At 60.2% G+C, this 114120-nt stretch carries 113 protein-coding genes (1 of these 113 only partly in view); 16 read left to right on the top strand and 97 right to left on the bottom strand.

What is annotated here, in order from left to right:
* From F2S13_RS20580 to ccmA, 21 genes are all read right to left on the bottom strand, one after another.
* Nucleotides 1-915, bottom strand: the 5' portion of a protein-coding gene (locus F2S13_RS20580; RefSeq protein ID WP_166364194.1) for an LTA synthase family protein. It extends 1005 nt beyond the left edge of the window; only the first 915 of its 1920 coding nucleotides appear in the window; its start codon is at nt 913-915; the stop codon falls past the left edge of the window.
* 45 nt (nt 916-960) lie between these two features.
* The gene (locus F2S13_RS20575; RefSeq protein WP_246237954.1) at nt 961-2415 is read right to left on the bottom strand and encodes an ArnT family glycosyltransferase; all 1455 of its coding nucleotides are present in this window, start codon (nt 2413-2415) and stop codon (nt 961-963) included.
* An 87-nt stretch (nt 2416-2502) separates the two neighbouring features.
* Complete coding sequence (locus F2S13_RS20570; protein ID WP_166364192.1) at nt 2503-4026, bottom strand: glycosyltransferase family 39 protein; 1524 nt, start codon at nt 4024-4026, stop codon at nt 2503-2505.
* 4 nt (nt 4027-4030) lie between these two features.
* Nucleotides 4031-4309, bottom strand: a complete 279-nt coding sequence (locus tag F2S13_RS20565) for a lipid-A-disaccharide synthase N-terminal domain-containing protein (RefSeq protein WP_166364190.1) — start codon at nt 4307-4309, stop codon at nt 4031-4033.
* Nucleotides 4309-5049 carry a glycosyltransferase gene (locus F2S13_RS20560; RefSeq protein ID WP_166364188.1) on the bottom strand — a complete coding sequence of 247 codons (741 nt, stop codon included), beginning with the start codon at nt 5047-5049 and terminating at the stop codon, nt 4309-4311. The genes F2S13_RS20565 and F2S13_RS20560 overlap by 1 nt, the downstream gene beginning before the upstream one ends.
* Nucleotides 5050-5090: 41 nt before the next feature.
* Nucleotides 5091-6077, bottom strand: coding sequence for an NAD-dependent epimerase (locus F2S13_RS20555; protein WP_166364186.1), 987 nt, complete (start codon nt 6075-6077; stop codon nt 5091-5093).
* Nucleotides 6074-7411 (bottom strand): UDP-glucose dehydrogenase family protein, encoded by a 1338-nt coding sequence (locus F2S13_RS20550; RefSeq protein WP_166364184.1) that lies wholly within the window; start codon nt 7409-7411, stop codon nt 6074-6076. Before F2S13_RS20550 ends, F2S13_RS20555 begins: the two co-directional genes overlap by 4 nt.
* A 206-nt stretch (nt 7412-7617) precedes the next feature.
* A complete protein-coding gene (locus F2S13_RS20545) occupies nt 7618-8028 on the bottom strand; it encodes a group II truncated hemoglobin (RefSeq protein ID WP_166364182.1) in 411 nt (136 codons plus the stop codon).
* A gap of 45 nt (nt 8029-8073) precedes the next feature.
* Nucleotides 8074-8559, bottom strand: a complete 486-nt coding sequence (locus tag F2S13_RS20540) for an adenosine-specific kinase (protein ID WP_166364180.1) — start codon at nt 8557-8559, stop codon at nt 8074-8076.
* Nucleotides 8560-8591: 32 nt separating this feature from the next.
* Complete coding sequence (locus F2S13_RS20535; RefSeq protein WP_166364178.1) at nt 8592-9017, bottom strand: GFA family protein; 426 nt, start codon at nt 9015-9017, stop codon at nt 8592-8594.
* Between the two features lie 174 nt (nt 9018-9191).
* On the bottom strand, nt 9192-9605 hold the full coding sequence (locus F2S13_RS20530; protein WP_166364176.1) for a hypothetical protein: 414 nt from the start codon (nt 9603-9605) through the stop codon (nt 9192-9194).
* A gap of 55 nt (nt 9606-9660) precedes the next feature.
* Nucleotides 9661-10530, bottom strand: coding sequence for a hypothetical protein (locus F2S13_RS20525; RefSeq protein ID WP_166364174.1), 870 nt, complete (start codon nt 10528-10530; stop codon nt 9661-9663).
* 58 nt (nt 10531-10588) lie between these two features.
* The gene (gene ccmI / locus F2S13_RS20520; RefSeq protein WP_166364172.1) at nt 10589-11797 is read right to left on the bottom strand and encodes a c-type cytochrome biogenesis protein CcmI; all 1209 of its coding nucleotides are present in this window, start codon (nt 11795-11797) and stop codon (nt 10589-10591) included.
* Nucleotides 11790-12266 carry a cytochrome c-type biogenesis protein gene (locus F2S13_RS20515; protein ID WP_166364170.1) on the bottom strand — a complete coding sequence of 159 codons (477 nt, stop codon included), beginning with the start codon at nt 12264-12266 and terminating at the stop codon, nt 11790-11792. The genes ccmI and F2S13_RS20515 overlap by 8 nt, the downstream gene beginning before the upstream one ends.
* Nucleotides 12263-12799 (bottom strand): DsbE family thiol:disulfide interchange protein, encoded by a 537-nt coding sequence (locus F2S13_RS20510; RefSeq protein WP_166364168.1) that lies wholly within the window; start codon nt 12797-12799, stop codon nt 12263-12265. Before F2S13_RS20510 ends, F2S13_RS20515 begins: the two co-directional genes overlap by 4 nt.
* Nucleotides 12796-14769, bottom strand: coding sequence for a heme lyase CcmF/NrfE family subunit (locus tag F2S13_RS20505; protein WP_178119036.1), 1974 nt, complete (start codon nt 14767-14769; stop codon nt 12796-12798). The genes F2S13_RS20510 and F2S13_RS20505 overlap by 4 nt, the downstream gene beginning before the upstream one ends.
* Before the next feature lie 19 nt (nt 14770-14788).
* The gene (gene ccmE / locus F2S13_RS20500; protein ID WP_166364164.1) at nt 14789-15256 is read right to left on the bottom strand and encodes a cytochrome c maturation protein CcmE; all 468 of its coding nucleotides are present in this window, start codon (nt 15254-15256) and stop codon (nt 14789-14791) included.
* Entirely contained in the window at nt 15253-15429 is a 177-nt protein-coding gene (gene ccmD / locus F2S13_RS20495) for a heme exporter protein CcmD (RefSeq protein WP_166364162.1), read from the bottom strand. Before ccmD ends, ccmE begins: the two co-directional genes overlap by 4 nt.
* Nucleotides 15426-16190 carry a heme ABC transporter permease CcmC gene (locus F2S13_RS20490; protein WP_166364254.1) on the bottom strand — a complete coding sequence of 255 codons (765 nt, stop codon included), beginning with the start codon at nt 16188-16190 and terminating at the stop codon, nt 15426-15428. Before F2S13_RS20490 ends, ccmD begins: the two co-directional genes overlap by 4 nt.
* Before the next feature lie 63 nt (nt 16191-16253).
* Complete coding sequence (gene ccmB, locus F2S13_RS20485; protein ID WP_166364160.1) at nt 16254-16922, bottom strand: heme exporter protein CcmB; 669 nt, start codon at nt 16920-16922, stop codon at nt 16254-16256.
* Entirely contained in the window at nt 16919-17551 is a 633-nt protein-coding gene (gene ccmA, locus F2S13_RS20480; RefSeq protein WP_166364158.1) for a cytochrome c biogenesis heme-transporting ATPase CcmA, read from the bottom strand. The genes ccmB and ccmA overlap by 4 nt, the downstream gene beginning before the upstream one ends.
* Before the next feature lie 464 nt (nt 17552-18015).
* On the opposite strand from ccmA, the gene fliK reads away from it, so the two are divergent.
* The 4 genes from fliK to F2S13_RS20460 all read left to right on the top strand — a co-directional run bounded on the left by fliK (nt 18016) and on the right by F2S13_RS20460 (nt 24088).
* The gene (fliK, locus tag F2S13_RS20475) at nt 18016-19581 is read left to right on the top strand and encodes a flagellar hook-length control protein FliK (protein ID WP_166364156.1); all 1566 of its coding nucleotides are present in this window, start codon (nt 18016-18018) and stop codon (nt 19579-19581) included.
* Nucleotides 19578-19886: an EscU/YscU/HrcU family type III secretion system export apparatus switch protein gene (locus F2S13_RS20470; RefSeq protein WP_166364154.1), complete on the top strand. Its 309-nt coding sequence runs from the start codon at nt 19578-19580 to the stop codon at nt 19884-19886. Before fliK ends, F2S13_RS20470 begins: the two co-directional genes overlap by 4 nt.
* A gap of 263 nt (nt 19887-20149) precedes the next feature.
* Nucleotides 20150-21127 carry a TylF/MycF/NovP-related O-methyltransferase gene (locus tag F2S13_RS20465; protein WP_218584019.1) on the top strand — a complete coding sequence of 326 codons (978 nt, stop codon included), beginning with the start codon at nt 20150-20152 and terminating at the stop codon, nt 21125-21127.
* Nucleotides 21128-21352: 225 nt separating this feature from the next.
* Nucleotides 21353-24088 (top strand): dermonecrotic toxin domain-containing protein, encoded by a 2736-nt coding sequence (locus F2S13_RS20460; RefSeq protein ID WP_166364152.1) that lies wholly within the window; start codon nt 21353-21355, stop codon nt 24086-24088.
* 76 nt (nt 24089-24164) lie between these two features.
* On the opposite strand, the gene F2S13_RS20455 is transcribed toward F2S13_RS20460, so the two are convergent.
* The 70 genes from F2S13_RS20455 to F2S13_RS20110 all read right to left on the bottom strand — a co-directional run bounded on the left by F2S13_RS20455 (nt 24165) and on the right by F2S13_RS20110 (nt 96361).
* Entirely contained in the window at nt 24165-24557 is a 393-nt protein-coding gene (locus F2S13_RS20455; RefSeq protein ID WP_166364150.1) for a DUF2802 domain-containing protein, read from the bottom strand.
* Nucleotides 24558-25037 carry a chemotaxis protein CheW gene (locus tag F2S13_RS20450; RefSeq protein WP_166364148.1) on the bottom strand — a complete coding sequence of 160 codons (480 nt, stop codon included), beginning with the start codon at nt 25035-25037 and terminating at the stop codon, nt 24558-24560.
* A gap of 66 nt (nt 25038-25103) precedes the next feature.
* Nucleotides 25104-25997: a CheW domain-containing protein gene (locus tag F2S13_RS20445; RefSeq protein WP_166364146.1), complete on the bottom strand. Its 894-nt coding sequence runs from the start codon at nt 25995-25997 to the stop codon at nt 25104-25106.
* Nucleotides 25997-26785, bottom strand: a complete 789-nt coding sequence (locus tag F2S13_RS20440; RefSeq protein WP_166364144.1) for a ParA family protein — start codon at nt 26783-26785, stop codon at nt 25997-25999. The genes F2S13_RS20445 and F2S13_RS20440 overlap by 1 nt, the downstream gene beginning before the upstream one ends.
* A 45-nt stretch (nt 26786-26830) precedes the next feature.
* On the bottom strand, nt 26831-27718 hold the full coding sequence (gene motD / locus F2S13_RS20435) for a flagellar motor protein MotD (RefSeq protein ID WP_166364142.1): 888 nt from the start codon (nt 27716-27718) through the stop codon (nt 26831-26833).
* 3 nt (nt 27719-27721) lie between these two features.
* Nucleotides 27722-28462, bottom strand: coding sequence for a flagellar motor protein (locus F2S13_RS20430; RefSeq protein WP_166364140.1), 741 nt, complete (start codon nt 28460-28462; stop codon nt 27722-27724).
* Nucleotides 28462-29601 carry a protein-glutamate methylesterase/protein-glutamine glutaminase gene (locus tag F2S13_RS20425; protein ID WP_166364138.1) on the bottom strand — a complete coding sequence of 380 codons (1140 nt, stop codon included), beginning with the start codon at nt 29599-29601 and terminating at the stop codon, nt 28462-28464. Before F2S13_RS20425 ends, F2S13_RS20430 begins: the two co-directional genes overlap by 1 nt.
* A 47-nt stretch (nt 29602-29648) precedes the next feature.
* Nucleotides 29649-31841 carry a chemotaxis protein CheA gene (locus tag F2S13_RS20420; RefSeq protein ID WP_166364136.1) on the bottom strand — a complete coding sequence of 731 codons (2193 nt, stop codon included), beginning with the start codon at nt 31839-31841 and terminating at the stop codon, nt 29649-29651.
* 11 nt (nt 31842-31852) lie between these two features.
* Nucleotides 31853-32641: a protein phosphatase CheZ gene (locus F2S13_RS20415; protein WP_166364134.1), complete on the bottom strand. Its 789-nt coding sequence runs from the start codon at nt 32639-32641 to the stop codon at nt 31853-31855.
* Between the two features lie 19 nt (nt 32642-32660).
* Nucleotides 32661-33035 carry a chemotaxis response regulator CheY gene (locus tag F2S13_RS20410; protein ID WP_178119032.1) on the bottom strand — a complete coding sequence of 125 codons (375 nt, stop codon included), beginning with the start codon at nt 33033-33035 and terminating at the stop codon, nt 32661-32663.
* 145 nt (nt 33036-33180) lie between these two features.
* Nucleotides 33181-33924: an RNA polymerase sigma factor FliA gene (gene fliA, locus F2S13_RS20405; RefSeq protein ID WP_343047558.1), complete on the bottom strand. Its 744-nt coding sequence runs from the start codon at nt 33922-33924 to the stop codon at nt 33181-33183.
* A complete protein-coding gene (gene fleN / locus F2S13_RS20400; protein WP_166364128.1) occupies nt 33918-34751 on the bottom strand; it encodes a flagellar synthesis regulator FleN in 834 nt (277 codons plus the stop codon). Before fleN ends, fliA begins: the two co-directional genes overlap by 7 nt.
* A 120-nt stretch (nt 34752-34871) precedes the next feature.
* Entirely contained in the window at nt 34872-36191 is a 1320-nt protein-coding gene (gene flhF / locus F2S13_RS20395) for a flagellar biosynthesis GTPase FlhF (protein ID WP_166364126.1), read from the bottom strand.
* A gap of 11 nt (nt 36192-36202) precedes the next feature.
* Entirely contained in the window at nt 36203-38332 is a 2130-nt protein-coding gene (flhA, locus tag F2S13_RS20390) for a flagellar biosynthesis protein FlhA (RefSeq protein ID WP_166364124.1), read from the bottom strand.
* 226 nt (nt 38333-38558) lie between these two features.
* Nucleotides 38559-39695, bottom strand: coding sequence for a flagellar biosynthesis protein FlhB (gene flhB, locus F2S13_RS20385; protein WP_166364122.1), 1137 nt, complete (start codon nt 39693-39695; stop codon nt 38559-38561).
* Between the two features lie 3 nt (nt 39696-39698).
* The gene (gene fliR, locus F2S13_RS20380; protein ID WP_166364120.1) at nt 39699-40481 is read right to left on the bottom strand and encodes a flagellar biosynthetic protein FliR; all 783 of its coding nucleotides are present in this window, start codon (nt 40479-40481) and stop codon (nt 39699-39701) included.
* A 3-nt stretch (nt 40482-40484) separates the two neighbouring features.
* Nucleotides 40485-40754 (bottom strand): flagellar biosynthetic protein FliQ, encoded by a 270-nt coding sequence (locus F2S13_RS20375; protein ID WP_166364118.1) that lies wholly within the window; start codon nt 40752-40754, stop codon nt 40485-40487.
* A 26-nt stretch (nt 40755-40780) separates the two neighbouring features.
* Nucleotides 40781-41533: a flagellar type III secretion system pore protein FliP gene (gene fliP, locus F2S13_RS20370; RefSeq protein ID WP_166364116.1), complete on the bottom strand. Its 753-nt coding sequence runs from the start codon at nt 41531-41533 to the stop codon at nt 40781-40783.
* On the bottom strand, nt 41533-41952 hold the full coding sequence (fliO, locus tag F2S13_RS20365) for a flagellar biosynthetic protein FliO (protein WP_166364114.1): 420 nt from the start codon (nt 41950-41952) through the stop codon (nt 41533-41535). Before fliO ends, fliP begins: the two co-directional genes overlap by 1 nt.
* Complete coding sequence (gene fliN / locus F2S13_RS20360; protein ID WP_166364112.1) at nt 41953-42411, bottom strand: flagellar motor switch protein FliN; 459 nt, start codon at nt 42409-42411, stop codon at nt 41953-41955.
* Between the two features lie 48 nt (nt 42412-42459).
* On the bottom strand, nt 42460-43428 hold the full coding sequence (gene fliM, locus F2S13_RS20355; protein ID WP_166364110.1) for a flagellar motor switch protein FliM: 969 nt from the start codon (nt 43426-43428) through the stop codon (nt 42460-42462).
* A 9-nt stretch (nt 43429-43437) separates the two neighbouring features.
* The gene (fliL, locus tag F2S13_RS20350) at nt 43438-43935 is read right to left on the bottom strand and encodes a flagellar basal body-associated protein FliL (protein WP_166364108.1); all 498 of its coding nucleotides are present in this window, start codon (nt 43933-43935) and stop codon (nt 43438-43440) included.
* Nucleotides 43936-44064: 129 nt separating this feature from the next.
* A complete protein-coding gene (locus F2S13_RS20345; RefSeq protein WP_166364106.1) occupies nt 44065-45348 on the bottom strand; it encodes a flagellar hook-length control protein FliK in 1284 nt (427 codons plus the stop codon).
* Between the two features lie 81 nt (nt 45349-45429).
* Complete coding sequence (locus tag F2S13_RS20340; RefSeq protein WP_166364250.1) at nt 45430-45735, bottom strand: Hpt domain-containing protein; 306 nt, start codon at nt 45733-45735, stop codon at nt 45430-45432.
* A 71-nt stretch (nt 45736-45806) separates the two neighbouring features.
* A complete protein-coding gene (locus F2S13_RS20335) occupies nt 45807-47510 on the bottom strand; it encodes an ATP-binding SpoIIE family protein phosphatase (RefSeq protein ID WP_166364104.1) in 1704 nt (567 codons plus the stop codon).
* 7 nt (nt 47511-47517) lie between these two features.
* Complete coding sequence (locus tag F2S13_RS20330; RefSeq protein ID WP_166364102.1) at nt 47518-47820, bottom strand: STAS domain-containing protein; 303 nt, start codon at nt 47818-47820, stop codon at nt 47518-47520.
* Nucleotides 47821-47910: 90 nt separating this feature from the next.
* Nucleotides 47911-48360, bottom strand: coding sequence for a flagellar export protein FliJ (fliJ, locus tag F2S13_RS20325; protein WP_166364100.1), 450 nt, complete (start codon nt 48358-48360; stop codon nt 47911-47913).
* 6 nt (nt 48361-48366) lie between these two features.
* On the bottom strand, nt 48367-49725 hold the full coding sequence (gene fliI, locus F2S13_RS20320) for a flagellar protein export ATPase FliI (RefSeq protein ID WP_166364098.1): 1359 nt from the start codon (nt 49723-49725) through the stop codon (nt 48367-48369).
* Nucleotides 49715-50476 carry a flagellar assembly protein FliH gene (gene fliH / locus F2S13_RS20315; RefSeq protein WP_166364096.1) on the bottom strand — a complete coding sequence of 254 codons (762 nt, stop codon included), beginning with the start codon at nt 50474-50476 and terminating at the stop codon, nt 49715-49717. Before fliH ends, fliI begins: the two co-directional genes overlap by 11 nt.
* A gap of 36 nt (nt 50477-50512) precedes the next feature.
* Complete coding sequence (gene fliG, locus F2S13_RS20310) at nt 50513-51532, bottom strand: flagellar motor switch protein FliG (protein ID WP_166364093.1); 1020 nt, start codon at nt 51530-51532, stop codon at nt 50513-50515.
* Complete coding sequence (gene fliF / locus F2S13_RS20305) at nt 51525-53312, bottom strand: flagellar basal-body MS-ring/collar protein FliF (RefSeq protein ID WP_166364091.1); 1788 nt, start codon at nt 53310-53312, stop codon at nt 51525-51527. The genes fliG and fliF overlap by 8 nt, the downstream gene beginning before the upstream one ends.
* A gap of 15 nt (nt 53313-53327) precedes the next feature.
* The gene (fliE, locus tag F2S13_RS20300; RefSeq protein WP_166364089.1) at nt 53328-53657 is read right to left on the bottom strand and encodes a flagellar hook-basal body complex protein FliE; all 330 of its coding nucleotides are present in this window, start codon (nt 53655-53657) and stop codon (nt 53328-53330) included.
* A 113-nt stretch (nt 53658-53770) separates the two neighbouring features.
* A complete protein-coding gene (locus F2S13_RS20295) occupies nt 53771-55162 on the bottom strand; it encodes a sigma-54-dependent transcriptional regulator (RefSeq protein WP_166364087.1) in 1392 nt (463 codons plus the stop codon).
* Entirely contained in the window at nt 55159-56349 is a 1191-nt protein-coding gene (locus F2S13_RS20290; protein ID WP_166364085.1) for a sensor histidine kinase, read from the bottom strand. The genes F2S13_RS20295 and F2S13_RS20290 overlap by 4 nt, the downstream gene beginning before the upstream one ends.
* A 213-nt stretch (nt 56350-56562) precedes the next feature.
* Nucleotides 56563-58035: a sigma-54 dependent transcriptional regulator gene (locus F2S13_RS20285; RefSeq protein ID WP_166364083.1), complete on the bottom strand. Its 1473-nt coding sequence runs from the start codon at nt 58033-58035 to the stop codon at nt 56563-56565.
* Between the two features lie 166 nt (nt 58036-58201).
* The gene (locus F2S13_RS20280) at nt 58202-58498 is read right to left on the bottom strand and encodes a flagellar protein FliT (protein ID WP_166364081.1); all 297 of its coding nucleotides are present in this window, start codon (nt 58496-58498) and stop codon (nt 58202-58204) included.
* A 23-nt stretch (nt 58499-58521) separates the two neighbouring features.
* Nucleotides 58522-58905 carry a flagellar export chaperone FliS gene (gene fliS, locus F2S13_RS20275; protein ID WP_166364080.1) on the bottom strand — a complete coding sequence of 128 codons (384 nt, stop codon included), beginning with the start codon at nt 58903-58905 and terminating at the stop codon, nt 58522-58524.
* A gap of 127 nt (nt 58906-59032) precedes the next feature.
* The gene (gene fliD / locus F2S13_RS20270; RefSeq protein WP_166364078.1) at nt 59033-60439 is read right to left on the bottom strand and encodes a flagellar filament capping protein FliD; all 1407 of its coding nucleotides are present in this window, start codon (nt 60437-60439) and stop codon (nt 59033-59035) included.
* An 81-nt stretch (nt 60440-60520) separates the two neighbouring features.
* Nucleotides 60521-60877: a flagellar protein FlaG gene (locus F2S13_RS20265; protein WP_166364076.1), complete on the bottom strand. Its 357-nt coding sequence runs from the start codon at nt 60875-60877 to the stop codon at nt 60521-60523.
* A 71-nt stretch (nt 60878-60948) separates the two neighbouring features.
* Nucleotides 60949-61803 (bottom strand): flagellin domain-containing protein, encoded by an 855-nt coding sequence (locus F2S13_RS20260; protein ID WP_166364074.1) that lies wholly within the window; start codon nt 61801-61803, stop codon nt 60949-60951.
* A gap of 241 nt (nt 61804-62044) precedes the next feature.
* On the bottom strand, nt 62045-62311 hold the full coding sequence (locus tag F2S13_RS20255; protein WP_166364072.1) for a hypothetical protein: 267 nt from the start codon (nt 62309-62311) through the stop codon (nt 62045-62047).
* The gene (locus F2S13_RS20250; RefSeq protein WP_166364070.1) at nt 62308-63591 is read right to left on the bottom strand and encodes a motility associated factor glycosyltransferase family protein; all 1284 of its coding nucleotides are present in this window, start codon (nt 63589-63591) and stop codon (nt 62308-62310) included. Before F2S13_RS20250 ends, F2S13_RS20255 begins: the two co-directional genes overlap by 4 nt.
* A gap of 73 nt (nt 63592-63664) precedes the next feature.
* Nucleotides 63665-64591: a ketoacyl-ACP synthase III gene (locus F2S13_RS20245; RefSeq protein ID WP_166364068.1), complete on the bottom strand. Its 927-nt coding sequence runs from the start codon at nt 64589-64591 to the stop codon at nt 63665-63667.
* Between the two features lie 227 nt (nt 64592-64818).
* On the bottom strand, nt 64819-65871 hold the full coding sequence (gene pseI / locus F2S13_RS20240; RefSeq protein WP_166364066.1) for a pseudaminic acid synthase: 1053 nt from the start codon (nt 65869-65871) through the stop codon (nt 64819-64821).
* Nucleotides 65868-67373, bottom strand: a complete 1506-nt coding sequence (gene pseG / locus F2S13_RS20235; protein ID WP_166364064.1) for a UDP-2,4-diacetamido-2,4,6-trideoxy-beta-L-altropyranose hydrolase — start codon at nt 67371-67373, stop codon at nt 65868-65870. The genes pseI and pseG overlap by 4 nt, the downstream gene beginning before the upstream one ends.
* Nucleotides 67370-68092, bottom strand: a complete 723-nt coding sequence (pseF, locus tag F2S13_RS20230; RefSeq protein ID WP_166364062.1) for a pseudaminic acid cytidylyltransferase — start codon at nt 68090-68092, stop codon at nt 67370-67372. The genes pseG and pseF overlap by 4 nt, the downstream gene beginning before the upstream one ends.
* Nucleotides 68085-69272 carry a UDP-4-amino-4,6-dideoxy-N-acetyl-beta-L-altrosamine transaminase gene (pseC, locus tag F2S13_RS20225; RefSeq protein ID WP_166364060.1) on the bottom strand — a complete coding sequence of 396 codons (1188 nt, stop codon included), beginning with the start codon at nt 69270-69272 and terminating at the stop codon, nt 68085-68087. The genes pseF and pseC overlap by 8 nt, the downstream gene beginning before the upstream one ends.
* A 105-nt stretch (nt 69273-69377) precedes the next feature.
* The gene (locus tag F2S13_RS20220) at nt 69378-72305 is read right to left on the bottom strand and encodes a glycosyltransferase family 2 protein (RefSeq protein WP_166364058.1); all 2928 of its coding nucleotides are present in this window, start codon (nt 72303-72305) and stop codon (nt 69378-69380) included.
* A 54-nt stretch (nt 72306-72359) separates the two neighbouring features.
* Entirely contained in the window at nt 72360-73097 is a 738-nt protein-coding gene (locus tag F2S13_RS20215; protein WP_166364056.1) for a cephalosporin hydroxylase family protein, read from the bottom strand.
* The gene (locus F2S13_RS20210; RefSeq protein ID WP_166364054.1) at nt 73094-74188 is read right to left on the bottom strand and encodes a class I SAM-dependent methyltransferase; all 1095 of its coding nucleotides are present in this window, start codon (nt 74186-74188) and stop codon (nt 73094-73096) included. The genes F2S13_RS20215 and F2S13_RS20210 overlap by 4 nt, the downstream gene beginning before the upstream one ends.
* Complete coding sequence (locus F2S13_RS20205) at nt 74178-75035, bottom strand: NAD-dependent epimerase/dehydratase family protein (RefSeq protein WP_166364248.1); 858 nt, start codon at nt 75033-75035, stop codon at nt 74178-74180. The genes F2S13_RS20210 and F2S13_RS20205 overlap by 11 nt, the downstream gene beginning before the upstream one ends.
* A gap of 5 nt (nt 75036-75040) precedes the next feature.
* Complete coding sequence (locus tag F2S13_RS20200; protein WP_166364052.1) at nt 75041-76264, bottom strand: class I SAM-dependent methyltransferase; 1224 nt, start codon at nt 76262-76264, stop codon at nt 75041-75043.
* Nucleotides 76261-76821 carry a dTDP-4-dehydrorhamnose 3,5-epimerase family protein gene (locus F2S13_RS20195; RefSeq protein WP_166364050.1) on the bottom strand — a complete coding sequence of 187 codons (561 nt, stop codon included), beginning with the start codon at nt 76819-76821 and terminating at the stop codon, nt 76261-76263. Before F2S13_RS20195 ends, F2S13_RS20200 begins: the two co-directional genes overlap by 4 nt.
* Nucleotides 76818-77900 carry a CDP-glucose 4,6-dehydratase gene (gene rfbG, locus F2S13_RS20190; RefSeq protein WP_166364048.1) on the bottom strand — a complete coding sequence of 361 codons (1083 nt, stop codon included), beginning with the start codon at nt 77898-77900 and terminating at the stop codon, nt 76818-76820. Before rfbG ends, F2S13_RS20195 begins: the two co-directional genes overlap by 4 nt.
* Entirely contained in the window at nt 77882-78655 is a 774-nt protein-coding gene (gene rfbF / locus F2S13_RS20185; protein ID WP_166364046.1) for a glucose-1-phosphate cytidylyltransferase, read from the bottom strand. The genes rfbG and rfbF overlap by 19 nt, the downstream gene beginning before the upstream one ends.
* A gap of 202 nt (nt 78656-78857) precedes the next feature.
* On the bottom strand, nt 78858-82439 hold the full coding sequence (locus tag F2S13_RS20180) for a glycosyltransferase (protein ID WP_166364044.1): 3582 nt from the start codon (nt 82437-82439) through the stop codon (nt 78858-78860).
* Between the two features lie 112 nt (nt 82440-82551).
* Complete coding sequence (locus F2S13_RS20175) at nt 82552-84120, bottom strand: flagellar hook-associated protein 3 (RefSeq protein WP_166364042.1); 1569 nt, start codon at nt 84118-84120, stop codon at nt 82552-82554.
* 13 nt (nt 84121-84133) lie between these two features.
* On the bottom strand, nt 84134-86179 hold the full coding sequence (gene flgK / locus F2S13_RS20170; protein WP_166364040.1) for a flagellar hook-associated protein FlgK: 2046 nt from the start codon (nt 86177-86179) through the stop codon (nt 84134-84136).
* Nucleotides 86180-86189: 10 nt separating this feature from the next.
* Nucleotides 86190-87401 carry a flagellar assembly peptidoglycan hydrolase FlgJ gene (flgJ, locus tag F2S13_RS20165; RefSeq protein ID WP_166364038.1) on the bottom strand — a complete coding sequence of 404 codons (1212 nt, stop codon included), beginning with the start codon at nt 87399-87401 and terminating at the stop codon, nt 86190-86192.
* Between the two features lie 9 nt (nt 87402-87410).
* Nucleotides 87411-88520, bottom strand: a complete 1110-nt coding sequence (locus tag F2S13_RS20160; protein ID WP_166364036.1) for a flagellar basal body P-ring protein FlgI — start codon at nt 88518-88520, stop codon at nt 87411-87413.
* Between the two features lie 12 nt (nt 88521-88532).
* A complete protein-coding gene (gene flgH / locus F2S13_RS20155; protein ID WP_166364034.1) occupies nt 88533-89228 on the bottom strand; it encodes a flagellar basal body L-ring protein FlgH in 696 nt (231 codons plus the stop codon).
* 55 nt (nt 89229-89283) lie between these two features.
* Nucleotides 89284-90069, bottom strand: a complete 786-nt coding sequence (flgG, locus tag F2S13_RS20150; RefSeq protein ID WP_166364032.1) for a flagellar basal-body rod protein FlgG — start codon at nt 90067-90069, stop codon at nt 89284-89286.
* A 46-nt stretch (nt 90070-90115) separates the two neighbouring features.
* Nucleotides 90116-90856: a flagellar basal body rod protein FlgF gene (locus F2S13_RS20145; RefSeq protein WP_166364030.1), complete on the bottom strand. Its 741-nt coding sequence runs from the start codon at nt 90854-90856 to the stop codon at nt 90116-90118.
* Between the two features lie 194 nt (nt 90857-91050).
* Complete coding sequence (locus F2S13_RS20140) at nt 91051-91248, bottom strand: hypothetical protein (protein ID WP_166364028.1); 198 nt, start codon at nt 91246-91248, stop codon at nt 91051-91053.
* A gap of 80 nt (nt 91249-91328) precedes the next feature.
* Complete coding sequence (gene flgE / locus F2S13_RS20135) at nt 91329-92642, bottom strand: flagellar hook protein FlgE (RefSeq protein WP_166364026.1); 1314 nt, start codon at nt 92640-92642, stop codon at nt 91329-91331.
* A gap of 30 nt (nt 92643-92672) precedes the next feature.
* Nucleotides 92673-93398 carry a flagellar hook assembly protein FlgD gene (gene flgD / locus F2S13_RS20130; protein WP_166364024.1) on the bottom strand — a complete coding sequence of 242 codons (726 nt, stop codon included), beginning with the start codon at nt 93396-93398 and terminating at the stop codon, nt 92673-92675.
* A 15-nt stretch (nt 93399-93413) separates the two neighbouring features.
* Entirely contained in the window at nt 93414-93857 is a 444-nt protein-coding gene (gene flgC, locus F2S13_RS20125) for a flagellar basal body rod protein FlgC (protein WP_166364022.1), read from the bottom strand.
* Between the two features lie 3 nt (nt 93858-93860).
* Nucleotides 93861-94268 (bottom strand): flagellar basal body rod protein FlgB, encoded by a 408-nt coding sequence (gene flgB / locus F2S13_RS20120; RefSeq protein WP_166364020.1) that lies wholly within the window; start codon nt 94266-94268, stop codon nt 93861-93863.
* Nucleotides 94269-94555: 287 nt separating this feature from the next.
* On the bottom strand, nt 94556-95383 hold the full coding sequence (gene cheR, locus F2S13_RS20115) for a protein-glutamate O-methyltransferase CheR (protein ID WP_166364018.1): 828 nt from the start codon (nt 95381-95383) through the stop codon (nt 94556-94558).
* Between the two features lie 51 nt (nt 95384-95434).
* Complete coding sequence (locus F2S13_RS20110) at nt 95435-96361, bottom strand: chemotaxis protein CheV (protein WP_166364016.1); 927 nt, start codon at nt 96359-96361, stop codon at nt 95435-95437.
* 74 nt (nt 96362-96435) lie between these two features.
* Between F2S13_RS20110 and flgA the strand changes: the two genes are divergently transcribed.
* From flgA to F2S13_RS20090, 4 genes are all read left to right on the top strand, one after another.
* Nucleotides 96436-97188, top strand: a complete 753-nt coding sequence (flgA, locus tag F2S13_RS20105) for a flagellar basal body P-ring formation chaperone FlgA (protein ID WP_166364014.1) — start codon at nt 96436-96438, stop codon at nt 97186-97188.
* A 149-nt stretch (nt 97189-97337) separates the two neighbouring features.
* The gene (gene flgM, locus F2S13_RS20100) at nt 97338-97643 is read left to right on the top strand and encodes a flagellar biosynthesis anti-sigma factor FlgM (RefSeq protein ID WP_166364012.1); all 306 of its coding nucleotides are present in this window, start codon (nt 97338-97340) and stop codon (nt 97641-97643) included.
* Between the two features lie 47 nt (nt 97644-97690).
* Nucleotides 97691-98158, top strand: coding sequence for a flagella synthesis protein FlgN (locus F2S13_RS20095; RefSeq protein ID WP_166364010.1), 468 nt, complete (start codon nt 97691-97693; stop codon nt 98156-98158).
* 80 nt (nt 98159-98238) lie between these two features.
* A complete protein-coding gene (locus F2S13_RS20090) occupies nt 98239-98994 on the top strand; it encodes a flagellar regulator YcgR PilZN domain-containing protein (protein WP_166364008.1) in 756 nt (251 codons plus the stop codon).
* A 38-nt stretch (nt 98995-99032) separates the two neighbouring features.
* Here F2S13_RS20090 and F2S13_RS20085 read toward each other — a convergent pair whose 3' ends face one another.
* From F2S13_RS20085 to bkdR, 3 genes are all read right to left on the bottom strand, one after another.
* Entirely contained in the window at nt 99033-100463 is a 1431-nt protein-coding gene (locus F2S13_RS20085; protein WP_246237952.1) for an MFS transporter, read from the bottom strand.
* A gap of 105 nt (nt 100464-100568) precedes the next feature.
* Complete coding sequence (locus tag F2S13_RS20080) at nt 100569-101810, bottom strand: glutamine synthetase family protein (protein WP_178119035.1); 1242 nt, start codon at nt 101808-101810, stop codon at nt 100569-100571.
* Nucleotides 101811-102109: 299 nt separating this feature from the next.
* Complete coding sequence (gene bkdR / locus F2S13_RS20075; protein ID WP_166364004.1) at nt 102110-102595, bottom strand: Bkd operon transcriptional regulator BkdR; 486 nt, start codon at nt 102593-102595, stop codon at nt 102110-102112.
* A gap of 233 nt (nt 102596-102828) precedes the next feature.
* Between bkdR and F2S13_RS20070 the strand changes: the two genes are divergently transcribed.
* Genes F2S13_RS20070 through lpdA form a run of 4 tightly spaced genes read left to right on the top strand, consistent with a single transcriptional unit; the run spans nt 102829 to nt 107802 of the window.
* Nucleotides 102829-104061: a 3-methyl-2-oxobutanoate dehydrogenase (2-methylpropanoyl-transferring) subunit alpha gene (locus tag F2S13_RS20070; RefSeq protein ID WP_166364002.1), complete on the top strand. Its 1233-nt coding sequence runs from the start codon at nt 102829-102831 to the stop codon at nt 104059-104061.
* Nucleotide 104062: 1 nt separating this feature from the next.
* Nucleotides 104063-105121, top strand: a complete 1059-nt coding sequence (locus tag F2S13_RS20065) for an alpha-ketoacid dehydrogenase subunit beta (protein ID WP_166364000.1) — start codon at nt 104063-104065, stop codon at nt 105119-105121.
* A complete protein-coding gene (locus F2S13_RS20060) occupies nt 105122-106411 on the top strand; it encodes a dihydrolipoamide acetyltransferase family protein (RefSeq protein ID WP_166363998.1) in 1290 nt (429 codons plus the stop codon). It abuts the gene before it with no gap.
* 2 nt (nt 106412-106413) lie between these two features.
* Nucleotides 106414-107802, top strand: a complete 1389-nt coding sequence (lpdA, locus tag F2S13_RS20055; RefSeq protein ID WP_166363996.1) for a dihydrolipoyl dehydrogenase — start codon at nt 106414-106416, stop codon at nt 107800-107802.
* Nucleotides 107803-107882: 80 nt separating this feature from the next.
* Here lpdA and F2S13_RS20050 read toward each other — a convergent pair whose 3' ends face one another.
* From F2S13_RS20050 to F2S13_RS20040, 3 genes are all read right to left on the bottom strand, one after another.
* Nucleotides 107883-108605, bottom strand: coding sequence for a TylF/MycF/NovP-related O-methyltransferase (locus tag F2S13_RS20050; RefSeq protein ID WP_166363994.1), 723 nt, complete (start codon nt 108603-108605; stop codon nt 107883-107885).
* Nucleotides 108602-109468: a phytanoyl-CoA dioxygenase family protein gene (locus tag F2S13_RS20045; RefSeq protein WP_166363992.1), complete on the bottom strand. Its 867-nt coding sequence runs from the start codon at nt 109466-109468 to the stop codon at nt 108602-108604. The genes F2S13_RS20050 and F2S13_RS20045 overlap by 4 nt, the downstream gene beginning before the upstream one ends.
* A gap of 250 nt (nt 109469-109718) precedes the next feature.
* Complete coding sequence (locus F2S13_RS20040) at nt 109719-110615, bottom strand: LysR family transcriptional regulator (RefSeq protein WP_166363990.1); 897 nt, start codon at nt 110613-110615, stop codon at nt 109719-109721.
* 97 nt (nt 110616-110712) lie between these two features.
* Between F2S13_RS20040 and F2S13_RS20035 the strand changes: the two genes are divergently transcribed.
* From F2S13_RS20035 to F2S13_RS20020, 4 genes are all read left to right on the top strand, one after another.
* The gene (locus tag F2S13_RS20035; RefSeq protein WP_166363988.1) at nt 110713-111519 is read left to right on the top strand and encodes a phytanoyl-CoA dioxygenase family protein; all 807 of its coding nucleotides are present in this window, start codon (nt 110713-110715) and stop codon (nt 111517-111519) included.
* An 88-nt stretch (nt 111520-111607) separates the two neighbouring features.
* Complete coding sequence (locus tag F2S13_RS20030) at nt 111608-112471, top strand: substrate-binding periplasmic protein (protein WP_166363986.1); 864 nt, start codon at nt 111608-111610, stop codon at nt 112469-112471.
* Between the two features lie 28 nt (nt 112472-112499).
* Complete coding sequence (locus tag F2S13_RS20025; RefSeq protein WP_166363984.1) at nt 112500-113222, top strand: amino acid ABC transporter permease; 723 nt, start codon at nt 112500-112502, stop codon at nt 113220-113222.
* Nucleotides 113223-113233: 11 nt separating this feature from the next.
* A complete protein-coding gene (locus F2S13_RS20020) occupies nt 113234-113989 on the top strand; it encodes an ATP-binding cassette domain-containing protein (protein ID WP_178119034.1) in 756 nt (251 codons plus the stop codon).
* Nucleotides 113990-114120 lie beyond the last annotated feature (131 nt).

Raw genomic sequence — 114120 nt, 5'->3', positions numbered from 1 at the left:
ATCCAGATTGGGAGTCAGGTTGCGCTCGTCACCGTTGCTGCCAAGGTACTTGGCGCTCAGGCTCTCGATGGTCACCAGAATGATGTTCGGGGTGGTCGGCGTGCCCGGGTTGGTAATCGTGCGGCGGATGTCGAGCGGGTCGGTGCCGACGAACTGTGCATTGGGTTCGCTCAGTTCCGTGCGGATCTGTTTGGCCACCTCATCGACCGGCAAGCTGCTGTAGAACTGCTGGTAATCGAGTTCGTTGTTCCTGAACGCGGCGAAGAACTGATAAGGGCCATTGCTGGCCAGTTCCCGTTGGTAGGCGTTGCCGCCCTGGCCACGTGGGCTGTCCTGGTCTACGAACTGCATGCACAGCCCGGTCAGGATGAACAGGCCTGCGGCACCGACCAGGCGTTGGCGCCAAACCGGCAGGGGCGCGTCCAGCGCACGCTGGAGCGGCTTGCGCAGCAGCAGGCTCAGGCCGATGGCGACGACCGCAAGAATGCTCAGCAGCGTGCCTATCGGGTAGGACTCCAGGATGTTGTTCAACACCTCATCGGAATAAACCAGGTAGTCCACGGCAATGAAGTTGAAACGTACGCCAAACTCGTCCCAGAACAGCCATTCGGCGACGGCGGTGAACAGCATGATGAAAATGCTGAGGGTCAGCACGACCTGCAGGAACACCCGGTGTGCGCGTGTGCGCCACAGCCGCGGCGGGCAGAACAGCAGATAGAGGCCCAGGGGCAATGCGGTGTACACCAGGAAGGCCAGGTCATAGAACAGACCGATGCCGAATGTCGGCAGGTAGCTGCTGCCGGCCTCATCCAGGTGGCTGAAGAACAGGACCCCTCGGGTCAGCAGAAAGATCACGAACCAGGTCGTGGTCAGCAACAGCAAATAGCGCCCGGGCGCCGATTGAGACAAACGCATTGTAAATTCCTTTTATCTTGCCAGGTGCCGAGCGTACACCTCGTCTCAAGGCACAGACAGGTGCTCCGCTTGGCAGGTAGACCCCAATCCGATCAACAGCGCGGCCCGCTTTCTTTTCAGGTAAGGGTCGAAACGCGCAAGGGTACATGACTTCAAGCCTTCCAGCGCAACTGGCAGCGGCTCGGTGACAAAGAGCAAGCCCGGCGATGCACTGCGCTGCTGCACTTGTTCGATGGTCAGTGGTGTGACATGCCGGCCTGCGTAATAGACCAGACGTATGTCCGGTGACCCGATCGTGTAGAACGGCTGGCCGGGATAGCTGGCGACCGCTTTATCCACTTCTGGAAAGGCCTTGATGCGATGGGCGAACACCCGCGCTTCGAAACAACTGTAGAACAGCACGAAGCCGCACAACAGGATCCATGGCAGCCAGACTAACACATGCCGCCATTTGCCCTGGATAGCCGCCAATACCTTCGCCCATTGCCAGGCCAGTAGCAAGACAATGGCCGGGTAAGTCGGCAGCAGGTACTTGGCGTGTTTCTCGGAGAAAAACGAAAACAGCACTAAAGGGACCAGGCAGCAACACGTCAGGAACATCAGCTCGCGGTTGGAGCGGATGTCTTGCCACAGCTGCCGAGGGCGCACCAGCAGGATCAGCCAGAACGGGAAGAAGTCACCGGCCAGATACTGCAGGTAGGCGTACCAGGTCTCGGCGCCGCTGCCGTTGATCTTCTTGACGATGTCTTCCTGCAGCACCGCCGACCAGATGCCCCACCCTTCTTTCAGCGACACCGCCAGGTACCATGAGCTGCCGATGGCCAGCATCAGCAGCCAGCCGGGGATATAGCTCAGGTAGGCCTTGGCCCGCGAGTCGCGTGTCAGTAGCGCATACACCAGGATGGGCACGATGACCCAGAGCAGCGTGACGGGCCCCTTGGTCAGCAGACCAAAGCCCAACAGCGCGTAACTGAGCAGCGCCCAGGCACGGCTGCCTTGCTGGAACAGGAACTGCCAGGCCGCGTAGACGGCAACGAAGACCATGCCGGTCAGCGCCATTTCAATTTCGGCGCGCCGGGCGAACAAACTGAACCCGGCGTTCGCGGCCAGGAAAATGACGGCGTACATTCCAACCTGCCGCCCCGCCAGCTTTACGCCGAACCGATATACCGCCAGACAGCAGACCGTGGCGAACACGGCCGAAGGCAAGCGTACGCTCCACTCGGACACCGAACCCAACAGCTGCGAAGAGATCAGTTCCAGCCAGTAAAACAGCGGTGGCTTGGACAGGTACAAGTCACCGTTCATATACGGCAACAACCACTGTCCGCTCGCATGCATCTCCCGGGCAGAGATAGCACGACGCGCTTCGTTGAGGCTGAGAAAGGACAGCGAACCCAGCCCCCAGAAAAACAGCAGCAGCACCAGGGTTGCCATCAGCACGGTGCTCCAGAACAACAACCTGTTTTCGCTATTCGACTTCATTGGCTGCGCACTCATGTTTCCGTCCTGGATCGGTGTCTTGGGTTTCTGGAGGGCGTAGGAATCCACCGGGCGACGACGCCCGGGGGATTGTTCACAACTGCATTACAGGAGGGGTTTGTGCCAGGCGAACCGGTACACGCGAGCCGGCGGCTCGGGGTTGCACTTGCCGTTGTCCGCGTCGGCCCCCACGACCACGAACTCGGCACGCGAGGTCGCACCCAGCGTGCGGCCCTTTTCGGGCATGAAGCACCGCGCCATGTCATGGGCGGGTACCAGGGCAAAGTCCTTTGGATGGCCACGCAACCACAGGGCAGCCTGATCGACGGTCGAGCCTTCGAGGAAGCCGAAATGAACGATGGGTTGCTGCGCGAACAACCAATGACCCTCTCGCCAACCAGACAGAACGAGCTCGGCACCGTTGGTCAGGGTAGCGGCCTGACGCATGATGTCTTCGTGGGGGTTGGCCCCCTCCTTGACCGGTTCGATGAAGCCGCGGGCAAACCAGATGCAGAACCACGCCACCACCAACCCGGTGAAGACCTTGCGCCCCAATGGCCGTCCGGCGAACCAGCGACGCAACAACCAGGGCACCAGTGGCGCCGCCGCCAGCGCCAGGCCAGGCAAGGCCGGGTAGATGTACAGCTTGCGCTTGCCGCTGCTGAGGCTGAAGAACACCAGTACCAGCACCACCCAACCCAACAGGACCAGGATCCGGCCGTCATGCTTGAGCAACTGACGGCGCCAGGCTGGCACGAACCATGGCAACGCGAGGAACATCGGCAGCCAGTACTTCGGAATCACCTTGACGATGAAATACCAGAACGGTTCCTGGTGTTCCCAGGCGCTGGCATAACGCTGGGCGGTCTGGTGCAACAGAATATTCTTCAGGTACGCCACACCGTCGGCATCTTGCTGAACGGCAACCGAAATCAATACTGGCAACAGCCAGACGCCGATCGCCGCCAGGGTCACCAGCAGCCCTAGAAACCAGGCACCCTTGCGATTGGGCATGGCCACGACGCCGCGCCAGCCCTTATGGACCGCATAGGCGTAGGGAATCAACATCAGCGCCGGTACAAAGCCCACGCCCTTGCTTGCAATGCCCAGCCCCATGGCTGCGCACGCCGCATAGAACCAACCCCATGCCGGGCCCAGCAGCAAATGGCGTACCAGGCCATACATGCCCAAGGCGATCCACAGGCAGAGAAAACTGTCGATCTGCCCGGTTCGCAGGATGCTGTAGGTCTGGTAGGTCGCCAGGAACAGCAGCGCCGCGATCCGGCCGACACGGCGGTTCCACAAACGCCGTCCCAGGTCATACAGGCACGCCGTCGCCACGGCACCGGAAATCAGTCCCGGCAGGTACAGCGCCACCTTCGGTAGCCCGGTCAGCATCGTGAAGAATGCCACCGCCCACATGAACAGCGGCGGCTTGTCGGGGTAGATTTCCGCCGCGCGGTGGGGGACAAACCAGGAACCGCTCTGCAGCATTTCCAGGGAAACACCGAGAAAGCGCTCTTCGTCGACGTTGATCGGCTGGCGCAGGCCCAGGCCCGCCCCGATCAGCAGCAACGCCAGCAGCACCAATAGGATGCATTCGGTCCGTGGTGACAAGTGTTTAAACACCGGGCTATTCCTTGAGCTCTTTGTGACGGGCAATCAATTGCAGGTTACGCAGGTACACGACAAAGCCGAACGATTGACCAACGATGAACACCGGGTCTTCACGGTAAATCGCATAAGCCAGCAGCAAGGCGCTGCCCAGAATGCTCAAATACCAGAAGCCCACCGGAATCACGCTGCGCTTCTTGTATTCGCTGTACAGCCACTGCAGGGCAAAACGCCCGGTAAACACGACCTGGCCGGCAAAACCGACCACCAGCCACAGCGTTTCTCTGGTCAAGTTCATCATTCGACTTCCTGCGGTATTGCATTCAAACGGGTGCGCTTGATCAACCACCACACGCCGAACAGATCGAGAATACCGACCAGCGCACGGTCAAGGTTGCCGTACTTCGAGACACCGGCGCCGCGATGACGATGATTGACGGGATGAACGATCATCTTGCCGTTGTGACGCTGAATCAAGGCAGGTATGTATCGGTGCATGTGATCGAAGTAAGGCAGGCTCAAAAACGCCTCGCGCTCCACGACTTTCAGGCCGCAACCTGTATCGGGCGTGGCATCCTTGAGCATGCGGCTGCGCAGGCCATTGGCAAAACGCGAGGCCCAGCGTTTGCTGGCGGTATCGCGACGATTGACGCGATGGCCCGCTACCAGCTTGACGCCACCGGTAACCCCTTCACTGCCGCGCACCAGCGCCAGCATCCCGGGGATATCCGCAGGATCGTTCTGACCGTCGCCATCGAGCGTCGCCAGCCAGTGACCACGCGCAGCAAGCGCTGCGTGATAGATCGAGGTGCTCTGGCCCAGCGAGCGGGTGTGGGTGAGGATTCGCAGTTGGCTGAATCCGCCGGCTTTCATGGCACGCAATTCGGCAACGCTGTTATCGGTACTGCCGTCATCGACCACGATGACTTCGTAGGCCTCATCGGCCATTGCCAGGCGAATCTCTTCCAGCAAGGGGGGCAAATTGCTGGCTTCGTTCTTGGCGGGAATCAAAACGGAAACGTAAATACTGTCACTCATAACTGCCTCAGTGTTGTTGTTTTTACAAAGATGAAACCGAACTACACCCCGTAATAGCTTCGGTACCACTTTATAAATTCAGATACCCCGGCCTCAACAGACACTTGCGGGTAGAAATCGACCCATTGCGCCAGTGCTGACACATCGGCCCAGGTCTGGACTACATCACCCGACTGCATGGGCATGTAATTGCGTTGGGCCTTGACGCCTATGGCGTTCTCAATGCATTCAACGAAGTCCAGCAGTTTAACCGGCGAGCCCCTGCCGATGTTGTAAACCTTGTTCATGGCGCTGCCCGGCACTGGATTGGCCTGACAAGATGGCGGCTTCAGACGAAGGCGAAAAATGCCTTCAACGATGTCATCGATATATGTGAAATCACGCGACATCTGCCCATCGTTGTAGATATTGATGGGCTGATTTTTCAAGATCGCCTCGGTGAACAAGATCGGGGCCATGTCGGGACGACCCCATGGTCCATACACGGTGAAAAAGCGCAGGCCACTGGTCTCGATCCCGTAAAGGTGCGAATAGCTGTGCGCCATCAGTTCATTGGCACGCTTGGTCGCTGCATAAAAGGAAGCCGGGCAATCGGCCGGATCCTCGACGCAATACGGCAGCTTGCTATTCAAGCCATACACCGAGCTGCTGGACGCGTAGATGAGGTGCTTGGGCTTAACCTGCCGGCAAGCCTCGAGGATATTGAGAAATCCAACGAGGTTGGATGCCGCATAGGCGTCTGGATTTTCCAGCGAGTAGCGAACACCCGCCTGCGCTGCCAAATGAATGACTTCGGTAAACGGCTGGGCCTGGAACAGCTCGAGCAACTCTGCCTTATCGACGATGTCGAGCAGCTGAAAGCGGAAATTCGGGTAGACCGCCAACTGCGCCAACCGAGCACGCTTGAGCTCGACGTCGTAGTAATCGTTGAGGTTATCGATCCCGACAACTTCCAGCCCCGCTTCGCAGAGACGCTTGGCCGTGTGGAAACCGATAAAGCCCGCTGCACCGGTGATCAGTACTGTCATTGCGGGATCACCCGGCCGCGGCCAATACCGTAATACTTGAGCCCTGCAGCTTCCATGTGGGCGGGGTCGAACAGATTGCGACCATCGAACACCACCCGATCGGCCAGTTGATCAGGCACCGCATCCAGATCGATCACTCGGAAATCCTGCCACTCGGTGACGATCACCAGGGCATCGGCGCCTACCAGGGCGGCTTCCTTGTTTTCCATGAGCATCAGGTCGTCACGCTCGCCATGAATGCGGCGGGCTTCGCCCATGGCCTCAGGGTCATGGGCCTGAACACGCGCACCAGCTTCCCACAGCGATTGCAACAGGACATTGCTGGAGGCTTCACGCATGTCGTCGGTATTGGGTTTGAAGGCCAGGCCCCAGACCGCGAAGGTCTTGCCACTCAAGGAGCCCTGGTAATGCCGGCTGATCTTCTCGAACAGACGATGCTTCTGGCGCTTGTTGACCTCTTCTACGGCCTGCAGCAGACGAGGCTCGAAACCCAGGCTTTTGGCCGTTTCCTGTAGTGCACTGATGTCCTTGGGGAAACAGGAGCCGCCGAAGCCACAGCCCGGGTAGATGAAGTCATAGCCGATGCGCGAGTCCGAACCGATGCCACGGCGGACCATCTCGATGTCCGCTCCCATGAGTTCGGCCAGGTTGGCCATTTCATTGATGAACGAAATCTTGGTCGCGAGCATGCAGTTGGCGGCATATTTGGTGAGCTCGGCGCTGCGGGCATCCATGACGATGATCTTTTCACGGTTGCGGCTGAAAGGCTGGTAAAGCTCCTTGAGGAGCTCCACATCCGCACCTTCGGCGCCACCGATGATGATCCGCTCCGGGCGCATGCAATCGTTGATGGCCGAACCTTCCTTGAGGAATTCGGGATTGCTGATCACATGGAAGCTGTTCTTGCCCTTGCCGTCATCGAAGTGCCTGGCGATCTTGTCCTTGATCCGGTCCACGGTCCCGACCGGGGACGTGGATTTGTTGACGATGGTCTTGCCGTGCAGAGAATGGGTCAGGATGGTGTCGACCACCGCGAACACATTGCGCAGGTCTGCGCTGCCATCGGGCAACGGCGGCGTGCCCACGGCGATGAAAATGATGTCGGCATGCCCCACGGCCCGGGCCTGATCGGTGGTGAACACCAGCCGTCCGGAGGCAATGTTCTTCTCCAGCATTGGCGCAAGGCCCGGCTCGAATATCGGAGAATGGCCCTGATTGAGCAATTCGATGCGTTGTGCATCCACATCGATGCAACAGACCGAATGGCCGACCTCGGCGAGACAAGCCGCCTGTGTCAGCCCTACATAACCGGTACCAAATACCGTAACCTTCATGTACTACTCCGTGTCGAAACCAAAGGCTTTTTCAGAAAAGAACACATAATGCCATGCCACCCTCGTTCAGAAGTAGGCTCGCAAGAAAAATGGCCGGTATCAAAGCGGTATAAAAAACCTGCGCATACTTGGCGCAAGGCGCAAAAAAAAATGTCGTTTAAATGTGAATTTTCCGTTGCGCCCAGTATTTACGCGGGTTTGCGCGCTCAACCGTGACGATTTCGGCTCGCTTCCACGACCCGCCGCGCCGGTACCCGCAGCTGCGTCAGCAGGTACTCGGAAAATTCCGGGGCATAGTCCTGCAATGCAATTGCCCGCTCCATGCAGTTCAACCAGGCAGCACTACCCGACTCGTCAATCGGCCACTGTGCATGGAAGGACGGAATCGAGATCGCGCCGTACTTTTCGCTGTACAGCTTTGGCCCGCCCAGCCATCCGCTGAGAAAACACGCAAGTTTATCACGCGCAGGCGCCAGGCTCGCTGGATGCATGCGACGAAGCTGGGCCGCTTCAGGCAGCTCATCCATCAAACGGTAGAAGTCATCGACCAGCCGGCGCAGGCCCTCGATGCCACCGGCTGCCTGATAGGAGGCGTCGCCAACACCGTATTGAGTCATGACATGTCCTCGGCAAAACCACATTGTACCAAGACAGCCTGTCACTCAAAGCTTGTAGCCAATCCTTTTGAGCAGGTCCTTGCGCGACAAAATGTCATCGTCACCTTCGATCCCCTGGGGCGATAGCCCGTCGACGACTCCCAGGATGCCGCGCCCCTGGGGCGTCTCGACCACAATCACCTCGGTGGGATTGGCCGTGGCACAGAATATACGACAGACCTCGGGCACCGACTTCAGGGTGTTCAATACGTTCAGCGGATAAAAACCGTCGGCCAGGAAAATGATGAAACTGTGCCCGGCGGCCAGGGTGTTCGCGTTCTTCTGCGCAAGCGCGATCATCGCAGGATCGGTGCCGGACCAGCGCACCAGGCACTGGCCGGAAGCCTCGCAGAACGCCACGCCGAACTTGATGCCTGGCACGCTCGAGACCAGGGCTTCATGGATGTCATCGACAGTCTTGATGAAATGCGCCTGGCCGAGAATGAAATTCGTTTCTTCCGGCTTTTCGACTTTAACGGTGATCAATTGCATCGCGAGGCTCCTGCGATCAAGCGTGCTGGCCCTTACTCCTGGCTGAATTGAGCGATGACCTGCTCTCCGGTCATGGTCTTGGTCTGATTACCGAAGCAGTAGTTCGATGGTTTTTCATCGATAAAGACCTGCAAGTGGAAGGTTAGATCCTCGGGAGATTCAAGCAGGCCCAGCGGCACCGAATAAAAGCCGCCCTGTTTGAAACGATAGAACAGATGGCTGCCGCAGGTGACGCAAAAGCCTCGCTCGGCCCATTCGGAGGAGGAAAAGGCCCGGATATTGTCCTCGCCACGCAGGTACTTCACGGGGGTATCGGTATCGACAGACAAGAGTGGCCCGCCGCACCACTTGCGGCACATGCTGCAATGGCAGGCACCGAAGGTGGGATGTTTGAGGCTGAGTGAGAACGCGACGGCGCCGCATAGGCAGCTGCCGTTTTTTTCGATCCTTGAGGTCATGAGTTCCTCCTGCAGATTTGGGTCTGTGGTTGCGGGAACTCGAAAGGATAGACCCGAATGCTTTCACTCGTTCCCACGCGCAGCAAAGGAATGCAGAGTCTGACGCTCCGGCGTCACGACGCTGAGCGTCTGCGCAGGCATTCCTTTGCTGCGCGTGGGAACGAGGAGAAAAGGCTACTGCGCGAAGGCCCGCCCCAGGCCACCCGGCACGCCACTGCTATCGGTTTCCTGCCACGGCCCCTGCAGGCTGGTCGCCCAGCTCCAGCCGTTGTTCCAACGGTAATAGGTGCGCTGGCGGTAGAAGGTATTGGTCTGCCCTTCCAGCACATAGACGCCCATGCGCGGATCCCAATGGCTGGCACCGCCCGGAGGTGGTGCGAAGCTGGCCGAGGTGCGCGGCATGGGCTTCTGCGTTTGTGTCGGCGGCTTGCTCGGGACAGTGCTGGGGCCGGGATGTGGTTTGACGGCAGGTCCGGCAGGCGGCGACGTCGGCCGCGGCGGCTCGGTCGGCTCGGTCGGTGGCTGGACCACACAGGCGCTCAATCCCAGTATCAATGTCATAAGGGTAATGCGAGCGATGACGGCCATTGCGGTGTTCTCTTATAAGTTCGGGTGACAGAGGTTGTACGTCACCCGTTGGACTTCAGACTTGCTCGACAGTTTCACTCAACCGCTTTAAAGCCAAGGCCGCATTCGCGGTATCCGTCAAGTCGACTCGCCACTCTTGCTCGAAACGCAGGCTGTTGCCGTTATCCAGGAAGATTTCCACTCCCACCTGCTCACCCCACTTGACCAATGCTTCGAGCACCTGAAGGTCCATGACGCCAAAAAGATAGACGGTGTGCACCGATTGTGCGGCGATCCAGCCTGCCAATGGCGTGTCTGCCAGGCCCTTGCGAACATCCAGTTCGAACTCGCAATCTTTCAAGCCAGGGCTGATCGGAACCACAAGATCGGCAGACGACATCGCGCGGGCTGCTGCCGAACCTGCAATGCGCACGAACACCCGGGAATACCTGCGCGTGCTCCACTGCTTGAACATTTGGAGCAAGCGCGCCTTCAAGGCATCCCGACTCAGCAACGGATTGGGCATGGGGATGATCAATTGCCGGTCGACCACCAGCCACAGCGTAGTGTCACGCGGCGTCTTGAGATGAATCTCGCCCTTGACCCTGGCAACGCGCAGCGCCACGGCGAGAACCAACAGCAAGGGGGCGAAATGCAGGTTTGGCCATTGCAGCGAGCCTGCGCGCAAATGCTCCGCGACTTCCACAACGGCCCCGCAAACCAGCGCCAGCCAGAGGTAATCGACGCGTTTGAGCCAGACTTCGTTCAACCGCCAGCAGGAGATAAAGACCCAGCAGAAAAAACTGCAGAAAAACACGAACAGCAGTGCCAACCAACCCAGGTGCTGCAATACGTTCATGGCCCCCGGCCAATAGACAGCGCCGAGCAATAGTGCCAGCGAAAACAGGGTAAGACGCAGATAGGGATTAAGGAGTTGATGCTTCATGAAACGCCGGCCAATGAGAGGTAGTACCCCATCGGCCGGATGCGGTGATTCTTGACCCTTATTGCTCCGGGCTGTCGATGGTCAACTGCTGCTGGGCCTTGGTGGTGTTGGCCAGCGGCTTGCTGCGACCGACCCACTCGCCCTTGGTCGGCTGGCCTGCACGGGAAATGCGCGCCACCAGCTGGACCTCGGGGAAGTTCGACAGCTTGAGTTGCGGCATCATCGCATCGGCATCGCTCAACTCCACTTCCACGGGCAGGTCGGCCACGGTCAGGCGCTTGGCCGCCAGCGGCATGGGTGGACCGGAGCTTGCGCGGGCAAAGATGAAGACGCTGTCATCGGGCTTGACCCTGGCCTTGAGCTCGGCGCCCAGCTCGACCCGGACCTTGAGTCGAACCTCACCCTTGTCCGCCACGGCAGGCGCCGTTTCGACCTTGCCACCGCTGGCCAGCAGCTTCTCGCTGGCACGCTTGATGCCACCTTCGAGGGCGGAACGCGAGGCGTCGTCGGCCGGCAGCAGCTCGAGCAGACGCTGCCAGTAATCGATGGCTTGCTGGTAACGCTCGCCTTCGAATGCGGCGATACCCAACAGGCCGAGACTGGTGACTTCCTTGGGATCGGCCTTGAGCGCTTCGTCGGTCAGGGCCTGGAGCTCCGGGCTCCATTGCTTGCCGCTGGCAAAATACCGGGCTTGCGCCAACTGGCCCAGCAATTCCGGCTGACGACCCGCCAAGGCCAGGGTGCGCTCGAACATCTTCGCCGCATCGGCGGGACGATCCTGGGTCATGTAAGTGCGGCCGAGGAAGTACAGACCTTCGGGCGAGTCCGGCTGGGCGGCGACGGCACGCTCCAGGCGCTGGGTCATGTCTTCCATGGACGTGGGGGCCCGGGAGAATTCGCGGGTCAGTTCGACCTTGTCGCTGGCACCAAAATGCAGGTACAGGCCCAGGCCCAATACCGGCACCAGCACTGCCGCGAAAATCGGCAACGGCTTGCCCAGACGCGATACCCGCAGGGGCTCGGCGCCTTCGGTGTCGGCGAGCAATTCACGGGCAGCCTCGGCGCGACCACTGTCCATTTGCGCGCTGCTGAGCACGCCTTCGTCCTGTTCGGCCTGCAACTCGGCCACGCGCTCCTGGTAAAGGGCCACGTTCAACGCGGTACGGTCTTCTTCCTGTTGGGCACGACGGCCGCGCAAAACGGGAATCAGCAGAAAACTCAGGGCTACCAGCAACAGCAGGCCCGCAGCAAGCCAGAATTCAATCATGGGTTTGGTCTTTGTCCAGCAGTTGGGCGAGGCGCTGACGCTCCGCTTCGGATAGTTCGGTGACGCCCTCGGCACGCTGGCTGCGGCGACGCCGGACAATCACGGCAATCACCACCAGCCCGCCCAGCAGCAGCCCGGCCGGGCCAAACCAGAGCAACCAGGTCCGCGAATTGAGCGCTGGCTTGTAGCGCACGAAATCACCGTAGCGATCGACCATGAAGTCGACGATCTGCTGATTGTCCTTGCCTTCGCCGAGCATGCGAAAAATCTCGCGACGCAAGTCGGCGGCGATGGGTGCGTTGGAGTCGGCGATGTCCTGGTTCTGGCACTTGGGGCAACGCAGCTCTTTGGTCAGCTGGTGAAAGCGCTCGCGGTCGGCATCGTTGGCGAACTGGTAGGTATCGATGGCCGCATGGGCCACGCCGGCCAGGCTCAGGCCCAGTATCGCGGCGGCAAGCCAGCGCTTCATGGCCTGGCCTCGTCGACCAGGCCCTGGTAGAGGCCTGCGAGCTGTTCGCGCCAGACGGTTTCGTCGATCACGCCGACGAACTTGTGGCGGATCACGCCCTTGCCGTCGATCAGGAAGGTCTCCGGAGCGCCGTACACACCCAGGTTCAAGCCGAGGGTGCCCTGCTCGTCACGTACGTTGAGCTGGTAGGGATTGTGGAACTCGCCCAGCCATTTCAGCGCGGCGGCGTTGTCATCCTTGTAGTTGATGCCGTAGATGAGCACGCCCTGCTCGGCCAGCTTGTTCAGCACCGGGTGCTCGACCCGGCAGGAAATGCACCAGGTCCCCCAGACGTTGACCAGGGCCGGCTTGCCGAGCAGATCGGCCCGGGTCAGGGTCTTGCCGCCCTGCACCGCTGGCAAGGCGAACTCGGGGAACGGCTTGCCGATCATTGCCGAAGGCAATTCGGACGGGTTCAGGTACAGACCCCGATAGAGAAACACCGCCACCAGCAGAAACAGAGCCAGCGGCAACACCATGATCCAACGCTTCATGCAGTCGCTCCAGACATACCCAGGACTTCCCGTACACGGCTTCTGACCTTGACCCGATAACGCGGATCGAGCGCGGCGAGCAAGCCGCCAAGCCCGGTCAGCAGGCCACCGAGCCAGATCCAGCGCACGAACGGTTTGACGTGCACACGCACCGCCCAGGCGCCCTCGCCCAGCGGTTCGCCCAGGGCCACGTAGATGTCACGGGTAAAACCGGCATCGATCCCGGCCTCGGTCATGACCGATTGCTGCACGGTGTACAAGCGTTTCTCGGGGTGCAACACGGTCACTTCGCGGCCATCCTTGATCACCCGCACGGTGCCCTTGTCCGAGGTGAAGTTCGGGCCCTCGAAGTGCTTTGCACCCTCGAAGGTGAAGTGATACCCGGCCAGTTCCATGGATTCGCCCGGCGCCAGGCGCAGGTCGCGTTCGGCGCTGTTGTTGCTCGACAACACCACACCCATGGCGCACACGGCGATACCAATGTGGGCCAGATGCATGCCCCAGTAGCTGCGATTCAGGCCGCGCATGCCCTTGACCAGGCCTTTGTGGCGGGTCTTGTCGAGGATGTCGCGCACACCGGCCAGCACAATCCACGCCGCCAGGGCGAAGGTGGTCAGCACCGGCCAATCGAAATCATCGACGATCAGACTGCACAGCGGCGCAATGATGGCGCTGCCGACCAGTACCGGGGTCAGCATGCTCGACAGCCATTTGACCGGGGTCTCTTTCCAGCGCACCACCACGCCGACCGCCATGACCGCCATCAACAGCCCCATCAAGGGAATGAACAGTGCGTTGAAGTACGGCGGGCCGACCGACAGCTTGGCCCCGGTCAGGGCATCGAGCACCAGCGGGTACAGGGTGCCGAGCAGAATCATCGACGCCGCCACCACCAGCACCAGGTTATTGCCCAGCAGCAGGGTTTCACGCGACCACAGGCCAAAACCCACCTGGCTCTTGACCACCGGTGCGCGCAGGGCGAACAGGGTCAGGGAGCCGCCGACCACGAACAGCAGGAAGATCAGGATGAACACGCCGCGCTCAGGATCCGAAGCGAAGGCATGCACCGAGGTCAGCACGCCGGAACGGACCAGGAAGGTACCCAGCAGGCTCAAGGAGAACGCCGCAATGGCCAACAGCACGGTCCAGCTCTTGAACACGCCGCGCTTTTCGGTCACGGCCAGCGAGTGGATCAGCGCCGTGCCGACCAGCCAAGGCATGAACGAGGCGTTTTCGACCGGGTCCCAGAACCACCAGCCACCCCAGCCAAGCTCGTAGTAGGCCCACCAGGAGCCCAGGGTGATGCCGATGCCGAGAAAGGCCCAGGCGACGATGGTCCAGGGCCGCGACCAGCGCGCCCAGGCCGCATCGAGACGCCCGCCGAGCAAGGCCGCGATGGCGAAGGCGAACGCCACCGAGAAACCCACATAGCCCATGTACAGCATCGGCGGGTGAACGATCAGGCCGATGTCCTGCAGCAGCGGGTTGAGATCGCGACCGTCCATCGGCGCCTGCGGCAACAGGCGTTCGAACGGGTTGGAGGTCAGGATCAGGAACAGCAGGAAGCCGACGCTGATCATGCCCATTACCGCCAGCACCCGCGCCAGCATCACCTGGGGCAATTGCCGGGAGAAGATCGAAACGGCGAAGGTCCAGCCGCCAAGGATCAGCGCCCAGAGCAGCAACGAGCCTTCGTGGGCACCCCAGACGGCACTGAACTTGTAGTACCAGGGCAAGGCACTGTTGGAGTTGCTGGCCACGTAGGCCACCGAAAAATCGTCGGCCATGAAGGCGTAGGTCAGGCAACCGAAGGCGAACACCAGGAAGGTGAACTGCCCCCAGGCGGCCGGCTGCGCCAACCCCATCCACAGCCGGTCGCCGCGCCAGGCACCGAGCAGCGGCACGATGGCCTGGACGATGGCGAAGCACAACGCGAGGATCATGGCCAGGTGGCCGAGTTCGGGAATCAACAGATCAGCGGTCATGTTCTCAACCCTGCTTGGCGGGTGTAGGGGCTGGCGGCGACGCGGTCTGGCCACTGTCCTTGAGCGCCTTGCTCACTTCCGGCGGCATGTATTTCTCGTCATGTTTGGCCAGTACTTCGTCGGCAACCACCACGCCATCGGCATTGAGCTTGCCCAGGGCGACGATGCCCTGCCCTTCGCGGAACAGGTCCGGAAGAATGCCACGGTAGGTGATGGTCACTGACTTGCTGAAGTCGGTAACGACAAAGCGCACGTCCAGCGAGTCGCTGGAACGCTGCAGCGAACCCTTCTCGACCATGCCACCGGCACGGATACGGGTATCCAGTGGCGCTTCGCCATTGGCGATCTGGGTCGGGGTGTAGAACAGGTTGATGTTCTGCTGCAAGGCGCTCAATGCCAGGGCCACGGCAACACCGACCCCCGCCAGCAGAGCCAGAATGATGATCAGACGTTTTTTACGCAGCGGATTCACTTGCTGTTCTCCCGGCGCAGACGACGCGCCTCTTCTTGCAAATAACGACGCCGTGCCAGCAAGGGCGCCGCGACGTTGATGGCCAGCACCGTCAGGCAGATGCCGTAGGCCGACCAGACGTAGAGACCATGGTGCCCCATGGCCAGAAAATCGCCGAATGAGGCAAAACTCATCGTGCCCCCTCCCGACCCAGGCTACTCATCACTTCATCCTTGACCCAACTGCTGCGCGCCTCGCGCTTGAGCACTTCCAGGCGCATGCGCAGCAGCAGCACGGCGCCAAAGAAGCAATAGAAGCCCAGCGCGGTGAGCAGCAGCGGCAGCCACATCTCGACCGGCATCGCCGGCTTTTCGGTGAGTTTGAAGGTCGCGCCCTGATGCAGGGTGTTCCACCATTCTACCGAGTACTTGATGATCGGGATGTTGATCACACCGACGATGGCCAGCACCGCGCAGGCCTTGGCGGCGCTCTCGCGGTTGCTGATCGCCTGGCCCAGGGCAATGAGACCGAAGTACAGGAACAGCAGGATCAGCATCGAGGTCAGCCGGGCGTCCCAGACCCACCAGCTGCCCCAGGTCGGCTTGCCCCAGATAGCCCCGGTGACCAGCGCCACGGCGGTCATCCAGGCGCCGATGGGCGCGGCGCATTGCAGGGCGACATCGGCGATTTTCATTTTCCAGACCAGGCCGACCACGCCGGCGACGGCCAGCATCACGTAGCAGGACTGGGCAAGCATGGCCGCCGGCACATGGATATAGATGATGCGGAAACTGTTGCCCTGCTGGTAGTCCGGTGGCGCAAAGGCCAGGCCCCAGACCACGCCGACACCGATCAGCAGCACAGCGGCAATGCTCAGCCAGGGCAGCATGCGCCCGCTGATGCCATAGAACCACTTGGGCGAACCCAGTTTATGAAACCACGTCCAGCTCATCACGCTGCTTTTCATCACGGTACATCCAGGGTCTTTGCCGATCACTTTCAAGTAACCGGAACCTCATTATTCGCCGACGCTGATCTTCAGGCCAGCCGCTATTGCAAAGGGTGTCAGGGTTACCGCCAGGGCGGTCAGGCAGCCAAGCCAGAGCAGGTAACCGGTCGCCGGCATCCCTTGCAAGGCTGCCTGCAAGGCGCCACTGCCCAGGATCAGTACCGGGATATACAAAGGCAGAATCAGCAGGGCCAGTAACAGGCCGCCACGCTTCAAACCGACTGTCAGGGCCGCACCCACGGCGCCCAACAGACTCAATACGGGAGTACCAAGCAGCAATGATGCCAACAATACAGGCAAACAGGCCGCTGGCAAGCCCAGCATGAGCGCCAACAGCGGCGCCAGCAATACCAGGGCCAGGCCGGAAAAGGCCCAGTGTGCCAGTACTTTAGCGAGCACCAGAAGAGGCAGGGGGTGCGGCGAAAGGACCCACTGCTCCAGGGATCCGTCCTCGAAATCACTGCGAAAAAGCCCGTCCAGCGAAAGCAGGACGGACAAAAGCGCCGCCACCCAGACCAGTCCAGGTGACAAATTTTGCAACAGTTGAGTCTCAGGACCGACCGCCAACGGGAACAGCGCAACCACGATCGCGAAGAACACCAGCGGGTTCGCCAACTCTGCAGGGCGGCGACACAACAGTCGCGCTTCGCGGCTGACAAGTAAAGTGAAGACACTCATACGGCCCATTGCCCCAGGTTGATTTCCCTATATCCAGCCGGTTTGCGCTCAAGGCTGTGATGGGTGGTCAACACGACCATCCCGCCCTGCTCGCAATGGGCGGCCAGGTGCTGCTCGAGCTGGGCGACGCCTTGCTTGTCCAGTGCGGTGAAGGGTTCGTCGAGAATCCACAACGGTGGGCTGTCCAGGTACAGGCGCGCCAACGCCACCCGGCGCTGTTGCCCGGCAGACAGGGTATGACAGGGCACATCTTCGAAACCGCGCAGGCCGATCGATTCGAGCGCCTGCCAGATCGCCTGGCGCTCGGCCGGGCGATGCAAGGCGCAGAGCCAGGCGAGGTTCTCTTCCGGGGTGAGCAGGTCCTTTATACCAGCGGCATGGCCGATCCACAGTAGAACCCGCGCAAGCTCACTGTCCTGGCGCTCCAGGGGCTTTCCATTGAGCAGCACCTGGCCATGAGTGGGCCTCATCAACCCGGCGAGCAGGCGCAGCAGGCTGGTCTTGCCGCTGCCATTGGGGCCGCTGACCTGCAGCATGTCACCGGCGGCCAGTTGCAATTCGAGGTTCTCGAAGAGCATCCGCCAGTCACGCTCACAAGCCAGCGCTACGGCTTCGAGTTGAGGAGTCACGCAATCGCCTTATCAAAGAGACTGTCTGGGTCGCGGTTCAAGTCGGCTGCCCGGCAGCCGTTAAAGTGAAAGCGCAGCGGCCTGTTCGCAAGCGCCGCGTGTAAACTTGCGTTCTCAAGGCGCCCGGAAAGATCGGGCGGCATTATACATGTCATGTCCTGCTGCAAAGAGGGCAATTTCGACAGGTTGTGACTGGGGTGTGTCATCAGTTAGTTCCTGGCTTGCGCCGGAGCCTGTTCTTGCGCAGGGCAAGGCGCGAGGAGAGAAATTTGGTCATTCCAAATGAACGACGAGTAACGCAGCCCTGCGCAAGAACAGGCCCGGCCCTTCGGGTTGTGCCTGAGCGCGCGCCATGCGGCGTTGCAGCCCTTGCCAATGGAATGACCATTGGCTACGGTCTGCGCCTTGCTTGGCACGCGCTCAGGCGACAACGCAAGTCAGGAACTAACTGATGACACACCCCAATGGCCGGTGAAATCAATAGCCTCGCGCCCGTGACCGCCACTCCCGGGGCTTCACTGCCAGCAATGGCCGATGGCGAAATCGTGAAGCTGCTGCAATCGATCGATGGCTTGCTGCAAGCCGGCCAGACCGCGAAAGCCGAAGTACTGGCGCTGAAACAGACGCCGCAAGACTTCGAGATGCTGCTCAAGCTGACCTTGCCCGGCGGGCGCGAAACCAACGTCCAGGTGTCCAGCAGTCAGCCACTGCTCCAGGGCACCACGCTTGTGGTGACGCAGCCGACACCGAGCAATCTGGCAATCACCGTGCAACAGGCACGCAGTGCCAACGTCGCTGCCCTGACCGAGATCGATACCCGGCAAATGCCGCCAGGGACCTTGCTGCAGGGCAAGGTCCTGACCTGCCAGGTGTTGCCCCAGGGCCCCGGGCTGCCGCTGATCTACCGCTCGCTGGTTAGCCTGCTCAACACGGCGCAGGCCGGCGCTACGCTGAGCCTGGACAGCCCTCGCCCGCTGACGCCGGGCAGCCTGCTCAGCGCCCAGGTGCAGGATGCCCAGGCGTTGAATTTTGTTCCCTTGAGCGGTCGCCTCGACCAACTGGCCCTCACCCAGCAACTGACCACCCAGCAGGCACGCCAGGCTTCGCTGCAAGGCTTGCTGAGCGCACTGCAAACACTGGCAAATAGCGAGGAACTGCCTGCCGAGGCACGCAACAGCGCGGAGAAACTCCTGGCCGGCCTGCCCGATATCCGTCAACTCAGCGATGCCAAGGGCGTTGCCCAGGCGCTGAATGACAGCGGTGTGTTTCTCGAGTCCCGCCTGCTTGGCGGGCAAACCCAGCTTCTTGCACCCGACCTCAAAGCCCAGCTGTTTCGCCTGGTCGCCCAGTTGCTGCCCGCCGGCGCGCCACCCTTTGACCCGGCGACGGTTTCGACAAGCCTGGCCCAGGTGCTCCCGGGGTTTGTTCGCAGCGCCCTGGGAGCGCTGGGCCAGGTCAGCGCCAAAGCGCCACCGGGGAACTTTCCCCTGCCCTCCCGTCTGTTGCAGGCCCAGGAGGATGAAGGCAATCTTGAACACCTGCTCAAGTTGGCCGCCGGAGCCGTCTCGCGACTGCAGAGCCATCAACTGGCCAGCCTTGCGCAGACCGGCAGTACCCCTGAAGGCAGCCTGCAGACCACCTGGCAACTGGAGATTCCACTGCGCACGTCGAACGAATTCATGCCCTTGCAGGTCAAGTTGCAACGCGAAGAACCCCCACAGCAGCAGTCCGAATCGACTGCGGAAAAACGCGACGCAAAAGAACTGCTTTGGCAGGTCGAACTGGCTTTCGACATGTATCCCCTGGGCCCCCTGCAAGTGCAGGCGCAACTGGTGCGCGGCAGCCTGTCCAGCCAACTGTGGGCCGAAGACCCCGCCACGGCTCGACTGGTCGACAGCCAACTGGGCGTGCTGCGCGAACGCCTGATCGCCAGCGGCCTCAGCGTAGCCGAATTGAATTGCCATCACGGAACGCCGCCGCAAGGCGCGCGCACCCACCTTGAACAACGCTGGGTCGATGAAAACGCATGAACCCGAACACACCGCGCCAGGCCATTGCGCTGAACTATGACGGCCACCAGGCCCCCGTCCTGACCGCCAAGGGTGACGATCAACTGGCCGAAGCGATCCTGGCGATTGCTCGCGACTACGAGGTGCCGATCTATGAGAATGCCGAGCTGGTCAAGCTGTTGGCGCGCATGGAGCTGGGTGATCGGATTCCCGAGGCGATGTACCGCACCATTGCCGAGATCATCGCTTTTGCCTGGCATTTGAAGGGCAAGGCGCCGCAGGTCGAGGCGGCGGAGTTGGAGCGGGATATAACGCCGCACAGGTGAATAGGTGGTGATACACGGGTTATCGGATGGCGAATCTGCAGCAAATTTGATCACGGCACGCTCTCAAATGACTGCTAGTACCTATTTCGAAATCGATCCGTCAAAACAGGACCCTGAATTGGCGACCAAACAAGACTAGCTACATGCTCAGATACACAAAATAGCCTGTGGCGTGCGCGGACCATAGGCGGAATTCAACATGACCAATTAAAAAATTACCTGCAAAACACCACCCTGGACTTCGCGCTACGCCAACCTGCCATATGGAACAAAAACACCCATTGGTATATTATCGACCCGCGCTCAACCCCTTGATTGCTCAAGAACTGAAACATTACACGTATAAATTAAAACTGAGCAAAACACAAAATGATCAACAAGGACGCATAATGACTTTGCCCGCAGATTTTTCGCCTGACGAATACCTGAGACTGCATCCCGACGTCCGTCTGTCGGGAATTGACCCGACACAACATTATCTCGCTTGGGGTCGTGATGAAGGGCGCGCATACAAGCGCGGCAATGACACACTATACGCAAAAGTCGAAGGCGTATTTACCGCCGACGGACTGAGTTCGATCCATAACCACGACTTCATGAGCGACCCGCGTTTTATCGCGGCCTATGAGCGTGGCGTGCAGGCTGCCGGCACCGACTACAATTGGTTCTGGCGAGTGTACATGGGACTGTGGGCTGCGCGAACCGCAGCCAAACACGGTGGCGATTTTGTCGAGTGCGGAGTCAACCATGGCTTTTTAAGCTCGGCGATCATGCACGACCTGGACTGGAACAGCACTAGCAGAACCTTCTATCTGCTGGATACATTTGCGGGTGTTGATGACCGTTATTTGTCCGACCTTGAAAAAATGGGCGGGGTTGCTGACAAGAGCCGAAAGTGGATTGAAGACGGCACTTACACTTCAAGTATTGAGTCAGTCATAAACAACTTCGCCGAATGGCCAAACGCTAAAATCATTCAAGGCACCATTCCCGAAACCCTTACCCAAATCGATTCCACACAGATTGCTTTCTTGCACATCGATCTGAACTGTACTATTCCAGAAGTTGCTGCCATTGAGTACCTGTGGGATCGCTTGGTGCCAGGTGCGATTATTTTGCTGGATGACTATGCCTATCATGGATACCAACCGCAGAAAGAAGGGATGGATCAATGGGCTGAGAAAATGAATGTATCGATCGCAAGCTTGCCTACCGGCCAAGGGTTGTTGATCAAGCCCTGACGCCGTCGCCTCGTGATTTGGTGAAGAGACTATCGCGGGCAGCGTCCGCTCGCCCGCGATAGACCGCAAAGCGGTCGCAAATGGCGTATTCGAACAGCCCCGGCCACCAGCGCCCGAGCTATCCCAATGTATAAATAAATATTATGAGGGAATGGTTGCCGTCTGGGTAAACGAAGGAGCCGCTGAGAAGATCATCCGAACTTCCCCAGACACACGGTGATCACCATGAGCTCGTACGTTAGCCCGCAAGGGATAAGTTTTGTTCGCGACAAACTTTCCAGTTTCCCGCGCCCGGACAAGTTCGCCGCCGGCGCCATTCAAAAATGGGCCAAAACACAGGGTATCGAACTGAATCCTGACAAGGTCGACGCGGTCGTCCTGCACTATCAACGACTCAACTATAACCGCGTGCAAGGCGTCGTTGCGCAAAAGATGACCTTGACACAGGCGCTGCTGTCGAATTGGCAGGGTGAGTCGAACAACAACGTTATTGACGCCATTATTCAACACCCTTGGGCGGGGCAAGATCCTGGAAAAATCGAAATCGTCGAAAAACTCCAGCGCCCCGGCTTTTTTGAAAACGCCACCGGCTATGAAATATTCAATGGTTTATATCGACAACGGTCACCACAGACCTATGGACCGCAATCCCGTGTAAACATCCCGGCCGAAGCCTTTCAGAGGTTCATCTGGGAACTGGATTTTCATGAACCTTATACAAAAATGCTGGACAGTTTCTGGGTCAACGGAATTGAGAACTACCAGACTTGCGCCAAAATAAACTTCATCGCCGCTACCAACAAACAGATCAGCGATGGCAGCTTGACTGAAGCGGGGAAACAACTGGCCTGGCAACTTGCCGGCCTGGCAGCACACCCAACCCGGGAAAGCCTGGGCCATGAAACACCAAACTCGCCCACCGTGCAGGCGGCGCCACTCAACATCTACGGTTACTCAGCCACCGATATCCTTTGCCTGAAAAACAACGCCACAGGGCTGACGGTGCTCTACATACCGGGCAACTCTTCCCCCCTGCACGAATTTGCCGACGAAGCCGCCATGAAGACGTGGATTGCCGAGCAATGTAAAGATCCGCTCAAGATCGAGGCCCTGAAGCAGCACTTCGCACCTGCGGATGTGCCCGACGGGGAGACATTCGATGGCGTTGAAACAGCATTGAAAGGTATGGGCAGCTATCCCCGCGCCTATGTCGTGAAGGTCGCGGGCGGCACCGATGTACAGGTCTGGAATCCGCAAACGTACGTCAACTACAAAACCTATAAATACAGCCCGCAGATCACCGGCGATATGTTTTTTGCGCTCGCGCAACGGCAAAAAGTGCGCGCCTATCAAGACGCCGACTTCATCATCAACGCCGACAGCAGCGTGACCAAGGCAAAATGGCGAGGTTACGTAGACTCCACGATCAATATGCTCGCACCCCTTGCCTTGATCGTCCCTGAACTGGCACCCATCTTTGCCATCGGCGGCATCGTGCAGTTTGGCCTGGGTCTGGACCGGGCAGTGAATGGCAAGACGCGAGGAGAAAAAGTCGAAGGCGTCGAGGGTCTGGTATTCGGCGTATTGAATGCTCTGCCGCTGCTACATGCCCGGTTGCCGGAGAAGCCGGCGATTTTCCGCGTCAGGAGCGACCGCTTCGTCAGCCCGCAACGTATCAATGGACAAATCGGGTATCCCTTGAGCCCGGTAGCCCCGCCTCGACTTCCGGAGGAAGTTCTGGAGGCCGCCTTCAGTTTGCCCGACCCCGTCGAATCGATTGCAGGGGGCGACCCAGCAGTATCTGGCGCCATTATCAGGAATCCTCGATACGACGGCTTGCCAGATAGTCTACGCGCCAGCATTGGTGGTTACTTTTCCGAAGTGGGTTATGACCTGAAAAACAATGCCTTTTTTCAGATGTTTGAACTGCATGACCCGCAAAGAAAATACTACATCCCAACCAACGGAAAAAATCTCGGGCAGTTGGAAGCGATTGACCGCGTAGCAACCGACGCAGAGCGCATGAGCACATTGAAAGCAATGGGCGTCAACCTGAAGGTCCCTGTCGACCTCACCGTCCTGCAAACCGCGGGCAAAACCGCCATCCCCAAAAAAATTTCCGGGCTTTGGGTCGGCAATAACATCATCAGTGACAGTTTCATCACCTGCATCCGGAATAATGCAGAAGTCCTGAAGGATAGCGCATACGAATATCGCCTGCTCCTTTCCAAATCGGACCCCACCGCCTACTCACGGAACCTTGCACTGCTTGCCGAGAACGCACCGACGCTCAAGGTGCTGCCCCTTGAAGAGCAGGACTTCTATCAATCATTCAGAGAAAGCCGCTACTTCGATCAATACAGCGCAGCCCTGACCGGCAAAAAATACGCCTCGGCGACGGACGTGCTGCGTTACCCCATGCTCAATCATGAAGGCGGGATGTACATGGATCTCGACGACAGGCTGATCAAGCCTGGGGAAGTACTTGAGACCACCGGCAAACCTGCCGAAGCGATCGACAGTGTCGATTTGAATGCCTCTGCCACTGGCCTGCTGCTACATCCCCCCGTCAACAACGAAGGACTCGGCATGCACGTGCAATACAACTCCAGTTTCATTGGAAGCCATCCAGACAACCCGACCCTGGAAGCTATTTCAGATGAAATCTACACGCGCTATCAAAGCGAACTGAACTTCTACACAGCCGAGAGCAATGACAACCATGTATTGCTCAGTACGCTGACCGGGCCCGGCGTACTCAACGACGTTATTACTGAGAGACTACCCGATTTAACGCTGTTACGTGAAATACACAATATGCTGTTTTGCCCCATTCTTCACACAGAGTCCATTGTCGACCCTGCTGAACTGGAAGCAGCAAAAATGGCCCTCACCCCGTTCAATCGCTTTTCGATAATCGGTAATGAGAACAGTTGGAAGAATATAACCAGCGCTGATTGATTGGCGTCTCGCATGCGCCCTGCAGACGACAGCAACCGGCTACTCGCTGGGCACAAGCGGGTAGCCGGCAAGTGGTTCAACCGCGATGCAACTTGCTCATCAACTCCGCCTCGGCCTGGGTCAACCCGCAGGACTGGGTCAGTTCATCGACACTGGCCCCCATGCCCACCAGCTTGGCGGCCTGGGCGAATGACAGGCTGCTGGGGTCGCGCTGTTCCAGCTGGGCTAGCTTGTCCGGCAACGGCGCGACGAACGCCTTCAACTCGTGCAGCACTTCGCCCATCTTGACGTTACCGTTCTGGTAGTCATCGAGCCGTTTGCCCAGGTCCTTGATGCGCTGATCGCGCAGCGCATTGTCCCGGGCCTGAACCTCGACGAGCTGGCGCTGCTTTTTCGTGTACGCCAGGAACATCCCCAGGCTGCCCGCCCAGAGGATGCCCAGCAGGATTACGCCAACCTCGAAGATCAATCAGATGCTCTCCAGCTCGGACCACTCTTCCTCGGTCATCATCTTGTCCAGCTCGACCAGGATCAGCAATTCGCCGTTCTTGTTGCACACGCCCTGAATGAACTTGGCCGATTCTTCGTTACCGACGTTCGGCGCGGTTTCGACTTCGGACTGACGCAGGTAAACCACTTCGGCCACGCTGTCGACCAGGATGCCGACCACTTGCTTGTCGGCTTCGATGATCACGATGCGGGTGTTGTCGCTGACTTCCACCGGTGCCAGGCCAAAGCGCTGGCGGGTATCGATCACGGTGACCACGTTGCCACGCAGGTTGATGATGCCCAGCACGTAGCTTGGCGCACCCGGAACCGGAGCGATCTCGGTGTAGCGCAGGACTTCCTGGACCTGCATCACGTTGATGCCGTACGACTCATTGTCCAGGCGAAAGGTCACCCACTGCAGAATAGGATCTTCGGAACCTTGTGCAGACGACTTGTTCATTCCCATAACCCCTCAAAATCCGCCGTTGACGGTTGCTCAGTTCAGTCGCGCACCAGGCGCGACCCATTATTTTTTGTGTTTGGCAGCCGGTTTCACACTCTGCATCTGCTTGACCGCGCCGCTGGCAATCAATTCGGCCAGTTCTGCCACATCCAGCAATGCGCACATGTGCTCGATCACGGTACCGGCCAGCCAGGGCCGTTGTCCGCGCTGTGTACGCCATTTGATTTCGTTGGGATCCAGGCGCAGGGAGCGGCTGACCTGATGCACCGCCAGCCCCCACTCATAGCCCTGGACCGAGATCACGTACTGCAAGCCTTGCTGGAAATCGTCGCGATAGCGATCAGGCATCACCCAGCGCGCGGTATCCAGCACCTTGAGGTTGCCACCCTGGCTCGGCAGGATGCCCAGGAACCATTCGGGCTGGCCGAACAGCGGCGTCAGCTCGTGACCCTGCAGTGAATAGATCGACCCCAGGCACACCAGCGGCACGGCCAGGGTCAGGCCCGCGACATCGAACAGCAGGCACTCGAAAGGTTCGGCCGCCCAGGCCGGACGACCATCGCCGGTCAGGCGTGGTGGCACGCCGTGGTTGGCGGCCGGCAAGTGCACGTCCACCACCGCTTCCACTCGCTCGATTGCGGCAGGTTTGTGCTCAACACGCTCGGCCCGAGGCGGTTCGGCCTGGGTAACCGCCGGCGCCACAATTGCGGGGGCCTCGATTGGCGCAACGCTGCTCAAGGCCTTGGCCACCGTAGCGACGGCTGCGTCGCGGGCCTGCTCTTCCAGCACCGCGGCCTGGAATTCGTCCAGCGCCGCGGCCTGATGCTGTTCGGGCTCAGGCTGGGGCTGCTCAACAGGTTCCGGCAGAACCTGCTCCGTCGCTTCCTGCAAAAGCGCATCCAGGTAGGACTGCAACGCCAATTGGGGCCGAACGGAGATGTTGACCGGGAGATTCATCAAGCCACCTGCGCGACGAGTTGTTGGGCCAGCAAATGCTTGAGCAGCGTGCGGTAGGCGACCACCCCGCGGCTCTTGCCATCGAATTGCGAGGGTGTCTGCCCGGCCCGGCTGGCATCGCGCAGTCGCGTATCGACAGGAATGAAACCCTGCCAGATATTCTCCGGATAGGCATCGCGCAGCACCCGCAGGGTGCCCATCGAGGCCTGGGTACGCCGGTCGAACAGCGTCGGCACGATCTGGAACGGCAGCGCCTGCCTACGCGACCTGTTGATCATCGCCAGGGTACTGACCATCCGCTCGAGCCCCTTGACCGCCAGGTATTCGGTCTGCACCGGAATCACCAGTTGTTGGCTGGCCGCCAGCGCATTGACCATCAGCACGCCGAGCAAGGGCGGGCTGTCGATCACGGCGTAATCGAAGTCCTGCCATAACTGCGCCAGACTCTTGGCGATCACCAGGCCCAGGCCGCTTTGCCCGGGCGACTGACGCTCCAGTGTCGCCAGCGCCGTACTCGAGGGCAGCAGGGAAATACGTTCGTCACTGGTCGGCAGCAGCAATTGCCCGGGCAAGCCCTGGGGTACCGCGCCCTTGTGCAGGAACAGGTCAAAGCAGCTGTGTTCCAGCTCATCGGGGTTATGCCCGAAGTAACTGGTCATCGAGCCATGGGGGTCGAGATCGACCACGACCACGCGCTTGCCCGCCTCGGCCAGCAAGCCGGCCAGGGCGATGGATGTGGTGGTCTTACCGACGCCACCTTTTTGGTTGGCTACTGCCCAGACTCTCATTGTGCGGCTTCCTCCCGGCGCGGCAATCGGCCCGACCGAGACAGGTTATAAGGTCGGTGACGGGGAATTGACGGCCTTGCCCCCGACCGGCTGCGATACATGCACCGGTGCAGGTTGTGTGCCAGCACGCTTGAGTGCGGCATCGGGTTTCACGTTTGCACTGCCAGAGCCTGTGATACTGCGGCGCACATCCAGGTTGCGGGAGATCACCAGCACCACGCGCCGGTTGCGCGCCCGCCCTTCGGCCGTGGCATTGCTGGCTATGGGCTGGAACTCGCCGTAACCGACCGACGCCATGCGCACCGGGTTGACGCCGTCCACTGCCAGCATGCGCACGATGCTCGCCGCCCGCGCCGACGACAGCTCCCAGTTGGTCGGGTACTGCGCCGTGCGGATCGGCAAGTCATCGGTAAAGCCTTCGACATGCACCGGGTTATCGAACGGTTTGAGGATCTTCGCGACCTTCTCGATGATGGTGAAGGCCACGTCGCTGGGCATGGCATCGCCGCTGCCGAACAGTAGCGAGGAATTGAGTTCGATCTCGATCCACAGCTCATTACCGCGAACGGTCAGTTGATTGGACTTGATCAAGTCGCCGAAGGCATCGCGTACGTCGTTGGCGATGGTCTGCAACGGATCGCTCGAGACCTGGGCCAGGCCCGCATCGACCTGCTCACTGTCCCTGATCAGGGGTTCGGCCGGCGTTGTGGTCAAGGGACGCTCTTCACCGATCGGTATGGGCTTGAGGCTGCGATCGGCGTCAGTGAAGACGCCGATCAGCGCCTGTGACAGCACCTTGTACTTACCCTCGTTGATCGAGGATATCGAGTACATCACCACGAAGAACGCGAACAACAAGGTGATGAAGTCGGCATAGGAAACCAGCCAGCGTTCGTGGTTTTCATGGTCTTCAGGTGGGCGACGACGAGCCATGCGTTACTCCATGAAGCCCTGAAGCTTGAGTTCGATCGAACGCGGGTTCTCGCCTTCGGCGATCGAGAGGATGCCTTCGAGCAGCATTTCCCGGTAGCGCGACTGGCGCAGGGCAATGGACTTGAGCTTGTTGGCCACGGGCAACAGCACCAGGTTGGCGCTGGCGACACCGTAAATGGTCGCGACGAATGCCACGGCAATACCGTTACCCAACTGCGAGGGATCGGCCAGATTGCCCATGACGTGGATCAGCCCCATGACCGCGCCGATGATACCGATGGTCGGCGCATAACCGCCCATGCTTTCAAATACCTTGGCCGCTTGCACGTCGCGGCTTTCCTGGGTGTAAAAATCCACTTCCAGGATGCTGCGAATGGCTTCGGGCTCAGCCCCGTCGACCAGCAATTGCAGGCCTTTGCGCGCATAGGCATCAGGTTCACTGTCGGCAATCGACTCCAGCCCCAGCAGGCCTTCCTTGCGTGCGGTCAGGCTCCAGTTGACGACACGATCGACTCCGCCGGCCAGATCGATGCGTGGCGGAAACAGAATCCAGCCCAGGATCTGCAGGGCGCGCTTGAAGGCGCTCATCGGCGACTGCAGCAAGGCCGCGGCCAGGGTTCCGCCGATCACGATCAAGGCCGCCGGTCCGTTGAGCAGTGCCGTCAGATGCCCGCCTTCGAGGTAGTTGCCACCGATGATGGCGACAAACGCCAGGATCAACCCGATCAGGCTTAGTACATCCATCAGATACAAGCCTCGATCAGGTGCTTGCCAATCTCGTCCAGGCCGTAGATCGCGTCGGCCAGGTTGGCCTTGGCGATCGCCATGGGCATGCCATAGATCACGCAGCTGGCCTCATCCTGGGCCCAGACGTGGCTACCGCTCTGCTTGAGCAGGCGAGCGCCCTCGCGACCGTCGGCGCCCATGCCGGTGAGCACCACCGCCAGGACCTTGTCGCCATAGGAGCGGGCCGCCGAGCCGAAGGTGATATCCACGCACGGCTTGTAGTTCAGACGCTCATCACCCGGCAGGATCTTCACCATGCCGCGGCTGTCGACCATCATTTGCTTGCCGCCCGGCGCCAGCAGGGCAAGGCCTGGGCGAAGCACATCGCCATCCTCGGCTTCCTTGACGGTGATGCGGCACAGCTTGTCCAGGCGTTCGGCAAACGCCTTGGTGAAGGCCGCCGGCATGTGCTGGATCAGCAGGATCGGCGCCGGGAAGCTCGCCGGCAGCTGCGTCAACACGCGCTGCAAGGCAACCGGACCACCGGTGGAGGTGCCGATGGCGACCAGTTTGTAAGCCTTGCGCTTGGGCGCAGGCGAGGTAGCCACTGGCGCTGGCGCACGCGACGGCACCACGCGCGCAGGGGCGGCTGTCGGTGCCGCTGCTACGGCCGAGTGCGCCGAAGTCAAACCACTGACGCCAGGCTGCGCAGGCGCAGCCGGCTGCGGCGCAGTGGCAGCGTAACCGCTGAATCGACGGTTGCTGCGGGAGATGCTGTGGACTTTTTCGCACAGCAGTTGCTTGACCTTCTCGGGGTTGCGCGAGATGTCTTCGAAATTCTTCGGCAGGAAATCGACTGCACCGGCGTCCAGCGCGTCGAGCGTGACACGAGCCCCTTCATGGGTCAGCGAGGAAAACATCAGGACCGGCGTCGGGCAGCGTTGCATGATATGCCGCACCGCCGTGATGCCATCCATCATCGGCATCTCGTAGTCCATGGTGATGACGTCCGGCTTGAGCGACATCGCCTGATCGATCGCCTCCCTGCCATTGGTTGCGGTTCCGACGACCTGGATACTCGGATCGGACGAAAGAATCTCCGAGACGCGGCGGCGGAAAAAACCGGAATCATCCACCACCAGGACCTTGACTGCCATAAACACTCCATTAGACGACGCGAGCCTGGCGGCCCGCGTCGCCGGGATCAAATGCGCCGCGAGGCGTATCGCTTGAGCATGCTCGGGACATCGAGAATCAGCGCGATGCGGCCGTCACCGGTGATGGTGGCGCCGGACATGCCCGCGGTCCCCTGCAACATCTTGCCCAACGGCTTGATGACCACTTCTTCCTGGCCCACCAGTTGATCAACGACGAAGCCGATCCGCTGAGTGCCCACCGACAGGATCACCACATGCCCTTCACGCTGCTCTTCGTGCACGGCCGAACTGACCAGCCAGCGCTTGAGGTAGAACAAGGGCAGCGCCTTGTCGCGCACGATCACCACTTCCTGACCGTCGACGACGTTGGTGCGTGACAGGTCGAGGTGGAAAATCTCGTTGACGTTGACCAGCGGGAAGGCGAACGCCTGATTGCCGAGCATCACCATCAGCGTCGGCATGATTGCCAGCGTCAGCGGCACCTTGATGACAATCTTCGAGCCCTGCCCCTTGGCCGAGAAGATGTTGATCGAACCGTTGAGCTGGGCGATCTTGGTCTTGACCACATCCATCCCGACACCGCGGCCGGACACATCGGAAATCTCGGTCTTGGTCGAGAACCCCGGCGCGAAGATCAGGTTGTAGCAGTCCGATTCGCTCAAGCGGTCGGCCGCGTCCTTGTCCATCAGGCCCTTTTCCACGGCCTTGGCGCGCAGTACGTTCGGGTCCATGCCCTTGCCGTCATCGGAGATCGACAGGAGGATATGGTCGCCTTCCTGCTCGGCCGACAACACCACCCGGCCGCCCCGGGACTTGCCCGTCGCTTCGCGTTCTTCCGGCGTCTCGACTCCGTGGTCGCACGCATTGCGCACCAGGTGCACCAGCGGATCGGCCAGGGCCTCGACCAGGTTCTTGTCCAGGTCGGTTTCTTCGCCGACAAGTTCCAGGTTGATTTCTTTCTTCAGTTGCCGCGCAAGGTCGCGCACCAGTCGCGGGAAGCGTCCGAAGACTTTCTTGATCGGCTGCATGCGGGTCTTCATCACCGCGGTCTGCAGGTCGGCAGTGACCACATCGAGGTTCGATACCGCCTTGGACATGGCCTCGTCGCCGCTGTTGAGGCCCAACCGCACCAGGCGGTTACGCACCAGCACCAGCTCACCCACCATGTTCATGATTTCGTCCAGGCGTGCGGTATCGACCCGCACGGTGGTTTCGGCTTCACTGGCGGCAGGCTTGTCCGCAACCGGCGCTGCCTGCCGGGCCGGGGCCTTGGCGGGTACGGCAGGTTCGGGCTTGATCGCCTGGGGCCGCTCCACAATCGCCGCACTCGCCTGCGCTGCAGGCACAGCCGGCGCCTGGGAGAATTTGCCCTTGCCATGCAGCTCATCGAGCAGGGCTTCGAATTCATGCTCGCTGATATGATCGTCGCCCGGTACGACTGTTGCCGACTCGCCGACGGCGATTGCCGGCGCCGCGACGGCCTCTACGCTGAAGGTACCCTTGCCATGCAACTGGTCGAGCAGTGCTTCGAACTCGTCGTCGGTAATTTCGTTGCTGGCTTCGGTATCGGCTTCGGTGCTGGCCGGCGCTGCAGGTTGCTGGCTGGCCTCGGCGCTCAATGCTTCTGGCGCGAACTGGCCCTTACCGTGCAACTGATCGAGCAAGGACTCGAATTCGGCATCGGTGATTTCATCACTGGCAGGCTGCCCGGCAGCACTCGCCTCGGCTTCGGCCTGGACGGCATTGAGCGAGTCGAGCAGCTGTTCGAATTCGTTGTCGGTGATGTCTCCGGCAGCAGGCTCAGCGACATCCTGCGGCGCAGCTGCGACCACGACTGTCTGTTCGGCCTGGGCAGGCTCGGCCAAACGCGCCAGGGCTTCCAGCAGCTCGGGCGTTGCCGCCGTGATCTGAGTGCCCTCGCGCACTTCGCCAAACATGCCGTTGACCGCATCCAGCGCTTCGAGCACCACGTCCATCAACTCGGAATCAACCCGACGCTCGCCTTTGCGCAAGATGTCGAAGACGTTCTCGGCGATATGGCAGCACTCCACCAGCTCATTGAGCTGGAGGAAGCCGGCGCCCCCTTTTACAGTGTGAAAACCGCGAAAAATTGCGTTGAGCAAATCGGCGTCATCCGGGCGGCTTTCAAGCTCGACCAGTTGTTCGGACAATTGCTCAAGAATTTCGCCGGCCTCTACCAGAAAATCCTGAAGGATTTCTTCATCGGCGCCGAAGCTCATTTGGGTGCTCCCTAGAATCCCAGACTGGATAGCAGATCGTCGACATCGTCCTGACCGGACACAACGTCTTCACGCTTATCGGCATGAATCTGCGGACCTTCACCCCGAGTCGGATGTTTTTCTTGATCTTTTTCAGCACGCAGCTGTTCGCGGTCGTGTTCGATGCCGGCAAAGCGGTCTACCTGGCTTGCCATCAACACGAGCTTGAGCAGGTTGCTCTCGACTTCGGTTACCAATTGGGTCACGCGCTTGATCACCTGGCCGGTCAGGTCTTGATAGTCCTGGGCCAGCAGGATGTCCTGCAGGTTCTCGGCAACGGCGCGGGTACCCTGCTCACTGCGCGTCAAAAACCCGTCGACGCGTTGGGCCAGCTCGCGAAACTCCGCGACCGCCACTTCTTTGCGCATGAAGCGCTGCCAGTCGGCGCTGAGGCTTTTGGCCTCATCGCTGAGTTCGTTGAGCACAGGCGTGCTCTTCTCGACCAGATCCATGGTGCGGTTGGCCGCACCCTCGGTCAGCCTGACGACATAGGAAAGGCGCTCGGTGGCGTCCGTGATCTGCGAAACCTCTTCGGCCTGCGGCATGTGCGGGTCGATCTGGAAACTGACGATCGCACTGTGCAGCTCGCGAGTGAGCTTGCCGACTTCCTGATACAGGCCGCGATCACGGGTCTGGTTCAGCTCATGGATCAGTTGCACCGCTTCGCCGAACTTGCCCTTTTCCAGGCTGCTCACCAACTCGGTTGCATGTTTCTTCAGGGTCGACTCGAAGTCTCCCAAAGACGAAATCTTTTGCTCCATAGCGCCCCCGTGACGTCTATCAGCTATTGACGCGCTCGAAGATCTTTTCGATCTTTTCTTTCAGCACTTGTGCCGTGAAAGGCTTGACCACATAGCCGTTCACACCGGCCTGGGCGGCTTCGATGATCTGCTCGCGCTTGGCTTCGGCGGTGACCATCAGCACGGGCAGGTGCTTGAGGCGGTCATCGGCGCGCACGGTGCGCAACAGGTCGATACCGGACATGCCGGGCATGTTCCAGTCGGTGACCAGAAAATCGAAGTTGCCGCTGTGCAGCATCGGCAACGCAGTGACTCCATCATCGGCTTCGGCCGTGTTGGTGAACCCCAGATCGCGCAACAGATTCTTGATGATCCGCCGCATCGTCGAGAAATCGTCAACGATGAGGATTTTCATGTTCTTGTCCAATTCGACCTCCAAGCAGTCTTAAACGCGCCCAGCACCTGGGCACGCATTCAATCAAAACCGGTTATTTACTTCGTGACTGCAGCGCAATGTGCGCATGCGGTTCGCGCTCGGCCCTGAGCACTTCACACAGCCTTCAACGCGCCCGCCATTCCCCCAAACGCCCACGCAGACGCGCGGCGCACTGGCTGTGCAACTGGCTGACACGAGACTCGCTGACGCCTAGAACCTCGCCAATTTCCTTGAGGTTCAGCTCCTCGTCGTAATACAAGGCCAGGACCAGCCGCTCACGCTCCGGCAGGTTGGCGATCGCATCGGCCAGGGCCGCCTGGAACCGCTCATCCTCAAGATCACGCGAAGGCTCAAGCGACGTATTGGCACCGTCTTCATGCAGCCCTTCATGCTCGCCGTCCTGTAGCAGGTCGTCGAAACTGAACAGGCGGCTACCCAATGTATCGTTCAAGATCCCGTAATAATCATCGAGACTCAATTGGAGTTCGGCCGCAACCTCGTGATCTTTAGCGTCACGTCCGGTTTTAGCTTCAATTGCGCGGATTGCGTCACTGACCATCCGGGTGTTGCGGTGCACCGAACGCGGCGCCCAGTCACCCTTGCGGACCTCATCGAGCATCGCCCCGCGGATGCGGATACCGGCGTAGGTCTCGAAGCTGGCACCTTTGCTCGAATCGTACTTGGTCGACACCTCGAGCAAGCCGATCATCCCCGCCTGGATCAAATCCTCGACCTGGACACTGGCCGGCAGCCGCGCCAGCAAGTGGTAGGCAATGCGCTTGACCAGCGGTGCATAGCGCTCGATCAGCTCATACTGCGAATCACGGGAGGCCTTGCTGTACATCCGATAGCCGCTCGCGCTCATGATACTGGGCCCGCATGGGTCTGCTGCACGAGGCGCTCGACAAAGAACTCCAGATGCCCGCGCGGGTTGGCCGGCAACGGCCAGGTATCGACCTTCTGCGCGATCGCCTTGAACGCCAGCGCGCACTTGGAGCGTGGAAAGGCTTCATAGACGGCCCGCTGCTTCTGAACGGCCTTGCGCACGCATTCGTCGTACGGAACCGCACCCACATATTGCAAGGCAACGTCGAGAAAACGATCGGTGACCTTGGTCAACTTGGCGAACAGATTGCGCCCTTCCTGAGGGCTCTGTGCCATGTTGGCCAATACCCGGAAACGGTTCATTCCATAGTCGCGGTTAAGCAGTTTGATCAGGGCATAGGCATCGGTGATCGATGTCGGTTCGTCGCAGACCACCAGCAAGACTTCCTGGGCTGCCCGGACAAAACTGACCACTGACTCGCCGATACCGGCGGCGGTATCGATCACCAGTACGTCGAGATTGTCACCGATGTCGCTGAACGCCTGGATCAACCCGGCGTGCTGGGCCGGCGACAGATGCACCATGCTCTGGGTGCCCGACGCGGCAGGAACGATGCGTACCCCGCCCGGTCCCTGCAACAGGACATCGCGCAGCTCGCAGCGCCCCTCTATGACATCGGCCAGGGTCCGTTTGGGGGTCAGCCCCAGCAGGACATCGACGTTCGCCAGCCCCAGATCGGCGTCCAGCAGCATGACGCGCCGGCCAAGCTCTGCCAGGGCCAGGGACAAGTTCACTGACACATTAGTCTTGCCGACGCCACCTTTGCCGCCGGTCACCGCGATCACCTGTACGGGATGCATGCTGCCCATGTTCGTTCTTTACCTTGTCTTACTTAGACCGAGGCCACATGACTGGCTGCGCTTTCAACACCTTGAAAAATGCCCGGCAGACCATCGATGTAGGTAGATTGCAACGTCTTCATATTCACCTCAGCCAACACGCGTGTTCGGGCTGTGGTAGAGATCAGCGAACATATCGGCCATGGCCTCTTCGCTAGGCTCTTCCTGCATTTGCACACTCACTGCGCGACTGACCAATTGATGCCTGCGCGGCAGATGCAAATCGTCAGGAATGCGCGGTCCATCGGTTAGATAGGCCACTGGCAATTCATGACTGATGGCCAGACTCAACACCTCGCCGAGACTGGCAGTTTCGTCCAGTTTAGTCAGAATGCAACCGGCCAGACCGCAACGCTTGTAACTGTGGTAGGCGGCAGTCAGCACCTGCTTCTGGCTGGTGGTGGCCAGCACCAGGTAATTCCTGGCATTGATGCCACGCCCCGCCAGGCTTTCGAGCTGCATGCGCAAGGCCGGATCACTGGCCTGAAGGCCTGCGGTATCGATCAACACGACGCGCTTGCGCAACAGCGGTTCGAGTGCCTGGACCAGAGACTGGCCAGGATCGACATGGGTGACCGACACATTGAGGATCCTGCCCAGGGTCTTGAGCTGCTCCTGAGCGCCGATCCGAAAACTGTCCATGCTCACCAGTGCCAGGTTCTGCGCGCCGTACTTGAGTACATAGCGCGCCGCGAGCTTGGCCAGGGTAGTGGTTTTACCCATGCCGGCCGGGCCGACCATGGCAATGACCCCGCCCTCTTCGAGCGGCTCGATATCAGGGGTATGGATCATGCGCGCCAAATGCGCCAACAGCATGCGCCAGGCATGGCGCGGCTCGTCGATATCGCAGGTCATATCCAGCAGCTCGCGCGACAAGGGGCCCGACAGCCCGATGCGTTGCAGGCGACGCCAAAGGTTGGCCTGTTGCGGCTTGTGGCCCTGCAACTGGGTCCAGGCCAGCGACCCCAGCTGGACTTCGAGCAATTCGCGCAAACCGCTGAGTTCCGAGCGCATCGAATCGAACAGCCGCTGATCCACAGCAGCCGCCGCAGGCACGGGGGCTGCCGGACGTGGCGGCTCTACAAAATCGGGCTCCATCAATGGCTCGGCGGCAGTCAGCGGTAGCCCGGCGAACAACTGGCGGTTGGTTGCCGCATCGCTGTCTCCACGGGTGGTCAATTCGGCCTGGGCCGAGACAATACGCGACTGGGTCTTGCGCAATTCATCTTCGAGTTCGAGGTTGGGGACACGCGGCGCCAGCGCCGACAGTTTGTAGTCCAGCGCAGCCGTCAGCTCGACACCGCCAGCAATCCGCCGGTTGCCGATGATGGCCGCATCTGCGCCCAGCTCATCACGCACCAGTTTCATGGCTTGACGCATGTCGGCGGCGAAAAAACGCTTAACTTGCATAACCCCCTACCTCAGCCGTTGGGCCCTACTGTCGCAACGATGGTAACTTGCTTGTTATCCGGTATTTCCTGATAGGCCAGAACATGCAGGTTCGGTACTGCCAGGCGGCCAAATCGCGAGAGCATCGCGCGTATCGGTCCGGCGACCAGCAGGATTGCCGGCTGGCCCTGCATTTCCTGACGCTGGGCCGCTTCGATCAGCGAGCGCTGCAACTTCTCGGCCATGCTTGGTTCCAGCAGAACACCTTCTTCTTGACCCTGACCGGCCCGTTGCAAACTATTGAGCAATATTTGTTCCAACCTTGGCTCTAGCGTGATCACAGGTAGCTCGGACTCAAGCCCGACAATGCTTTGCACGATGGCGCGACACAATCCGACGCGCACGGCTGCCACCAACGCGGCAGTATCTTGACTCTTGGCCGCATTGTTGGCGATGGCTTCGGCAATGCTGCGAATGTCGCGCACCGGCACCTGCTCGGCCAGAAGCGCCTGCAGCACCTTGAGCAGGCCGGACAGCGGAAGAATGCCAGGGACGACTTCCTCGGCCAGCTTGGGCGAACTGCGGGCCAACACATTGAGCAGTTGCTGGACTTCTTCGTGGCCGATCAGCTCATGGCAATGCTTGTAGAGGATCTGATTCAAGTGCGTGGCGACCACGGTACTGGCGTCGACCACCGTGTAGCCAAGCGATTGCGCCTGGCTGCGCGAGCTGATCTCGATCCACACCGCCTCCAGCCCGAAGGCCGGGTCCTTGGCGGTGATGCCGCTGAGCGTGCCGTAGACCTGACCCGGGTTGATGGCCAGTTCGCGATCCGGATAGATCTCGGCCTCGGCCAGAATCACCCCCATCAGCGTCAGGCGATAAGCGCTGGGCGCAAGGTCGAGGTTGTCGCGAATATGCACGGTGGGCATGAGGAAACCCAGGTCCTGGGAGAGCTTCTTGCGCACCCCCTTGATCCGCGCCAGCAACTGACCGCCCTGGTTGCGATCGACCAGCGGGATCAAGCGGTAACCGACTTCCAGACCGATCATGTCGATGGGCGTCACGTCGTCCCAACCCAGTTCCTTGGTTTCCAGGGCCCGCTGCGGCGAAGGCAGCAGGTCCTGTTGGCGCTGAACTTCGGCAAGCGCCTGAACCTTGGCCTCGTTCTGTTTGCGCCAGACCAGATAGGCTGCGCCACAGGCCATCAGCGCCAGGCTGATGAAGGAAACATGGGGCATGCCCGGCACCAGCCCCATGACCAGCATCAAACCGCCGGAAACAGCCAGTGCCTTGGGGGATGCGAACATCTGCCGGTTGATCTGCTTGCCCATCTCTTCGGAGCCCGACGCACGGGTCACCATGATCGCGGCAGCTGTCGACAGCAGCAGTGATGGCAATTGCGCCACCAAACCGTCACCGATTGTCAGCAAGGCATAGACCTTGCCCGCATCGGCAAAGCTCATGTGGTGCTGAAAAATACCCACTGCCATGCCGCCGATCAGGTTGATGAACAGGATCAGCAAACCGGCAATGGCATCGCCGCGCACGAACTTGCTGGCACCGTCCATCGAGCCGTAGAACTCGGCCTCCTGGGCCACTTCGGCACGACGGTGCTTGGCCTGGGCCTGATCGATCAGGCCGGCGTTGAGGTCGGCGTCAATCGCCATCTGCTTGCCGGGCATGGCATCGAGGGTGAACCGCGCGCTGACCTCGGAAATACGCCCGGCGCCCTTGGTGACCACCACGAAGTTGATGATCATCAGGATCGCGAACACCACGATACCGACCACATAGTTGCCGCCGATCACCACTTCGCCGAACGCCTGGATCACCTTGCCGGCGGCGGCGTGCCCATCCTGGCCATGGAGCATGACCACCCGCGTCGACGCGACGTTCAAGGCCAGGCGCAGCAGGGTCGCCACCAGCAATATCGTGGGAAACACGGCAAAGTCCAGCGGGCGCAAGGCGTAGACGCAGACCAGCAGCACGACAATGGACAAGGCGATGTTGAAGGTGAAGAACACGTCCAGCAGGAACGCCGGGACTGGCAACATCATCATCGCCAGCATCACCAACAGCAACAGCGGCACACCCAGATTGCCTCGACCGAGGCTGACCAGGTTGCTGCGGGCAGTGTTGATTAATTGAGAGCGATCCACCGGTTTTCCTCGTGAACTCAAGCAAACTTTTGACGCCAGAGGCGTTGCAGCGGCTGCTATTGCAAGAAGCTGTCCAACTCTTGCTTCGGGTTCACAGGAATCTTGGGGTGATTATTCTCGTTCCCACGCTCTGCGTGGGAATGCAGCCTCAGACGCTCCAGCGTCGATGCGCGCGCAGGTGCTCTGGAGAGGCATTCCCACGCAGAGCGTGGGAACGAGAGGGGTATCAGGAATCGCGGCGCAAATCCGGCGGAATCGGCAGATCCTTCAACGGCTCCGGCGGCTTGCCCTTGCCCGCGCGGTACTGGCGAATCTGATACACGTACGCCAACACCTGGGCGACCGCCAGATAAAGCCCCGCAGGAATTTCTTCTTCGAGCTCGGTGGAGTAATAGATCGAGCGCGCCAATGCAGGCGACTCCAGCAACTGGATGTTGTGCTGGGTAGCGATCTCTCGAATCTTCAAGGCAATGAAGTCGCTGCCCTTGGCCAGCAGCACCGGTGCACTGCCCTTCTCGGGATCGTACTTGAGCGCCACGGCGTAGTGCGTCGGGTTGGTGATCACCACATCGGCTTCCGGGATCGCCGCCATCATCCGCCGCTGCGACATCTCGCGCTGCAACTGGCGGATACGCCCTTTCACTTCCGGCCGCCCTTCAGTGTCCTTGTGCTCGTCACGCACCTCCTGCTTGGTCATCAGCAGTTTCTGGTGGCTCTGATACAACTGCAACGGAACATCCACCGCGGCGATCAACAGCAAGCCCAGGGCGATCCACAAGGCGCTCCAGCCAACCAGCTGCACGCTGTGGATAATGCCCTGCTCCAGGGGTTCATGGGCGATAGCCAACAGGTCGTCGCGATCGGACGACAACACCACCAGCGCCACCATCAGGACCACGAAAAACTTCGCCATCGCCTTGAGCAACTCCGTCAAGGCATGGGTCGAAAACATCCGCTTGAGGCCCGACAAGGGGTTCATGCGACTGAACTTCGGCGCCAGCGAGCCCGCGGCGAACAGCCAGCCACCCAATGCAATCGGGCCGACGATCGACGCGATCAGCAACACCAGCAATACCGGCTGCACCGCCAGCAAGGCCATCTTGCCGGAGGCCAGCAGAAACAGCCCCATCGAGCGCTCGTCGATCAGCACTTCACGCGACAATGTGAAGTTAGTGCGCATCAACTCCATCATGGTTTGCGCGAGCCCGCCGCCGAATGCCAGCAACCCGCCGGTACCGGCCAGCATGACCGCCAAAGTGTTGAGCTCCTTGGAGCGCGCGATCTCACCTTTCTCACGGGAGTCTTGCTTGCGCTTCTCCGTGGGGTCTTCTGTTTTATCCTGACCGCTTTCGCTCTCTGCCATGGATCAGCGCGCCCGAGTCAGTTCACGCAGCCACTGCAAGGCTTCGGAAGCCAGCGGCTGATATTGGTTGAGGATGTCCGCCAGGCTGATCCAGAGAATCACCATGCCAAGGGCCAGAATCAGCGGAAAACCGATGGAGAAGATATTGAGTTGCGGTGCCGCCCGCGCCATGACCCCGAATGCGATGTTGACCACCAGCAAGGCCGTGATCGCCGGCAATACCAGCAACAGTGCAGCGCCGAGCACCCAGCCCAGCCGCGTGGCCAGCTCCCAGAAGTGATTGACCAGCAAACCACCGCCGACCGGCAGCGTAGTGAAGCTTTCGGTCAACACCTCGAAGACCACCAGATGGCCGTTCATGGAAAGAAACAGCAAGGTCACCAGCATGGTGAAAAATTGCCCGAGGACCGCCGTATTGACTCCGTTGACCGGGTCGACCATCGACGCGAACGCCATACCCATCTGAATGGCGACAACTTGCCCGGCGATGACGAACGCCTGGAAAAACAGTTGCAGCGAAAACCCGAGCAAGGCCCCGATAATGATTTGCTCTGCCACCAGCATCAATGCACTCAGGTCGAGTGCATGGACTTCGGGCATCGGTGGCAGGCCAGGCACGATGACGACCGTGATCGCCAACGCGAAATACAGCCGCACGCGCCCCGGAACCAGCGTGGTACCAAACACCGGCATGGTCATCAGCACTGCCGTGACACGAAACAGCGGCAGGATGAAACTCGCCACCCAGGCACCGATCTGGCCGTCGGTAAGCTGCAGCGCAGACATGCGTCAGCCGATCAACTGCGGGATACTGCCGTACAGCGACAGTATGTATTCCATGAACATCTGCACCAGCCAGGGCCCCGCCACAATCAGCGATATGAGCATGACCAGCAGACGTGGCAAGAAGCTCAAGGTCTGTTCGTTGATCTGCGTGGCCGCCTGGAACATCGCCACCAGCAGGCCGACCAGCAGGCTCGGCACCACCAGAATCGACACCATAAGGGTGGTCAGCCACAGCGCATCACGGAAAAGATCGACTGCCACTTCAGGCGTCATGGCGCACTCCTCGAAAGATCCAGCACCTATACGCCCCCGAAGCTGCCAGCCAGCGTACCGATGATCAACGCCCAGCCATCGACCAGTACAAAGAGCATGAGCTTGAAAGGAAGGGAAATGATCAGCGGCGACAACATCATCATACCCATGGCCATCAGCACACTGGCCACGACCAGGTCGATGATCAGAAAGGGGATGAAGATCATGAAGCCGATCTGAAAGGCCGTTTTCAATTCCGAGGTGACAAAGGCCGGTACCAGAATGGTCAACGGCGCCTGATCGGGACTGGCGATGTCGGTTCGTTTGGACAGGCGCATGAACAGATCCAGGTCACTCTGACGCGTCTGCGCCAGCATGAAATCCTTGACCGGCACTTCGGCCTTGGCGATCGCATCCTGGGCACTGAGCTTTTCACTGAGGTACGGCTGCAAGGCATCGTGATTCACCCGATCGAACACCGGCGCCATGATGAACATGGTCAGAAACAGGGCCATGCCGGTCAGGATCTGGTTCGACGGCGTCTGCTGCAGGCCCAGGGCCTGACGCAGAATGGAAAAGACGATGATTATCCGGGTGAAGCTGGTCATCAGCATGACGAACGCCGGAATGAAACTCAGCGCCGTCATGATCAGCAGGATCTGCAGGCTGACCGAATACTCCTGCTGCCCGTTGGCACCGCTGGACAAGGTGATCGCCGGGATCGACAGCGGATCGGCAGCCAGCGCCAGGGGCGCTGCCAGCACCAACAGCAGCGTCATCAAAATGCGCAGCGCGCCCATTACTTCTTATCCTTCTGATCCTTGCCCAGCAGCTCCATCAGGCGCTGGGCGAACTCGGGCGTGGCCTGCTGCGCGGCAGCCGGCACTTCGACCGGCTGCGCCATGACATGCAAAGGTGTAATGCGCCCAGGCGTGAGCCCGAGCAGGATCTGTTCGTTGCCGACCTGAACCAGCACCAGGCGTTCACGAGGCCCCAGCACCTTCGCCCCGACCAGCTCGATGACTTGCCCGCCACGCGGCGTCGCGCGCTGGACCCTGCGCAGCAGCCAGGCCAGAAAGAAGATCAGCCCCAGCACCAACAGCAAGCCCAGCACCATCTGCGTCAACTGCGAAGCCATGCTTGCGTTGGTCGCCGCCGCCGGCTGCTCCGCCAGCGCAGACAACGGCAACAACAGCAGTATCGCGAGTAATCTGCTCACTCAACGCAGCTTCTTGATACGTTCGCTCGGGCTGATCACGTCAGTCAGGCGAATGCCGAACTTTTCGTTGACCACCACCACTTCGCCATGGGCGATCAGCGTGCCATTGACCAGGACGTCCAGCGGCTCGCCGGCCAGTCGATCGAGCTCGATCACCGAGCCCTGGTTGAGCTGCAGCAAATTGCGAATGTTGATATCGGTGCTGCCCACTTCCATGGAGATGGTCACCGGAATATCCAGGATCACGTCCAGGTTCGGGCCATCGAGGGTCACCGCCTCGTTGCTGCGCGGCGAGCTTGCGAATTCTTCCATCGGCAGCCGATTGGAAGACGGCAGATCGGCTGCCAGCAAGGCATCGATATCGGCTTGTCCAGCGTCGCCGCTCTCGCTCAGGGCGGCTGCCCATTCATCGGCCAGAGCCTGGTCTTCGGCAGCGTTGTTTTCGTATTCGTTTGCCATCAGATGTCCTCGACGGGCAGAAAAACAGGTTAAAAGCCTTCACGCCGATCAGCGGCGCTCGATCGGCTCGACTATTTGCAGGGCCAGGTTGCCCTTGTGGGAACCCAGCTTGGCCTTGAACGACGCCACGCCATTGGCACGCATGACCAGTTCGTCCGGCAGCTCCACCGGAATCACATCGCCAGGCTGCATGTGCAGGATGTCGCGCAGCTTCAATTGACGGCGCGCGACCGTGGCATTCATCGGCACGCTGACGTCCAGCAAGTCCTCGCGCAGGGCCTTGCTCCAGCGCTCGTCCTGGTCGTCCAGGTCAGACTGAAAGCCTGCGTCGAGCATTTCGCGCACCGGCTCGATCATCGAGTAAGGCATGGTCACGTGCAGGTCGCCGCCACCGCCGTCGAGTTCGATATGGAAAGTCGACACCACCACCGCTTCGCTCGGGCCGACAATGTTGGCCATGGCCGGGTTCACCTCCGAGTTGATGTACTCGAAGTTGACCGGCATGATCGCGTGCCAGGCTTCCTTGAGGTCGATGAAGGCCTGGTCCAGCACCATGCGCACCACCCGCAACTCGGTAGGGGTGAACTCTCGCCCCTCGATCTTGGCGTGGCGACCGTCGCCGCCGAAAAAGTTGTCTACCAGCTTGAACACCAGCTTGGCGTCGAGGATGAACAGCGCCGTACCGCGCAGCGGCTTGATCTTGACCAGGTTCAGGCTGGTCGGCACGTACAGCGAATGCACATACTCGCCGAACTTCATCACTTGCACGCCACCCACGGCCACGTCGGCCGAACGCCGCAACATGTTGAACATGCTGATGCGGGTATAGCGTGCAAACCGCTCGTTGATCATTTCCAGGGTCGGCATGCGTCCGCGGACGATGCGATCCTGGCTGGTCAGGTCGTAGCTTTTGACGCTGCCGGGATCGACAGCGCTCTCGGTCTGGACAAGCCCATCGTCGACACCGTGCAAGAGGGCATCGATTTCATCCTGGGACAGCAGGTCCTGCACGGCCATGTCGTGTTCCTACTGCAATACGAAATTGGTGAAGAGCAACTGATCGATGACCACTTTGCCCAGTTCTTTCTGCGCCACTTCCTGCACGCTGGCGGTTGCTCTCTGTCGCAGCATTTCCTGACCGACCGGCGTGGCCAGGCTGTCGAAACTCTGGGCAGAGAACAGCATCACGAGGTTGTTGCGAATCAGCGGCATGTGCACTTTCAAGGCGTCCAGATCCGCCTGGTTACGACCCTGCAGGGTAATGCTGACCTGCATGTAACGTGGGCGACCGTTCTGGTTGTAATTAGCCACGAAGGCTGGTTTCAGCTGCTCGTAGACGGCCGTAGCCTTGACATGACTCGTCATCTCGGGGGCTGCCGCCGGCTTGCTGGCTGACTTTTGCAGGAAGAACCAGGTCGCGCCCACCGACAGGCCAACGGCCAGCAACAGCGCCAACACCGCCAGAAGTATCAGCTTGATTTTGCCTTTGCCAGCGGGGTCTTTCGCTACGTCGCTCTTTGCCATGCCAATAATCCGTCGCTATTCGAGTGTTCATAGTCGTACGGATGGGATGGAGCAAGTGTTATGCCAGAATGATGGGGACTGACTTGAAGTATGCGGCGCGGCCATCGCTGGCAATACAAAACGCCCGGATCAGGCGTAGTAGTCGACCACACTGGAGCCCAGCACCACGCTCGGCGTGACAGCTTCAGCCACAGCACCAACACTGTCGACAGACTCGCTACCGTTATCGGAACGCCGCGAAGAAGAAGGCGCATTGCCGCGCTGCGCCTCACGCCCCTGGTCCTGCCCCCGCGATTGATCGGACACGCTGACATTCAACTGTCCCAACCCCTGCTCGGCGAACATGTCCTTGAGCCGATGGACTTGCCCTTCGAGCGCTTCGCGAACGCCGGCATGACCACTGCTGAAGGCGACCTGGGCCTGTTGATCCGGTGCCAGGTTGACGCGAATGTCCAGGCGCCCGAGCTCGGCCGGCTCCAGTTTAATCTCGGCCGACTTCAGGTTCTGACTGGACAGGTACATGACCCGATTGACCAGGCCTTCGGTCCAACCGCTCTGGTGCATGGCCAGCGGTTGGTTCAAGGGCGCGGCCAGGGGCACGGCATTGGCGGTTTTCGGGGTAGCGGCCTGGGTCAGCGTAGCGAGCCGTTCGGCAAAGTTATCGACCCGGGTATCGCTGGCCGCGCTCTTGAGGTCCTTGAGGCCGTCATCGAGCAGGCCGTTGAAGGCTTTGTCGCCCGGCTCACCGTCGGTACTGTCACTGGCCTGCTTGTCGAGCAGGGCAGCCGCCAAGCCATTGACACTGCCCTGCCCCGGCAATGCCTCAGGCTGATCCGTCGTCGCCGTCGCGTTCGATGCTGCCGCGTGGGCCGAGGTCTTGCCCTGGGCCTGGGCATTCTGTTCCAGAGCCAGACGCACCGCCGGCAAGTCCGCCAACGGGTCGGTGGAGGGATCGAACGGCGGCACAAGCTCGGCCTGAGCCTGATCGGCAGCGGCCGCTGGTGCGGGCAAGGCCGTTGGCGCCACTGTTGCCGCCTGGAGCAATTGAGCGTCGATCAGGGCACTGACAGTACCGACGTCCGCCACCGCAAGCGGACTGGCGTCAGCCGGGACTTCGGTCGCCTGCTCCGGCGGATCGACCGGCAAGGTTTTGCCGTCAACGGCAAGGCTTGCATCCTCGGCGGCAACGGCGTCCTCGCCAGCCCCCTGGCGTTCATCGTCGGCAACCTTGTCGTCGGGCGCATCCTTGGTCTGGACGGCCTGCTTGCTCGAGGCTTGCTGCGCATAGACCTGTGCAAAGCCAGTTGCCTTGTCCGCGCCCGCATCCGTGGCTTTATCAGGCTTGGCGGCGTTGGCCGACTGGATTTTGGCCACAGAAAGGGACTGCAACAATGGATTTGAAGCAAGAGGCATGAACGGTCTACTCCGTACGCGGATCGTGGCACAGCTGCAGGAAATGGAGCAAAAATCAGGCCAGGCAGGAATGGCGCGTCCTCAGCGCACTGGCGCGAGCGGGAATCGCTGGCGCTCTTCACCGTACAAGCGGCGCACGGTCATGAATTCCTGTTCGATTCTATCGACCAGCTCTTCGAGGCCGCTCAAGGGTATTTGCTGCGCGCGCTCTTCCAGCTGCCGACACAGGTCGGCCAGTTCCAGGGCCCCCATATTGCTGCTGCTGCCCTTGAGCGTATGGGCAGCTTCGCCAAGCGCCTGGGCGGTCCGGGCTTCGTGCAGCCGGCTCAGTAGCTTTTGCGAATCGTCGAGAAAGGTATCCAGTAACAATGGGTACTGATCTTCCATGATGTACTGCAAACCACTGAGCACATCGTAATCGAGATGCTTCACTTGCTCACTCCTTGATCAAGTCAGAATTATGCCAGAGCCTCCCAGGCAAACTCTACGCGCGCAACGCGCCCGTCGTCGGCCCAATCGGCGCTGCGGGTCAATTGCCGAACCAGGTTCAACCCGCGTCCGGACAACCGTCGTTCCGTTAACGGCAGTGCCAGGACCTGCTCCACATCGAAGCCCGTGCCGCTGTCCTGGACTTCGATCAATAACCGCCCACCCTGCACGCCCGGCTCTATGCGCAGATGCAGGCGCACGTACCCCTCTTGCAGGCGCTCCAGACGATCGTTGCGCTCCTGATAATAGCGGGCAAATCCGGCGACATCCCGCTTGAGGGTGGAATCGAGCCCCAATACCCCATGTTCGAGCGCATTGGAGTACAACTCGTTCAGCACACTGTATATCGCTGCGCTTTGGGCGCGCAGGCCATGGATCTCCTGCAACAGTTGCAGCAGGTAAGGCAGCGGATTGAAACGCTTGAGCGTATCTGCGCGAAATTCGAAACTCACCGACCAGTCCAGGGGGCTCGATTCTCCGCTGTCGGAATAGACCAGCGGGGGTGGCACAAGACGGTCGGGGGCAACCATGGTGATGTCGACCATACTGACATCGTCACGGGATTTGCCGCCGAATCTGGCCACCGCCTGCAAAATATCTTCGAATAAGTGTTCCGGCGCCTGATTGGCGGCAAATACTTGCTGCAAACGCTGGGCACCAAACGACCGCCCGGTCGCATCCTGGGTATCGATCACCCCATCGGACAGCAGAAAAACCCTGTCGCCCAACGCCAGCGGCAACACCTCGGTACTGACATCGAACCGCTCGGGCGACAGGATACCCAGTGGCAAATGCCGCGAAACCAACGGCACTCGCTGCCCCGTGGCAACGCGATGCAGATAGCCTTCCGGCATCCCCCCATTCCAGACTTCGACCAGCCGCCGCTGAAAACTCAAGGCCAGCAAAGTCGCACAGCAGAACATGTCCACCGGCAGGATCCGTTTTAGTTTTGCGTTCATTTCCCGCAGGGTTTCGGCCATGCCATAACCCTTGGCCGTCATGCCATAAAAGACTTCCGCCAGGGGCATGGCCCCCACCGCCGCGGGCAACCCGTGCCCGGTGAAGTCTCCCAGCAGGACCCGCATGTCGCCCGCAGGCGTGAACGCCGCCAGCAGCAGATCGCCGTTGAACAGCGCATAGGGCGATTGCAGGTAGCGGATATTCGGCGAGTTCAGGCAACCGGCGTGTGCCACCTGGTCGAACACCGCCTTGGCCACATGCTGCTCGCGGCGCAGGTGCTCATGGTGGCGAGCAAGCTGGTCACGCTGCTCCAGTACTGTGGCCTGCAACCGCCGCAAGCGATTCATGGCCTTGATTTTCGCAGCGAGGATGAGCTGGTTGTAAGGCTTGGCCAGGACATCATCGCCGCCCGCCTCCAGACAACGGACCAGCGCCTGTTCCTCGCTCATCGACGTGAGAAAGATGATCGGCACCAGGGTTTCGCCAGCCAGCGCCTTGATCCGCTGTGCAGCCTCGAAACCATCCATCACCGGCATCATCGCGTCCAGCAAGACCAGGTGGGGGCGCTGCCGGGAAAATACCTCGACGGCTTCTGCGCCGTTCTCGGCAGTCAGGACCGCATGGCCCTGGCGCCTGACAATACTCGAGAGCAACATGCGCTCGGCAGCGTTATCTTCGGCAATCAGTACCGTCAGTATCTCGAGGGTCGGCATGGGCGGATCAACTGATATCGAACAGTTGATCGAAATTGGAAATGGCGAGGATCTTGCGCACGTCCGAACTGGAGTTGATCACGCGTATGTCGGCATTTTCTCCACCGGCATGGTCGCGCATCAGCAGCAGCATCCCCAGCGCCGAGCTGTCGATATAGGTCGTTTCTTTCAAATCGATGGTGATCGACTCGGGCTTTTGCCCAGGCCGTTCATAGGCGCTGCGAAACTCCTGATGCTTGCCGAAATCGAATCGCCCCTTGATTGCGATGGTCAATCTCCCGTCTGGGGAGACATCCGTCACTACGGCCATGGCTTGAGCTCCTTGGAGTTGGCAGTTCCATACAGTGGAAGGTTTAGCACCCTGTTGCAGCCCCGGCAACTCGCCCCGGCCGATACCCGTTCAGAAGCGGTCATGCCGGGGCAGGCGCTGGGACAATTCATCGAGCAGCTTCTGTTCACGTTTGTCCTCGATCTGCCGCGCCTCATCGATGTAACGCTGGACCAGCTTGCGCAATCCTTCGACCCGGGCATAGGCCTGCTGCCAGGTGCCCCGGGCATTGTTCAGGTTGTTCTGATGCCAGCTCAGGCTTTGCTTTTGCTGGGTTACGGCGGTTTCGAGCTGGTTGAGAAAGCGCTGATAGTTCATCAGCCACAGCCCGGAGACGCCCTTGCTGCCGTGGGTGATCCATTGCTGTTGGTAATCGGCGCGAAAGCGATCCAGTTCGGCCAGCTTGGTTTCAGCCAGGTTGACCTGCCCCTGGAAATGGCCAAGGCGCTGAGCGGCCTTGCGCTCGGCGTCTTCGGCAATTTCGACGACAGGCGCCAACCGCGCCGCACGGCTCTGAGCCATGGCCTGTTACCCCGACGCCTTCGGCGTGAAAATCGACGCCAGTTGCTCGCCGCTTTGCTGCAGGCTCTCGTTATCGTGCAGCCCCTGACGCAGGAACTGCACAAGCGATGACTGCAACGAAATGGCCAGGTCGGTTTCCCGGTCGCCACCGGCCACATAGGCGCCGACGCTGATCAGGTCACGGCTCTGCTGCAGTCGCGACCAGAGTTGCTTGAAGTGCTGGGCACGGCCCATGTGCTCGGGACTGACAACCTGGGGCATGACCCGACTGATCGAGGCTTCGATGTCGATGGCCGGATAATGCCCCTCTTCAGCCAGACGGCGCGACAGCACGATATGCCCATCGAGCACGCCCCGTGCCGAGTCGGCTATCGGGTCCTGCTGGTCATCGCCCTCGGACAGCACGGTATAGAACGCGGTGATCGAACCGCCGCCCGCTTCAGCGTTACCCGCCCGCTCCACCAGCTTGGGCAGCTTGGCGAAGACCGAAGGCGGGTAACCCTTGGTCGCCGGCGGCTCGCCGATGGCCAGGGCGATCTCGCGCTGGGCCTGGGCGAAACGGGTGAGCGAGTCCATCAGCAACAGAACATTCTTGCCCTTGTCGCGAAAATATTCGGCGATGCGCGTGCAGTACATGGCAGCGCGCAGCCGCATCAGCGGCGCATCGTCGGCAGGCGAAGCCACCACCACCGAACGCTTCAGGCCTTCCTCGCCCAGAATGTGCTCGATGAATTCCTTGACCTCCCGCCCCCGTTCGCCGATCAGCCCGACCACGATGATGTCGGCCTCGGTAAAGCGGGTCATCATCCCGAGCAGCACGCTCTTGCCCACGCCGGTGCCGGCGAACAGGCCCAGACGCTGGCCACGACCCACCGTCAACAAACCGTTGATGCTGCGAATGCCCACGTCCAGCGGAACGCTGATCGGGTCGCGCTTGAGCGGGTTGATGGTCGGGCCGTCCATGGGCACCCAGTCCTCGGCCTTCATGCCGCCCTTGCCATCCAGCGCCCTGCCGGCGCCGTCGAGCACACGCCCAAGCATACTCATGCCCATCGGCAGGCGACCGGTGTCGGCCAGCGGCACCACACGCGCCCCCGGCGCAATCCCGGCGACGCTGCCCACCGGCATGAGGAACACCTTGCCCCCGGAAAACCCCATGACTTCCGCCTCGACCTGCACGGGATGGTAACTGTCGTCGTTGATCACCAGGCAGCGGCTGCCCATGGCCGCGCGGAGGCCTTCAGCCTCCAGCGTCAGGCCAACCATACGCAAAAGGCGCCCTTCGACCACCGGCTGACCGGGCAAGTCGACTGCGTCGGCGTAGGTATCCAGGCGCTTGCCGAAACTGGTTCGGTCAAGGCGCATCGGTAGCGTCCAGGTCGATGCTCATGTCTGCGGGTGCGGGGTGCAGGCTCTGGTCATGCAGTTGATCGAACAATTGCGCCAGGGCCTGCTCGATGCGGGTTTCGATCGTTGCGTCGATGCGGCTGTGCTCGGTTTCGATGCGGCAACCGCCAGGCTGCAACGCCTCGTCTTCGAGCAGGCGCCAGCTTTCTTCGTGGCGCTCGCGCAGCGCCTTGACCAGTTCGAAATCTTGCGGATTGACGTGAATGCGGATGTTGTCGGCGCCCATGGGCAGCAGCTTCAGGGCCTCGCGCAGCACATGGACAATCTGGCTGGAGTCGGTGCGCAACTCGCGCTGGATCACCTGCCGGGTGATATGTCCGACCAGATTGATCAGCGACTGCTCGATCTGGGTGTCTTGTTCGGCAATGGGTTCGAGCAGATTGCCCATCAACCTTTCGAGGCTGGCGAGCTTGGCCGCGAGCGCCACTTCAGCCTCTTGCCGGACCTTGAGCTGTGTACTGTGAAAACCTTCTTTTTCGCCCGTGGAAAAGCCCTCGTTCCAGGCTTCCTGACGAATGCTCTCGAGCTCCTCGAGGGTCAGCGGCTGGACCTCCTCAAGGGGAACTTCCTCGATCTCTTCTTCGATTTCCGGCTCAGGTTCGGGCTCAGGCTCTGGCTGCTGCGGATCGAAACTGGGCAATGACCAGACATCAAAAGCCTCGACATCCCTGGCGCGAATCAGCTCACTCAAATGCTCGTTGGTCGACATGATTGCACGCACTCAAAATTAAGAAGCCGCCGGGCCTCAAATCATCTCTTCGGCGCCCTTGCCGCCGAGCACGATTTCTCCGGCCTCGGCCATGCGACGAGCGATGGTGAGAATTTCTTTCTGCGCCGTTTCCACGTCGCTGACCCGCACCGGCCCCTTGGCTTCGAGGTCGTCGCGCAACAGCTCGCCGGCACGCTTGGACATGTTCTTGAAAATCTTGTCCTTGACTCGCTCGTCGGCGCCTTTGAGGGCCAGTACCAGCACATCGGAAGACACTTCGCGCAACAACGCCTGAATACCGCGATCGTCCACATCCGACAGGTTGTTGAAAACGAACATGAGGTCTTCGATCTGCTCCGAGAGGTCGCCGTCGATGTCGCGAATCGCGTCCATCAACTGACCTTCGATCGAACTGTCGAGGAAGTTCATGATGTCGGCCGCACGCTTGATACCACCCAGGGTGGTACGTGCCGCGTTGGAGTTGCCGGAGAACTGCTTCTCGAGAATCTGGTTGAGTTCTTTCAGGGCGGCCGGCTGCACGGTGTTCAGCGACGACACCCGCAGGATGATGTCCAGACGGACCTTGGCATCGAAATGCCCGAGTACTTCGCCGGCCTGGTCCGGATCCAGATAGGCAACGACTATGGCCTGGATCTGTGGGTGTTCGAAACGAATCACGTCCGCCACGGCGCGCGGCTCCATCCACTTCAGGCTGTCGAGGCCGCTGGTGTTGCCGCCCAAGAGAATGCGGTCGATCAGGCCGTTGGCCTTGTCTTCGCCCAGGGCCTGGTTGAGCATCTTGCGGATGTAAGCGTCGGAGCCCACGCCCAGGCTGGTCTGGTCGCCGACGATCTCGACGAACTCGCTCATGACCTGTTCGACCTGCTCGCGGTGCACGTTGCGCATTTGCGCCATGGCAACACCGACGCGCTGAACCTCTTTGGGGCCCATGTGCCGGAGCACCTGGGCAGCATCGGTTTCGCCAAGGGAAAGCAACAGGATTGCCGCCTTGTCGACCTTGGTCAGCTTGGCCATCAGGGCTCGGTTATCACTCATCGGCGTTAATCCACTCTTTCACGACCTGAGCCACACGACCCGGGTCTTCAGCCACCAGACTCTTGATTGCGTTCAACTGGGCGTCATAACCCTCGCTCGGGCTCGGCAAGAGGATACTTTGCGGCCCGCCCAGGGTGACCCGGTCGTTGGCCAGCTCGCCATCCAGGCCGCCCATGCCACCCAGCTCGGCATCGCCTTCGATACCCATCAGCTGCTTGCCCTTGCCATTGCCGGTGATGTTGTTGAGCACCGGCCGCAGGACGCCGAAGACCAGCACCAGGATGAACAACACACCCATGACTTGCTTGATCACATCCCAGAACCATGGCTGAGAGTAGAACGGAATATCGGCGATGGCTTCGCCGCGGTCGGCAGCGAAAGGCACGTTGATCACACTGACGCTGTCACCACGGCTGGCATCGAAACCGACGGCGTCCTGCACCAGGCGGGTAAAGCGCGCCAACTCTTCGGCGGCCCAGGGCGCACGGGTGGTTTCGCCGGTTGCCGGATTGACCTTGACCTGATCGTCGACGACCACCGCGACCGACAGGCGGGTCAAGCGCCCCTGCTGTTGCCGGGTATGACTGATGGAGCGGTCCAGTTCGAAATTCTTGGTCGACTGCTGACGTTTGTCGGCCGGGTACGGCGCAAGCATCGGCTGGCCCGTGGCCGGGTCCATGATTTGTTGGCCATTGGCATCGAGCAACGGTTGCCCGGGCTGAACCATCCCGGCGGCCGCTTGCGACTGACCGGTCTGTTGCGGCGCCGAGGCCGCACCTGGAGGCTGATTGCTCAGCGCGCCGGGCACACCCTGCGGGCCCATGCTGCTGGAACGCTGTTCATTGACCGATTGCTCACTGCGCAAGGCCGGCTGGTCGGGGTTGAACTGTTCGGAGGTGGACTCGACGGCGCTGAAGTCAACATCGGCGGAGACTTCGGCTTTATAGCGATCGTTACCCAGCACCGGCTGCAGGATATTGTGCACGCGCTGGGTCAACATGCTTTCCATGCGGCGGCTGTAATCGAATTGCTTGCCGGCCATGGTCAGTTCGGAGTTTTCCGCCTGGTCGGAGAGCAGGTTGCCCTTCTGATCGACGACGGTCACCTGGGACTTGCTCAACTCCGGAACACTGGTGGCGACCAGGTTGATGATCGCCATGACCTGACCCGGCTCGAGCGAGCGACCCGAATAGAGTTCGACCAGTACCGAGGCGCTGGGCTTGCGCTCATCGCGCACGAACACCGAACTTTTCGGGATGGCCAGGTGCACCCGGGCACCCTTGACGTTGTTGAGGCTGGAAATGGTCCGCGCCAGTTCGCCTTCCAGGCCGCGCCGGTAACGGGTGGCTTCCATGAACTGGCTGGTGCCCAGGCCCTGGTCCTTGTCGAGAATCTCGAAACCGATGTTGCCGTCACTCGGTGCGACGCCGGCGCCAGCCAGTTTCAGGCGTGCGCGCGACAAATCTTCGGCCTTGACCAACAGAGCGCCGGAGTTGGGTTCCACGGTATAGGGAATATCGGCGGACGCCAGGGTATCCATCACCTGTTTGGCATCCATCCCGGCCAGGCTGCCGAACAGCGGCCGATAGTCCGGCTGCTGCGACCACAAGACAACGGCGAAACCGATCGCAACGCTCGCAGCCAGTCCGACCAACAGGCCAACCTGACGCAGCACCGTCATTTCGGAAAGGTTTTCCAGGAACGCAAGCCCAAGCAGCGGTGGCTTGCCAGCTGCCGGAGCGCTCTTGGCCGGCAAGTTATCGACGGTCGCTTCTGCCATGAGTCAATCTCGTCCTTATACCGGCATCTGCATGATGTCCTGATACGCCTGGACCAACTTGTTGCGTACCTGGGTCAGCGCCTGGAACGATACGCTGGCCTTCTGGGACGCGATCATCACATCCGTCAGATCGATGCCGCTTTTGCCGATCTCGAAGGCGCTGGCCAACTGACTGGAGGCCTGCTGGGTATCGTTGACCTTGTTGACGGCCTGGCCGAGCATGTCGGAAAAACTGCTGGAGCCGACTTCAGGCGCCTGCATGGCTGATTTCGGCTGGGCCATGGCGTCCATCTGCATGGCCCGCATGTCCAACATCAATCGATTGAATTCAACACCTTGGCTCATGGACTACTCTCTCCGACGGCCCGCAATTTTTTGACACTCGTACAGCGACTGCACTGGTGTTAGCAACAAGGGTGCCAGCTCCGCCGGCCGGCCATGATAAATGCCGCAACGGTTTATGTCGCGTACAAACTGGCCTCGACATCCATGCCGGCATCGCGCATCTGCGCCAGCTTGTAGCGCAAGGTCCGCGGGCTGATGCCCAGGCGCTCGGCAGCCTCCTTGCGCCGCCCTCGCTCGGCACGCAGGGTGTCAATGATCATCTGGAATTCGCGCCGACGCAGGTCGTCACCCAGCCCACTCGCCGGCTCGCTGACGCCTGATGCCGGCAAGGGCAAATCCTGAGGTACGATCACAGCTGAGGAGACGGGCAAAGGCAGCATGCCCTGCAGGCAGAAATCCTCGGCCTGGATCACGCCCCCCTGCTGCAGAATCAAGGCGCGCTGGATCGCATTGTCCAGCTCCCGCACATTACCCGGCCAGGCATGCGCCACCAGGCATGCCCTGGCGTGCGCTGACAGCTGTACGGCGGCATGTTTCATTTTATTGACATGGCGAGCCAGCAGACGCTCCGCCAGCGGCAGAATATCGGCAGTGCGCTCGCGCAACGGGCGCCATGCCAGGGGAAAGACCGAGAGGCGGTAGAACAGGTCTTCGCGAAACCGCCCGGCCGCCACGTCCGCCGCCAGATCGCGGTTGGTGGTGGCCACCACGCGAATGTCCAGGGCAATCGGTTTGCGCGCCCCCACCCGTTCCACCTCGCGCTCCTGCAAGACCCGCAGCAGCTTGGCCTGCAGGCCCAATGGCATTTCCGATATCTCGTCCAGTAACAAGGTGCCGCCATCGGCTTGCTCGAACTTGCCCGGCTGCGCCGCGATGGCGCCGGTGAACGCGCCTTTTTCGTGACCGAACAGGGTCGCCTCGAGCATATTGTCCGGAATCGCCGCGCAGTTGATGGCGATAAAGGGCCCACCGACGCGTGGCGATTGCTGATGGATAAAACGGGCCAACACCTCCTTGCCGGTACCGGACTCACCGGAAATCAGCACCGTCGAGTCAGTGCGCGCCACACGTGCTGCCAACTCCAGCAACTGGGCACTGGCAGGCTCGGCCGCAATCGGCCCTTCGGCTTCGGCCGCGACGCGGCCCAGTGCATGCCGGGCCACCAGATCGAGCAAGGCCCTGGGCTCGAACGGCTTGACCAGATAATCCACCGCACCCTGGCGCATGGCGTCGACCGCCCGTTCGACCGCGCCATGGGCCGTCATCAACAGGACCGGCAACTGTGGCTGACGCGCCCGCAAACTGCCGAGCAATTGATGCCCGTCCATGCCCGGCATGTTGACGTCACTGATCACCAGGTTGAACACCTGACTGCCGACAACCTCCAGCGCCTCTTCGGCCGACCCCACCGCCAGATAGGCGTGACCACCCAACTCAAGGGTATCGCCCAGCGCTTCGCGCAAGGCGCGGTCGTCTTCGACCAGCAGTACGTTGATGACCTTCATTGCGATTCCTTCCCGACCGCGGGCCCGATCAGCGGCAACTCGACCAGCGCACAGGTGCCTCGGGCCGGTCGCGAGCGCAGTTGCAGACTGCCCTGATGCGCGCGCGCCACCGCCTTGACCACCGCCAATCCCAGGCCGGTACCGGTGGCCCTGGTGGTCAGAAAGGGCTCGCCCAGGCGCGCCAGCAAGCGGGGCTCGATACCGGCACCGCTGTCGCTGACACACAAGCGCAGGGTCTGCCCACGGGTGTACAGATGGATCTTCAAGCGAATCGGATCACTGCTGGCCTGCAGTGCATTCTCGACCAGATTGAGCAAGGCTCCGACCAGGGTGTCACGGTTGCACAACAACTCACCGGCATGACTGTCACACTGCCAGCGCACAGGAAGCTCACCGACATGGGGCTGCGCCGCGGCCTGCAAGGCCTGGAACAGCGCCTTGGGCCGGATACGGTCGGTCAGCGGCAATTCACCCCGGGCAAACACCAGCATGTCGCGCACCTGATGCTCCAGTTCATGCAGGCGCTCCTTGAGGCGTCCGGCGAAACGCTGCTGGGTCTCGACCGGCAGCGCCTGCTCGGTCAAATGACTGGCATACAACAGCGCCGCCGACAGCGGCGTGCGGATTTGATGGGCCAAGGAAGCGACCATGCGCCCCAGCGACGACAAGCGCTCATGGCGTGCCAACTGATCCTGCAGGTGGCGGGTTTCCGTCAGGTCGTTGAGCAACACCAGCTGCCCTGGCTCGGCATCCAGCGAACGCGTGGCAATCGACAGGCGTCGACCATCACGCAGGGAAATTTCATGACCATCATCGACCCGGGGAGCGAAACAACGGGTAATGACATGCCGCCACAACTCACCGACCAGAGGCTGCCCGAGCAGTTCACAGGCCGCCGGGTTGGCTTCGCGCACTTCGCCATGGCCATCGATCACGATGACCCCGCCTGGCAACAGGTCGAGCAGGTTCTGCAAGCGATTGGCCAGACGCTCCTTTTCCGCCAGCTCCTGCATGCGCTGGGCACTGACCACGGCCAACTCGCCCTTGAGTTCGGTCACCCGCGCTTCAAGCAGGCTGTAAGACTCGTTGAGCCGGGTCGAAACCTGATCGAACAGTGCGAAAGCCTGTTCGCGATCAGGTCGGCTTTCCTGTTCGACGGCACTCGATAGTGGGACGACCTGGGGCATCATGCTCTCTCGCGTGGCTGACCGTCATAAAACGGTATGTTGCGAGCGTTATAGCAATAGACGTGCCGGAATATTTTTTAACCACTGGAGGAGGTATTTCAGGAAGCTGTCAGGGGAGGCTCAGTCAACCAGACACGGCATTGCGCCAAATCAGAGAGGGTGTGCATCACTGCACCGGGCACATCCTTGTGCCCTGCTGCAAGCAGGCGAGCGTCAATCCTCTGCCTGTTCATCTCCATCGCGGCGGCTCATGCCGTACTTGCGCATTTTCTCCACCAGCGTGGTGCGGCGGATGCGCAGGCGTTCAGCGGCACGGGCGACGATCCCATTGGCATCGTCCAGCGCCTGCTGGATCAAGCCCTGCTCAAGCCCACCGAGGTAATCCTTCAGATCCAGGCCTTCGGGTGGCAGCATCGCACCGACGCTGAGCTCCTGCGGCATGCCATTGATCGCCACCCGCTCTTCCAGGTCGGTGCGCAGGTTGTCGACCATGTGCTCGTCTTCATCGTCGACATAGCGGAACTTCTTCGGCAACTCGGCGACGCCTATCACCCCGTACGGATGCATGATCGCCATACGCTCGACCAGGTTGGCGAGCTCGCGGACGTTGCCCGGCCATCCGTGCCGGCACAGAGACATGATTGCCGCCGAGTTGAAGCGGATCGAACCGCGCTTCTCGTGCTCCATGCGCGAGATCAGCTCGTTCATCAGCAGCGGAATGTCTTCGACTCGCTCGCGCAGTGGCGCCATGTCGATCGGGAACACGTTCAAGCGATAGTACAGGTCCTCGCGAAAGGTCCCGACCTCGATCATGCTCTCCAGATTCTTGTGGGTGGCGGCAATGATCCGCACATCGATGCTCTGGGTCTTGTTGCTGCCCACACGCTCGAAGGTGCGCTCCTGCAACACGCGCAGCAGCTTGACCTGCATCGGCAGCGGCATGTCGCCGATCTCGTCGAGGAACAGCGTGCCGCCGTTGGCCAGTTCGAAACGACCGGCGCGGCTGGTGATGGCACCGGTGAAAGCGCCCTTCTCATGACCGAACAGTTCGCTTTCGAGCAATTCCGCGGGAATCGCCCCGCAGTTGACCGGCACGAACGGCGCGTCGCGACGCTTGGAGTGGTAGTGAAGATTACGCGCGACCACTTCCTTGCCCGTACCCGACTCGCCGAGAATCAGGACGCTGGCATCGGTGTCGGCCACCTGCTGCATCATCTGGCGAACGTGCTGGATCGCCCGGCTGGTACCGACCAGGCTACGGAACAGGTTCGGCTCACGCTGACGACCGCGCTCGCGCGCCTGGTCGTATACCTCGCGATAGACCTGGGCGCGGTGCAGCGAATCGAGCAGCTTGCTGTAGCTCGGCGGCATTTCCAGGCTGGAGAGCACGCGGCGGCGCTGGTCTTCGGGCAGGTCTGCCGAAGAATTTTCACCTAAAAGCAGAACGGGAAGGAACTCATCCCAGGTGGCCACTGTCTTAAGCAGAGCCAGAACACCGCCCGGAGCATTGACGGTCCCGATCAGGACACAAAGTACTTCACGACTGGATGACGAACCGACAACCTGCTGCCAATCATGGCTTGAGCAGGAAAAATTTTCTTCCCCGAGAAAATTCAAAATCACCGCCATGTCGCGGCGGCGCACGCTATCGTCATCGATCAGCAGAATTTTGGTTTCACGCCACATGCAATAGCAACTTCCCTAGTCAACTCGGCGCCCCAAATGCAGGGCCTGCTCGACATCTTTGGCGATGGTCAGCTCGTAGACGTCTGAATTATTCAATCAGCCACTAGTTAAGTCAAAAAACCGTACACAGTCAAATTTATGGCGCACTACTTTTCGAACCACCCAGTCAGCCGAACAGATGGTAAACCTTTGCTGCGTTTTTCGCTTGGTTGATCTGAGACATCTCGTCGACAATCGCCTGACGCTCGCCACTTGCAACTTCGATCAGTTGCCGATAGACACCCTGCAGCTCTTCCAGATTGGCACGCAGGGCGCCCTCGTCCAGTACCGCCTCATTCAGCGCATCTTCCATCCACGAGCGGCACGCCAGATCCAGTTGACCTATGGCCTCCCAGTCACGCTCAGCCAGTGCCCCGATCAGGGCTTCGCGAGTTTCTTCGATGCGCTTGAGCACGGCACTCATGTCACTCTCCTCAGTGCAGCCCACTATTGTTGACCAATTGCGTCCCAGCCTTCCTTGACCGTCGTCAACAATCCGCTGACTTCATCGAGGAGGGATACGTCGTTGTTCAGGTTTGCTTCGGTCAAGCGACGAATCATGTACAGGTACAACGCATCAATACGTTCGAGGTCGGCAGTCATGTTGTCCCGGTCCAGGCCTTCGCGCAAACCACCGATAATGCCGATGGCCTTACCGATCGCCAGACCCTTGTTGGCGATTTCCTTGCGCTCCAGAGCACCCTTGGCCTGGGCGATCCGATCCAGGCCACCTTCCATCAACATTTGCACCAGACGATGGGGGCTGGCTTCGGAAGTCTGCGCCTGGGCACCGATTTTCTGATACTGCCGAAGGGCTAACATCGGGTTCATGCTTGTACCTCACCACATATCGTTTAGCTGTATGACCGAATTATCGGCGTCGCGTCAAAAAACTTTAGAGAAAACGCAAAAGCCCGGCAAACGCAAATGCGCTGCCGGGCTTTTGGCACCCGATTACTTACGAGTTGGCCTTCTGTGCATTCATGGCATCGAACATCGAAGTGATATTGCTGGCAGTTGCCTTCAGCTTGCCCACCAGCGCATCCATGGCGTTGTACTTCTTGCTCAGTGACGCGGTCAGGTTGGTGATGCGCACATCCAGGTTGGCCTGCTGGGTGGCCAGACTCTTTTTCGTCGCCTCGAGCGTTTTCGAGCGCGAAGCGAAAATGCCGTCACTACCGGTGTATGGCGCGATCGCATTACTCATGCGTGACAGCAGACCATCATTGGCATTGAACAGGTTCTGAATCTCGCTACCGAGCTTTTTATCGGTGAGCGCAGAAGTAAACGTGGTGCTGTTGAACTCCAGGGTACCGTCTGCCTGCACGGTGTTGATACCCAGTTGCGAAAGCACCTTCAATTGACCATTGCCGCCAGAAGCCGGCACCACCAGCTCATTGCGCAGGGACGAAAGCAGGCCGCGCACCGAAGCATCGCCGGTCAGCGGGGCAGTCTTGGTCAGCTTGCCATCCGCATCCTCGGTGGTCTTGGTCAGGGTGTTGATGGTCTTGATCAGATTGTTATAGGCATCGACAAATGACTGCACCGAAGTTTTCAAACCATCGGTGTTGGTACCCACGGTCACGGTCGAGCTACCCGCAGCCACCAGATTGAAACTCAAGCCACTGATAGCCTGGTCCACCGTATTGGACTTGCTGGTCATGCTCATCCCGTCGACGGTGAACGCCGCATCGGCTGCCAGGGCGTTGATATAGCCCCCACCCGACCCGGTCATCTTCGAGGTGCCATCGATGATCAGCTCGGGAATACCACTAGTGGAAAGGTCGGAATTCGCACCGGTAGTGGTCGAGCTCAGCACCAGGCGCGAATCGGTACCATCATTGATGATGTTGGCAGTGATGCCTTTGGACTGCAGGGTGCTGTTTATCGAGTCCCGAACCGACTGCAAAGTGGCACCCGAGCCAATGTCCACCGTGTAATCGACCTGGCTGGCACCGCTGCCCTGGCTGATCGTCAACTGACCGGCAGTAATAGCGGTACCGATGCCCAACGGCTTGCTGGCGATCTTCGAGGCCGTGGCCAGGCTTCCCACTTCAATGGCATAGGTGCCGCTGACTGCCGTGTTGCTGGCCGTTGCGGTGACGAACTTGGTATCCGACGAGGTAGCGGCAAACGCCAGAAAGGCCGGCGAGGTCGAACTCTTGAGTTTGTCCAGCGAGGCTTGATAGGCCGACAGTGCGCTCGTCAATGTGCCAATGGCGGAGATAGACGCGGTATTGGAGTTGAGCTGACGGGTGATCTGAGCTTGCTTGGGCTGCTTTTCGGCGGCAACCAGGGCGTCTACGATGGAGGAGGTGTTGATACCCGACCCCAGCCCCAAACTTGGTAGAATTGGACTTGCCATAACTTTCTCCTTTTCTGGTTAACGCCGATTTTTTGACCATCCCTATCGAGGACAAGTCGCGAACAATTATCGCGCCAGCGTTCAGACTTTCTCGTTGAACAACAGGCTACTGGCGTCGCTCAGACTCTTGGCCAACTCCAGCGCGGTTTGCGATGGAATCTGGCGAATGACTTCGCCACTGTCCCGCGCGATGACTTTGACAACCACCTGGCCAGAGGATTTATCCACCGAAAACTCCAGGTTGCGCTGCATCGACTGGACAAAATCCTGGATTTCCTTGACGGCCGTTTTCAACTGGCTTTCGTCTGGAGTCTTTTCCACGGCGCTGACTTTGGCACTGGCATTGGTGGCCGCCGGTTTTTCATCCGCCTTATCGGCATTCCCGCTGAACGCAGCCGAGGCCGGATAAGACGAGTTCAACCTGACGCTCATATCCATTTCCATCACCTCCAAAGTAAAAAGCGAGAGAATACGCCATGCGCATCCCCTCGCCCGATTTCACCCGATTATTACTGAAGCAGCTTCAGTACAGCGGATGGCAGTTGGTTGGCCTGAGCCAGGACTGCGGTGGACGCTTGCTGCAGAGTCTGCTGCTTGGTCAGCTGAGCGGTTTCCGAAGCGAAGTCGGTGTCCTGAACGCGGCCTTGAGCGGCAGTGGCGTTCTCGTTCATGCTTTGCAGGTTGTTGATGGTGCTCTGGAAGCGGTTTTGCACAGCACCCAGGTCCGACTTCTTGTTGTCGATGGTTTGCAGAGCAGCGTCGATCGCGGTCAACGCGCCGTCCACAGCGGTGTGTACCGCGGAGTCCGAAGTACCCGAGATCGCCAGGGCGCCAGTACCCACAGCCAGGGTGGAAGCGGCGAAGCTGGTGCTCATGACAACGCTGATGATCTGGTCGGTACCGGTCATGGCGCCAACCTGGAATTGCATGGTACCGGCGCTGCCGTCCAGCAGGTGCTTGCTGGTGCCGTAGGTGGTGGAGCTGGCGATACGAGTGATTTCGTCGGACTTGGCCGCGAATTCCTTGTTCAGCGCCGCACGTTCAGTGGTGCCGTTGGAGTCGTTACGAGCCTGCAGAGCCAGTTCACGCATACGCTGCAGGATGTTGGTCATTTCAGACAGAGCGCCTTCAGCGGTCTGAGTGATCGACGTACCATCGTTGGCGTTTTTGATCGCAACGGTCGAACCGGTGATCATGGTTTGCAGTTTGTTCGCGATCTGCTGACCAGCGGCGTCGTCTTTGGCGCTGTTGATGCGCAGGCCGGAAGACAGGCGGGTCATCGAAGTGCTCAGCGAGTCGGAAGCGCGGTTCAGGTTCTTCTGCACGCCCAGCGAAGTGGTGTTGGTGTTTACGGTTAATGCCATGACGAATTCCTCGTTGGATGGATACTGCGGCTTCCGGCCCTGGCATCCGCCGGGTGTGGCCTAGAGAACCTTCGTAATGGTTATCGTCGTTGCTCGCGGTTGCTTTAGGGAATTTTCTAAAAAAAATGCCATCACGCTGCCATCCCTTGTAAATCCGGGGGATTGCGCTGGATTCGGCGCAAAAATCGCGAGCCAGACAGTCCGGCAAAATGTGACGAACTTCACGATCTCCGAATCGCCCTCAGGCTTTGCCAACCTGCCCCAGGAGCTCGACAAGCTCGTATTCGAGATAATCGGCAACACCGATCCAGTCCTGGGCCTGTTGCGCGGTGAACACGGCCGCCAGTATTGCCGCCGATTGCTGCTGTATCGCCACGGGCTCAGCATCGAACACCCGCAACAAGCGGTCGAACATTTCGACCATCTCCAGACCGCCCTCGATATCGCGCCCCAGACGAAACAAGCCCGCACACTGGCGAGCCATCGCCTGATGATTGTTCAGGTTCATTGGCAGAACTCCGAGGCGAAGGTTGTGCCAGCGATCAGTGCGCCAGCTCGACTGGTATTGAGAAACCGGACCTGCGGATGGGCGGCAATGTAGCGCTCCAGCTCACACAGGTAGCCGCGAAAGTTCAACTGGGTCACGACTCGCTGCCCGTGCCCATCGAGTACCCAGTGCCGGGCCTTTTCCAGCTTCGGCCCAAGGTCGCCGTCGCTCCAGCCGGTATGGGTCTTGTTCATCGGGAAAGCGAAATCGGCACCGAACAGGGTGATCTGACGCATACCCATCTTCACCGCCAGATCCACCGCCGGATGGATGACACTGCCACCGACGAACAGACTACCGCGAGGGATTTGTTCGCGTACCGCGTCATACAGCGGGCTAGCCGAATAACCGACATGGCGCGGCCCGCGCCAGGACGCCAGCACATCGGTGTCAAGCATGGGCATGTAGACCAGAGTGGTCTCGGCCGAGGCATCGGCCGGCAAATGACGGGGGCGGATATTGTGATCGACGCTGACCACCAGGTCAGCCCTGATGCCCTGTTCGAGCAAGGGCCGATAAGCGGTGTCGACACAGATGAAGTAGGGCCGCACGGCCTGTTCGCGGATATTGCGCAAGGCGCTGAAATGCGTTTCCAGGCTCGGCCCGGTGGCAATCACGAAACAGTCCTGCCCCTGCCGACTGTCAAACAGCTCGGCGACATCGCGATCGCTACGCAGCAGATCCAGACTCTTGTTCAGCAACGCGATCAGGCGCGGATCGGCGCTATCGAATGAGCGATTGTTGAACGACAGGTGCGTCTCACTGACCAGTCTGTCGCGAATCCTGGCGTTGAATTCATCCGCCAGGACAATCTCGGCCGGCAGGGCAAAATACGGCAGCCCAATCTCGCGGCTGTCGCCAGCCCAGGCTAGTTCGACCCGTGGGTCGGCCAGCCATTGCGACTGGTCGAGCACCTCGAGTACAAGCTTGAACAATGCCCCGTTCAGTACATGAACACACAAGCATTGCAAGCTGGATGATTCGAGCAGAACTTGTTGCAGGTCGCCCAGGCCGGTACCGTACAAATGCAGCAAGGCGCTTGCAGGCGGCAGGCTGGCAGCCTGAAAGCGCGCTTCGGCGCCACGGTCGTGGCGACTGCTGAGCTGGATTCCGCAGACCTTGAGCGTAGTGCCAATCAGTTCCACGTCCAGCGAGCTACTGTCTTCGCCGAGCAGGCGTTGATACAGTCCTGGCCAGCGCGTGCGAAGGAGCTGCGCGTTGCGCTGAAAGATCTCGCTCATGGCTCGAACATCCCTTGTGTGCATAAAGGTCGCAGCTTAACTCAGCCACGACACTTCCTGCAGCCGGCAGAGATCAGGGCCGGTAAATTATCGCCGAACCCCAGGACAGGCCAACGCCGAATCCACTGAGCGCCACACGCTTCCATTTAGCGTCCAGCACGTGTTTTTCCAACAGCAGAGGAATACTCGAAGACACGGTATTGCCGGTCTCGACCATGTCCTTGATGAATTTCTCCGGCTCGTCTTCAAAGCGCCGCGCCACCGCATCGACGATAGCCGCGCTGCCCTGGTGAATGCAGAACGCATCGATATCGGTGGACTTGAGCCCCGAATCGGCAAGCAATTCATGCAAGTGCGCCGGCACCTTGAGCAAGGCAAAATTGAATACCTGACGACCGTTCATGAAGAACGTGCCATCGGAGACCTTCAAGTGCGGCGCACCGGAGCCGTCGGTACCGAATTTGGCCTTGCCCAACTGCCAGGTGGCATCTTCACCCATCCAGGTAGCGGTGGCGGCGTCGCCGAACAGCATGGTGGTGTTGCGATCTTCGGCGTCGACGATTTTCGAATAGGGATCGGCGGTAATCAGCAGGCCATTCTTCAGGCCGGCGGCTTCCATGAAGCCCTTCAGGGCATAGATGCCATAGACATACCCAGAGCAACCCAGGGAAATGTCGAACGCAGCCACGCTGGTCGGCAAGCCGAGTTTGTCCTGGACGATGGCCGCGGTGTGCGGAAGACCTTCTTCATCGCCGTTCTGGGTGACGACGATCAGCGCGTCGATGGACTCGCGCTTGAGCTCCGGATTATTGGCAAATAATGCATTGGCAGCCTCGACACAGAGGTCTGAGGTTTCCTGCTCGGAGGACATGCGCGGCAAGAAGGCGGAGCCGATCTTGCCGAGGATGAACTCTTCATCCTTTTCGAATTTGGCACCCTGCGCGTAGTTGTCCAAGCCGTCCGCTGGCACATAACTCGCGATGCTTTTAATGCCGATCATCTTGGCTTCCCAAAATAGTTAAATGCTCAATACCACCGCTCGCATGATCGAGGGGTGCCGACAAACAGGGATTTTCACCGCCCGCGTGACAAGGCGGCAGCGGAAGATGACGACGGCAAAACCGGCATCTCCCGTTAACGGGTTATAGTGAAGATGCACGTTGTGACCTACAGGTCACTCAGATTCACAGACAATGCCACATTTTGCAAAACCCCGTCATGCCAGAGTCACAGGATCATACTCCAATTCAGTGCAGTGCCTTTGCCCAACGCCTGGCGGGCGCAGCGCCCTAGCACGGCATCCAGGTGGCGTGGCGCCAGCCCTAGCCCGGGGCGGATGGCGCGCACGTTGCTGGCATCGAATGCCTCACCTGCCTGCATGTCTCGTACCACATAGAGAGAACGCCGGTAGACCAAGGACGCACGCTCGATCGCGCTGACGCCATAGTGCACCTGCCCCAGGGACTGCCAGGCCCGTTCGGTCTCGACCACCAGGCTGGCCATTTCGGCGGGCTCGAGCGAAAAGCTGGCATCCACGCCACCGGCACTGCGATCGAGTGTGAAATGCTTCTCCACCACGCTCGCCCCGAGCGCCACGGCGGCAATCGCGGCCCCCACCCCCAGGGTATGGTCGGAAAGCCCCACTTCACAGCCAAACATCTCCCTCAGGTGGGGGATCGTGCGCACGTGGCTGTGTTCCGGCGAAGCCGGATAGGTGCTGGTGCACTTGAGCAGCACCAGGTTCTTGCAGCCGGCGGCGCGCGCAGTACGCACCGTTTCGTCCAATTCAGCGACGCTGGCCATACCCGTGGAGATGATCAGTGGCTTGCCCGTGGCCGCCACCCGGCGAATCAGTGGCAGATCGGTGTTTTCGAAGCTGGCGATCTTGTAGAGGGGAACATCCAGCGATTCGAGAAAATCCACGCTGGTCTCGTCGAAGGGCGTGGAAAATGCCAGCATCCCCAGTTCGCGAGCGCGCTCGAACAGTGGCCTGTGCCATTCCCAGGGGGTATGGGCCTGCTGGTACAAGGCATGCAACGAAGTGCCGGCCCAGGGGCTGGCGGGGTCTTCGATGTAAAACTCGCCGTGGGCGAGGTCCAGGGTCATGGTATCAGCAGTGTAAGTCTGCAGTTTCAGAGCATGGGCTCCGGCTTTCGCCGCCGCCTCGACAATGGCCAGGGCCCGCTCCAGCGATTGATTGTGATTACCACTCATCTCGGCGATAACCAGGGGCGGAGCATCGCGACCGATACGGCGCGTACCGATGGTAAAACTGCTCATTGAGACTGATCCTCGAAAACGCGCTCGAAACAGCATTCGGCCTGATTGAAACCGGCGCTTTGAAACAGCGCCAGGGAGACCTGATTGGAGGGCAGCACTTTCGCCTCGATAGCGCAGAGCCCGGGCCAGACATTACGCAAAAAACGCTCGCCACATGCCAGCAGCGCCCTGCCCCAGCCAACCCCGAAACGCCCGTCGAACAGGTAAATGGAGACTTCTGCACGATCTTGCTCACGCCGGTCGTAGCGCAATATACCGACCGGACCGTCAGCGGCCTCGGCAACCAGCAACAGCCGCTTCGGATCGTCCAGCACAGTCTTCAGCCAGGCAAGATGTTCGTGCCAGTCCAATGCCCCGCCATTGCCAGCCCAGCGCCGTACCGCAGGAGCATTGCGGCCGTCGAACAGCAAGCGCGCGTCGCTGCTTGCAGCAGCGCGCAACTGCAGGTGTTCAGACATCAAGGCCACCGCGACGCGCTTGGCGCCCAGGCCGTCGACCAGGGAGCGGCCACAGTCGGCAAAACTCTGGCGCAACGCCGGGTTTCCCAGCATCAGTGCTATCGCCTGGCGCAAGCTTTCGACCTCGATCTCTTCCTTGCGCCCCAGATACAAGTGCCCGCCCGCGGCTGCCAGCGCCTGGGCATTGGCCTGCTGGTTATCGGCCACGACAATACACAGGGTCGGCACGCCGAGCACGCAGCGCTCCCAAGTGGTGCCACCGCCAGCCCCAATAGCCAGATCGGCCGCCGCCATACGCTCAGGCAGGTCCTCGGCATACGCCGCCAGTTGCCAGGCAGGCTTTTGCGCGCACAGTACCTGCAATTGCGCCCAGGCTGGATTCGCGCGGCCGGCAATGCAGTCCACCAGCACATCGTCGACCCCGGCCAGCGCCTGGAGCGCCTTGAGCGTCAGGCCTGCGGGATCGAAGCCACCAAAGTTGACCAGCACCCGCCGCGCCCGCGCAGTGATTGCCCGCGGCTCACGGCAAAATTCCGGGCGGATCAACGCGAAGTGCGGTCCCAGCAGGGTCCGACAACCTTCACGCAGGTACGGCGCATAGAGGGCTGCGCTGGCAGTGAAATTCTGATCCAGCAACAGATCGGCGTCATGCTCGCGATTGGCAAGATCGTCGATGACCGCGATTCGTCGTGCCCATTGTCGCGCAGCACGGTGCCAGCGCCGATCCAGACCGTAGTGATCGATCAGAATCCAGTCAAACACCGCTGCGACCGGCACCATCGACTGCAACGCGGCAATGTCCGCCTCCCAGGGCAGTGGCGCTTCGATGCTCGCCCCTGGCTGCTCGCCCGGATACCGAGCCGCAAGCCACAATACGGGATAACCGGCAGCCTGTAGCTGATCTCCAAGGTGGCCATCGAGTGAACGACAGGCAAAGGTCACTTGCGCACCGAAGGCACGCAACTGCGCCGACAGCGTCATGCACCTGATGACATGGCCACTGCCAATGCTCGACGAAGCATCGGCTCGAATCAGAATATTCACGGCTCCAGTTCCCCACCGGCGAGCAATGCCGAATGCAGATGTTCGGCGCGCACCCAGTCCTCTTCGCTATCGATATCCTGAACCAGATGCCGTGGCAGCATCACCGGCAGGCTTTGTGCAGAATACAAGGTATCGCCTGCCAACCAGGCACTGGTGCGCCCCCAATAAAATTGCCCGGCATCCTGGTAGGCCGGCGGCAGATCCTGCGAGCGGGTTTCCCGGTATTGCGGGTACAGGGGCGTCAATGCACCGTCGACGGTCAGGGCCAGAGCGCGCTGCACCGGAAAGCCGAAACTGCAGACGGAAAACGCAAAGGACTTCTCGGGCTGCGCCTGTAACTGCTCGAACCCCTGGCGCAGATAACGGCGCTGCAACAGCGGCGCAGTGGCGTAAATACAGCATGCAAAGTGCGGGCGACGCCCCGACGCAGCCAGCGCCTGCAGGGCATGCACCACGACGGCGGCCGTAGTTGCATGGTCGTCGGCCAGCTCGGCCGGACGCATGAACGGCACCTCGGCGCCATGCGCACGGGCCACTTCGGCAATATCTTCATCATCAGTACTGACCACGATCCGGTCGAACAACCCGCTGCCAAGGGCCGCACGAATCGACCAGGCAATGATTGGCACACCCTTGAAAGACTTGAGATTCTTGCCGACGATGCGCTTGCTGCCACCACGAGCGGGAATGATGGCGACAACCTCATTCACTTCATCCATACATCGCTCTCATGCTCATGGGTTGTGCCAGCACCCTGCGCAACTGCCAAATCACCTCGTCCTGCTGCTCATCGGTCAAGTCCGGGTAAAGCGGCAAGGTGAGCGCTTGCGCATAATACCGCTCGGCCTCGGGGAAATCTCCCGGAGCAAACCCCAGATCGCGATAGTACGGTTGCAGATGAATTGGAATGTAATGCAGGTTGACCCCGATGCCGGCCTGACGCAGATCATCGAATATCTCGCGCTGCGTGCGCCCGACCGCTCCACAGTGCAGCCGGACCACATACATGTGCCAGGCCGATTCCGCCTCAGGCTGCTTCTCTGGAAGACCCAGTGGCAGATCGACAAGCAACCGCTGATAACGATCCGCCAGTGCACGTCGCCGCGCCAGAAAAGCGTCGAGCCGCACCAGTTGCGAGAGCCCTAACGCCGCCTGAAGATCGGACAGGCGATAGTTGTAACCCAATTCCAGTTGCTGGTAGTACCAGTCGCCATGGGCCGGCTCGGTCATCTGGGCCGGATCCCGGGTAATGCCGTGACTACGCAACCGACGCAGGCGTTCAGCCAGGTGCGGCTGGTTGGTCAGGACCATGCCACCTTCTGCCGTGGTGATGATCTTGACCGGATGAAAGCTGAAAATGGTCATGTCGGCGAATTCGCCGCACCCGACCGGCTTGCCGGCGTAACTCGCGCCCACCGCATGCGCGGCGTCCTCAATCACCAGGAAGCCATAGCGCTTGGCCAATCGGGAGATGGCCCGCAAGTCGCAGCTTTGCCCGGCAAACGCGACAGCCACGACGACTTTGGGCAGCTTTCCGGCGGCTTCGGCCTTTGCCAGCCTGGTCTCAAGTAATCCGGCATCGAGGTTCAGCGTCGCCGGATCGATATCGACGAAATCCACCGAGGCACCGCAATAGCGGGCACAGTTGGCCGAGGCGACAAAACTGTTGGGGCTGGTCCAGAGCCAATCGCCCGGACCCAGCCCGGCCGCCAGGCAGGCGATGTGCAAGGCCGCCGTGGCGTTGCACACCGCCACCGCATGCCTGGCCTGGCAACGATCTGCCAGCGCCGCTTCGAAGCGTTCGACTTTCGGCCCCTGAGTCAGCCAGTCGGAGCGCAACACCTCGACCACCGCATCGATGTCCGCCTGCTCCACACTCTGGCGACCGTAGGCAATCATGCTGGCAAACCCGCAAGCAATTCAGACCGTTGTTCCACGCCAGGAAATTCCGTGCTACCTGAGATCAATATGGATTTATCGTTGAACATTTTTTAAAACTCTGCCTCAAGCGGTCAATGCAACCCAGTCCACAGCCTTCGGAGCACTTAGCACAAAGCCGTTGCCCGTGGTCGCCAGGTTCTGGTTGTAGGCCGGGTCCTGCGCGAAGACCTGCCACTTGTCGCGCAAGGCCGCCAGTACCGCCTCGTCGCTCGGCAGCGTGCCAGGGTGCACAATCTGTACCTGAGGCGTCCAGACCACCAGGAAGCCAGCCTCCCCTGCTTTCAGGCACAAGTCGATATCGCCACAGGTTTGCGCAAACAGGTCTTCATCGAGGCCGCCAATGGCCTTGTACAATTCGCGACGAATCATCAGGCAGGCCGACGACACGGCCGAGTAGTTCTGTTCGACCACCAGGCGTTGCAGGTAACCGGTAGCATCCTTGGCCTGACCGGCGAAGGCCGCTCCGACGGTACCGCCCAGGCCCAGCACCAGGCCGGCCTGGGTGACCACGCCTTCGGCGTTGATCAGTTTGGCGCCGACCACACCAACTTCAGGACGCTGGGCCTGGTTGAGCAACGCTTCGATCCAATTGGCGTTGACCACTTGGGCATCAGCCGCGAGGAAGATCAGGTATTCGCCCTGGGCCATTTCGCAGGCTGCATTGCACTGCTGCGCAGGGCTCAGGTGCTCGCTGCTGCGCAATACGCGTACGCGCCCATTCGGCCGCTCCTGGCGCTCCAGCCACTCGAGCATCTGCGGCGTCTGGCTGTTGTTGTCGACAATCAGAATTTCGTAACGCAAGTAGCGGGTGCGCTGCTGGACACTATCCAGGCAGCGCTGCAGATCGGCGAGGTCGTCATTGCTGCGCACAATGATCGAGACCTGTGGGCGCTCAGTGTGACGATAGTCGATGCGGTAGGTTCCTGGCACTGCCGAGCTGACATGGGCCTTGTAGCCACGGCTGGCCAAGTGACGGATCAGGGTCTGACGCTCGTGCTGGTTTTCTTGCAGCGCTGGCGCCTGGCTGATCAGCACCGGCTCGTCCAGATGGGCCAGACCGCTGAGGCCGCCCTGCTCGATCAGACGCAGCAACAGGTCGAATTCGAGTGCGTCGGTAAATTCGCTGGAGTACCCCCCGGCTGCCACCAGCTCTTCCCGACGGACCAGCCAATGCCGCGCCAACATCGACGGCAGGCTTTGCAGTAAGTCGAGGTTGAATGCAGGGCGGAAGACCTCACGCCATGCACCACTGGACTGTTGCTGGATTTCGTCCACTGCCACCGCACGGCATTGAGGTGCGTCCAGCAATTCGAGACTGGCGCGCAACAAACCGGCCGGGGTGAACATGTCGCCCGCTTCGGCCAGCATCAGCCAGTCACAGCTCGACTGCCGGGTGTACTCATTGATTTTTGCAACATAGTCCGATTTGCCGACCTTGATGAAGTGCAAGGTCTGGTCGACGCTGGTCAGCGCCGGTACATCGCCGATGGTGAAGACCACGATGCGAAAGGCCTTGCTGTAGCCGCGGAGCAGGCTGTCGAACGTCGTCTGCAACTTGTTCATGTCATCGTGCAGGTCGAGCAGCAAAATGCCGAATTGCGGCGCACCGCCATGCTGCTCCAGGTGTGCAGAGATGGCTGCCAACTCGACCTCCGTCGGATTGCGTGCTTCCAGCCAGTCAAGCAGACGTCCGCTGTGCATGCTGCCCAGCAGTTCCCGCCCGCCCTGGGTGGACACCGAATCCAGGCGGTGGGCCCAGGCGAACATCGCCTCTGCGTCCTGCTTCTCGCCCGCCTCTTCCAGCGCCTGAGCCAAACGCTTGACCACGGTACGATTGAACGCAGTGGCGTCGAGCGCCTCCCAGAGCCGCCCTTTGACGGTTGCCGGCGTATCGTTGTTTTGCATTTGCAGCAACTGCTCTTGCTTGAGCAGCAGCGGCTCAAGCCGCTCGAGCTGGAGGCGACCGGCGGGCATCGCGTGCAGCAGGAATTCGAACTCGGTCAGGCAGTCGAAGAATGCCTTGTTGTAGAACGGCATTTCCATGTACTGGGTAGGCCCGAACTGGCGAACCGGTCCCTGCAGCGGGTCGGTCCAGCTGGAGCTGAAGAGCGGCTCGAGAGTCAAAGACTTGCGTTGTTGCAGGCACTGGGCCATGGCCGCGAAACTGTCCAGGGCCAGCTGGCGAATCTGCTCGCGCTCCAGCCCAGCGATGGCAGTAGGGATCGTCGAGAGAAAATCAGCGAATTGCTCGCGCTCGGCCACCGATTTGGCGTCGGTGAAACTGAGCACGAACACCACTTCGGTCTTGTGCTCGGATGACCCGTAATTGGCTTCACGCACTGCATACGGAATCGGCAGGATCCGTGCCTTGGCACTCGCCAGGAGGAAGTACACATGACCGATTTCCTGCCATTCGAAGCTGAGCCCATCAGGCATCAGATCAAACCAGTTGCGCAGCAGCGCAGTGCGGGTGACGGCGAAGAACGGTGGAATGAACTGTCCCATGTAGTCAAGCACGCGCTGCTCGGCGCGCTCGTCGGCGTAGTCTTCGCAGACCTTCTTGTCGCGCCGGTAGTAGTTCACCTGGGTGGCTTCAGCCAGATACATCATGCTGTAGCCATGACACATTCCGTAATCGGGGTTGGCTTCAAGAAACTCGACTGACTCGGTCAGGGCGCCGTGCAGGAGAAAGTCATCGTCGGCAGCGAAGGCCATGTAGGGTGTCGTGACCTTGCCGATGCCGTACTTGAGCTTGGCCTGAAAGCCCAGGTACGAGAACTGCGGCAAATGCAGGTATTCCACCCCCGGAAAATCCGCAGCAATTTCATCAGCCGAGCGGGTGGAGGAATCCAGCACAATGATCGAGCACGGATAGCCGCTGTAATACTGCAACGTACGTCGCAAAAACGCCGGCCGATTGTGCGTCATCAACACCAGCGTCAAACGCTCGTGCAGTTGTGCCGTTTTCTCAAACCCGAAATTGCCTTGCATAAATTTCCCCAGAACCAACGAATCGCCCAATGAACTCAATGACTGTGATGTTGCTTAACGAACTCGACGCAGGTAACCGTCCGGCGCCACTGTCACCAGCAGCTTGTTCTGTACCTGGTAGTCGATTTCGAAATCGCGGTTCTCTTCCAGATAGGCCCAGACAGCCGTCTTCGGGTTGTCACCCGGGCCCCAGGGACGATCCGGGAAGAACTCTGGGGGCATGTCTTCAACCACGGTATCCATCACCACGCAGTAGCTGCCAACGGAGACCAGCGGTGCGTACAGGCGTAGTTCTTCAAGAACGTGCTCATGGGTATGGTTGGAGTCCAGGACCAGAATGACTTTCTTGCCGGCCGCCACGGCGCGAACCTGCTCGACAACGGCGGCATCGATGCTCGAGCCTTCGATCATGCTGATGCGCTTGCTCATCGGGTGGCTCTCGATGGCTTCGCGATTGTGCGGGCGAATGTCGCGGTCGATACCCAGTACTTCGCCATGGCCTTGCAGTTCCAGCAGCGAGGCGTAGTAGATGATCGAACCGCCATGGGCAATACCGCATTCGATCACCAGGTCGGGCTTGACCTGCCAGATGATCTCCTGCATCGCCATCATGTCCTGTGGTAGCTGGATGATCGGGCGCCCCATCCAGGAGAAGTGATAGCTGTACTTGTGCCTGGCCGACTCATTGAAAAAGTCGCGGGCCAGGTCCTTGAGTTTTTCGTCCTTGCCTTGCGCGGTAATTTCTTCCTGGCATTGAGCTTCGAACGCTTGATGAATGGCTGACTGGGTCATTTTACGGTCTCGCTGGAAAGTTGTTGGAATGAAGCGCTGTCGACGGCGTGATAGACATAACGTCCGGCTGTCATTCGCTTGATCTCTTCAAGATAATTGGAGTTCATCACAAACAGGTTGGCGCCCTCGGGCAAGGCGGCTTGCGCCTCTTGCGGGGATGAAACGCGCAGGCCGCTCAGCGGCAGGTAGCGCCCCTGCTTGGCCGGGTTGATGTCGACTACCTGATCAACCGCCACACCCGCGCGCTGCAGGAACAGCGAATAGATCACCCCCTTGGACGAGGCCCCCCAAATCGCCGAACCGCGCTGGGGGTCGTCCTGTATGACTTGCACCGCACGCTCCAGGCTGCCGGTGAAACCCGCAGGCAATTGCAGTGGCGGTTCACTCTGTTGGGGACGGGTACACAAGGTGCCGAGATCGGCGACGATGTACAGGTACTGACCGCCAAACAGGTGACCGGCCTCATATACGTTACCGAACAGGCGCCGCAGGTCATCGAGGCGGAAGTAATTGACGTGTTCGTAGAACAGATCGAACCAGGCCCGGTGCTCGAGGATCCAGTCGAAACACGGCACTTCGATATAGATCAGGCCTCCCTGGTTGGCGTCGGCGATTTCAGTCAGGAAACTGACCGGGTCGGCGATGTGCTCCAGGACGTGACGCAGTACGATCGCGTCGGCCGCCAGCCCCAGGCCACGGGTGAAGGGTGCCTTGATCACAGCGGCGTTGTCGCCCTCGTAGGCCGGGTCGATCCCGGTGACGGCGTAGCCGCGACTGCGCAACAGTTCGAGAAAATAGCCCTTGCCGCAACCGACTTCGATGAGGCTGCGCGCTTTGAAATGACGAGCGATGATCGCTTCCACATCATCGAGATGCTGCTGGAACTGCCCGGAATGAGCCTGTTCATTCTGGTAGTCGCTGTCATAACTGAGCTTGTCGGCATCGAACGCCTGGTTGAAGATCAGCCCGCTCACCGCATCCTGTACCAACACCATGTCGGCGCAGGCCGAGGCCCTGGCCGAAGCCGGGTCGGCAAAGGTGCGATTCTGCAACACCGGCAGATCGGCAACCCGATACAACTCATGCTTCATCTTCAGCTCCCAATAGTGCAAGCAACCGCCCGGTATCACCCCAGAACGCCATGGGTTCGTGGACCGAATAGGCGTAGTGCCCCAGATTCAGACGGATCGACGAGCCGCGATTCGCGCAGTGTTGCTCGACCAGCGCTCGAACCGATATCGGCTGCCCACTGCAGCAATTGACCACGCCGCTGAAATCACGACGCTGCAACAGACTGGTCAGGTAGCCGGCAGCTGTTTCCACAGCGAGGAAATCTCGCAACTGATCGCCGGCCGACATGTTGAACTGTTCCAGCCCGGAGTCGATGGCATGATCGAGCGCCGCCAACAGGCTGTTGGGGTTCTGCCCCTCACCATGCAGATAGAACAGCCGTACCCATTGCAGGGTGAACGGGTGCTGCTGCCGGAATGCTTCCAGGAATAAATGCAGGCTGTGCTTGGCCAGGCCATAGGGATTGCCTGGCATGGCCTGGTTTTGCTCACTCAAGGGACCGTTCTGCAGGCCATATTCGAAGCAGGTGCCCGTCACCTGGACTTGCTTCACGCCGGCCTCAACCGCACGCTTGATGAAGCCATAGTCGGCCATCAAGTTATGTTCGAAGTGAAACAGCCCCTGATAGTTGGGTAGCCCCGGCCAGGCAAGATGAACCAATGCATCGATGCCTTCGACCAGAGGTGCCAGATCCAGGTCGGCGGCGTGGATGTCTGCGGCAACGAATTCCACTGCGTCGAACCAGGGCAGGCTGCGTGCCAGCTCCATGCGCCGGGCCACTGCACGGACCTTGCACCCGCGAGCCAGTAAAGCACTGATCAGATGCCGGCCGATGAAGCCGGTGGCACCCGTGACCAGCACGTGCAAGCCGCTCACAGTATCTTCAACTCAGGCACGGCGATCACGAAGCGCCCGCCCCACTGGTGGACCTGTGCCTGCTGCTCACTGACTTCCTGCAGCAGGTTCCATGGCAGTACCAGTACGTAGTCCGGGCGCTCGATGGCCAGGCGATCGGGTGCCACCACCGGTATGCGGCTGCCCGGGAGGAACTTGCCCTGTTTGTGCGGGCTGGCATCGGCCACCCAGGCCAGAAGGTCAGGCTTGACCCCCGCGTAGTTGAGCAAGGTATTGCCCTTGGCGGCAGCGCCGTAGCCGACCACGCGCTTGCCCTCGGCCTTGGCTTGCAGCAAAAAGCGCAGCAATTGATGCTTGATACGCTCGGCAGCCGGTGCCAGTGTCGAGTAGAACCCGGACGTGCCAACCCCGGCATCACGCTCGGTATCGAGCATGCGTTGCACTGCCGCGGTCGTCGGCTGCCGGCCATCGGCACGCTGGACGAAAACGCGCAAGGAGCCGCCGTGGGTCGGCAGCTCGCTGACGTCGAAAATGACCAGGCCATTGGTTTCGCACAACCGCTGTACGGCAGTCAGCGACAGGTAGGAATAGTGCTCGTGGTACAGGGTGTCGAATTGCTGTTCGGCCATCAGTGACAACAGGTGCGGGAACTCGAACGTCGCCACGCCCGACGGCTTGAGCAACGTGGCAAAACCACCGAGAAAGTCGTTGATGTCCGGCACATGTGCCAACACGTTGTTGGCCGCCATCAGATCGGCTGCCCAACCCTCGTCACGCAGCTGGCGGGCACTGTCCTGACCGAAAAACACTTCACGGATTTCCAGGCCTTTTTCCCGGGCCGCCTGTGCGGTGCTGCGGGTCGGCTCGACACCCAGGCACGCAATTCCGCGCTCGGCGACGTACTGCAGCAAGTAGCCGTCGTTGGCCGCGATCTCCACCACCCGGCTCTGCTCATCGAGCCCGAAGCGCTCGACCATTTCGGCGACATAGCGACGGGCATGGGCCAGCCAGGAACTGGAGTAGGAACTGAAATAGGCATAGTCGGCGTCGAACAGGCTGTCGGCGCGCGTGTAATCTTCGGTCTGGACCAGCCAGCACTGCTGGCACACCATCACCCGCAGCGGGATCCATTGCTCGGCCTGCTCCAGTTGATCGGCACGCAGATAGGCATTGGATGGCGGCGCGGTGCCCAGGTCAATCAGCGGCAAACTCAGGCAGGTACCACAGCCTCGGCAGTTCATGGACGCACTCCAGCAAAATGTTGATCCAGCCAGGGATGGGCGGCATCCCGGACCGACAGATTTTTGACAGGCAGCGGCCAGTCGATGGCCAGCCGAGGGTCATGGACCGACAGACCGCCCTCCTTGCCTGGCGCATAGTCGGCACTGTGCAGGTACAGCAATTCGGCTTCATCACCGAGTACCTGGAAGCCGTGGGCAAAGCCGGCGGGTATCAACAGGCTGCGGCCGTCGCCGGCGCGCAGGTGTTCGGCATGCCAATGAAGGAAGGTCGGCGAATCGACACGCAGATCGACCGCGACGTCCCAGACTTCGCCACGCAAGCACGTGATCAGCTTCGCTTCGGGCATATCGCCCTGCTGGTAATGCAGCCCCCGCACACTCCCCTGCCCTCGCGTACGGGAATGGTTGATCTGGCGCACATGAAAAGTCGCACCCAACGCCCCCAGGCCGCCTTCGCAGAACAACCGCGAGAATTGCCCGCGAGGATCTTCGTGGCGCTTGTGGTGCAAGCTGAAAAGGCCGCTCAACGGCAGCTCGTGCAGGTGAAGTTCGCTCACGACAGCTCCGCGTAGAGACTCAATTGATCCAGCGTCACGGCGCGCATGTCGTCGCCGCTTTTCCAGGACACATGCCAATCCAGGGTGTGCTGCAAGCACTCTTGCAGGCTCCAGCGTGTGCGCCAGCCCAGCAGTTGCCGCGCACGGCTACTGTCCAGACGCAACAGACCTGCTTCGTGCAAGTCACTGGCTTCGACGCGTAGCCCTGCAGCATCCGGCCAACGTTTGGCCAGCAGCGAGACCACTTCGCCGACACTGCACATATCGGCCTCACCGGGACCAAAATTCCACGCTCCCGCAAATTTCGTTCCGTGTTCGAACAGGCTGGCCGCCAGTTGCAGATAACCGGCCAACGGCTCCAGTGCGTGCTGCCAGGGGCGTACAGCCTGTGGATAACGCAGGGTGACCGGCTCGCGCCTGGACCAGGCCTTGAGCACATCGGGAATCAAGCGCTCTGCTGCAAAATCGCCACCACCCAGGACATTTCCCGCCCGTGCCGTGGCCAGGGCCAGACCATGCTCGCTGTAGCGCTCCCGGGCAAAAAACGAAGCCGCATAGGACTGTGCCAGCAGCTCGCAACACGCCTTGCTGCTGCTGTAAGGATCGTGACCTCCCAGGGCTTCGTTTTCGCGGTAGGGCCATGCCCATTCCTGGTTGGCATAAACCTTGTCGGTGGTGACCAGCACACAAGCGCGCACGCCGCCGACCTGGCGAATGGCTTCGAGCAGATTGAGGGTACCGATCACGTTGCTCGAGTAAGTTCCCAGCGGATCGCGATACCCTTCACGCACCAGCGGCTGCGCAGCCAGGTGCAGGACAATCTCCGGCTGCACCTCGGCCACCAACTCGAGCAAGGCACCGAGGTCACGCAGATCGCCACGCACATCATTGATACCACTGCCGACCCGGGCCAGTTCGAACAGGCTCGGCTCGGTGCCTGGATCGAGAGCGAAACCCGTAACTTCGGCGCCCAGCTCCTGCAGCCACAGCGTCAGCCAACTGCCCTTGAAACCGGTATGGCCCGTCAGCAGGACGCGCTTGCCACGCCAGAACGAAGGACTCAGCCCCATTGCTTCCATGGGGCCTCCCCGCTTTGCCAGAGGTGTTCCAGGTGGTTCTTGTCACGCAGGGTGTCCATCGGGTGCCAGAAGCCATCGTGCTGGAAGGCGACCAGCTGCTCTTCGCGCGCCAGCTGTGCCAGCGGCTCCGATTCCCAGGAGGTGTGGTCGTCGTTGATGTAAGGCAGGACCTTGGGCGACAGCACGAAAAAGCCGCCATTGATCCAGCCACCATCGCCCCGTGGCTTCTCGACGAAACCGCGGACCAGATCGCCGTCGCGCTCCAGTGCGCCGTAGCGTCCAGGCGGTTGCACGGCCGTCACAGTGGCGAGCTTGCCGTGCCCCAGGTGGTAGTCAACCAACGCGCCGATGTTAAGGTCAGAAACGCCGTCGCCGTAGGTGAAACAGAAGGCTCTTTCATCTTCCAGATAGCGGCCGGCCCGACGCAGGCGCCCGCCCGTCATGGTTTCGTCGCCGGTATCGATCAGGGTGACGCGCCACGGCTCGCTGTAGTTCTGGTGGACGTCCATGCGGTTGTTGCGCATGTCGAAGGTGACGTCGGAAGTATGCAGGAAGTAGTTGGCGAAGAAGTCCTTGATCGCGTAGCCCTTGTAGCCCAGGCAAATCACGAAGTCATGAATCCCGTGGGCCGAGTACTGCTTCATGATGTGCCAGAGAATTGGCTTGCCGCCGATTTCAATCATCGGTTTAGGCTTGAGATGCGACTCTTCACTGATGCGCGTGCCCAGGCCACCCGCCAGAATAACTGCCTTCATCATTTCCCCTTTTGTTCTTCACCGAGCCTGGCGCAGCTTTCTTCACGCTGTGCCAGCCATACTGCCCTTTGCGTGCAGTGGCGCCATCGACCATTCGGGCACTGCCTGGAATGAACGATTTATGGCGATATCGGGAGGTCTTGCAGGAAACGCGCCAGCTCGGATTGCCCGAGTTGGCGGAAGCGGTCGGTACTGACTCAGGTCAATCCGGCATCCAGCCGTTGTACCAGTGCTGGACGTTATCGGCGCGCAGTACATAGTCGCGCAACACTTCCTCGCGCAAGTGATCGCCCATGCTGTAGCTGGCATCAGGATCGGCCAGGTGCATGCGGATCGCATCCAGCCACTCCTCGGTCGTGTTGGTCTTGATCCGGGTACACGGCAGATAGCCACGGTAGGCCTGGGTATCGGTGACGATCACCGGATAGCCGCAGGCGCCGTACTCGAGCAAGCGCAGATTGCTCTTGCAGTCGTTGAAAATGTGGTACTCCAGTGGAGCCAGTGCCAGGTCCAGATTGAGACTGGCCAACTTCGCCGGGTAAACCTCCAGCGCCACCGGAGGATGGAACTCATGGACGTACGGACGCAGTTCCGGCGGGCACATGCCGAAGAAGACCCACTCGACATCCTTGGCCAAAGCCTTGACCACTTCGGCGATGACTTCCAGGTCGCCGGTATGGCTGGTGCCACCGCCCCAACCCACGCGCGGCTTGCTCGAAGCACGACGCTGGCTGCGCAAACCGGTCCACAATTGCTGGGCCAGCATGTTCGGCACCACACGAATGTCATGATGGGAGTCGGACAGGGCGTCGGCCAACGGCTGGGTCGAGACCACCAGGCGGTCGCAACGGGCAATACCGCGGCGCAGCGAGCCTTCGAGGTCGCGAGGGGTGTGCTTGAGGTGACCGTTCTTCTTCGGCACCTTGATCACATAATCATCGAGCTCGTAGATGCAGAATCCTTTCGAATAGGTCTTCAGCCGCTCGATTTCCTTGACGAAACCCTCGGTATAACGGCCTTGCAGGATCACCACGTCAGGCGAGCAGCGCTCAAGCTCAATACTGGTCGGAATTTCGAAATACTGCTGCTCGGTAACCCAACCTGCCGCTTCCAGTTCATGCAATGGCTGCAATACCCGGTAATGCCCAACCGCCGATTTGTTCATCGGCAGCGCCAGCACATGGGGCAACGATCGCCCCACGAACGGCGTCCAGCCAGCGCGCAACCCTGGCTCCAGGCAGTAACTGGATGCACTGAGGCTGAGGTTGAGGTTGTAGGCAGGGTCGCGCGCAATGATCGGCATCCACTTGCGCTGGATTGACTCGTGCTGTTCGGCCAATCGCTGTTGGCGCAGTGCTTCCTGGTCTGGGTCCGGCAGAACGCCGGGCGGGCTGTCCAGGACCAATTGCGCTTCCGGCGTCCAGACCACGAGATAACCGGCATCGCGAACCCGCAAACTCAGGTCGACCTCGCTGAACGCCACAGTGAACGTGGCCTCATCCAGCCCACCGACGGCATCGAAAATCTGTTTACGCACCAGCAGGCAATCAGCACCGACTGCCGACAGGTCCTGGGGCACTTGCAGGCGCTGCATGTAGCCGCCCGCCTGCATGGCCTCGCCCATGAACGGCGAGCCGATCACGCCCCGCAAGCCGAGTACGCCACCGGCATGCAGCACCAGGCCGTCGGCATTGCACAGCTTGGCACCGACAACGCCGACTTCGGCGCGCTGACCATGGTTGAGCAAGGCGTCGAGCCAGTCGCCGCGAGTAACCACAGCGTGCGGGTTGAGCATCAACAGATAATCGCCTCGTGCCTCGCGCGCCGCCAGGTTCTGCAGGGCTGCAAAATTCAGCTCCTGCTCACAGCTCAACACACGCAAGGTATCGCTGCCCAACTGCTGCATCGCCGTCAGCCACTGCCGGGTTTGAGCCTCGACACTGGCATTATCGACGATCAGCACTTCGTAATGTTTGTAGGCAGTGTTGGCAAACAGCGTTTCCAGGCAGCGCTCCAGCGCAGGCAATTGATCGCGCACACCGATCACGATGGACACCAACGGCCGTTGCGAATGCTGGTATTGGATATGGTTGATCGCACTGGCGCCAGCGTCGCGCAAGCTGTAATCCACGCCCATACGCTGCAAGTGCGCTTCCAGCAGGCGCGCACTCTCCCCGACCACCGCCGGTGACGAGAGCCAGGCGGCATAGCTGAAAGAGGATTCGAGCAACACTTCAGGCACATGTTCGATAGCCTGCGGGCCGAGGTTTTCCATCAGGCGCCAGAGCAGGTCCTGCGGTCCCAGTTCGGTGTAGTCAAGGTTGAAACCACCTTGCTGCAGAACGTGTTCGCGCGCGAAGGCCAAGGCCCGGCCGGTGTACGGGTAGGCCCGCAGCAGATCGAGGTTGAAGTCCGGCTTGAACACCGGCTCCACCGAAACGCCATCGAGCAGCCCACCCTCGTCGCCGTAGCAGCAGGCAATGTGCGGGCGAGCGACGATGCGCTCAGCCAGCAACATCAGAGTGAAATCGTTGAGCCGGTCGCCGGCTCGCAGCAGGTAGAACCAGTCGACGCCTTCCAGTTGCGGCAGCAGACCGTTGAGCTGCTGCGCCCAATCAGCCTGCAACGGCAGCGTAATGACCTTGCCGTCGATACTGTTCGGCAAATCGCAGGCGCTGAGTACCAACACCGCCTCGGCGGGGTAGCATTGGCCGGCAATGCTGTCCAGGGTCAAGCGCAACGCCCTGGCATCGCCTTCGCTATCGATGACCACCGGCAGCATTTTTGGCCGTATTGGCCAGTGCTCGCTCAGGCGCATGAGCTTGCGCAACACAACAGGATCCTGGCGGCACGCCAGCCACTGCGCGTACAGCTCGGAAAAACTGTCGCTGTCACTGCCGACCTTGGACTCGTGAATGGCCTGCAGCCCGCGCAAAACGTGGATAAGAAACAGGTTTTCCCATTCCTGCCGGGTATCGCCGGCCACTGGGAGGCGGATTCGCACCCAGCCTGAGAACGGTTCGCGCTCGCCCGCGCGCGCGGCAATCATCTGCCGCAACCACTCAGCCTCGCTGGCAACGCTGGCGAGCAGTGCAGGTGTGCGCTTGAGCTGATCAGGATGAATCCGCTCCACGCTCTGCAACTGCGCAGTCACGGCCAGGTGGCCACGGCTCAGCAGGCAGATGAACAGGGCAAAATCGAGCAAGGCGGCGAAGCCCTGCCCCGCCAGTACCGGCAACAGTTCGCGTACATCGCAACTGCGCATCAGGACGTTGCTCAAGCCACCGATGAAATTGAGCTGGCGGGTCTCGAAGAAGTCCAGCAGGTCGTCACCATGGAACAGCGTATCGCCGTAAGTCACCGAACAGCTTTCCAGGCGCTGGGGCAGAATGTGTTCATCGGCGTCGGTCAGGAAGCGCTTGGCTCCCACCAGGCTGACGTCCGCGTGCGCCTCGAACAATTGCACCTGACGAGCAATGCAATCGGCCAGTAGACGATCATCGTCACAGAGGAACTTGAGGTACTGGCCCTCGGCCTCTTCCATGCCACGAAGCAGATTACCGGCAAACCCCAGCGCTCGAGGGTTGTGCAAATAACGCAAGGGGAAGCGCGAAAGCGGCTCCAGCGACTCGACTATGCCCTTGATCTCATCGCCGCGACTATCGTCGCAGACAATGACTTCTAGGTTGTCATAGCTCTGGCTTAGCGCGCTGACCAGCGCTGCACGGAAGAAGCGTGGATTGAAGGCAGGAATGACAAGACTGACTAAAGGTGCTGGATTCACGACACAAACTCTTGACCGGCGACTGCTGCACAGAGAAGCAGAGCAACCATGACCGCGAAAAAGGGCAGCCTGCCTGCAACGCTATTTGGCGCCACAGGCAGGAGATTGAAGCTTAAAGGCGGTTGAACAGATTCAGCTGACTGATCTTGCTGAACGCCAGTTGCGCAGCCTGCAACATGGTCGTCTGCAGGTTCAGGCGAATCAGCACCTCGGCCGGATCCGAGTCACGGATCGAGGACTGGGTGGTGGTGTTGGCAATACTCAGGCTCTCGTTGGTTTCAGCCTGGATATCCAATGTTTTGCCCCGGGCACCGACCGAGGTGATCGAGGTGGACACCTGATTCATGCCGCTGCCCAGGTTGGCAATGGCCGAGTCCAGGTTCGCGCGTAATTGCTGACTGGCCGCTTCGGAACCGTCGACCGGCGCTTCAAGCGCCTTGCGCAATTGGCTGACCGTATCGAGGATATTCTGGGTCTGATGGGTGTTGACCTTCACCACATACTGGTCACCGTTGGCCGGTGCCCCCGTGAAGTTGAAATCGACACCGGCAACCGAAGCGGTAGAACCGGCCAGGGTTCCGGTGCCCACCGGCTTGCTGTCGGCGGTCAACGGTTGGGCGTACAGCTCGTAATTGGTGGCACTGGTGAACTTGAGGATCGCACCGCCGTTGGGGAAGGTGCTGTTGTATTGCGCCTGGTTGCCGATGCTGGTGCCGCTGATCTGAGCGGTCGACGGGTTGCCCGGACTGCGCGTACCGGAAATGGTATCGGCCTTGGCCGACAGCTGGAAGCTGTGGCCGGCAATCACTGCGTCAGGATTGGTGTCGCCCGGTTGCAGGTTGATGTTCAGGCGCAGGTCGACCCCGCGAAAGCTCACCATCGAACCACCGACGTTCGCCGGATCGAATGTCCCGGCGTTGGTCGCGTCGGCGGTAACGTCGTTGTTCGCCGCATCGGTGATCTTGAACTGGGTGCTGCTCAGGAAGGTAACGGTGTACGGCTCGCCACTACGGAAGCGGTCGTTGTAGGACACGCTCCCCGACACCTGACCATTGGACAGGGCCACGCGACCGTCATCGACCGCCGGCGCGGTCAGGGTAGTCTGGCTGCGACTGGTATTGAGCGCCTGCTCGAAGACACTCCAGCCACTTTCGCTGCTGGCCATCGACATCATGTCGCCGACTTGCAGATCCAGGGTGGACTGGTCACCCTGATAGCTGTAACTGCCATCGGCATTGCGCACGAACGGCGCGGTATCAGTCCTGGAGCCGGCAAACAGGTATTGACCGTTCTCGTCACGACTGTTCATCAGGCTATACAACTGTTCTTCAAGCTTGCCCAACTCAGTGGCGTTGGCCTTGCGCTCGTCATCGGTGTAACCGGCGTTGCCGGCACCGAGGGCCAATTCGTTTGCACGCTGCAACACATTATTGATGGAGTTGAGCACCGACTCTGACTGGCCGAGGCTATTTCTGATGCTGGTGATGTTGGTGTCATACTGCTTCAGCATCGAACTTTGCCGGTCCAACTGAAGCAGGCGTGCAGCGCCTACCGGATCGTCGGCGGCAGTATTGATGCGGACCTGACTGGAGGCCTCGTCGTTGGTCTTGATCAGCTTGGCATAGTTACGCTGGTAGTTGGCCGCGCTGGACTCGTAAAACTGGGAAGTGGAAATACGCACTGGCTACGGCTCCTTAAAGGCTGCTGATCAGCGTGTTGAAAATATCCTGAGCCGCCTTGATGATCTGCGACGACGCGGTGTAGTACTGCTGATACTTGATGAGGTTACCGGTCTCTTCGTCCAGATCGACACCGGACACCGATTCACGAGCGCTCTTGGCCTGGGTCAGGATTGCACCAGTCGCCGCGCTGTCCATCTGGCCTTGCTTGGCCTTGCCACCGACATTCTCCACCAGCTTGCCATAGGCATCAGTGAGGCTTACGCCCTTGTTGGTCGACGAGATATCGACGGTTGCCTTGGTCTGCAGCTCGAGAGTGGACAGCGCGTTGCGGTTGTCCGCCGAACCTGCGCCGGTCAACGAAATGGTGTAGCTGTCGTTGGTCTTCGGAACGCCACCGACAGTCATTTCAAAACTGTAAGTCTGCTGCACGGCACCGTTCATGATCGGGTTGCCGCTGGCATCGACCATCGGTACGTTGAGACTCAGGGTGTTGCTCTGGCCAGGCAGGATATTGCCGGTACCGAGGCTGTTGCCCTTTGCATCGAACAGTTCGTAGCCCTGCGGGCTGAGCGTGTCGTCACCGAACACCAGTTTCACCGGCGTCGAGTACTTCAGGCCGGTCTGCAATTGCAGCTGCGCGGTCGGGTTGTAGATATCCAGCTTCGACGTCAGCACCGGCTGGGTAATGGTGCCGGTACCGGCATTGCCGGAGCCACTGACTGCCGTCAACGGGCCTGCCAGGGCGATCTTCTTCGGATCGGTCAGTACCGTGCGGATATCGGCGGCGGCCGAACGCGTCGGGGTAATTTTGAAACTGTCGCCGGCGCTCAGTGCGCCGCCATTGAGCTTGAGACTGAAACCGTCGATGACCGGCGGTGGCGTAGTGCTCAGATCGTAGCTGCCCATGTTGGTGCCATCGGGCAGACGCTTGACGCTGTAGCCAGTCGCACTGGTAAAGGTCACCTGGTAATCATTGGTGGTCAGTTTGCTGGTGTCGGAGATGCTCACATCGAGATTGCCTGAGCCGGCACTGTTGCCGGCCTTGGCAATGCTGCGCTGGGAGACCAGGGCGGCACTATTGATGTCACCGAACAGAGAGGACCCGAACTCCCCATTCTTGTCGATCCCTTGAGCCAGCTGACTGTTGATGCGGTCAGCCAACACCAGCGCCACTCGTCCCAGCTCATTGCTGGCCGAGTCAAGCACTTCATTGCGGTAGCGCAGCAAGCCGCCGATCGAACCACCGGTGACGGTCGAGGTCACGTCCATGGTCGTCTGGCCACGATTCAACTGAATAGTGGCGTGGCTTGGGTCGGTCGCGCCCGGCGCCACGCTCAAGGTGTTGAACGTATTGCCCATGACCAGCGGCTGACCGTTGCTGAGGTAGACATCGAAGTTGCCGTCACGCTCGACCACTTGGGAGCCGATCAATTCGGAAAGCTGGCGCACCGCTTCGTTGCGCGCATCGAGCAGGTCGTTGGGGCTGCCATTGACAGCGCTGACCCTGCTGATCTGATCGTTGAACTGGGCAATGGACGCCGTCAACTTGTTCACCTGACTGGCCATCGACGCCAGGTTGCCATTGAGGTTGCTGTTCTGTTCGCTCAATTGGCTGGCTATCGAATTGAAGCGTTTGCTCAACGTTTCTGCGCTGCTGAGCAACAACTGCCGAGAGGCATCTTCGGTCGGCTTGGCCGACGCGCCCTGCAGTGCGGTGAAGAAACCCTGCAGCGCGCCGGTGATGCCGGTGCTGGTGTCGGAGAGCAACTTGTCGAGCGGCGCGACCTGATCGAGAAAGGCCGTGGTGTCGGCATCCAACGACGTACTGGTGCGCAGCTGATTGTCGAGGAAAACGTTATAGACCCTGCGCACGTCCGCAAGGGTGGTGCCTGTGCCTACGAATACCTGCCCGTTCTGCAGCGACCCTTTGGTGCTCTGGACGGTTTGCTGGCGCGAATAGCCGGAGACATCAGCGTTGGCAATGTTGTTGCCAATGGTGTGCAGGGCCGACTGGTTCGCACCCAAACCCGACATCCCGATGTTGATCAAACTCGCCATGGTTCAAACCTTATAAATTCGTGGAAGTGCCTGCCGCCGCAAAGCTCTGGTAGGACTTCATTTGCTTGGCTATCTGCGAAATCTTGCTGGCATAGTCCGGGTCGGTCGCGTACCCGGCTTTTTGCAACTCGCGTACAAACTGTTCCGGTTTATCGGCCGACTTGAGCACTTCTTGATAGCGATCGTTGCTCTGCAGCAGGGTCACCAGGTCATGGAAGCTGTCCTGATAAGAGTCGTAGGAGCGGAAGTCGGCGGTCTCGCGGACCATCTGCCCATCGCGGAATTCGCTGGTGATTGCCCGTGCCTGGCCACCCTGCCAATTGCCGGTGGCCTTGATGCCGAACAGGTTATGACTGCTGCTGCCGTCGTCCTGGCGCATGACCGACTTGCCCCAACCGGTTTCCAGCGCGGCCTGAGCCACCAACACGGTCGGATCGACACCAATGCGCGCGGCCGCCTCCTTGGCCATTGGCAGCATCGTGGCGACGAATTCGTCGGGCGAGCCGAAGGCTTTCTTGCCGGGGGCCAATGGCGGCTGGGCGATGCTGCGCCCCAGAATGCGCATCGAGGAGGTCGGCGCCGCAAAGGTTCGCGCCGGCTCCCAATTGCCCTTGACCACATCGCTGCGGCTGACGCCGGCAGTGTCGAGGTGCTTGTTCGCGGTGGCCGCGGCATCGCCGGACGCCGAGGGCACGATGCCCGCCAGCAGGCGATCGGTGAGCTTGCTCGGCAGGGACAGGCGTCGCTGATTGAGCAATGCCATGTCGTTGCGGGCGGTCTGCACACCGTCCCTGGCCTTGCTGTCAGCTGCGCTACTGCGGGTGGCCCAGAGCGGACGCTGGGCCGGCTCCACGTGGGTGAGCTTGTCACTGGTGGGCGCTGCCGTGTGCGCCTTGTTCTTGGACAGCTGACGCATGAGCACGTCCTGCAGGCCGATACCGCCGCCCTCTTTCGAGAGGCTGACCGACAGTTGCTGGTCGTACATCTGCTGATACTGCTTGGTGGTTTCGGTGTTGAGCGGGTTGTCCTTGGCAAGCACGTCATTGGCCGAACGCATCGACTTGAGCATCTCGCCCAGGAACAGCGACTCGAACTCCTGGGCCACCTTGCGCAGGTTGGCGTCACTGTCGCGATCGCCGACCTTCAACGAACTCAGTCGATTGAGGTCGGTGTAGGCGCCGCTGTCGGCACCCCGGGAAACTCCCCCCTTTGGCATGTCCACAGCGCTACCTCAAATCACGATCAGGTCGGCTTGCAAGGCGCCGGCCTGTTTCAGGGCTTCAAGAATCGCCATCAGGTCGCTCGGTGCCGCACCGACCTGGTTGACCGCCCGCACGATTTCGTCGAGGGTCGTGCCGGGGCCAAACTTGAACATCGGCTTGGCTTCCTGCTCGGCATTGACCTTGGAACGCGGTACCACGGCCGTCTGGCCATTGGAGAACGCGCCCGGCTGGCTGACGATCGGGTCTTCGGTGATGGTCACGGTCAGGCTGCCATGGGTCACCGCTGCCGGCGACACCTTGACGTTCTGGCCAATGACGATGGTCCCGGTGCGCGAATTGATGATGACCTTGGCCACGGCCTGGCCCGGATCGATTTCCAGGTTTTCCAGCAGCGACAGGTAATCGACCCGCTGGCTTGGGTCCAGTGGCGCGGTCACACGGACGGAACCGCCGTCGATGGCCTGGGCCACGCCTGGTCCGAGCAGGTTATTGACCTTGTCGACGATGCGCTTGGCGGTGGTGAAGTCCGGACGGTTGAGGTTCAGCGTCAGACTGTTGCCCTGGTTGAAACCACTGGGCACGGCACGCTCGACCGAGGCACCACCGGGAATACGCCCGGCCGACGGCACGTTGACCGTGATCTTGGAGCCATCGCGACCTTCGGCATCGAAGCCACCGACCACCAGGTTGCCCTGGGCAATGGCGTAGACGTTGCCGTCGATACCCTTGAGCTGAGTCATCAGCAGGCTGCCGCCGCGCAGGCTCTTGGAGTTACCGATGGACGACACCGTCACATCGATCACCTGCCCCGGCTTGGCGAATGCCGGCAGGTCTGCATGGATCGATACGGCGGCCACGTTCTTCAATTGCACGTTGCCGGACCCCGGCGGCACCTTGATGCCGAACTGCGAGAGCATGTTGTTGAAGGTCTGCAGGGTGAACGGGGTCTGGGTGGTCTGGTCACCCGTGCCGTTGAGCCCCACCACCAGGCCATAGCCGATCAACTGGTTGCTGCGCACGCCGGAAATACTGGCAATGTCCTTGAGCCGCTCGGCCTGGGCCGAAAAGGCTGCAGACAACAGCAATGCCGCAGCCAGCAGGTGCTTGAAATTGAGCATGGTCATCGGCACCTAGAAAGGCCAGAGCGGGCTGAGGAAGAAGCGGTCCAACCAGCCAGGCTGGCTTGCATCGGCGAAGGCGCCGGTGCCGGAATAGGTAATGCGCGCATCGGCGACCCGGGTCGACGGTACGGTGTTGTCGGTGCTGATGTCATCGGCGCGAATCAGGCCGGCAATACGCACCAGCTCGTCACCGGTATTGAGGGTCATCCACTTTTCGCCACGTACGGAGAGAATGCCGTTGGGCAACACATCGGCCACCGTCACCGTGACCGAACCGGTCAAGGTATTGCCCTGGGCCGCCTTGCTGTCACCCTTGGTCGCGCGGTTGCCGTTGTAGGCGGCACTCAGGCTCAGGTCGCCATCGCCGAACGGATTGTTGGTGGTGGCGCTGGAGCCGAACAGTGACGTCAGGCCGATCTCGGCCTTGCTGTCCTTGGCCAGTTGCGAGTTGGCATTCTTGCTCGCCTGGGTCCGCTCATTGAGGGTGATGGTAATGATGTCACCGACCCGGAAGGCCTTGCGGTCGCCATACAGGTTCTGCTCGAAACCGGCCTGATAGATCGAACCGTTGCTGGCCGATGCCGGCAGCGGCGTGCGCGGCAACACCGGAGCATAGTAAGGGTCGTTCGGCTTGGGCGGCGGGCTGACACAGCCTGCCAGCAACACGACCCCACCCAGGGCAAGAAGAGAAAGCAACCGACTCATGACACTGACCTCACGGTGTAGCTGGCGCCGTTTCGAGCGCCCTGGATGGCTTCAATTACAGATTCTGCGTGACGAACCCGAGCATTTGATCGGCAGTGGAGATCACTTTGGAGTTCATCTCGTAGGCGCGCTGAGTGGTGATCATGTTGACCAGCTCCTCGACCGTGCTGACGTTGGAGTTCTCCAGGGTGTTCTGCAGCGTGGTACCGAAACCATTGAGCCCCGGGGTGCCGACTTGCGGCGCGCCGCTGGCGGCGGTTTCCAGGAACAGGTTGCCGCCGATCGCCTGCAGGCCGGCCGGGTTGATGAAGTCGGCGGTTTGCAGGTTGCCGATCACTTGCGACGCCGCGTTACCGGCGGTGGTGATCGATACCGTACCGTCCTGGCCCACAGTGAAGGTCTGGGCATCAGCCGGGACCACGATGGCCGGTTCCAGGGCGAAGCCGTTGGCGGTGACGATCTGGCCATCGGAGTTCAGGTGGAACGTGCCGTCACGGGTATAGGAAACCGTGCCATCGGGCTGCAGGATCTGGAAGAACCCACGGCCATTGATGGCCATGTCCAGCGGCTGCTCTGTGGTCTGCAGGCTGCCGGCGCTGAAGTTTTTCTGCGTACCGACGATGCGCACACCGGTACCCAGTTGCAAGCCTGAAGGCAGTTCGCTGTCCTGGGTCGATTGCGCACCTGGCTGACGACGGATCTGATAGAGCAAATCCTGGAACTCGGCCCGATCGCGCTTGAAACCTGTGGTGGAAACGTTGGCCAGGTTGTTGGAGATGGTGGTGAGGTTCATGTCCTGAGCGGACAGGCCAGTCTTGCTGACCCAAAGAGCCGGAAGCATTCTGTTCTCCTCGCGCGCCTGTTTTACGGCGCCACGTCATGTTTGATTAGCTGTTTTGCAAAACCCGAGCCATGGCTTCATCGCCTTCTTTGGCCGTGTTCATCATCTTGATGTGCAGCTCGAACTGACGCGACAGCGCCAACACCGACGTCATCTCCTCCACCGCATTGACGTTGCTGGCCTCGATGAAACCCGATACCACCTGAACGCTGGCATCGGCTGCAGCCGGCTTGCCGTCCTTGGTGTGAATCAGGCCATCGAGCCCCTTGGTCATTTGCTTGAGGTCCGGTTTGACCAGCTTGATGCGGTCCACTTCGGCCATGACCCGCGGGCCTTCGCCCATCGCCCGGATGCTGATGGTGCCGTCCTGGCCGACTTCGATTTTCTGCTCAGGCGGAACCGCGATTGGACCGGCATTGCCCATCACCGGCATGCCGTTGCCGGCCCGCAGAACCCCCAGGGCATCCACGTTCATGCTGGCGGTGCGCACATAGGCTTCGCTGCCATCGGGTGCCTGCACGGCAATCCAGCCTTCGCCGCCGACCGCCACGTCGAGATCCCGACCGGTTTCCTGCATGGCGCCCGGGGTGAAATCCGTCGCTGGCCGTTCGGACATGGCATACGCACGCGCCGGAAAGCTGTCACCGAACACCGGCATCGAACGAGCCTGTTCCAGGTCACGCTGAAAACCGCTGGTGGAGATGTTCGCCAGGTTGTTGGCATGAGCCTTTTGCGCCAGCGCGTTCTGGCTGGCTCCGGTCATTGCCACGTAAAGCATCTTGTCCACGATAATCCTCCGATGACAGACAGTTGCCGCCCGCCGCTAATCCGGGCATGTGCCAAGCAAGTTTCAAACCAACTCGAATAAAGCATCGGAAAGCCCAGCAAACCAAAGGCTACCGAGCGACATGCAGAGGAAATTTCGAGGACGACGCGACGAAAAAACGGCGCAGTTTTGCCGCCAGCGGCAAGCAGCCCTGCTCAGGAACGGCAACCGCCATTGCCATAGGGACCCGCGATTTTCAGCCAGCCCTCGCCGGGCCAGGTTTGCGTGCAAATGAACCGACCCGTGGCGCGACTCTGCCACTTGTACCAGGCAGCCGGTGCCGCGGATGCGAACAATGGCATCGCCACCAGCATCGCGATCAGAACACGCTTGCCCCACCTGCAACAGGACATGGATTTCACCTCCGACAAAAAACACAAACCCCTCATGGAGGGGTTTGTGCGACATCAATACAAACCAAAAGCAAAAATCATCAGGTCATCTGAATGATGGTCTGCATGATGGTGCTCTGGGTCGAGATGGTCTTGGCGTTAGCCTGGTAGTTGCTTTGCGCCTTGATCAGATCCACCAGCTCGGACGTCAGGTTGACGTTGGACTCTTCCAGCGAGTTGGACACGACCGCACCCAGGGTCCCGGTGGTTGGCGCATCGATGCCCGGGATACCCGACGCATAGGTTTCCTTCCACTTGCTGCCACCAACCGGCTGCAAGCCCTGTTCATTGGCGAAACTGGCAATCGCTACCTGGCCGATAGCTTTCGATTGCTGGTTGCTGAAGCTTGCGAACATCACGCCGGTGGAATCAATGCTCAGGCTGGTGATCATGCCCGTGGCGTAACCGTCCTGGCTTTGCGAGTTGCGCGACGTGGTTGCGTTGTAAGAGGTGGTAGCCTTCATATCGATGGAAATGCCGGCGGCATTGGCAGCCGAACCGTTAGAACCCCAGGTCGGTGGTGTCGTGGTGGCATTGGTGACAGTTGCCGGCACCCACCCTGCCAAATTGAACACGTTGTTGGTGACCGTCAAGCCCGCTCCCGCCGTCATGGTGTTGACGCTACCGTCGGAATTGAAGGTGATATCGGCGCTCAGCGGAACCGGAGGCTCCTGGGCGGGGTTGGTTGGATTGCGACCATCAATGTAGGTGTACATTTTCCAGGCATTGGTACCCGTCTTCACGTAGTACTGATCCATGACGTGCTCGTTGCCCTGGCTGTCGTAGATCTTGGTCGCGAAGGTTTTGTTGTAGCTGGAGGTATCAGTCGGACTGAACGTCGCCGCTGTCGGCACACCATCGGAAGAATTCAGGTTGATACCCTGATCAACCAACGAAGTCGACTTCGGCTCCAGTGCAGAAGTATCGATCTTCAGGTCGGTCAGCACACCATTGATGATCTTGCCATTGGCATCGACGCCATAACCCTGCAGGCGATTGCCGTCGTTGTCGATGATGTAGTTGTCCTTGTCGGTCTTGAAGGCACCGGCACGGGAATAGTTCAACGAACCGTTATCGCTGAGCACGAAGAAACCCTGACCCTGGATACCCATGTCCAACACGTTGCCGGTATTGTTGATATCGCCCTGGCCAAACTGCTGGGCAACGTCGGCCAGACGCACGCCATTGCCAACGGTCTTGCTGCCCGAGCCCAGGCGAGTGGCCGAATACACGTCGGCGAACTCTGCGCGGGACGACTTGAAGCCGGTGGTGGCGACGTTGGCAATATTGTTGCCGGTCACGTCCAGTTGTTTATTGGCCGCATAGAGACCGCTAAGGCCGATATTGAATGACATCTTTCACTCCTTGCTGCGCGTTAGTCGGTTCTAGAGACCAATGGTTTGTACTTTGGACAGGGCAACACTACCCAGGCCGGCCAGATTGAGCATCATCTCGCCACCGGTCTGGCTCAAGGTCACGCTGTTGACCGTTGCCGGCAGGTAGGTAACCAGCGAGGTTGCCTTGTTATCGATGGTCGTGGTCGCGGCGAAGGTGTAGGTTCCCGGGTCCACCTTGGCGCCCGCATCGTTGGTGCCGTCCCAGACAAAACTTGCGTTGCCGGCGCTCTGACTACCCAACTCAATGGTCTTGATCAGCTTGCCGTCCTTGTCGGAGATCTTCACGGTGGCAGCGGAGACCGACTCCGGTATCACTGCGGTACCGGTAAAGCTCTTGGTGGTATCGACTGCAGCCTTGTCGGTCTGCGCAATCACCGAACGACCGACCAGCGACGATGCCTGCAAGGCTTGCGAGGACTTGAACGTGCCCGCGATCGCGGTCACCGAATCGTTGAGGGTGGTAATGCCTTCCAGGCTGCTGAACTGCGCCAATTGCGCGACGAACTCGCTGTTATCCTGAGGATCGAGCGGGTTCTGGTTCTTCATCTGGGTAACCAGCAACTGCAGGAACGCGTCCTTGCCCAGCGCCTTTTTGTCGGTACCGGTAACGCTACCGGTCAGCGAAGAGACTGCACTGTTGCCAGTAGTGTTCTTGACACCCGAATTCGCCAAAACCTGATTAAGATCTACGCCACCAGTGGTATCGATTGCCATTGCAAATCCCCCTTATCACTGACCCAGGGTCAGGACCTTCTGCATCATGGATTTGGCGGTATTCATCAATTCCGCATTGGTCTGGAAGGAACGGCTGGCCGAGATCATGTCGGCCATTTCCTCAACCACGTTGACGTTGGGGTAATAGACATAGCCGTCCTTGTTGGCCGCGGGATGATTGGGCTCGTAACGAGCCTCCAGATTGCTCTGGTCCTCGACCACGCCCAGTACTTGCACGCCCTGCCCTGCCGCGTCCTGATCCTCGAACAACGAAGCGCTGCCACCGGCTTGCGCCTGTTGAAAGGTGGTGGCGAACACCGGGTGACGGGCCCGGTAGGTCTGATCGATGCTCGACGAGACCGTCTCGGCGTTGGCGATGTTACTGGCGACGGTGTTCAGGCGAGTGGTCTGGGCACTCATGCCGCTACCGGCAATGTTGAAAACACTGGCAAGAGACATGGATTACTCTCCGCGCAGGGCCGATACCAGCCCTTTGAATTTGCTGTTGAGCAGCGTGAAGCTGGCCTGAAAGCCCACTGCGTTTTCGGCGTAGTTCGACTGCTCCAACTGGGCATCGACGGTGTTCTGATCGATCGACGGCTGCATTGGCGTGCGGTACTGCAGCGATGCATCGGCCATGTTCAGGCCTTGGGCGTCGATGTGACGCGAATTGGTCTTCTCCAGCGAGAACGTGCCGTTTTTGCTCTTGTCGTTCTGCGCCGCCAGCACCGAGGCGAAATCCAGATCGCGGGCCTTGTAGTTCGGGGTGTCGGCGTTGGCAATGTTATTGGCCAGCACTTCGGCGCGCTGGGCGCGGAAGCCCAATGCCTGTTCGTGGATGCCGAGCGCTTTGTCGAAACTGATGCTCATGTCGGGAAACCTTTGGGGGCTGACCTGATGGTTCGTTGGCAAGAGCTATAGCAAGCGTCATGCCAATCGATAGAACCCGCTGAAACCGCGGGGTGCAGCGAAACCGGCGAGCGGCAATGCCAGAAAAGCGGCAAGGGGTTTCCGCTACGCGGCGGCAATGCGGCAAGTGTGGTGTCACTTGTTGCCGGTTTTACGGCGCCAAAAAAAGGAGGCCGCTGGCCTCCTCAGATTGTTGTCTATCCACTATTGCGACCGCTTCGCGCTCGAGCGCGAAGCGGTCGCAAAATTTACTTGGCCTGGTAGATGATCCCCGGATTGCACTGGACCATCTGGTAATGATCCGGCAAGCCGTTGAGCGCCTCCGAAGCGCCGAGAAACAGGTAACCACCCGGCTTGAGCGTGCCATGGATGCGCATCAGGATGTCGCGCTTCACTTGCGCCGAAAAGTAGATCAACACATTACGACAGAACACGATGTCGAACTTGCCCAGGGCCGCGTAGCTGTCGAGCAGATTGAACGAACGGAACTCGACCCGCGAGCGGATCGGCGCCTTTATCGCCCAGCGCCCCGGCCCCTTGGGATCGAAGTAACGTTGCAAGCGCTCCTGGGAGAGCCCCCGGGCAATGGCCAGGCTGTCGTACTCTCCGCTTTTGCAGTTGGTCAGCATCGTGCTCGACAAGTCGGTGGCCACGATCTGGGCACCCTGCTTCAACTGACCGATGTTGCTGCGCTCGAACTCATCGATCGCCATGGAGATCGAGTACGGCTCCTGCCCCGACGAACAGGCTGCCGACCAGATGCGCAGGCGCTGACCGGGATTGGCCTTGATCTGCTCGGGCAAGACTTTGCCCTTGAGCACTTCAAAGGGGTAGGTATCGCGAAACCAGAGGGTTTCGTTGGTGGTCATGGCATCGACCACCAATTCACGCAAGCCACTGCGCGGCTGAGTCTGCATCCGCTGCACCAGATCGCCCAACGACTTGATGCCCTGCTGCTCCATCAGTTTGTTGAGACGGCTAGATACCAGGTACTGCTTATTCTCGCCCAGCAAGATGCCACAGGCTTTTTCCAGGAAGACCCGGAACTGTTCGAAATCCAAATTACCCGTAGACAATGATGCCGCCTCTTAAATCGTCAGTACCGCCAGGGGCCGCGCCCCTGGCCGTTATTGCGTTGCCTTGATCCGGTCAACCACCCGGGATGCCAGATCGTCCGGTTTGAACTTGGCCAGAAAATCATCCGCGCCAACCTTCTTGACCATCGCGTGGTTGAATACACCCGACAACGAAGTATGCAGGGTGATGTGCAGGTTTTGCATGCGCGGGTCGTTGCGGATTTCGGCCGTGAGGGTATACCCGTCCATTTCCGGCATCTCGATGTCGGAAATCATCATCAGAAACTCTTCCTCCGGCCGCTTGCCTTCGTCGGCCAGCTTGCGCAGGTAATCCAGGGCCTGACGCCCATCGTTCAAGGCCACGACCTCGACACCGACCGACTGCAGGCATCGGCTTACCTGCTTGCGCGCTACCGACGAGTCATCCACCGTCAACACCCGCAAGGAAACTGCCTTGTGCTGAATGTCGGCGTCGACCACGCCTGCCGAAATGGATTCGGAGGTGGGCGACACCTCGGCAAGAATTTTCTCCACGTCGATGATTTCGACCAACTGGTTATCGATCCGCGTCACTGCCGTCAGGTAATGATCACGCCCCGTACCCTTGGGTGGCGGATGGATTTCTTCCCAGTTCATGTTGACGATGCGTTCGACCGAATGCACCAGAAACCCCTGAACCTTGGTGTTGTACTCCGTGATGATCACAAAGGTGTTAGTGATGTCGGCAATACCGGGCAAGCCGGTTGCCATCGCCAGATCAAGGATCGGGATGGTCGCCCCACGAATATTCGCAACACCACGCACGACCGGGCTGGACTTGGGTAACAGGGTCAGCCTGGGGCATTGCAGCACCTCGCGGACCTTGAACACATTGATGCCGTACAACTGCTGCCCGCTGAGCCGGAACAACAACAGTTCAAGGCGATTCTGCCCCACCAGTTGCGTGCGCTGGTTCACCGAATCCATTACACCAGCCATGCCAGACTCCTCAATCAAAGCTGCGAACCTCTGCCAACTCTATCAATCGGCACGGGCCTTGCTTTTTTAATGTTATGAACGCCAAAACGACATTTTTCCGACGTCTGACACGCAGCTTGATCTGCGCCCTGATCCCGATATGCCTGTTGCTTTGCGGCAATCGGGTGCTGGCGGACGCTGTTACCTTGCCCGAAGAGTTTATCGGTGTCACCCAGGGGTTTCTTGAGTTCACTGTCGAAGATTATTTGGCGACCACTCAAACCGAAGGACGCTACGAGATCAAGGTCAACCAGCTCGACCCTCGCCTGCGCATGCCGCAATGCGACAAGGATTTGACAGCCACCCTGGAAAGCCCGGCGCAGCCACTGGGTCGGGTGACGGTGCGAGTGCGCTGCGACGGCACTTCTCCCTGGACGGTATTCGTGCCGGCGCAGGTACACCTTTTTCGCAACGTGGTCACCACCACCCGCCCGCTCAAGCGCGAAAGCGTTCTTGGCGAGCAGGACATCGCCCTGCGCGAACGGGATGTCGGACTGCTCAATCAGGGTTACTTGACCTCCATGGACCAGGCGCTCGGGCAGAAGCTGGTTCGCGCGACGGTGATCGATCAAGTCCTGACCCCGGCCCATATGGAGCAGGCTGAGGTGATCAGCAAAGGCGACCACGTCATCATTACCGCCCGCAGCGGCACCCTGAGCGTACGCATGCCCGGCGAAGCCCTGTCCAAGGGGTCGATCAGCGAGCAGATCCGCGTACGCAACCTCAACTCGCAACGCGTGGTCAAGGCGCGAGTGACAGGCCCCGGGCAAGTGGAAGTCGCCATGTAAGTCATCTATTGCTGGCGGCACGCAGACAGTTTTCCTAAACTGTGCCTCATTGAGGTCCATGGCCCCGGTGCGCCTTATTTGTGCCTAAAGTTTTTTTGGGTTTGGCCGAGAACAAGGTAAGCGTCCAAATTCCCAGAGGTTTTTCCATCATGGTTATCGACATCGGTCGTATAAACAATTCCCCAACGGTGACGGGTACTTCCCGTACCGGCAGCACCCAGGAAAACACCGCCAGCCAGACTACAGCAGCGCCCAAGGCTGCCGACAGCGGAGAATCCGTGCAACTGAGCCCGGTGGCACAACAGATGCAGCAAGTTACTGACAAGTTGCGCGACCAGCCGGTTGTCGACAAGAACCGGGTCGCTGAACTGAAGGCAGCAATCGCCGACGGCAGCTACAAGGTCGACAGCAATCGCGTCGCCAGCAAACTGCTCAACTTCGAAGCCCAGCGCTAGGCCTTCGCCTGCGCGAACTTCTGGACGCCAGGAAACCAGAACCCGCCATGCACGACACCAAACTGTTGCAATTGATCGAAGAAGACATTCTCCCTGCACAACAATTGCTCGAGTTGCTGCAGGCCGAATCCATTGCCTTGCATGGTCGTGACATGCCGCTGCTGGAAGATATCCTTGCCCGCAAGCAATCGCTGATCGTATTGCTCGATCAACACGGCCGCTTGCGCAGCGAATTGCTTGCCAGCCTGAATCTGCCCCCTGATCGCAGCGGCGCGCAGGCGCTGGCCAGCCAGTCGCACCTGGGCAACCAGATACTCGCCCAACTGGATGTCCTGGCCCAGCTGATGAACGACTGTCAGGCCGTCAATGAAAACAATGGCCGGTCTATCCAGCTGCAGCAGATGACCACGTCCAACCAGATGCGAATTCTGATGGGCGGGGAATCCCCTTCGCTTTACGACAATCGAGGCTCGACCTCACCGCTTTCCAAGCCGCGGACGCTCAGTCAAGCTTGATTTTTATGTATGCGGCAGGGAGCATGATGTCAAAATACCACTCTTGCGAGATGTCGTTTCAGCCCGGAGATTGATGAACTGTGTCCAATGCCCTAAGCGCGGAAGAAGCTCCGCAGCCTCCTAAAGTGCTCAGCACGCCGATGGAGATCGCCGCAAACCTGCGGATGCTGCACGACAGCCGCGACCCTCTGATCATCACCTTTCACGAACGCAACCAACGCTTCCAGACCTTTCTGGTCGGCGTTGACCGCGATGCCCAGACGCTTGCACTGGACGAAATGGTCCCGCGCGATGGCGAACGTTATCTGGAAAAAGGTGAGCCGTTCCGCATTGAAGGCTTTCATGAGGGCGTGCGAATTTCCTGGGAATCAACTCAGGCGCTGGCGATTCATGATTCCGACAGCGGGCGTTGCTACCGCGGCAGTTTTCCCGAAGCCGTGGTGTACCACCAACGCCGCAATGCGTTTCGCGCCGCGCTCAAATTGACACAACTGGTCAATGTGGAACTCGACGGCAACAAGCTCAAAGGCAAGGGTGCGTTGAGCGGCAAGTTGCTCGACATTTCCGCAACGGGCTGCAAGCTGCGTTTCACTGGCGATGTCAGAGACCGCCTGCAATTGGGTCAGGTCTATGAACGTTTCGCGGCCGCACTGCCTTTCGGCAAAATGACGGCGCCGGTGGAATTGCGCTACCTGCACTTCGAAGAAAGCGTCGACACCACCTTTGCCGGCGTGCGCTTCCACAACATGAGCGGCCTGGTGCAGCGTCAGGTCGAACGCTTCGTCTATCAACTGCAGCGCGAAGCGCGGCGCTTCGACAAAGACGACGACTACTGAGTTTCAACCCCTCGCCCGCTACGGGCGAGGGGGTTGCCTCACTCCCCTTCGCGCTTGAATTTGCGCGCACCCTGTTCCAGATCGACACTGGGCCCCACATGGGGTGCCGGCGCTGAAGCCTGCGCGTCGGCGTGGGGCGCTGCCTGTTCTTGCGGCTCGGGGCTGGATTCGGTTTTGGCCGGCTCGCCCGCAGGTGCGCTTTCAGGGGCGACATTGTTATGCATCTGCTCCTGCACCATTTGCTCGTCCACCCGCGGATCAAGCGCCGCAGCCAAGGGCGAGCTGGCGGCCGGCATGGCAACGTGGCCCAATGGCGCGTCATCGACCTGGTGCAGATTGGTCACGGCTTTTGGCCGGATACGCCATACCAGCACCAGCGCAAAAAAACTGAAAAACGCATACAGCATCTGGCTGCCGAACAGCTTCATCAACACACCGGCCACCAGGGGCCCGATGCTGGCGCCCACGCCGTAGGTCACCAATAACATGGCCGTCAACGAGACCCGGCGTTCGCTTTCAACGTGGTCGTTGGAGAAGGCCACCGCCAGCGGGTACAGGCAGAATTGCAGCAAGGATACGATAAAGCCGACGGCAAACAGGGCCTCCAGCGGCACGCTCGGCAATATGGCCAACGGCAGCGCCGCCAGTGCCATGCAGATGGCTGCCGTGCGGATCAGTACGGCCCGATCATAGCGGTCGGACAACCACCCCAGCGGCCATTGCACCAACAGCCCGGCGAGGATGCAGCAGCCCATGAACAGGCCGACCTGCTCGGTACTCAAGCCCTGTTGCGATGCGTACAGCGGCGCCAGGCCATAGAAAGAACCCACGATCAGCCCGGCCCCCAGCACGGTACTCAACGACTGCGGCACGCGCTTGATGAAGAAGCGCGGTTCCATCGGCGCCGGGTGCAGCGGTGCCGGGTGAATCCGCCGGGTCAGGGCCACCGGTACCAGGCACAAGGTAAAGCACATCGCGACCAGCATCAGCAGCTCAAGCCCCAGCTGTGGATGCATGACCAGGATCAACTGCCCCAGCACCAGCCCCAGGTACGAGGCGATCATGTAGCCACTGAATACCGCGCCGCGCTGCTTGGCCTCTGCCTGCTCATTGAGCCAGCTCTCGATGACCATGTACTGGCACATCATCCCAAGGCCCACGATCACCCGCAGGAACAGCCAGGCCGGCAAGAAGTTGATCAACCCATGCCCCAGCACTGCCGCACCGACAATGCCGGCGCAGGTTACGTAGGCGCGGATATGCCCCACCCGGGCAATCAGGCGGTGACCGATCTTGCCACCCAGGGCCAGGCCGAAATAGTTGGCCGCCATCAAGGCGCCGACCCACAGGCCGTCGGTATGGTCGGCAGCCAGCCGCAAGGCCAGGTAGGTACTCAACAAGCCCGAACCGATCAACATCATCAGCGTGGCGAAGTAAAGCGCACGAAAAGACTTCCAGATCTGTCGCATCGGCGTTCCGTGCGCTCCTTGAGGTGAGGTGAAAACTGCTAACAAGAATAAGTGAAAATGTGGCGAGCGCCGGTTGAGGGGCAAAATAAACCGCCCCTGCGAGTATCACGCTTGCGCTGCCAGTACGCGACGTTCCCAGGGGCTGATCTCATCGTAATAGCTGCCCAGCTCCAGGGTTTTGGTGGCGATGTAACCTTCGATGAATTCCTCGCCCAAAAGTGCCCTGGCCAACTCGCTATGTTTCAGACGGTCCAGTGCCGCGTGCAAGGTACATGGCAACGACAAATGCTCCGGCACTTCGAATTCGCCCTGGATCGCCGGCGTTGGCTGCAATCCATTCTCGATGCCGTGCAGCCCTGCAGCCAGGCTTGCGGCAATGGCCAGATAAGGGTTGGCATCAGCGCCTGGCAGGCGATTCTCGACCCGCCGCGCAGACGCGGCACTGGCCGGGATTCGCAGGCCTGCTGCGCGGTTATCTTCGCTCCAGCACGCGTTGTTGGGCGAGGCATAGGGATGGCTTAGCCGCTGATAGGAATTGACGTTGGGCGCGAACAAGGCAGTGAAATCGGCCATCGCCTTTTGCTGTCCGGCAATGAATTGATAGAAGGTGGCCGTCGGTTGTCCGGCCTTGTCGCTGAACACGTTACGCCCACTGTCCAATTCGACCACGCTCTGGTGAATATGCATCGAGCTGCCCGGCGTTCTTGCCAGTGGCTTGGCCATGCAGACCACCATCAGGCCATGCTTGAGCGCAACCTCCTTGAGCAAGTGCTTGAACAGGAATGTCTGGTCGGCCATCAGCAAGGGATCGCCGTGCAGCAGGTTGATCTCGAACTGGCTGACACCCATTTCGTGCATGAAGGTATCGCGCGGCAGGCCCAGTGCCGCCATGCACTGATACACCTCGGCGAAGAACGGCCGCAAGCCGTTGTTGGAACTGATGCTGAATGCCGACTGGCCGTCTTCACGACGGCCGTCCAGGCCCAGCGGTGGCTGGAAGGCCTGGCTCGGGTCGGGATTGGGGGCGAAGACGAAGAACTCCAGTTCAGTCGCCACCACAGGCGCCAGGCCCTGTTCGGCATAGCGGGCGATCACGGCCTTGAGCAGGCCCCGGGTCGACAGGCCCGATGCCTTGCCACTCAATTCACTGGCATCGCAGATAGCCAGGGCGCGCGGTCGCTCGCTCCAGGGCAGGCGGTGGATGTGATTGGGGTCGGGTATCAGCGCCAGGTCACCATCATCGCTGCCGTAGAAACGGGCCGGTGGGTAACCCCCCATGATGCATTGCAGCAGCACTCCGCGTGCCATTTGCAAGCGCCGCCCTTCGAGAAAGCCCTCGAGGGTCATCACCTTGCCACGGGGCACGCCATTGAGGTCGGGCGTAACGCACTCGACCTCCTCGATACCCTGTAGTCGCTCGGCAAGTGAGCATTGGCTGGGGGTGGTCATGATTCAATCCTTGAAGTGTCCGGGTAAACCGCAAATGGCGATATGTACAACATATGCACCGGGCGTTCGGAATATCAAGCACCCCCGGAAAATTCTGTTGTCCATTCGATCCTCATCGCTGGCAAGCCAGCTCCCACAGAGGTCAGTGTTGTGCGATCCCTGTGGGAGCTGGCTTGCCAGCGATGGGGACCTCAAGGTCAACCGGGAAGCGTCAGCCCATTGGCCGGCAACGGCAACGCCGTCTTGTAGCGCACCTGCTTGAGGGCAAAGCTCGAGCGGATGTTGGCCACCCCCGGCAAGCGAGTCAGGTAATCGAGAAAGCGCTCCAGGGCCTGGATGCTCGGCAGCAGCACGCGCAACAGGTAGTCCGGATCGCCGGTCATCAAGTAGCACTCCATGACTTCGGGGCGTACGGCGATCTCTTCCTCGAAACGGTGCAGGGACTGTTCGACCTGTTTTTCCAGGCTGACATGGATGAAGACATTCACGTCCAGGCCGAGGACTTCCGGCGCCAGCAAGGTCACCTGCTGGCGGATCACACCCAGCTCCTCCATGGCCTTGACCCGGTTGAAACAGGGCGTGGGTGACAGGTTCACCGAGCGGGCGAGTTCGGCATTGGTGATGCGGGCATTTTCCTGAAGGCTGTTGAGAATGCCGATGTCAGTACGGTCCAGTTTGCGCATGAGACAAATTCACCTGTTTCTTGATCTTATAAAGAATATTTATCCCCAAATCAGCGCAAACGCAACGAACTTGAGAGAAATATTCTCCAGACCCAGGAATATGATTAAGCCACGTCAATTATTGATGACCAGTGAGTCAGCAGGGTTTCCAACCCTGGGCCAGACTGAACATCAAAGGTTGTACAGCTCCGACGCCCTACAAAAACACAAGACTGAGCGAGCGTAGAGAAAGCATGAACCCCTATGAACCCCTGCGTCTGCATGTTCCCGAACCCTCCGGCCGTCCTGGCTGCAAGACCGACTTTTCCTATCTGCACCTGAGCGATGCCGGCCAGGTCCGCAAGCCCCCTGTCGATGTCGACCCCGCCGATACGGCCGATCTGGCCCATGGCCTTATTCGTGTGCTCGACGAGCACGGCCAGGCGCTTGGCCCGTGGGCCGAAGGCATTGCGCCGGACATTTTGCGCAAGGGCATGCGCGCCATGCTCAAGACGCGCATCTACGACAACCGCATGGTCGTCGCCCAGCGCCAGAAGAAGATGTCGTTCTACATGCAGTGCCTGGGCGAGGAAGCCATCGGCAGCGCCCAGGCGCTGGCGTTGAACGTGACCGACATGTGCTTCCCGACCTACCGCCAGCAGAGCATCCTGATGGCACGCAACGTACCGTTGGTCGACCTGATCTGCCAGCTGCTCTCCAACGAGCGCGACCCACTCAAGGGCCGCCAGCTGCCGATCATGTACTCGGTGCGCGACTCCGGTTTCTTCACCATTTCCGGCAACCTCGCCACCCAGTTCGTCCAGGCCGTCGGTTGGGCCATGGCCTCGGCGATCAAGGGTGATACCAAGATCGCCTCGGCCTGGATCGGCGATGGCGCCACCGCCGAATCGGACTTCCACACCGCCCTGACCTTTGCCCACGTCTACCGCGCCCCGGTGATCCTCAACGTGGTCAACAACCAGTGGGCGATTTCCACCTTCCAGGCCATCGCCGGCGGTGAGTCCACGACCTTTGCCGGTCGCGGCGTGGGCTGCGGGATTGCCTCGCTGCGGGTCGACGGCAACGATTTCATGGCGGTCTACAGTGCCTCGGCCTGGGCCGCGGAACGTGCCCGACGCGGCCTCGGACCGACCTTGATCGAGTGGGTGACCTACCGCGCCGGCCCGCACTCGACCTCCGACGATCCGTCCAAATACCGGCCCGCCGACGACTGGAGTCATTTCCCGCTGGGCGATCCGATCGCGCGCCTCAAGCAGCACCTGATCGCCATCGGCCACTGGTCCGAGCAAGAGCACCAGGCCATCAGTGCCGAGCTTGAAGCCGAGATCATCTCCGCACAGAAAGAAGCCGAACAGTACGGCACCCTCGCCGGCGGCCAGATGCCGAGCGCCGCGACGATGTTCGAAGACGTCTACAAGGAAATGCCAGAGCACTTGCGTCGGCAGCGCCAGGAGCTGGGGATCTGACATGAACGATCACAACATCAACATTCAGGTAGAAAACGCCATGACTACCACCACCATGACCATGATCCAGGCCCTGCGCTCGGCCATGGATATCATGCTGGAGCGTGACGACAACGTCGTGATCTACGGTCAGGACGTCGGCTACTTCGGTGGCGTGTTCCGCTGCACCGAAGGCCTGCAGGCCAAATACGGCACTTCCCGGGTCTTCGACGCACCGATCTCCGAAAGCGGCATCGTCGGCACGGCCGTGGGCATGGGTGCCTACGGCCTGCGCCCGGTGGTCGAGATCCAGTTCGCCGACTACTTCTACCCGGCGTCCGACCAGATCGTCTCGGAAGCGGCGCGCTTGCGTTATCGCTCGGCCGGTGAGTTCATCGCCCCGATGACCATGCGCATGCCTTGCGGTGGTGGTATCTACGGCGGCCAGACCCACAGCCAGAGCCCGGAAGCCATGTTCACCCAGGTCTGTGGGCTGCGTACGGTGATGCCGTCCAACCCCTACGACGCCAAGGGCCTGCTGATCGCCTCGATCGAGAACGACGATCCGGTGATCTTCCTGGAACCCAAGCGCCTGTATAACGGCCCGTTCGATGGCCACCACGACCGCCCGGTCACACCCTGGTCGAAACACCCGGCCAGTGCCGTACCCGACGGCTATTACACGGTGCCGCTGGACAGCGCGGCGATCACCCGCCCAGGCAAAGCCGTGACCGTTCTCACCTACGGCACCACGGTCTATGTGTCCCAGGCCGCCGCCGAGGAAACCGGCATCGACGCCGAGGTCATCGACCTGCGCAGCCTCTGGCCGCTGGACCTGGAAACCATCGTCAACTCCGTGAAGAAAACCCGGCGTTGCGTGGTCGTGCACGAGGCCACCCGCACCTGCGGTTTCGGCGCCGAGTTGGTGGCGCTGGTGCAGGAGCATTGCTTCCACTACCTCGAAGCCCCGATCGAACGGGTCACCGGCTGGGATACTCCGTATCCCCATGCCCAGGAATGGGCGTATTTCCCTGGCCCCTCACGCGTGGGTGCGGCTTTGCAACGGGTCATGGAGGTCTGAATGGGCACGCACGTCATCAAGATGCCGGACATTGGCGAAGGCATCGCAGAAGTTGAACTGTCGCAGTGGCACGTCAAGGTCGGCGACATGGTGGTCGAAGACCAGATTCTGGCCGATGTCATGACAGACAAGGCAATGGTCGATATCCCGTCGCCGGTCCACGGCAAGGTCATTGCCCTGGGTGGGCAACCGGGTGAAGTCATGGCGGTGGGCAGCGTGTTGATCAGCATCGAAGTCGAAGGTGCCGGCAACTATCAGGCTCCGGCTGCAGCCACGCCGGCAACGGCACCGGCGGCTCCTGAATCACCGCCCGTAGCCGAGCATAAACCTACAGTCCAGGCTGAGCCTCGGCCACAGTCGCCGGCCGCCAGTGCACCCGCCACACCGCGTGCGGCGCCGGTACCGCGCCAGGCCGACGAACGCCCGCTGGCCTCCCCTGCCGTGCGCAAACGCGCCTGGGACGCCGGTATCGAGCTGCGCTATGTGCACGGCAGCGGCCCGGCCGGGCGCATCCTGCATGAAGACCTCGACGCTTTCCTGAACGCGCCGCAGGACGCCCTGCAGGCCCCTGTTGCCGCCTATGCCAAGCGTATCGGCGAAGAACAGATTCCCGTCATCGGCCTGCGTCGCAAGATCGCCCAGCGCATGCAGGACACCAAGCGCCGCGTGGCTCACTTCAGCTATGTGGAAGAGATCGACGTCACCGCGCTGGAAGAGCTGCGCGTGCACCTCAACGAGAAGTGGGGGCAAAGCCGCGGCCGTCTGACCCTGCTGCCGTTCCTGGTGCGGGCCATGGTCGTCGCCCTGCGCGACTTCCCGCAGATCAACGCCCGCTACGACGACGAAGCACAGGTCATCACGCGCCTGGGCGCCGTGCATGTGGGCATCGCCACACAAAGTGACGACGGTCTCAAAGTGCCGGTGCTGCGCCATGCCGAAGCCGGCAGCCTGTGGAGCAACGCCAGCGAGATCGCTCGCCTGGCCACGGCCGCACGCACCAACAAGGCCACCCGCGATGAACTGATGGGCTCGACCATCACCCTGACCAGCCTCGGTGCGTTGGGCGGCATCGCCAGCACGCCGGTGATCAATGCACCGGAAGTGGCGATCGTCGGCGTCAACCGCATCGTCGAACGGCCCATGGTCATCAAGGGCCAGATCGTCATCCGCAAGATGATGAACCTTTCCAGTTCCTTCGACCATCGGGTGGTCGACGGCATGGACGCTGCACAATTCATCCAGGCCATTCGCGGCCTGCTCGAACAACCCGCCAGCTTGTTTGTGGAGTGAGCATGCAGACTTTGAACACCACCTTGCTGATCATCGGTGGCGGCCCCGGCGGTTATGTCGCGGCCATTCGTGCCGGCCAGCTGGGCATCCCCACTATCCTGGTCGAAGGCCAGGCCCTGGGCGGCACTTGCCTTAACATCGGCTGCATTCCGTCGAAGGCGCTGATCCACGTTGCCGAGCAGTTTCATCAGACCCACAAGCACAGCCAGCACTCGAACCTGGGCATCAAGGTCCAGGCGCCGAGCCTGGATATCAGTCAGAGCGTGAGTTGGAAGGATGGCATCGTCGACCGCCTGACCACGGGTGTCGCGACGCTGCTGAAAAAGCACAAGGTCGAAGTGGTTCACGGCTGGGCCAAGGTCATCGACGGCAAGACGGTCGAGGTAGAAAGCGCCGGTGTGCGAATCCAGTGCGAGCACTTGCTGCTGGCTACGGGTTCCGAAAGTATCGAATTGCCGATGCTGCCTATCGGTGGCCCGATCATTTCTTCGACCGAAGCCCTCGCCCCGCGCGCCCTGCCCAAGCACCTGATCGTGGTCGGTGCCGGCTACATCGGCCTGGAGCTGGGTATCGCCTACCGCAAGCTCGGCGTCGAGGTCAGCGTGGTGGAAGCCCGTGAACGGATATTGCCTACCTACGATGCCGAATTGACAGCGCCCGTGGCAGAGTCGCTCAAGACCCTGGGCATGAAGGTCTATCTGCAGCACAGCGTGGAAAGCTACGACCAGGCAACCCAGACCTTGCAAGTCCGCACCGCCGATGGCCATCCGGTACCGATGGCCGCCGATCAGGTGTTGGTCGCTGTCGGTCGGCGGCCGCGCACCCGGGGCTTCAACCTCGAGATCCTGGACTTGAAAATGAACGGCTCGGCCATCGCCACCGATAACCGCTGCCTGACCAGCATGCGCAATGTCTGGGCCATCGGCGACCTCACAGGCGAACCCATGCTCGCGCACCGGGCCATGGCCCAGGGCGAGATGGTTGCCGAACTGATTGCCGGCAAGCGTCGCGAGTTCAGTCCAGCAGCCATCGCCGCCGTGTGCTTTACCGACCCGGAACTGGTGGTGGCAGGCACCACGCCCGAGGCCGCGCAACAAGCCGGGCTCGACTGCATCGTGGCGCAGTTCCCCTTCGCCGCCAACGGCCGCTCGATGACACTGGAATCCAAGAGCGGTTTCGTGCGCGTGGTCGCGCGCCGGGACAATCACCTGATCCTGGGCTGGCAAGCAGTCGGGGTCGGGGTCTCGGAGCTGTCGACGGCCTTTGCGCAATCACTGGAGATGGGCGCGACGCTGGAGGATATCGCTGGAACTATCCACGCTCACCCCACCCTGGGTGAGGCAGTACAGGAAGCCGCACTGCGCGCTTTGGGGCATGCGCTTCACCTCTAGGCTGAGGTTGTCTGCCTGAAAACACGAGGCCCGCCAATTTGGCGGGCCTCGTGTTTTTCATTCCGAAAATTTCCAGCAGGTCAGATGCGGAAGTAACCCACGGACGAATCGAACGGCAGGCGCTTGAGCTCGATCTTGTTCATGTCCAGGACGTCGCGCAAGGCGCTGGTTTCGCCCGGGAAGTTGCGGTAGGCAACCTCGTCGAGCACCACGATCGCACCTTTTGGCATGTACGGCAGGAAGGTTTCCAGGGCGACCTTGGTCGAGGAATACAGGTCGGTGTCGAGGATCAGCATCGCCACGACCAGATCAGGACGGGTCTTCACGAACTCGGGCACGGTCTGCAGGATATCGCCCTTGACGATCTCGCAACGCGGAATGCGATTGACCGGACGCACCAGGTCGTTGGCGTCGATCATGTCCTGGATCAGTGTCTCATCGGTATCCGAGAACATGCTTTCGTTGATGTCGGTCGGGTCTTCATCCTTGTCGATGCTGGCAAAGCCCTCGAAGGTGTCGAAGCCGATGATCGAGCGGTTGATCGCATAAGGCTCCAGAATCATCGACAACTGCATGTACAGCATCAACGAGTTGCCCTTGTACACGCCGCATTCGATGATCGCGCCTGGCACATCCTGAACCATCTTGAACAGTTCGATACGCGAAAGCGCTGCAGTGACTGTAATGCGGTTGGCGAAAACGAAGGGAGCATCCGCGACATACTTGGCGTCAACGCGGCTGAGGACGTTGGCCCGCACTTCGTTGTACTCGACCTCTGCAGTCGTAAGGCGACGTTTGGTCATTGGTTTACTCCCAGGAAATTCGAAAAGTCGTTTGCGTGGAAAAAATCCTTGAAGCCGGCTTCGACATCGGAGCATCCGTTGTCGACATTGGGCGCACCGCGCTTTTGCTTCAAGTCTTCAATGTGCATGATCCGGAAATCCACGCTGAAGCGGGTCCGGTCGGTATGGTTCGGTACGGTGCCGTGCAGGTGCGATCCAGAGAAGATCAGCATTTCGCCGGTGTTGCCGGCGACACGGATTTCACGCGATGTGTCGATGGCCTCAAGCGGAACCGGATGCACTCGAACTTCTTCGGTCAGATTGTCCTTGGCCCGGTGACGCTGCACGTTGATCCAGTCCGCGAGGCTCCAGTCCACCGACGAGTTCTTCACCGGCTGGGTGAAGTAACCCGGATTGATCATCATGGTCTGTTCCGGCTCGATGGTATAAACCGGCATCCAGGTGTTGATCTGGCAATCCACGCTGCCGTACCAGGTATCGCGATGGGGCTTGTAGGCATAGCTGACGCCGGCATGCAGATAATCGTAGTTGGGCACGACACGAATTCTGGGAACGTCGAAAATATAATCCCGAGGGTCGGCGCCGATCTCGATGATGAAGTTGCGGATCAGCTCTTTGGCCCTGGGGCCGTTAGTGAACTGACCTTTCAGGCGCGTCACCAATTCGACGAAGGTCTCGACCGGCATTTTCCGGTGCAACGTCTGGTGCTCGGTCTCACCCTCGAATGCGGCCGTGATGCTTTCCTTGGCCAGGGCACACAGATCCTTCGCAGCACTCAGATCGGTATTCAGGAAAATGTCGCCAGCGTAGATGGCGCTCCTGAAGTTCTCCTTGTTCTGAACCTGATTGATATACAAATTCATTGTTCCGCCTTCACGAACGCATAAAACTGTTAGTCGCCGCCTGCAGGCGTCTTACCGATGTGCGGGATCAACTCAACACTTTGATCCAGTGACCGGGTCATCGGCACAAAGGGGATGAACTTTAGGTGCAAACCGGCCGGTCGGCTAGTCCGAAATCATGTTTTTACCGGCACCCTCGGCGGGCGGTCAGATCATTGCAGCAGCTTGCCGAGAGGCGATCACTCCACTAATCAGAACATGAAGGTCGAGATCACGGGCATGTCTGACAGGCTGCCCACTGCATGAACGCCTCCGCGAGCTGCGAAGGACGCATTGCACTGGATTGGGCGAGCACCACGCGCTGCGGCTTGAGGGCTTCGCGCAACGGTCTACATACGATTGGTGTGCCGTCGTAACTCTGATCACCGGCCGGGCGGGTGCAGGACAATGCCACGCCGTAACCATGCGCAACCAGGCCGCGCTGCATCTCGAAGGTCTGCGTGTATTGCTGCGCCATGGGGTGCAGGTCATAAGACCAGAACAGCGAAAGGAAATACTCGCGGGTCTGCGCGATGTCTTCGAGGATCAGGCATTCGCGCGCCAGGTCAAACAACGAAACGTCCTCCTCTGCCGCCAGTGGGTGACCGGCTGACAGCAGGGCATAGGGCGGCAGCTGGGCGAGCACTTGACGCTCGGCGGCAGGATCGAGCCCCAGTTCATAGGTCAGGGCCAGCTCTGCCTTGCCCGCACTCAAGGTCCGGTGCACACCCGCCAGGTCAGTCTCGAACAGTGTCACCAATACTTCCGGATGCTGCGCGCGAAAGCCCGCCAATAGCCGCGGCGCAAAGTAGGGTCCCAGGTCCTGAAAGCAGACCAGCGTCAATTGGCCACGCAACGTTTGGCCAACGCCCGACTCTTCGATCATCGCTGCAGCCAGATTGAGGATGTCCCGTGCGCGCCCCAACAGGCGCTGGCCTGCCGGCGTCAACTCCAGGCCACGGCTGACCTGACGACGAAACAGTCGCTCGCCCAGCGTGTCTTCGAGTTGCGAGATTGCCAGGGACACCGAGGGCTGCGACACATGCCGCGCCCTTGCTGCAGCGCTGATGCTGCCATGCTCGGCGGCAGCAACGAAGTACTCCAGCTGGCGAAACGAAAAACCTATCATGTTTCCCTATACTCAAGAATAAGAAATATATATTTTTCCTATTATGACTCAAAAGCAATACTCCTCGTACACCGATAACAACAGAGGAGTAGGTCCGATGACGTCCGATGTCGAAGTTTTTCAGCGAGATGGCGCGGTGGTCCTGCGCGGCATCTTCAGTGACTGGGTCGAGCGCCTGCGTGAAGGATTCGAGCAGAACCTCGCCCAGCCAAGCCAATTCGCGATAGAGAACGTGGGCAGCGGTGAACGCGGTCGCTTCTTCGAGGACTACTGCAATTGGCAACGCATTCCGGCGTTTACCGACTTCGTCCTGAACTCACCGGCCGCCGGGATCGCCGGTCGCATCATGCAGTCAGCCCAGGTGCAGGTCTTCCATGATCACATTCTGGTCAAGGAGCCTGGTACTTCCAAACCAACGCCCTGGCACCAGGACCTGCCCTACTACTGCGTCGACGGCCAGCAGACCGCCAGCTATTGGATTCCGCTGGATCCGGTTACCAAACTCAACACGCTGAGCGTCGTGCTTGGCTCACACCGCTGGCCTAAACCTGTACGACCGAAAAGTTGGGCCAGCAACACGGACTTCTATGGCGAAACCAACTCCGTTACCGGCGAAAGTGTCTTCATGGACATGCCGGATGTGGATAACGGCGACTTCAGGATCCTCTCTCCGGAACTGCAGCCCGGCGACGCGGTGGTGTTTGATTTTCGTACCGTACATGGCGCTGCAGGCAACCAGGGTACAGGCCGCAGAAGAGCGTTCTCGACCCGGTTCATCGGCGACGACGTACGCTACATAGCCCGCCCTGGCCGCACCTCCCCTCCCTTCCCTGGCATCAATCTGAAAACCGGCGACCGTATGCGTGAGGACTGGTTTCCGGTGGTCTGGCGCAAAAACGACTGAGACAGGCATGCAGTAGAAACAAGGTTCCGAGATTGCGAGCGTTTGCTCGGCGAATAACAACAAAAATTCCTCGATCGGAGAGACACCCATGCAACGTTCAGTATTCAAGATCAGCGCACTTGTATTGCTCCTCGGCACTGCCGGCCTGGCTCAGGCTTCAAGCAGCTGTCTGGCAGAGGTCAAGGCCTCCGGTGTTTTGCGCTCCGGCAACGGCCTGATGGGTACCAAACCCTTTATCTGGCAGAACGAGGATGGCAGCTATGGCGGTTTCGAAGCCGAGCTGTTCAAGGAGGTCGGCAAACGTATCGGCGTACCCAAAACCGAGTATGTGGTGACCGAGTGGTCCACCTTGATTCCCGGTATGAAATCCAAACGCTGGGACATCATCCTCTCCGCCATGTCTGCCACCCAGGAGCGGGTAAAGAACGCCGGGATACTCTTCAGCGATCCTTATTTCCTCAGCTACAACTACGTCATCGTGAAGTCTGATTCATCGATCAAGTCGATGGCTGACCTCAAGGGCAAGAAGCTCGCCACCGTAATGGGAACCGACGATTCGCTCAATGCGCACCGGCTGGCTGACACCGGCGTAGTGGGTGAAGTCATGGACTTCAACGGCTTCGGCGAACCGTTCCAGGCCCTGCAGAACAATCAGGCCGATGCCGTGCTGCTCGATCAGGGCACCTTGATCGGCCAGCAGGAAACCATGAAGAACCTGCGCGTCGTGGGTGAACCGATCCTCTATCAACCGAAACCGGAATGGGCCGCGGCCGAAGCCAGCGCTCCCTATATCTACGGTACGCAAGCCATTGCAGTGCGTGATGAATGTGGCGATCTACGCCAAGCCATCAATGGCGCACTGGAATCGATGATCGCCGACGGAACGCACCAGGCCATCCTCGAAAAATACGGCGTATGGGACTCGATGCAAACCAGGCTGCTCAAGCACTGATCCGTCGACAAACAGAGGGAGACCTGCCTTGTACGACTTCTTGTTTGTTCTCATCCCCAAGTACTTCCCGTTCCTGCTCAAGGGTGCAGTGGTGACACTGCAACTGTCAGTGCTGAGCATGGCCCTGGGCATCCTCATCGGCCTTGCCGTCGCCCTCGGGCGACTGGCGCGCCGACCTTGGCTGGACTGGCCGCTGCGCTGTTATGTGGAGCTCTGGCGAGGTGTGCCACTGGTCGTACAGCTGCTGGTGATCTATTTCACTCTGCCGCAAATCGGCCTGACCCTCAGTGGGTTCTGGGCCGGCGTGCTGGGCCTGAGCCTGAACCTGGGTGCCTATCTGTCGGAGGTCTTTCGCGCAGCCATCCTTTCATTGGACAAGGGCCAGCGAGAGGCGGGGCTGTCGATCGGCATGTCCCGCAACAAAATCTATCTGCGGGTGATATTGCCCCAGGCACTGAAAATAGCGATTCCGACCGTAGGTGGTTATTTCATTTCGCTGCTCAAGGACTCGTCCCTGGTGTCCTTCATTGCCGTCAATGAACTACTACGCCATGGCAGCATCGTCATCGCCAATACCTTCCTCAGCATGCAGGTCTACCTGATGGTCGCGATCATCTATTTCGTCCTCAGTTTCGTTGCCGCACGCGGGGTGCACTGGATCGAACAACGCCTGACGCCAGCCCATTTGCGAACCGGTACCCGCATCAATGCAAGCCCGATATCTTCCAAGCTGACAGAGGCAAAATCATGAATGCCGAGCCGATCCTGCAGATCAGTGGCCTGCACAAAGCCTATGGCGACTCAAAAATCCTGCGCGGTGTTGACCTGACCGTGCAGCGTGGCGAAGTCATCTTCCTTATCGGCCCCAGTGGGGGTGGCAAGTCGACGTTGCTGCGCTGTATCAACTTCCTTGAAACACCCTGTGCCGGCGAGATCACTTTCACCGGAGAAAGGTTGTGCCATCAGGACAACCAGATTTACCAACAAGTGGACGAATCCAGGCTGCGCATGGCACGCAGCAAAATGCCGATGGTGTTCCAGCAATTCAACTTGTTCAGCAACCGTACAGTGCTGGAAAACGTCATTGAAGGGCCGGTGCATGTGCTGCGCCGTCCCCGACAGGAAGCGATTGCCGAGGCCAGGGTCATACTCGACAAGGTCGGCCTGTCGGCGCGCCTGGACTACTATCCCGACCAGCTCTCTGGCGGACAGCGTCAGCGCGTGGCTATCGCCCGCGCCCTGGCGATGAAACCAGAGCTGATCCTCTTCGATGAGCCCACCTCTGCCCTCGACCCGGAGCTGGTATCGGGGGTGCTCGATACCATCCGTCAACTCGCCCAGGAGGGTATGACGATGATCATCGTCACCCATGAAATGAACTTCGCTCGAAAACTCGCCGACCGTATTTGCTTTGTCGCTGACGGAGGCATTCTTGAGTCGGGTAGTCCAGAGCAACTCCTGGCTACCCCAGCCAGGAACAGCCGCATCGCCAGTTTTATCCAGTCGATGCAACACTGAAGCGTTTGCTCACTGTTCTTACGTCTCGTTCCCACGCTCTGCGTGGGAATGCAGGGTCCGACGCTCCAGCGTCGCGACGCGGAGCGTCAGGAGAGGCATTCCTTTGCTGCGCGTGGGAACGAGGTCCGGGG

The sequence above is a fragment of the Pseudomonas akapageensis genome (assembly GCF_011355085.1).
In the GTDB taxonomy this organism is placed as follows: Bacteria; Pseudomonadota; Gammaproteobacteria; order Pseudomonadales; family Pseudomonadaceae; genus Aquipseudomonas; species Aquipseudomonas akapageensis.
Note: the sequence above shows the minus strand (reverse complement) of the source record. Positions and strands in the feature narration are given on the sequence as shown.

What these genes read in the sequence shown, in the direction of transcription:
- F2S13_RS20575 (WP_246237954.1), bottom strand. Translation starts at nt 2,415, where the DNA reads ATGAGTGCGCAGCCAATGAAGTCGAATAGCGAAAACAGGTTGTTGTTC.
- F2S13_RS20565 (WP_166364190.1), bottom strand. Translation starts at nt 4,309, where the DNA reads ATGAACTTGACCAGAGAAACGCTGTGGCTGGTGGTCGGTTTTGCCGGC.
- F2S13_RS20560 (WP_166364188.1), bottom strand. Translation starts at nt 5,049, where the DNA reads ATGAGTGACAGTATTTACGTTTCCGTTTTGATTCCCGCCAAGAACGAA.
- F2S13_RS20555 (WP_166364186.1), bottom strand. Translation starts at nt 6,077, where the DNA reads ATGACAGTACTGATCACCGGTGCAGCGGGCTTTATCGGTTTCCACACG.
- F2S13_RS20550 (WP_166364184.1), bottom strand. Translation starts at nt 7,411, where the DNA reads ATGAAGGTTACGGTATTTGGTACCGGTTATGTAGGGCTGACACAGGCG.
- F2S13_RS20545 (WP_166364182.1), bottom strand. Translation starts at nt 8,028, where the DNA reads ATGACTCAATACGGTGTTGGCGACGCCTCCTATCAGGCAGCCGGTGGC.
- F2S13_RS20540 (WP_166364180.1), bottom strand. Translation starts at nt 8,559, where the DNA reads ATGCAATTGATCACCGTTAAAGTCGAAAAGCCGGAAGAAACGAATTTC.
- F2S13_RS20535 (WP_166364178.1), bottom strand. Translation starts at nt 9,017, where the DNA reads ATGACCTCAAGGATCGAAAAAAACGGCAGCTGCCTATGCGGCGCCGTC.
- F2S13_RS20530 (WP_166364176.1), bottom strand. Translation starts at nt 9,605, where the DNA reads ATGGCCGTCATCGCTCGCATTACCCTTATGACATTGATACTGGGATTG.
- F2S13_RS20525 (WP_166364174.1), bottom strand. Translation starts at nt 10,530, where the DNA reads ATGAAGCATCAACTCCTTAATCCCTATCTGCGTCTTACCCTGTTTTCG.
- ccmI (WP_166364172.1), bottom strand. Translation starts at nt 11,797, where the DNA reads ATGATTGAATTCTGGCTTGCTGCGGGCCTGCTGTTGCTGGTAGCCCTG.
- F2S13_RS20515 (WP_166364170.1), bottom strand. Translation starts at nt 12,266, where the DNA reads ATGAAGCGCTGGCTTGCCGCCGCGATACTGGGCCTGAGCCTGGCCGGC.
- F2S13_RS20510 (WP_166364168.1), bottom strand. Translation starts at nt 12,799, where the DNA reads ATGAAGCGTTGGATCATGGTGTTGCCGCTGGCTCTGTTTCTGCTGGTG.
- ccmD (WP_166364162.1), bottom strand. Translation starts at nt 15,429, where the DNA reads ATGAGTTTTGCCTCATTCGGCGATTTTCTGGCCATGGGGCACCATGGT.
- ccmB (WP_166364160.1), bottom strand. Translation starts at nt 16,922, where the DNA reads ATGAGTGTCTTCACTTTACTTGTCAGCCGCGAAGCGCGACTGTTGTGT.
- fliK (WP_166364156.1), top strand. Translation starts at nt 18,016, where the DNA reads ATGGCCGGTGAAATCAATAGCCTCGCGCCCGTGACCGCCACTCCCGGG.
- F2S13_RS20470 (WP_166364154.1), top strand. Translation starts at nt 19,578, where the DNA reads ATGAACCCGAACACACCGCGCCAGGCCATTGCGCTGAACTATGACGGC.
- F2S13_RS20465 (WP_218584019.1), top strand. Translation starts at nt 20,150, where the DNA reads ATGGAACAAAAACACCCATTGGTATATTATCGACCCGCGCTCAACCCC.
- F2S13_RS20460 (WP_166364152.1), top strand. Translation starts at nt 21,353, where the DNA reads ATGAGCTCGTACGTTAGCCCGCAAGGGATAAGTTTTGTTCGCGACAAA.
- F2S13_RS20450 (WP_166364148.1), bottom strand. Translation starts at nt 25,037, where the DNA reads ATGAACAAGTCGTCTGCACAAGGTTCCGAAGATCCTATTCTGCAGTGG.
- F2S13_RS20445 (WP_166364146.1), bottom strand. Translation starts at nt 25,997, where the DNA reads ATGAATCTCCCGGTCAACATCTCCGTTCGGCCCCAATTGGCGTTGCAG.
- F2S13_RS20440 (WP_166364144.1), bottom strand. Translation starts at nt 26,785, where the DNA reads ATGAGAGTCTGGGCAGTAGCCAACCAAAAAGGTGGCGTCGGTAAGACC.
- motD (WP_166364142.1), bottom strand. Translation starts at nt 27,718, where the DNA reads ATGGCTCGTCGTCGCCCACCTGAAGACCATGAAAACCACGAACGCTGG.
- F2S13_RS20430 (WP_166364140.1), bottom strand. Translation starts at nt 28,462, where the DNA reads ATGGATGTACTAAGCCTGATCGGGTTGATCCTGGCGTTTGTCGCCATC.
- F2S13_RS20425 (WP_166364138.1), bottom strand. Translation starts at nt 29,601, where the DNA reads ATGGCAGTCAAGGTCCTGGTGGTGGATGATTCCGGTTTTTTCCGCCGC.
- F2S13_RS20420 (WP_166364136.1), bottom strand. Translation starts at nt 31,841, where the DNA reads ATGAGCTTCGGCGCCGATGAAGAAATCCTTCAGGATTTTCTGGTAGAG.
- F2S13_RS20415 (WP_166364134.1), bottom strand. Translation starts at nt 32,641, where the DNA reads ATGGAGCAAAAGATTTCGTCTTTGGGAGACTTCGAGTCGACCCTGAAG.
- F2S13_RS20410 (WP_178119032.1), bottom strand. Translation starts at nt 33,035, where the DNA reads ATGAAAATCCTCATCGTTGACGATTTCTCGACGATGCGGCGGATCATC.
- fleN (WP_166364128.1), bottom strand. Translation starts at nt 34,751, where the DNA reads ATGGGCAGCATGCATCCCGTACAGGTGATCGCGGTGACCGGCGGCAAA.
- flhF (WP_166364126.1), bottom strand. Translation starts at nt 36,191, where the DNA reads ATGCAAGTTAAGCGTTTTTTCGCCGCCGACATGCGTCAAGCCATGAAA.
- flhB (WP_166364122.1), bottom strand. Translation starts at nt 39,695, where the DNA reads ATGGCAGAGAGCGAAAGCGGTCAGGATAAAACAGAAGACCCCACGGAG.
- fliR (WP_166364120.1), bottom strand. Translation starts at nt 40,481, where the DNA reads ATGTCTGCGCTGCAGCTTACCGACGGCCAGATCGGTGCCTGGGTGGCG.
- F2S13_RS20375 (WP_166364118.1), bottom strand. Translation starts at nt 40,754, where the DNA reads ATGACGCCTGAAGTGGCAGTCGATCTTTTCCGTGATGCGCTGTGGCTG.
- fliP (WP_166364116.1), bottom strand. Translation starts at nt 41,533, where the DNA reads ATGGGCGCGCTGCGCATTTTGATGACGCTGCTGTTGGTGCTGGCAGCG.
- fliN (WP_166364112.1), bottom strand. Translation starts at nt 42,411, where the DNA reads ATGGCAAACGAATACGAAAACAACGCTGCCGAAGACCAGGCTCTGGCC.
- fliM (WP_166364110.1), bottom strand. Translation starts at nt 43,428, where the DNA reads ATGGCCGTGCAGGACCTGCTGTCCCAGGATGAAATCGATGCCCTCTTG.
- fliL (WP_166364108.1), bottom strand. Translation starts at nt 43,935, where the DNA reads ATGGCAAAGAGCGACGTAGCGAAAGACCCCGCTGGCAAAGGCAAAATC.
- F2S13_RS20345 (WP_166364106.1), bottom strand. Translation starts at nt 45,348, where the DNA reads ATGCCTCTTGCTTCAAATCCATTGTTGCAGTCCCTTTCTGTGGCCAAA.
- F2S13_RS20340 (WP_166364250.1), bottom strand. Translation starts at nt 45,735, where the DNA reads ATGGAAGATCAGTACCCATTGTTACTGGATACCTTTCTCGACGATTCG.
- F2S13_RS20335 (WP_166364104.1), bottom strand. Translation starts at nt 47,510, where the DNA reads ATGCCGACCCTCGAGATACTGACGGTACTGATTGCCGAAGATAACGCT.
- F2S13_RS20330 (WP_166364102.1), bottom strand. Translation starts at nt 47,820, where the DNA reads ATGGCCGTAGTGACGGATGTCTCCCCAGACGGGAGATTGACCATCGCA.
- fliJ (WP_166364100.1), bottom strand. Translation starts at nt 48,360, where the DNA reads ATGGCTCAGAGCCGTGCGGCGCGGTTGGCGCCTGTCGTCGAAATTGCC.
- fliI (WP_166364098.1), bottom strand. Translation starts at nt 49,725, where the DNA reads ATGCGCCTTGACCGAACCAGTTTCGGCAAGCGCCTGGATACCTACGCC.
- fliH (WP_166364096.1), bottom strand. Translation starts at nt 50,476, where the DNA reads ATGTCGACCAACGAGCATTTGAGTGAGCTGATTCGCGCCAGGGATGTC.
- fliG (WP_166364093.1), bottom strand. Translation starts at nt 51,532, where the DNA reads ATGAGTGATAACCGAGCCCTGATGGCCAAGCTGACCAAGGTCGACAAG.
- fliF (WP_166364091.1), bottom strand. Translation starts at nt 53,312, where the DNA reads ATGGCAGAAGCGACCGTCGATAACTTGCCGGCCAAGAGCGCTCCGGCA.
- fliE (WP_166364089.1), bottom strand. Translation starts at nt 53,657, where the DNA reads ATGAGCCAAGGTGTTGAATTCAATCGATTGATGTTGGACATGCGGGCC.
- F2S13_RS20295 (WP_166364087.1), bottom strand. Translation starts at nt 55,162, where the DNA reads ATGAAGGTCATCAACGTACTGCTGGTCGAAGACGACCGCGCCTTGCGC.
- F2S13_RS20290 (WP_166364085.1), bottom strand. Translation starts at nt 56,349, where the DNA reads ATGCCCCAGGTCGTCCCACTATCGAGTGCCGTCGAACAGGAAAGCCGA.
- F2S13_RS20285 (WP_166364083.1), bottom strand. Translation starts at nt 58,035, where the DNA reads ATGTGGCGTGAAACCAAAATTCTGCTGATCGATGACGATAGCGTGCGC.
- F2S13_RS20280 (WP_166364081.1), bottom strand. Translation starts at nt 58,498, where the DNA reads ATGAGTGCCGTGCTCAAGCGCATCGAAGAAACTCGCGAAGCCCTGATC.
- fliS (WP_166364080.1), bottom strand. Translation starts at nt 58,905, where the DNA reads ATGAACCCGATGTTAGCCCTTCGGCAGTATCAGAAAATCGGTGCCCAG.
- fliD (WP_166364078.1), bottom strand. Translation starts at nt 60,439, where the DNA reads ATGGCAAGTCCAATTCTACCAAGTTTGGGGCTGGGGTCGGGTATCAAC.
- F2S13_RS20265 (WP_166364076.1), bottom strand. Translation starts at nt 60,877, where the DNA reads ATGGATATGAGCGTCAGGTTGAACTCGTCTTATCCGGCCTCGGCTGCG.
- F2S13_RS20260 (WP_166364074.1), bottom strand. Translation starts at nt 61,803, where the DNA reads ATGGCATTAACCGTAAACACCAACACCACTTCGCTGGGCGTGCAGAAG.
- F2S13_RS20255 (WP_166364072.1), bottom strand. Translation starts at nt 62,311, where the DNA reads ATGAACCTGAACAATCATCAGGCGATGGCTCGCCAGTGTGCGGGCTTG.
- F2S13_RS20250 (WP_166364070.1), bottom strand. Translation starts at nt 63,591, where the DNA reads ATGAGCGAGATCTTTCAGCGCAACGCGCAGCTCCTTCGCACGCGCTGG.
- F2S13_RS20245 (WP_166364068.1), bottom strand. Translation starts at nt 64,591, where the DNA reads ATGATCGGCATTAAAAGCATCGCGAGTTATGTGCCAGCGGACGGCTTG.
- pseI (WP_166364066.1), bottom strand. Translation starts at nt 65,871, where the DNA reads ATGAGCAGTTTTACCATCGGTACGCGCCGTATCGGTCGCGATGCTCCG.
- pseF (WP_166364062.1), bottom strand. Translation starts at nt 68,092, where the DNA reads ATGGATGAAGTGAATGAGGTTGTCGCCATCATTCCCGCTCGTGGTGGC.
- pseC (WP_166364060.1), bottom strand. Translation starts at nt 69,272, where the DNA reads ATGATTGCCTACGGTCGCCAGAGTGTGGAGCAGGCGGACATCGATGCG.
- F2S13_RS20220 (WP_166364058.1), bottom strand. Translation starts at nt 72,305, where the DNA reads ATGCAAGGCAATTTCGGGTTTGAGAAAACGGCACAACTGCACGAGCGT.
- F2S13_RS20215 (WP_166364056.1), bottom strand. Translation starts at nt 73,097, where the DNA reads ATGACCCAGTCAGCCATTCATCAAGCGTTCGAAGCTCAATGCCAGGAA.
- F2S13_RS20210 (WP_166364054.1), bottom strand. Translation starts at nt 74,188, where the DNA reads ATGAAGCATGAGTTGTATCGGGTTGCCGATCTGCCGGTGTTGCAGAAT.
- F2S13_RS20200 (WP_166364052.1), bottom strand. Translation starts at nt 76,264, where the DNA reads ATGAACTGCCGAGGCTGTGGTACCTGCCTGAGTTTGCCGCTGATTGAC.
- rfbG (WP_166364048.1), bottom strand. Translation starts at nt 77,900, where the DNA reads ATGGAAGCAATGGGGCTGAGTCCTTCGTTCTGGCGTGGCAAGCGCGTC.
- rfbF (WP_166364046.1), bottom strand. Translation starts at nt 78,655, where the DNA reads ATGAAGGCAGTTATTCTGGCGGGTGGCCTGGGCACGCGCATCAGTGAA.
- flgK (WP_166364040.1), bottom strand. Translation starts at nt 86,179, where the DNA reads ATGGCGAGTTTGATCAACATCGGGATGTCGGGTTTGGGTGCGAACCAG.
- F2S13_RS20160 (WP_166364036.1), bottom strand. Translation starts at nt 88,520, where the DNA reads ATGCTCAATTTCAAGCACCTGCTGGCTGCGGCATTGCTGTTGTCTGCA.
- flgH (WP_166364034.1), bottom strand. Translation starts at nt 89,228, where the DNA reads ATGAGTCGGTTGCTTTCTCTTCTTGCCCTGGGTGGGGTCGTGTTGCTG.
- flgG (WP_166364032.1), bottom strand. Translation starts at nt 90,069, where the DNA reads ATGCTTCCGGCTCTTTGGGTCAGCAAGACTGGCCTGTCCGCTCAGGAC.
- F2S13_RS20140 (WP_166364028.1), bottom strand. Translation starts at nt 91,248, where the DNA reads ATGTCCTGTTGCAGGTGGGGCAAGCGTGTTCTGATCGCGATGCTGGTG.
- flgE (WP_166364026.1), bottom strand. Translation starts at nt 92,642, where the DNA reads ATGTCATTCAATATCGGCCTTAGCGGTCTCTATGCGGCCAATAAACAA.
- flgD (WP_166364024.1), bottom strand. Translation starts at nt 93,398, where the DNA reads ATGGCAATCGATACCACTGGTGGCGTAGATCTTAATCAGGTTTTGGCG.
- flgC (WP_166364022.1), bottom strand. Translation starts at nt 93,857, where the DNA reads ATGTCTCTTGCCAGTGTTTTCAACATTGCCGGTAGCGGCATGAGTGCC.
- flgB (WP_166364020.1), bottom strand. Translation starts at nt 94,268, where the DNA reads ATGAGCATCAGTTTCGACAAAGCGCTCGGCATCCACGAACAGGCATTG.
- F2S13_RS20110 (WP_166364016.1), bottom strand. Translation starts at nt 96,361, where the DNA reads ATGGCTGGTGTAATGGATTCGGTGAACCAGCGCACGCAACTGGTGGGG.
- flgA (WP_166364014.1), top strand. Translation starts at nt 96,436, where the DNA reads ATGAACGCCAAAACGACATTTTTCCGACGTCTGACACGCAGCTTGATC.
- flgM (WP_166364012.1), top strand. Translation starts at nt 97,338, where the DNA reads ATGGTTATCGACATCGGTCGTATAAACAATTCCCCAACGGTGACGGGT.
- F2S13_RS20095 (WP_166364010.1), top strand. Translation starts at nt 97,691, where the DNA reads ATGCACGACACCAAACTGTTGCAATTGATCGAAGAAGACATTCTCCCT.
- F2S13_RS20085 (WP_246237952.1), bottom strand. Translation starts at nt 100,463, where the DNA reads ATGCGACAGATCTGGAAGTCTTTTCGTGCGCTTTACTTCGCCACGCTG.
- F2S13_RS20080 (WP_178119035.1), bottom strand. Translation starts at nt 101,810, where the DNA reads ATGACCCTCGAGGGCTTTCTCGAAGGGCGGCGCTTGCAAATGGCACGC.
- bkdR (WP_166364004.1), bottom strand. Translation starts at nt 102,595, where the DNA reads ATGCGCAAACTGGACCGTACTGACATCGGCATTCTCAACAGCCTTCAG.
- F2S13_RS20070 (WP_166364002.1), top strand. Translation starts at nt 102,829, where the DNA reads ATGAACCCCTATGAACCCCTGCGTCTGCATGTTCCCGAACCCTCCGGC.
- F2S13_RS20065 (WP_166364000.1), top strand. Translation starts at nt 104,063, where the DNA reads ATGAACGATCACAACATCAACATTCAGGTAGAAAACGCCATGACTACC.
- F2S13_RS20060 (WP_166363998.1), top strand. Translation starts at nt 105,122, where the DNA reads ATGGGCACGCACGTCATCAAGATGCCGGACATTGGCGAAGGCATCGCA.
- lpdA (WP_166363996.1), top strand. Translation starts at nt 106,414, where the DNA reads ATGCAGACTTTGAACACCACCTTGCTGATCATCGGTGGCGGCCCCGGC.
- F2S13_RS20050 (WP_166363994.1), bottom strand. Translation starts at nt 108,605, where the DNA reads ATGACCAAACGTCGCCTTACGACTGCAGAGGTCGAGTACAACGAAGTG.
- F2S13_RS20045 (WP_166363992.1), bottom strand. Translation starts at nt 109,468, where the DNA reads ATGAATTTGTATATCAATCAGGTTCAGAACAAGGAGAACTTCAGGAGC.
- F2S13_RS20040 (WP_166363990.1), bottom strand. Translation starts at nt 110,615, where the DNA reads ATGATAGGTTTTTCGTTTCGCCAGCTGGAGTACTTCGTTGCTGCCGCC.
- F2S13_RS20035 (WP_166363988.1), top strand. Translation starts at nt 110,713, where the DNA reads ATGACGTCCGATGTCGAAGTTTTTCAGCGAGATGGCGCGGTGGTCCTG.
- F2S13_RS20030 (WP_166363986.1), top strand. Translation starts at nt 111,608, where the DNA reads ATGCAACGTTCAGTATTCAAGATCAGCGCACTTGTATTGCTCCTCGGC.